Below are 115,343 nucleotides of genomic sequence, written 5' to 3' on the forward strand. Positions count from 1 at the left end.
GGCGGGGCCGGTGAGATGCATGCGTGAGTCGGCGCGCCGATTGCGCGGCGGCCTGGCTTTCCGGTCATGCCCGGTCGGGCGGACGGGGATCTCACAGGAAGAATACGCGCTGCGATGAATCCTACAACGGCATGTCGCGGCGGGCGCCTCCCCGAACGGGTGGGTCTCGTGCGCCGATCGCCGTGATACGTGTACGAGCGGCCCGCCGCCGGTGCCGGCCAGGAGGCCCGCTCCCCCCGGACAGGGGGGGGCGCGAAAGCCGGCCGGTCCGGTATCGTGGCCGCACGCTCGACGACCCGACCGGTCGCCCATGGAGACATTCATGAATTCGTCATACCCGTATCCGCAAGACGAGCCGGCACCGTCCGCCCATGCGTATCCGCTGCTGATCAAGCAGCTGCTTCATGCGCCGCTGGCGACGCGGCCCGAGCAGGAGATCGTGTATGGCGACCGGGTCCGGCACGATTACTGGACGTTCCGGCATCGCATCGGGCAACTCGCGAGCGGATTGGCGTCGATCGGCGTCGGCGCGGGCGACGTCGTCGCCGTGCTGGACTGGGACAGCCATCGCTATCTGGAGTGCTACCACGCGATTCCGATGATGGGCGCGGTGCTGATGACGGCCAATGTCCGGCTGTCGCCCGATCAGTTGCTGTATACGCTCAACCATTCGGGCGCGCGCATCGTGCTGGTTCACCGCGACTTCCTGCCGCTGCTGGCGGGGATGCGCGACCGGCTCGATACGGTGCGGCACGTCGTGCTGATCGCCGACGGCGATGAAGCCGGTTTGCCGGACGGTTTCACCGACGAATACGAGGCGCTCGTCGCGGCCGGTTCGCCCGATTTCGCGTTCCCCGATTTCGACGAGCAAACCCGCGCGACGACGTTCTACACGACCGGCACCACCGGCCTGCCGAAGGCCGTTGCATTCACCCATCGGCAGCTCGTGCTGCATACGCTCGCGGGCATGGCGGCGTTGTCGAGCGCGCGCGATCGCGGCCGCGTGCATCGCGACGACGTCTACATGCCGATCACGCCGATGTTTCATGTGCACGCTTGGGGGATGCCGTATATCGCGACCGCGCTCGGGCTCAAGCAGGTCTATCCGGGCCGCTATTCGCCGGACGGATTGGTGGCGCTGATCGCGCGCGAAGCGGTGACGTTCTCGCATTGCGTGCCGACGCTGCTCGCGATGATTCTCGACAGCCCGGCGTCCGCGGCGGTCGACCTGTCGGCGTGGAAGGTGATCGTCGGCGGCTCGCCGTTGTCCGACGGGCTCGCGCGGGCGGCGCTCGCGCGCGGCATCGAGGTCTACACGGGGTACGGGATGTCGGAAACCTGCCCGCTGATGACGATCGCGCAGATCGACCCGCCGCGCGCGGCCGGCGGTGCGTCGGCCGACGACGACATCGCGCGCCGGACCAAGGCGGGGCTGCCGTTGCCGCTCGTCGACCTGCGCATCGTCGATGCGCAGTTTCGCGACGTGCCGCACGACGGCCGGTCGGCGGGCGAGGTCGTCGTGCGGATGCCGTGGGCGACGCAAGGCTATCTCGGCGATGCGCCGGCGTCGGCCGCGCTGTGGGCCGGCGGCTATCTGCATACGAACGACATCGGCGTGATCGATCCCGATGGCCGGCTGCAGATCACCGACCGCATCAAGGACGTGATCAAGACGGGCGGCGAATGGGTCTCGTCGCTCGAACTCGAGAGCATCCTGTCGCGTCATCCGGCCGTGCGCGAATCGGCGGTGATCGGCGTGAAGGATGCGCGCTGGGGCGAGCGTCCGCTCGCGCTCGTCGTGCTGACCGACGAGCAGGTTGGCCGCGTCGAGCCGGAGGAATTGAAAGCGCACGTGAAGCAGGTGGCCGACCGCGGGCTGATCTCGCGCTATGCGGTGCCGGAACGGCTGCTGATCGTCGACGCGATCGAGAAGACGAGCGTCGGGAAGATCAACAAGCGCGCGTTGCGCGAGCGCTACCAGCCCGACTGACGGGTGCCCGGCCGCCCAGACGCCGGCGGCCAGGGCCCCGCGGCTCCCCGCCCGGGGGTAACCCCCCGAATGGGGGGCTGAACATCGCGCGCCGGTTCGAGAACAATGCGGGTCCCGTGTCGCGGACCGATACGCGCTGCGCGCGCCCACGCCGGTACGGACATCACCTACTTTTGACGGCCGGCGTCGAATCGTTATGCTGTTTTCGGCGCACGGCGAGACCGGGCCCGGCCGGCGGCTTCGCCGGCGGGCCGGCGGACACGCGATCAGCGCGAGGAGAACACGAACAGCATGGCGCCGATGGACAGCAGACAACCGGCCCGCCCGCCGGACCCCGATGCGATCGAAGTGCTGGTGCGCACCAAGCTGGCGCCGGCGTCGGCCCGCGGCATCGTGGCGCGCATCGCGCGGCTCGGCCGGCTCAGGCGCGGCCTCGACCGCCGGCTGACGCTCGTGTGCGCGCCGGCCGGATATGGCAAGACCACGCTGCTGGCGGAATGGCGCCACGCGCTGGTGGCGTCGGACGTCAAAGTCGCGTGGGTGAGTCTCGACCAGGACGACGACAACGCGTCGATCTTCGCGTCCTACGTGGTCGCCGCGATCGTCGACGTAACCGGCGGTGTCGGCGCCCGCGCGCAGCAGTTGTTGCGCGATCGCGCGCTGATTCCGCTGAAGACCGTCTTCGACGAACTGCTCAACGAACTGGACAGCGCGGGCGTCGACCTGTTCCTGATGCTCGACGACTTCGATCGCCTCGCGTCGCCGGTCATTCACGACGCGATGTTCGACCTGCTGCGCTACGCGCCGTCGAACCTGCACGTCGTGCTGGCGTGCCGCTCGGTACCCGCGTTGCCGCTCAGCTATTTCGAATCGCGCGACGAACTCGTGCGGGTGGACGAGCACGACCTGCGTTTCGACGACACGGAGACGCGTGCGTTCTTCGAGCGGGTGGCCGGCAAGCCGCTCAATGCGGACAACGTCGCGCGTCTGCGCGCGGCGACCGAAGGCTGGGTGTCGGGCCTGCAACTGGCGGCCCTGGCGCTGCACGACGACAGCGACGCGGCGCGCGTGGCCGAGCAGGTCAGCCACGCGCGTGCCGGCATTGCCGCGTACCTGAACGACAACGTGATGACGCAGGTGCCGGACGCGATCCGCCACTTCCTGCTGCATACGGCGGTGCTCGACCGGATGACGCCGGCGCTGTGCGATGCACTGACCGGCCGCGACGATGCGCTCGATTGCCTCGAATGGCTGAATGCGCACAACCTGTTCATCCGGTCGATCGACGGTGACCGCCGGCGCTACCGCTATCACGCGCTGTTCCTGCAATACCTGCGGGAGGAACTGGCGCTGCGCGAGCCCGGCGCGGTGGCCACGCTGCATCGTCGCGCGAGCGCCTGGTACGCGGCCGAGCGGCAATGGCCGGACGCCGTCAGGCACGCGCTCGCGGCGGGCGACTTCGACGCGGCGGCCGGCTGGGTCGAGGCGTGCGCGATGAAGCTCATCGCGTCGAGCGACGTGCGCACGGTGCTCGACTGGGTGTCGCGCCTGCCCGCGCAGGCGCTGGCGGGCCGCCTGCGGTTGCGGATCGCGCATACGTGGGCGCTCGCGCTGTCGATGCAGATCGTCGAGGCGCGCCGCGCGCTGGAAGCGCTGGAAGCCGACATCGCGGCCGGGCGACTCGATACCGATGCCGTCACGGCGACCGAACTGCTGGCCGTCCGCTCGCTGATCGCCGGGCTGTCGGATCACAGCATCGAATCGCTGCAGCTCGGCGAGCGCGTACTCGCGGCCGCGCCGCCGGCCGGTTCGTGGGTCGAGCAGATCGGGCAGACGACGCTGATCTTCGGGCTCGGCTACGCGGGCCGCCTCGGCGACGTGCGGGATCTCGGCGCGCGCGCGGAACACGCGGCGTCCGGACACGAGCCGCTTTACGCGAACGTGTACCGCCAGAACATGTCGGGCCTGGCCGAGTTCGTCGCGGGCCGGCTGCACGACGCGTCGAAGACGTTCGAGACGGCGCTGCGGGCCGCCGAACGATCGGCGGGACGCCTGTCGGCGGCGACGGCGCTGTCGGCCGGCTATCTGTCGGCGATCTATTACGAATGGAACGACTGGGCGAAGGTGCGCGACGCGCAGGCCGACCGCTTCGACATCGCGATGCAGGCGTGCTCGCTCGGGCCGTTGCTGAGGTTCATGCAGACGGCCGCGCTGCTGCAATTCCAGTCGGGAAACGATGCGCGCGCGCACGACATGCTCGACGAAGCCGATCGCGTCGCGTGCAGCCGGCAATGGCTGCGGCTGCGCGTCGCGTGCATGGCGACCGGTATCCGGCTGCATCTGGCCGCCGGCAAGCCGACGCAAGCCCATCGCGTGGGGCGGGCGCTGGCGTCGCTGGTGTCGCCCGTGCCGCCGGACGAAGCGTCGAGCCACGTCGAGACGTGGCAGATGGCGCAATCCGCGCAGGCCAGGCTGCTGCTCGCCGATGCGCGCGCGAGCGAGGCGGCCCAACGCATGGCGACCGTGCACGCGGTGCTGGCCGCACGCGGGTTCGACTGGTTCGCGGCGCAGGCGGCCGTGCTGCTTGCGATCGCGCTCGACCAGGCGGGCGACGAAAGCGCGGCGCTCGCGGCGTTGGCGCGCGCGCTCGAATACGGCCAGGGCAACGGACTCGTCCGAACCTTCGTCGACGAAGGGGCCGCGGCCGAGCGCCTGCTGGCGCGCGTACACAAGCGTGCCGACCGCTTTCCGGCGGTCGGCGCATGGTATCTGCGCGATCTGGCCCGTGCGTTCGACGGGCAGCGGCAATCGAACGCCACGCCCGCCACGCGGCAGGGTGGGCCCGGCAACCTCAGCGCACGGGAAGTCGAGATCCTCGACTACGTCGCGCGCGGCCTGTCGAACAAGGAAATTGCCCGTGCGCTGCGGGTCGCGCCGGAGACGATCAAGTGGCACCTGAAGAACGTCTTCGAGAAGCTCAACGTGACGTCGCGCATCCAGGCGGTGCGCAGCGGGCTGGCGCTCGATCCGTCGCGGGTGCGGCGCGACGACGAATGACCGGTCGATACGGTGCCGGCGCGCGTCAGCGGTGCGCGGCGAACGCGGCCACGATCTCGTCGATCGCCGCGCGAATGCGCGCGGTGTGGCGCAGGTCGCGGTGCGTGACGAGCCAGACCTCGTACGGCGACTGCCGCATGCGGTCCGGCCAGATGCGCGTGAGCCCGTCGCGCTCGCCCATGTGGACGGGAATCTCGCCGACGCCGAGGCCCGCGCGCAGCGCCGCGCGCATCATCAGGTTCGAGTTCGTGCGCGTGACGATGCGCCCGCCGTCGATCGGTTCGCCGGCGAGGGTCGGCTTGCGGCTGGCGTCGATGTACGGCTGGTAGACGACGAGATCGTGACCCGCGAACGCGCGGCCGCGCTCGGGCTCGCCGTGCCGGTGCAGATAGTCGGGCGACGCGAACAGGCCCATGTCCCAGCACGCCAGCCGGCGCGCGACCAGATCAGGGTTCTCGGGCCGCACGGTGCGGATGGCGATATCGGCTTCGCGCTTCGCGAGATTCAGGATGTGGGTCGACGTGTTCAGCGCGACGGAGACGTCGGGATGTTTCGCGTGCAGCCGCGCGATCGACGGCATCACGAACTCGATCGCGAGCGCGTCGGTCGTCGTGATCTTCACCTCGCCGGCAAGCCGCCGGTCGACCCCGTGCGTCAGCCGCACCAGCTCGTGCGCGTGCTGCTCCATCGCCTCGGCGGCGCGTAGCGCCAGTTCGCCGACCGGCGTGGGCAGATAGCCTTTCGACGAGCGCAGGAACAGCGTCGCGCCGAGCATGTGCTCGAGCGTCGCGAGCCGCCGCCCGACCGTCGCCTGATCGACGCCGAGCGTCTGCGCCGCGCGGCGCAGCGTGCGTTCGCGATGGATCGCGAGAAAGACGCGCGCGTCGTCCCAGTTCATCGTGTGTCCCGACTGATGCATTTTTGCATTCCCCGACCGGTAAATCGCTGCGTGCCCGCCAGCGGCATCGCCCATAGACTGGCTTCACACACATGGCGATGCCGCGATTCGCGGATGGCCCGCGAATCGGCCGCGCATCGACGAACGTTGAGGATCATATCGTGATTGATGACGCGAACCCCCTTCCCACCCACATGACCGCGATCGAAATCGTGCGTCCCGGCGGCCCCGACGTGCTCGTGCCGGCGACCCGCGCCGTACCGGTGCCAGGCCCCGACGACGTGCTGATCCGGATTCATGCGGCCGGCGTCAACGGCCCGGACGTGTTCCAGCGCAAGGGGCTGTACGATCCGCCGCCCGGCGCGTCCGACATTCCCGGCCTCGAGATCGCCGGCGAAATCGTCGCGGTCGGCCGCGACGTCACGCGGTTCGCCGTCGGCGATCGCGTCTGCGCGCTGATTCCCGGCGGCGGCTACGCGGAATACGCGGTGGCGAACGAGAGCAACACGCTCGCGATTCCCGACGGCCTCGGGATGGCCGAGGCGGCGGCGCTGCCGGAGACCTTCATGACGGTCTGGCTGAACCTGTTCCAGCGCGGCCGGTTGTCGCCCGGCGAAAGCGTGCTGATCCACGGCGGCGCGTCGGGCATCGGCACGACGGCGACGATGCTGGCGAAGGCGTTCGGCGCGTCGACGATCATCACGACCGTCGGGTCGGACGCGCAACGCGACGCGAGCATGCGGCTCGGCGCGGATCTCGCGATCGACTATCGCAGCGAGGATTTCGTCGAGGCGGTCGCGCGCTTCACGGGCGGCAAGGGCGTCGACGTGATCGTCGACATCATCGCGGGCGACTACGTCGCGCGCAATTTCGCGGCGGCCGCGATGAACGGGCGCATCGTGCAGATCGGCGTGATCAATGGCCCCGCGAAGGCGCTCGACCTGTTTCCGATGCTGACGAAGCGGCTCACGCACATCGGCTCGACGCTGCGCTCGCGCACTTACGCGGAGAAGGCGCAGATCATTCGCGAGCTCGAGGAGGCCGTGTGGCCGCTGATCCGGCAAGGCACGGTCAAGCCTCGGGTCTATCGGCTGTTCGATCTGCGCGACGCCCGTGCGGCGCACGAGCTGATGGATTCGGGGCGACATATCGGCAAGATCGTGCTGGCGACGCGGGCTGCGGAGGGATCGCTGCGGGCCGCCGTCGACGCAAACGCCAAGCATTCCACATGATCGGCCTACCCTTCAGCCCCCCGGTCGGGGGGCTGAAGCCGCGGCGGGGATGGTCCGACAATCGGGGCACCGAATGCGTCGCCGCGCCCCGTCGGCGCGTCGCGTGGATGCAGCACCGGACTGGACGATGAGTCGAAATGGACATGCTCGAGAACATGCGGACGTTCGTTCGCGTCGTGCAGGCCGGCAGCTTCTCCGCCGTGGCGAAGCAGACCGATGTCGCGACCGCCCAGGTGTCGAGGGCCGTCGCGAGCCTGGAAGCGTATGCGCAGATTCGTCTGTTGAACCGGACCACCCGGAAAATCGCGCTGACCGACAGCGGACGCCGCTATTTCGAGCGTCTGCAATCGATCCTCGGCGATGTCGACCAGGCGAACGCCGAGGCGAGGAACGCGCTGGTCCGCCCATACGGACGCCTGCGCGTGCATACGATGCCCGGCCTCGGGCAGAGCCATGTCACCGCGTCGGCCGTCGCCTATCGGGCGCGCTTTCCCGACGTCGCCATCGAGATGACCTATTCGCAGCGGATGCCCAATCTCGTCGAGGAGGGCTACGACGTGTCGGTCGTCACGGCCGCGAGCCTGCCGGACTCCGCGTGCATCGCGCATTCGTGCGGCACGTCCTTCAGCGTGCTGGTCGCGTCGCCGGCCTACCTCGCCCGCCACGGCGCGCCGGCCGTGCCCGCCGACCTGGCGCGCCATACCTGCCTGCGCCTCGATACGCCGGCGGAAGCGAACGGCGAATGGCTGCTGCACGGCGCGGGCGGCCAGGCGGTGTCGCATGCGGTCACGGCCGCGCCGTTCCACGCGAATGCGCCGGAGGCGATGTCGATCGCGCTGCGCGCGGGGCTGGGCATCGGCTCGCTGGCGATCTATTCGGCGATCGACGACCTGCGCAGCGGGCGGCTCGTGCGCGTGCTGCCGGACTACCGGTTGACGATGCTCGACGTGTACGCGATGTATGCGTCGCGCCGCTTCCTGGACGCGAAGGTCCGCACCTTCGTCGATCATCTGCGCGCGACGCTGTCGCCCGCGCTGAAAGCCGACGCGCGCGCGCTGGACGCGCTCGCGGCGCCGCACGGCCGCGAGCATGCCCGTGCGTTGTCGGGCGTCACGGCCTGACGGCCGGCCCATCCGTCGTACCCATTGGTTCCTGTCGAGGAGAATCCGATGAAGTCTCGTTTTGCAATCGTCGTTGCAGGTTTCGTTGCGCTGTCGCCGCTGGCCACTCACGCGCAGTCCGCCCCGTCCGCTGCGCCCGCCGAGCAGGCGGCGTCGGCAACCGCGTCGCCGCGTGCGACGAAGAAAGCCGAGCGCGCGGCCGACCGCGCATTCGCGAAGAGGGTTCGGCAGGCCATCGTGAGGGCGCCCGGCGTGGGCAATGCGCAGGTCACCGTGTTCGCGAAGGCGAAGACGGGCGACGTGACACTGGCCGGGCAGATCGCCGACGAGTCCCAGGACCGGGCCGCGGTGGACGCGGCCCGTCAGGTACCCGGCGTGACGTCGGTGAAGAGCAAGCTCCAGTTGCGCCTGGAGGGTGGCCAGTAACGGAAAGGGTTGACGGCATCGGGTGCATGTCTTTGCGGGTTTCGTCGTGTAAAGAATCCACGGCGAAGGCTCGGGAAGGCACGCACCCGTGCCGGCTGCGACGCGTCCCGCCGCCGGTGGCGGGGCGTCAGATGCGACCGAGCAGCACCAGTATCACGACAATGACGACGATCAGCCCGACGGTCCCCGATGGCCAGTAGCCCCAGCTTCGGCTATGCGGCCATGCAGGAAATGCTCCGATGAGCAGCAGAATCAGAACGATGATGAGGATCGTACCGAGCATCGCATCCCTCCTGGATTGATTCGACACGGTGTCGGCTGTCGCAATTCGCGTGCCGTGACACGGCTGCTGTTGAAAGCCGGCGCAAGCGCGTTGTCTGAATCTCCTGAATTCATGCGATGAATACCGGCTGATTCAGAAAATAAATTTCAAAAATGCGGGGCCGGTCGCTATGCTGGGCCTTCGGTTTTCCCTCAGGCGAGCGCAATGGCTGAACTCTTTCTGGTAAGGCACGGGCAGGCGTCGTTCGGCACCGACGACTACGACCGGCTTTCCGCAGCGGGCGACCAGCAGGGCGTCTGGCTCGGCGAATATTTCGCGCGGCAGGGCCTGGCGTTCGACCGCGTGATCTGCGGCACGATGAACCGCCATGCGCAGACGGTCGCCGCGATCCTGCGCGGGATGGGCCGCGAAGGCGTCGCGGTCGATCGCCATCCGGGCCTGAACGAATACGATTTCCACGGGCTGTTCGCGGCCGCCGCCAGCGACTACCCGGAAATCGCGCGGCTCGCGGCCGGCTCGATGAAGGAACATTTCCGCGCGCTCCGGCAGGTGCTGCAGCTGTGGACCGAGGACAAGCTCGGCGATGCGGCCCCCGAAACCTGGGCCCATTTCCAGCAGCGCGTGGCTGACGCGCGCGCCGCGATCCGCCACGGCGGCGGCCAGCGCGTGCTGGTGGTGAGCTCCGGCGGCCCGATCGCGGTCACCGTGCAGCAGGTGCTCGCGGCGCCGCCGTCGAGCGCGATCGCGCTGAACCTGCAGATCCGCAACAGCAGTCTTTCGCAGTTTTTCTTCAACGCCGAGGCGTTCCACCTCGCGTCGTTCAACGGCATCCCGCATCTGGAGGATCCCGAACGACACGCGCTGCGCACCTACGGCTGACCCACGAACGATCGCGACGATGACGAACCCTTCCCAGCAACTCGACGTAGCCCGCCTCACGCGCTATCTGGAAACGCACGTGCCGGGCTTCGAAGGCCCGGTCGACACGGAGAAGTTTGCCGGCGGCCAGTCGAATCCGACTTTCCTGCTGAATGCGAAGAGCGGCCGCTACGTGCTGCGTCGCCAGCCGCCGGGCGAACTGCTGAAATCCGCGCACGCGGTCGACCGCGAATTCCGCGTGCTCACCGCGCTGTCGGGCACCGCCGTTCCGGTCGCGCACCCGTATCACCTGTGCGAAGACCGCGACGTGATCGGCAGCCTGTTCTACGTGATGAGTTTCGAGGACGGCCGGATCTTCTGGGATCCCGCGCTGCCCGAACTGCCGAAGGCCGAGCGCGCGACCTGCTACGACGCGCTGCTGCAGACGATGGCCGCGCTGCACGACGTCGATGTCGACGCGGTGGGCCTCGCCGACTACGGCCGCCCAGGCAACTACTTCGAACGCCAGATCGGCGTGTGGACGAAGCAGTATCGCGCGGCCGAAACCGGCCGCCTCGACGCGATGGAGACGCTGATCGACTGGCTGCCGAAAGCATGCCCCGAGGACACGGGCCGGCCGGCGCTGGTGCACGGCGATTTCCGGATCGACAACCTGATGTTCGCGCGCGACGGCTATCGCGTGCAGGCCGTGCTCGACTGGGAGCTGTCGACGCTCGGCAACCCGCTCGCCGATCTCGCGTATTTCTGCATGTGCCTGCGGCTGCCGTCGGGCGGCCAGGTGCGCGGGCTCGCGGGCCTGGATCGCGCGGCGCTCGGGATTCCGGACGAAGCGGCGATCGTCGCGCGCTACTGCGAGCTGCGCGGCATCGCGCCGATCCGCGACTGGCATTTCTACCTCGCCTTCAGTTTCTTCCGGCTCGCGGCGATCGCGCAGGGCGTGAAGGCGCGCGCGCTGCAGGGCAACGCATCGAGCGAGCAGGCGCTGCGCGTCGGCGAAATGGCCGGCCGGCTGGCCGAACTGGCCGTCGGCGTGATCGACGCGCATCGCTGATATCGCCGCGCGGCGACACGACAACCAATCAATGGAGGAGCACAGCAACATGGCAACGAACCTGTTCGACCTGACGGGCAAGATCGCACTGGTGACGGGCGCGAGCCGCGGCATCGGCGAGGAAATCGCGAAGCTGCTCGCCGAACAAGGCGCGCACGTGATCGTGTCGAGCCGCAAGATCGACGACTGCCAGGCGGTTGCGGACGCAATCGTCGCGGCGGGCGGCCGCGCCGAGGCGCTCGCGTGCCACGTCGGGCGTCTGGAGGACATCGCCGCGACGTTCGAGCACATCCGCGGCAAGCACGGCCGTCTCGACATCCTCGTGAACAACGCGGCCGCGAACCCGTATTTCGGGCACATCCTCGATACCGATCTCGCCGCGTACGAGAAGACCGTCGACGTGAACATCCGCGGCTACTTCTTCATGTCGGTCGAGGCCGGCAAGCTGATGAAGACGCACGGCGGCGGCGCGATCGTCAACACGGCGTCGGTGAACGCGCTGCAGCCGGGCGACCGGCAAGGCATCTACTCGATCACGAAGGCGGCCGTCGTCAACATGACGAAGGCATTCGCGAAGGAATGCGGGCCGCTCGGCATCCGCGTGAACGCGCTGCTGCCGGGCCTCACGAAGACGAAGTTCGCGGGCGCGCTGTTCGCCGACAAGGACATCTACGAAACCTGGATGACGAAGATTCCGCTGCGCCGCCACGCGGAGCCGCGCGAAATGGCCGGCACCGTGCTGTATCTCGTGTCGGACGCGGCGAGCTACACGAACGGCGAATGCATCGTCGTCGACGGCGGCCTGACGATCTGAGCGCGCGATGAAACTCGACAGCTACGCCGGCCAGGCCGTGATGATCACCGGCGCCGCGAGCGGCTTCGGCGCGCTGCTCGCGCGCGAGCTCGCCGCGATGGGCGCGCGGCTCGCGCTCGGCGACCTGAACGGCGATGCGCACGAACGCGTGGCCGCGCCGTTGCACGCGGGCGGCGCCGACGTGCTCGCGCAGCGCTGCGACGTGCGCATCGAAACGGACGTCGCGTCGCTGGTGCAGGAAGCCGTCGCGCGCTTCGGGCGGCTCGACGTCGGCATCAACAACGCGGGCATCGCGCCGCCGATGAAGGCGCTGATCGACACCGACGAAGCCGATCTCGACCTGAGCTTCGCGGTGAATGCGAAAGGCGTGTTCTTCGGGATGAAGCACCAGATCCGCCAGATGCTCGCGCAGCGCGAAGGCGTGATCCTGAACGTCGCGTCGATGGCCGGGCTCGGCGGCGCGCCGAAGCTGGCCGCGTATGCGGCGTCGAAACATGCGGTGGTCGGGCTCACGAAGACGGCCGCGCTCGAATATGCGCGCCACGGCATCCGCGTGAATGCGGTATGCCCGTTCTACAGCGCGACGCCGATGGTCACCGACAGCGAGATCGGCGAGCGCCAGGATTTTCTGGCGCAGGGCTCGCCGATGAAGCGGCTCGGCCGGCCCGACGAAATCGTCGCGACGATGCTCACGCTGTGCGCGAAGGAAAACACGTATCTGACCGGGCAGGCCGTCGCCGTCGACGGCGGCGTCTCGGCCTTCTGAACCGAACGAACGGAAACACGGAATCTCGAGGAGTCGATCATGGACTTTGGCTACACCCCGAAAGTGGAAGCACTGCGCGAACGCGTGAGCGCATTCATGGATGCGCACATCGTGCCGCGCATCCGCCAGTGGAACGACGAAGTGCACGCGGGCCAGTATCCGGTGTCGTTCATGGAGGAACTGAAGGAACGCGCGAAGGCGGAAGGGCTGTGGAACCTGTTCCTGCCGCACCTGAAGGACGACGAGCCGGGGATGGGCCTGACGAACCTCGAATACGCGCCGCTCGCCGAGATCATGGGCCGCGTGAGCTGGGCGTCGGAAGTGTTCAACTGCAATGCGCCGGACACCGGCAACATGGAGCTGCTGCACATGTTCGCGACGCCCGAGCAGCGCGAACAGTGGCTGCTGCCGCTCTTGCGCGGCGAGATCCGCTCGGCGTTCGCGATGACGGAGCCCGACGTCGCGTCGTCGGATGCGACCAACATCACGACGCGCATCGAGCGTATCGGCGACGAGTACGTGATCAATGGCCGCAAGTGGTTCATCACCAACGCCGCGCATCCGAACTGCAAGATCTTCATCGTGATGGGCAAGACCGATCCCGACGCCGAGTCGCACCAGCAGCAGAGCATGATCCTCGTGCCGCGCGACACGCCGGGCGTGACGGTCGTGCGCAACATCACGGTGGTCAATCACCACGCGCCGGAAGGACACTGCGAGATCACGTTCGACAACGTGCGGGTGCCGGCGCGCAACCTGCTCGGCGAGGAAGGCAGCGGCTTCGCGCTCGCGCAGGCGCGCCTCGGGCCGGGCCGCATCCACCACTGCATGCGCTCGATCGGCGCGGCCGAGCTGGCGCTGGAGCTGATGGTCGACCGCGCGCAGTCGCGCGTCGCGTTCGGCAAGCCGCTGAACCGGCACGGCACGGTTGGCGAATGGATCGCGCGCTCGCGCATCGAGATCGACCAGGCGCGCCTGCTGGTGCTGAAGGCCGCGTGGATGATCGACAAGGTCGGCGCGAAGGCCGCGCGCAAGGAAATCTCGATGATCAAGGCGCTCGTGCCGACCGTCTATACGGACGTGTGCGACCGCGCGATGCAGGTATTCGGCGCGGCGGGCCTGAGCCCCGATACGCCGCTGGCCGACCTGTGGACCTGGGGCCGCGCGCTGCGCTTCGCCGACGGCCCGGACGAGGTGCACCTGCAGGCGATCGCGCGGATGGAGATCAAGGACGGCGAACCCGGCGCGACCGCGCCGTACCTGACGCCGCCGCCGCGCGGCTGAGCGGCGCGCCGCGCGGGAGAGCGACGTGGGCGAACGGGAGGCGCATGCCGTATTAAGATGCCGGCAAGGAGATCCGGCGATGCGCCTTTCGAAGATTGATCTGAACCTGTTCGTCGTATTCGAGGCGATCTACAACAAGCGCAACCTGACGCGCGCGGCCGAGGTGCTGAACCTCACGCAGCCGGCCGTCAGCAACGCGCTGGCGCGGCTGCGCAAGACGCTGAACGATCCGCTGTTCGTCAGCACGCCGGCCGGGATGATGCCGACGCCGATGGCCGAGAACATCGTCGGCCGCGTGCGCGAGGCGCTGCAACTGCTCGATTCGAGCGCGCATGAAGGCGACGTGTTCGACCCGGCTTCGTCCGAGCGCGTGTTCCGGCTCAGCATGAGCGACCTGACCGAGGCGCTGCTGCTGCCCGCGCTCGGCGAACTGCTGCAGACGCATGCGCCCGGCATGCACGTGCGCAGCTATACGATGGACCGCCGCGAAGTCGCGACCGCGCTCGCGAACGGCTCGGTCGACATCGCGATCGACGCGCCGCTGATCGGCGATCCGCATCTGCACCAGGCGCTGCTGGTGCAGGACCGCTACGCATGCATGATCCGCGACGATCACCCGTTCAACGGCGACACGCTGACCATGGACGACTACCTGTCGATGGGCCACATCCACGTGTCGAGCCGCCGCAAGGGCAGCGGGCACGTCGACGCGGAACTGACGCGGCTCGGGCTGCGCCGCAATATCCAGATGCGCGTGCAGCACTACATGGTCGCGCCACTGATCGCGATGCGAAGCGATCTCGCGCTGACGGCGCCGCTGCGGCTGCTGCAGCGCTATCCGGCGCGCATTCTGGAACTGCCGTTCGAGATGCCGGGGCTCGACTACTTCTGCTACTGGCATCGCAGCGCCGATCAGGATCAGGGCAGCCAGTGGCTGCGCGAGCAATTGATGACGCTGATGGGCGGGATCGGCGAGGTGCGGTGACGCGCGCGCAGGCGGCTCAATACGATTCGTCGTCGAAGCGTGACGATGCGGGCCGGCGTTTCATGTCCTTCAACCAGTTCCTGACCTGATCCGGATCCTCGAACTCGCGCAGCGTGACGGTCAAATCCTGGTTGCTCCGCTGCATGCCGGCGATGTCGCGCGCAAGCATGCGCAGCACGGTATCGGGCGCGACCTTGGTGGACGGCGCGATCCCGTACGTGCGCCGGAAGTCGTGCTCGACGTGCACGATCTCCTGATCGAGTTCGCGCAGCTGTTCCTCCAGGATGCCGTTGTAGCGCGTGAGCCGCGCTTCGCCGAGACCGTCGATCGCACGCCGGTCGATCTGTTCGATTTCCAGCTGCAGTTCGAGCAACTGGAGCAGATTGCCTTTCTCGTAGGCACGGTTGACCCGCTGCATCAGCACGGTCTTGCGTTGCTGCTCCTGCGGATCGGGTTCGCGATCGGGGTGCAGCGCGCTGGCCAGCTTGCGATAGATCTCGCGGATCGATTTGCTCGATTCGGCCTGCTCGGCTTCGATCCGGGCCTGCGCAGCCGATTGCTTCGGTGCCTTCTTGCGCTTGGCGCGCTGCGCCTCGCGGGCCGCATGGGCGGCCATGTCGCGCTCGAACTGGGCGTCGAGTTCAGCCTGCATGCGTGCCGCGAGTTCGTCGGGCGACAGCGTGTCGAGATCTTCTGGCGGTTGCGGCTCGGGTTCCTGTTCCCGTCCCGGTTTGGCGGGCTCGGGAGCGCCTGCCGCGTGGCCGGTGTGCGCGGGTCCGGCATGCCGGTCGTAGATGATTTTCAACGTCGCGTCGTCGCTGACGTCGAGCAAATCGCGCACCATGTCGACGATCAGGTCCGACAGCGTGCGCTGCTCGGCCTTGCTCAGGCCCTTCTGCAGGAACGCGTCGTCGAGCAGATGGATCAGCCGGATGCGCAGCGCAGTCGCTTCCTGTTCGAGCGGCAACAGAGCGTGGACGAACTTCTTCTGGAACGCCGGCATCACGGCTTCCCACGCGCCGAGCCGCTCGCGCCGCGTCTCGATCTGCTTGACGAGCGTATTGAACGTTTGCTGGGCTTTCGACAGGCTGGCTGTCTCGTGGCTGGGTGCGATGGCGACCGCGGCACCGCGACGTGCGGTCATGATGAGTGTCCTCCGGCCGCGGCGGGACGCGCGGCAGGCCGGTATTTTAGCCGCATGCCCGCGGGGCGGCGCGGAGTTGGGGGCTTCCTCTCGGCGACCGGCGGCGCGTCAGTGCGCCACGGCCGCCGCTGCCGGCGCGCCGGAATCCGAACCCGGTGCGCCGTTCGGGCCGTAGCCCGCTTCGGCATTCTTGTGTTCGGCGAGGCGCTTCGCGGCCAGGCGTTCCTGCGCGGCGACGATGTCGTCCGGATAGCTGTCGCCGTCGCCGATCGACGGGTTGTAGCCGACCGATTCGAGGTCCAGCAACTCCTGGCGCACTTGCGCGCGGGTGAGCGTCGAGTGGGACGACGACTGCGCGTACGACAGGGTCGGTGCGGCAAGCAGCGCGGTGGCGGTAGTGGTGACGGCGGCGATGGTAACGATGAGCGATTTCACGATTTCCTCAGACGGTTTCGTTGCGATTCGGCGTACCTGCGGCAGGCCGCCAGACCGATGGAGCAAGTTTAGGAACCCGGAACGGCCGGATAAACGGCGATTCCTGGCGAGCTGTGTTCCAGAATGCGTGAGAGTGCGCAATGCGCATGCCGGGGCGATCACGCATCGGCGATGGCTGCGACGGTGCTTGCCGCATGGGCCGTTCCTGACGCGTGTGGTGAGGCGACCCTGATTGCATCAATCGTGTCGCTCGGGACGGCCCGGCTCAGCGGCAGGTGCGTGCATCGGTCGCGAGGCCAATGATCCGGCATGCGGCCGGAGCGACCGGTCGGCGCGGCGTCAAAGCTGGACGCCTGATCGAGGCAATCGGTTTTACTTGTCGTGCGGCAGGTGGGGACGTGCGAATGCCGACCGATGCGGCTTCGGATCGATCCGCAGACTCATGGTCGACGCACGATGAATGGCCTGCAAGGCTCGGTTGCGTGCGCAACCGGGACGGGCTGGCGTGTGATCCGTCAATCGCCGAACAACTGCCCCTGCCCGGAGATCACGCGTTCGAAATCGTCGCGCAGGAACGGCAGGATCGCATCGGCGACGGGCTGAAGCTGGCGGCTCAGGTAGAACGCATAGTCGATCGGCGAGCGCATCGTTTCGAGCGGCTCGGGACCGGCCGTCGTCATCACGTAGCTGATCCAGCCGCCGCGCTGATACTGCAGCGGCCGGCCCTGCGCATGATTGAACTCGTCGGCGATGCGCGCCGCGCGCACGTGCGGCGGCACGTTGCGCTCGTATTCGCGAAGCGGCCGGCGCACGCGCTTGCGGTAGACGAGCTGATCGTCGAATTCGCCGGCCAGCGTGCGCCGCACGTAGTCGCGAATGAAATCCTGATACGGTTCGCGCCTGAACACGCGCCGGTACAACTCGCGCTGAAACTGCTGCGCGAGCGGCGTCCAGTCGGTGCGCACCGTTTCGAGCCCCTTGAACACGAGATCCTCGCCGCCGTCGGCCGTCGCCGCGAGGCCCGCATAGCGCTTCTTGCTGCCTTCTTCCGCGCCGCGCACGGTCGGCATCAGGAAGCGGCGGTAATGCCGCTCGTATTGCAGCTCCAGCGCGCTGTCGAGCCCGAACTGCTCGCGCAGGTGCGCTTGCCACCAGCGATTCACGTGCTCGACCAGCGCCCGACCCTTCGCGCCGGCTTCGTCGTCGTCATGCGCGCGGCCGAGCCATACGAACGTCGAATCGGTATCGCCGTAAATCACTTCGTAACCCTGAGCTTCGATCAGCTTGCGCGTGCGGTGCATGATCTCGTGGCCGCGCATCGTGATCGACGATGCGAGGCGCGGATCGAAGAAGCGGCAGCCGGTCGAGCCGAGCACGCCGTAAAACGAATTCATGATGATCTTCAGCGCCTGCGACAGCGGTGCGTTGCGCTGCCGCTTCGCGTCGTCGCGGCCTTCCCACACGCGCCGCACGATGTCGGGCAGGCAGTGCGCGGTGCGCGAGAAACGCGCGCCGAGAAAACCGGGCACCGATGTGTCGTCGGCGGGGTGCGCGAGCCCCTCGATCAGGCCGACCGGATCGATCAGGAACGTGCGGATGATCGACGGATAGAGGCTCTTGTAGTCGAACACGAGCACCGAGTCGTACAGCCCGGGGCGCGAATCCATCACGAAGCCGCCGGGGCTGTTCTGCCCCGTCACGTCGCCGAGGTTCGGCGCGACATAGCCGAGCCGATGCATGCGCGGCAGGTACAGGTGCGTGAACGCCGCGACCGACCCGCCGGTGCGATCGGCCGCGAGGCCCGTGACGCTCGCGCGTTCGAGCGCGAAGGACAGCAGGTCGGCCTTGTCGAAGATGCGCGTGACGAGCTCGCAATCCTTCAGGTTGTAGCGCGCGAGCGCGGGCTTGTCGTGATCGAAGCGACGCTGGATCTCGTCCATCCGCTGATACGGATTGTCGATCGACTTGCCTTCGCCGAGCAGCGACTGCGACACGTATTCGAGGCTGAACGACGGGAAGGTCCACGTCGCGGATTTCAGCATGTCGATGCCGTCGAGGATCAGCCGGCCGGCCGCGCCCGCGAAGAAGTGGTCGGGCTGCTGGCCGTGCGCGCGCCAGTCGAGCACGCTGCCGCCGCGCCCGAGTTTCAGCGGCACGCCGTATTGCTCCGCGTGCGCGTGCAGGATGCGCAGGTCGAACTGCACGAGATTCCAGCCGATCACCGCATCGGGATCGTGCTCGTCGAACCAGTCGTTCAGCCGCGCGAGCATCGCGGGCCGGCTGTCGCAGTAGTCGAGATTGAAATCGAGCGTGCCGGTGCCATCGCGTTCGTCGCCGTTCGGCGGGCCGAGCATGTAGACCTGGCGCTGCCCGCAACCTTCGAGCGCGATCGAGTACAGCTCGCCGTGGACGCTGGTCTCGATGTCGAGCGACACGCAGCGCAGCGCGGGGCGGTAACCGGTCGCCGGCTTCAGCTCGCCGCCGGTCAGCGTGCCGTCGCGGCCGGGCTGGCCGCGAAACTCGACGCAGGCGGTGATGAAGCGCTCCATCGCGTAGCGGTCGGGCGGCTGCACGTCGGCTTCGTAGACGTCGACGCCGGCGGCGGCCAGGCGTTTCTGGAGCCCGGACAGATGGCGGTAGCGCTTGCAATAGAGGCCGACGACCGGGCGCTGCCGGAAGTCGCGCAGCGCGAGCGGCCGCAACTCGGCGTCGCGCTCGCCGGCCAGCGTGCGTTCGGCGAGCGCCTGCTGCTCGGCGGGGATGAACGCGACGGCTTCCTGCGGGCGCAACCGCACGCGGCGCGGGCCGTGTCCGGTTGCCAGCCAGAACTCGATCTCGATGCCGGATGCGGTGTCCCGCCAGTGGCGGGTAAGGATGAAGCCCTGCTCGAACGCCGTCAAAACGCTTGCTCGTCGTGGATGCTCAGGCGGCGGATTTTAGCGCCTGGAAGCGCTTCGCGCCGGCGGTGGTCGATGGCACCAGGTGGCAGGAAGCCGGAGCGTCACGACGGCCGCATCAGCACGCGCATGCCCGGCGCGATCTTCTGCGTGACTTCGCCGAACGCGGTGGTGTCGACGCGCGCGGACGCCTGCCGGTCGGCCGGCGACAACCGGTCGCGCGGCTGGACGACGATCTCGCGCATCTTGTCGGGGATGCCGTCGAATACGTCCCGGGTCGTTTTTTCCCAGTTCTTCGCCATCTTCAACCACGACTGCAGATACCGGATCGGCGTGGCGCCCTTCAGGAAGCTGGTGATTTCCGGATGATTCGGATCGTAAGACGACCGGAAGTACTGCCCGAGTTCGGTCGCGATCTTGTCGAATCGCAGCGACTCGGCCACGCAGAACACGACGAGCGATTGCGCGAGGAAGCGATCATCGGGCGTGAGCATGCGCTTGTCGCCGTCGGGTGTGCGCAGCAGGCCGCGAATCGCGCTATCGAGCGAGAAGCCGCGCACCGCGTCGCTCCCACTGGTGGCGATCGCATCGAACGGCATCCGGTCGAGATTGTGCGAGTAGTTTTCGAACGGATGACCGCCGATCAACTCGACGTACAGGTCGCGCGTACGCATGTTGAGCACGAGCGGTGTGCCGCCGGTGCTGGGAAGCAGGCTGATCGTAAACGAAGGCGGCGCCGCATTCGAACAGATCCGGTAGTACGTGTTGTCGTAGCGGATCAGGTTCGTGTGTTCGGTAACGGCGTCGCGAATGGCATCGATCTGGGTGTCCCAGGTGCGCCCGACACGCAAGATGAAATTCATGGAGATGTCTCCTGATGGCGGACCGACGCCCGCACGGCCGGATCGGAAATCCGCGGCGGGTATGCCAGGGGCGCCCCGTCGCCTCTCTATTGCTCTTTTTAGGCTTTTGCAGCGGCTCGCGTCGGCGTAGCGTTTGTTCCGGCACCTTTTGTGAAAAGGCGGGCAACGGGCGCGAGGCAAACGATCATAGCAGGGCCGCGGGGTGGGTCGGCTCGGGCATCGCGCGGTGGGATCGGTGACGGTGGAACCGTGTCGTCGTGCAAGCCACGGGTGCTTGCAGCGGGACGTCAGGCGACGCGGAAATGCTCGGCCCACATCGTGCAGGACGAATGGCATCTGCTTGTCGCAGCATCTCGGTATTACTAAATGCATTCACGCCAATGAATAACCAATTACAGTTTTCAATTATTTGAATTCCACCCAATTGACGTCACAGAATCGTCATTCGTAGAATCGCCGGTCGAGAACAACATAATTCTGAGAGAGGCGCTATGGATGCGCACAGCATGATCGGGGCACTCACGGGAGGGCTGATTCAGCAGGAACGGCTTCTCAAGCTCGATACACCGCTTGGTAGTAACATCTTGACCCCGCATCGCGTGTTCGGGCAGTCTCGTATCGGTCGGGATTACCTGTTCATGGTCGACTGTGTGTCGACATCGAATGATGTCCAGCTCAAGGCACTGATTTCGCAGCCCATCACGCTGTGGATCCAGCAAACCGACAAGTCCTATTTTCCTCACCACGGCTACATTCATACCGCGAGAAAACTCGGTGTGGATGGCGGACTCGCGTGTTATCAGCTCAGTTTCTCGTCATGGCTGCATTTCCTGAAATTCCGACGGGACCAGCGCCACTGGCAAGACAAGACCGTCGACGCGATCATTGCCGACGTATTCGATGCGCATCCGCAGGCGCGCGGAATGTATCGCTTTGAATTGTCGCAACCGCTGCCCTCGCGTTCCTATTGCCGTCAGGACGAAACCGACTGGAATTTCGTGCATCGGCTGCTCGAATCCGAAGGTCTGTACGGCGTCTGGAAACAAGCGCAGGACGGCAAATCGCACACGCTCGTGATGACCGACCGTCTGCAGACGCTCGAGCCGCTTGCGCCGGCAACGGTCGAGTTTTCGCGGGCGGGCGTTCATGGCGAAGTGGACGCCTTGACGCAGTGGGCCGGTACCCGGACGCTGCAGTCCGTCCTGCTGTCGACGCGAACGTTCGACTACAAGAATCCGTCGACCCCTGCCAACCCGAAGGCGACGTCGGTGCCCACGATGGCGAACCAGGGCGATCTGCCGTCGCAGGCCGAGGTGTATGAATACACGGGCGGCTATACGTACCCGGAACAGGAGCGCGGCGATCATCTCGGCAAGATCCGCATGGAGGAATGGGAGTCGCGAGCCAAGCGCTACGATGGTGTCGGCGGGGTGCGCCGCATCGATGCGGGGCGGCGATTCACGCTGACGGGGCATCCCGAGCACGATCAGGACGCGGCCGATCACCGGGAATTCGCGGTGATCGAGGTCGAGTGGATCATCGTGAACAACGTGCCGCTTTCCGGGCACGAAGCCAACTATCCACACAGCCTCTATTCGGCAGTGAAACAGGCCGATGCGGACGACCCCGACAAGCTGTTCACCGTATCGCATGACGACGGCTCGACTGGCTTCTATCGAGTTGCCATCGAAGCGCAGCGTACGTCCGTGCCATATCGCAGCCCGCTCGAACACCGGAAACCGGAAGCCAAGCTGGAATCGGCCATCGTGGCCGGCCCCAAAGGGCAGCAGGCGTATACCGACGGCCTGAACCGGATCAAGGTGCTGTTCATCTGGGATCGGCACAACGAAGGTGACGAGCGGGCGTCGTGCTGGGTACGTGTCGCGCAATCCGACACCGGCGACGGGTACGGTGGCGTTCACATGCCGCGCGCAGGCGAGGAACTGCTGATCGGCCATATCGGGAACGACATCGACCGTCCGATTGCATTGCACCGCGTCTACAACGGGGCCGCGAAGCCGCGATGGCATTCGAATGCGCTGCTGTCGGGCTACCGGTCCCAGGAGTTTTCGGGAAGCGGTTACAACCAGATGGTCATGGACGACTCCACGGGCCAGAACCGCGTGCATCTGTATAGCAGCAGCACGAATGCCGCGTTGCACCTGGGCTACCTGATCGATCAGAACGACAACGCACGGGGCGGTTATCTGGGCAAAGGCTTCGACTTGAGCTCCGAAGCCTATGGCGCGCTGCGGGCCGGGCGAGGACTGTTCGTGACGACGCACCCGGTGGCCAGCCAGCCACTCGATGCCAGCCTGGCGACGCGTCAATTGAACGGCTCCGCGAATATCCTCGATGGCTTGTCGCAGGCAAGCGAAACGTCGAAGGCGGAAAGCCTGAAGGATGGCCACGACACCTTCAAGGCCTTCGCGGATGCGACGCAGCACAGCGAATCGGGTGCGACGGGCGGTGGCGGTGTGACGGCCGGCGGAGGGACGGGCGACGCCAGTGCGTTCAAGCAGCCGGTGATCCTCATGGCTGCGCCTGCCGGCATCGGCCTGTCGACGCAGAAGTCGACGCACGTTGCGGCGGATCAGCACGTCAATATCGTCAGCGGGCAAAGCACGCACGTGGCGACCGGCAAATCGCTGGTCGCCAGCATTACGGAGAAACTGAGCCTGTTCGTGCAGAATGCCGGGATGAAGCTGTTTGCCGCGAAGGGGAAGATCGAGGTTCAGACTCATGCGGACAATGTCGAAGTGACCGCGCAGAAGTCGTTGTTGCTGGCCTCCGTGACCGAGAAGGTCCAGGCATCGGCGCAGCAGGAAATCCTGTTGACGTCGGGCGGCGCGTACATTCGGCTCAAAGGGGGCGACATCGAGATTCATGCGCCGGGAAAGATCGACATCAAGGGCGCGCAGCATGCGTTCAGCGGCCCTGCGCGGATGGATGTGACCCATCCCGCGTTCAAGGATTTGCCGACGCGGCGGCTGATGCTGAATACCATGGCCTCGCCGTCCGCGACCCGTGTCGTTCCGGTCGGCATGCCGTACAAGCTTTACGCGGACGGGGCGCTGGTCAAGCAAGGGGTGTTCGACAAGACCGGGCAGTTGCCGATCGATCATCAGGTCACCACGCAGAAGTACACGCTGGAGATGGCGAACGGGGTGAAGCACGAGATTCCGGTGCCGGGTGAGTATCGGGATGCCGAGAACGGGAAACTTGCGAATCAGGGGTTTCAGTTCCTCGAGAGTTCGCCTGACGACGAAGTCGCGCCCGATCGGGCTGTCCACCGACAACAGTACAACGATCTGCTCAATCCTTCTTCGGACGCATAGCTCATGGCAACGCCGAACAATACCTTCACTACGCCGCTGGCGCTGAATCACACGTCGAACGCGACGGCGACGCTGCCATGGTTTCTGCAATTTACTGAATACGCCGCGAAGCAGGCGACATTCAGGCCCTTGGTAAACGGCAAAGAAGCGTTTGGGACGCTCTATGATGTGCTGATGAAAGCCCAGCACACCATCGATATCATTTGCTGGGGATTTCAGCCGTCCATGTATTTCAAGCGCGACGGTCACTCGCTTCGGATCGGAGAATTGCTTGAGCAGAAGGGGCAGAAAGGCGTCAAAGTCCGATTGCTGTGTTGGCGCGATCCGTTGTACCTCACCGAATTTGGCGAGAACAACATGCCGGGCTACGACCTGGTAACCGGGTTGAAGCAACATATATCGGACGATACCTATCGTCGGAGTTCGATGTTGTCCCGTGACTATCAAACCGACGAAGAAAGGAAGTTCGACGTGGAATGGTATTGGCGCGCCGACTTGAATAACGTAACAAGCACTTCGCTGCTGTCACCCCTGAATCCCCTGGCGAAAGTCGCCTACGAAAAAGCGCGTGCCCAGTACTACAAAGACCACGCACTAAAGAATATTGACTTCGCGACTCGGGGCTTCAGTCCCGCCAATCGGGCAGAGATTGCATGGCGCACGTTCTGGCATGGGAAAGACAAGGATCGTGACCTCCAAACCAAGGCGATGAACAGTGTTGGCATGGGTGCTGGAATTCCGACGCACCACCAAAAGATGGTGCTTGTCGATTATGAGGACCCGGAGAATGCCGTTGGTTTCGTGATGGGGCACAACATGCTCGATCAGTACTGGGATACGGATGATCACAGTTACAAGCCAAAGACCCCTTCGACCGGGCGTAACGGTCCAAGCCCATGGCAGGACATCTCCAGCTATGTGACCGGTCCGGTATTGCAGTATCTGAATGCGAACTTTTGCCAGGCATGGGACGACGCCACCGGCCAGGGCCTGGGCAAGGCACGGGACGGTCTTAAGGACCGCCTCAAGGTTCGATATGCGCCGGGTGGTGATACGCCGATGATGGCTCAGATCGCGCGTACACAGTCCCAGAAGGGACGACGCGACATCGAGAAGCTTTATCTGCAGGCGGTGAACAACGCCACGCAACACGTCTTTATCCAGAATCAATATTTCCGATGGCCGCCGCTTGCGAATGCAATCAAAGCGGTCGCGGCCAAGCACGTCAGTTGGGGACGCAACGTCACCGTGCATGGCCCGTTGTATTTGTTCGCCATCACGAATTCGGGCGACGAGGCAGTCGGAACCGGGACCGTCAATACTTATCGGATGCTGAATGCCTTGGGGAAGGCGCAGAGCATTCCGGGTGTCGCGACGTTGGAGCAAGAGGACGCTCGTCAGACCGCTTTGAAGGATCAGATGGCGGCGGTTGTGGATCAGCAGTCGCAGGCGAACCAAGCGTTGCTCGGGGCTCTCGAAGTGCAAGGCATCGTCGACTCGCCCGATTCGGCAAAACGGGTGGCCGACGCGAAGGCGAGGATCGAGCAGTTGAAACAGCGACGGGAATCCATTGCATCGCAGATGAAGAGTGCGCCGCAGCCTGTTCTGAACAAGGAGTACGATGGCCTCAAGGTTCATGTCTGTACGCTTGTGGCTCCGGATTCCCCGCCGGGCAAGTGGGTGCCCGTCTACGTTCATGCAAAATTGATGACGATCGACGATGTGTTTACGACGCTGGGGTCGGCCAACATCAATACACGCAGCATGGAGGCGGATAGCGAACTCAATATCTGTCACGAGAATGGTGACGTGACCAAGAGGTTACGGCAGCAGTTGTGGAGTCTGCATACGAACAAGGAGGGGGCGCAGGATGATCCAGGGCAAGCTTTTAATAAATGGGAAATGATTCTTAACAATAACGCCGACCTGCAGGGTGGAGGAAAGCATTCACCCGTCGCTTCGATTATTCGTTTCATGCGCATGTCAAACGAACGCACCTACAAAGACTGAAAAATGAGAAAGTCGCTTGTAATTTATACGGTCGTGTTGCTAGTGTGCGCCTGCACCAACAAGGAAGACTCAGTGGACTCGAATTTACCCGATATGTCGGCCGTACGAGCCAATCTCGCATTTACGTGTGTGCACGAGAGTGAACATCTTCCGCCTTTGGATCCGCGGGCAGATCAGTTGTTTCAGTATGGTCGCTATTTGCAGAAAATCGATGGTCCAAAGGATTTCGATGAAATCGTCCGCTACTATCGAATAGCTGCAGCGTATGGTCACTACAAAGCCAACACTAACGCACAGAAGCTGATTTCCCAAGGGTTGGCTAACTCCCCTGACGGGGCAAAGGAAACCATTGCGCTGGCAAAGAAGTTAATTGATGACGGAGTTCCTGGTGGCTATTACGACATCGGGCACTATCTCGAAGCTGGCTATGGGGTAAAGCAGGATGCCGAGATGGCCTTGCGGTATTTCAGGAAGGCTGCGGACATGGGAAGTCCTGAGGCACAAACTTATGTTGCCGAGCAGCTGGCGCCACACGATCGAGCTCCCGAGATTGCACGTCAAATGAGGCAGTGTGCGACCAATCAAGGTTACGGAGATGCTGCCAATTATTTGGGAATTAATTTTAAAAACGACTCAAAATATTCGGATGCCGTTTTATCCTTTCAAAAAGGTGTGAAGGCGGGGAGTGCTCAAGCTGCGTTGGCACTCGAAGAGGGATTCAATGGCCCCGAGGCATCAAATCGTCTTTCGTACCTTGCGCTCGCGCATGATCCAGAACGCTCGCGTCGTTATCGGTTGATCGGCAAATTTCTCGATAGCAACGAGAGCCGTAACCCGAAGGTTCCCGACCTCGACAAGATTGTTCCGCTGCCGCCGGCAAAACTGCCGCCGTGGGACGGCACGTTCCAATGGCAAAAGGAACAAGACGCAGCGACGCCACCGCAGAAGCCTTCAGACGAGTTCATCAACGAGATGGCGAAAGCCAAACATCTCGATCCCGCGACAGGATTACCGCTCCCAGGATCCGCGGACAAGACTTCGCAGGCCGAGCAACCGGAAAACGTCGCATCCCGCCTGCCGTTGGGTACGGTTGCTCACACGGGCCAGACTTGCCCGGAAGACGGCGTATGGTGCGCGAAACTCGGTGCGGGTCAGTTTGGCGATACGCAGCGTCGATTCCTCAAGGGCGACGCGCTGCCGTCTGTCGTCGTGCATGAACCGAGAAAGCTGGCGGTGCTCGACAGCATGATGGGGACGCGCCAGCACGTTGAACAAGTTGCGTGGGAACTCGTTGCGTACCTTGATCAGGCTTGACCGGTTCATGCATCAAGGCTGCGTGGCCAATCCGCTCGTTCGATTGCGGCCACGCGCAGCAGGCTCGATTGATCATGCGTAGAACGTCTATCGCCTTGCTTGTTTCGTGCCTGCTGGCCGCGTGCTCGAAGAGCGAGAATGCTACGCGCGCACAGACTGCCAACCCTGCCCGCAAGACGACGCAGGTTGCGCGGCACCCAAACCGACCAGATTGACGATACGCAGCACCCCTTTCACCAAGACAACGCATTGCCGTCCGTCGACCACCCGCCCGGCTAACCGGCATCGCGCACCTGACGACTGATTGATCCCGGAGTCCACATCGGCATGCGCGTGTTGCCGATCACGATGGCGATCTTGACCCTCGGCGGCGCCTGTGTGGTTTACCGGGTGTGGTGCCGCGTGTTCTACGCTCCCGTGAGCCGCGACACGGCGGAAACGTCCCACGGAATGCCGTCGTCGTAGAAGCCGAAGGCGGCGAATCACTGGGCGATCGCTGTTCCTCCTCAGACATGCCCCTCATGCTCGATCGCCCCGCCATTCCCGACCCGCGCGGCGACCCTCACCGGCACCCCAGACACCCTCGCCGCCCGCTTCGCCCACATCGCCGTCAGAATCGGCACGAGGATCGCCGTCACGAGGCACGCGGTCGCGACGATCGCCGTCGCCGCCGGCACCATCGGTTTGAACTTCGGAATCATCTCGCCGATGATCGCCGGGTTCGCGACCGTGGCGCCGGCCGTCGACGACGCGGCAAGGCCGGCCGTCCCGTTGCCGCCGCCCACGAACTTGTCCGCCAGAATCAACGGCACGCCCGTCACGACGATCACCGCGAGCCCGAGTGCGATACCCGGCAGCCCGCTCTTCGCGATCACGTTCAGATCGATGCCGTTGCCGAGCGCGAAGCCGAAGAACGGAATCAGCGGATGCACGCAGCGCCCGAACAACTCGCGCAGGTCTTCATCGAGGTTGCCGAGCGTGAAGCCGATCAGGAACGGCAGCACCGCGCCGACGAAGAGCCGCGTCTCGAACACCGCGACGCCCGCCGCGCCGAGAATCAGCATGCTGACGAGCGGCCCCGATTCGATCGACATCAGCACGAACGCGCCGGCTTCTTCCTTGCTGCCGTACTGCTGCATCACGGCCGCATAGAGGCCGCCGTTGGTCATGTCCATCGACGTCGTGATCGCGAGCAGCGACAGGCCCGCGAACAGGCCCGTGCGGATGCCGTCGTCGGGGATGAACTGCGCGGCGATCAGCGTCGCGAGCCACGCGACCACGATCTTGGTCGCGAGCAGCGTGCCCGATTTGCGCAGCACGACGCCCGTCGCGCGCAGGTTGATCGTCGCGCCCATGCAGAAGAACCAGACGGCGAGGATCGGCACCGTGCCGGCGATCAGGCCGTTGGTGAACGAACCGAAGTACTTTCCGGCGTTCGGGGCGAACGTATGCACGCACGCACCCAGCAGCATCGGGACCAGCATGAGCCCGCCCGGAATGCGGTCGATGGCCTGTTTCAGCTTCACGTCTCCTCCGTGGACGTCGATGCGTCCCGTTGTCGAATGATGTCTGCTGACTGACTATAGGACAGGATTCGGAACGATGGTCCGTTTTTGTGAATTTCAGTGGTAGTCGTATACCCGTAAGACGCGATGGCTGTTGCAGGAAAGGAATTGATCGATCGACGAAGCTGGATCGAAAATCCGGATCGACGTTCCGAATTTGATAAATGTGTGCTTCAATCTTCATCAGGGCGAGCGGCGGCGACGGTGCCGGCGGCCTGCCCATTCCCCAACGGAGAACCGGCATGGACGTGCGACAGGGCATACACAGCGAACACGCGAAGGCGCTCGACACGGCCGGCCTGCGCCGGCATTTCCTGGTGGAGAACGTGTTCGCGCCGGACGCGCTGTCGCTCACCTACAGCCATATCGACCGCATCATCGTCGGCGGCGCGTGGCCGGCCACGCGGCCGGTCGAGGTGCCGGCGTCGCTCGGCGCCGCGATGGGCGTGAGCCATCTGCTGGCGCGGCGCGAACTCGGGGCGATCAACATCGGCGGGCCGGGCTGGGTCGAGGTCGACGGGCAGCGTCATGCGGTGGGCACCGAAGAGGCGATCTATATCGGGCAAGGCGGGCAGGGTGTCGTGTTCGGCAGCGACGATCACGCGCGGCCGGCGAAGTTCTACCTGAACTGCGCGCCCGCGCACACGGCCTATCCGACCCGCACGATCACGCTCGCGCAGGCATCGCCCGAAACGCTCGGCGACGCGGCCACGAGCAACCGTCGCACGATCTACAAGTTCATCGTGCCCGACGTATTGCCGACCTGCCAGTTGTCGATGGGGATGACGAAACTCGAGCCCGGCAGCCTGTGGAACACGATGCCGTGTCACACGCACGAGCGGCGGATGGAGGTGTATTTCTACTTCAATCTCGCCGCCGACGCGGCCGTGTTCCATCTGCTCGGCGAACCGCGGGAGACGCGTCACGTGGTGGTGCACAACGAGCAAGCCGTGATTTCGCCGAGCTGGTCGATTCATTCCGGCGTCGGCACGCAGGCATACACGTTCATCTGGGGGATGGCCGGCGAGAATCAGGTGTTCAAGGACATGGATCACATCGCCGTCGCCGACCTGCGCTGACATCATGAAACGCGAAACGCCCGATCTTCCCGCCGCCGGCGCGCATGCCGCGCTCGCCCGCCTGTTCGACCTCACCGGCAAGGTCGCGATCGTCACCGGCTGCAACACGGGGCTCGGCGCGGCGATGGCCGTCGCGCTCGCGTCGGCCGGGTGCGACATCGTCGGTGCGAATCGTTCGTCATCCGATGCAACGTCGGCGCGCGTCGCGGCCGCCGGGCGGCGCTTCGTCGACGTGCGCGCGGATCTGTCGACGCTCGAGCCGGTCGAGCGGATCGTCGAGGGTGCGGTCGATGCGTTCGGCCACGTCGACATCCTCGTCAACAACGCGGGCATGATCCGCCGCTGCGATGCGCTCGCGTTCACCGAAGCCGACTGGGACGCCGTGATCGACGTGAACCTGAAGAGCGTGTTCTTCCTGTCGCAGGCCGTCGCGCGGCAGGTGGTGCGGCAGGGGCGCGGCGGCAAGATCGTGAACGTCGCGTCGATGCTGTCGTTCCAGGGCGGCATTCGCGTGCCGTCGTACACGGCGTCGAAAAGCGGCGTGCTGGGCCTCACGCGGCTGCTCGCGAACGAATGGGCCGCGCGCGGCATCAACGTGAACGCGATCGCGCCCGGCTACATGGAGACCGACAACACCGCGCAGTTGCGCGAGGACAGCCGGCGCAGCGACGAAATCCTCGGCCGCATCCCGGCCGGCCGCTGGGGCGTGCCGGACGATCTCGCGGGCGCGGCGGTGTTCCTCGCGTCGCGCGCGTCGGACTACGTGCACGGCCATACGCTGGCCGTCGACGGCGGTTGGCTCGCGCGCTGACCGGCTCGCGCGATGAACGCGTTATGCTCTCCCGATTCGCATCTCACGGATTCACGGACATGACAGCAACGCCCAGGCAGCGCAAGCGCGATCAGGCGAACCAGGAAACCGGTGGCGGCCAACCGGGGGCCGACCCGTCGGCGGCAGGGAGCGTCGAGAAGCCCGATTCGGTCGCCGCGGTCGGCAAGGTCTTCACGATCCTCGCCGCGCTCGGCGAGCGCCGCGAGATCGGCATCAGCGAACTGTCGCACCAGCTCGGCATGTCGAAGACGACGGTGCATCGCTTCCTGCAGACGCTCAAGACGCTCGGCTACGTCGCGCAGGAAGGCGAGACCGACCGCTACCGGCTGACGATCCGGCTGTTCGAGCTCGGCAGCAAGGCGCTGGAAAGCGTGGACCTCGTGCGCGAGGCCGATCTCGAGATGCGCCGCATCGGGCAACTGACGCGCGAAGCCGTGCATCTCGGCGCGTTCGACGAGGACGCGATCATCTACATCCACAAGATCGACGCCGATTACGGGCTGCGCATGCAGTCGCGGATCGGCCGGCGCAATCCGCTGTACAGCACCGCGATCGGCAAGGTGCTGCTCGCATGGATGACGCCCGGCGACGCGCGTGCGGTGCTGGCCGGCATCGAGTTCAGGAAGTCGACCGCGAAGACGCTGGCGTCGGCGGATGCGGTGATGAGCATCCTGCCGCACGTGCGGCAGCAGGGCTACGGCGAGGACAACGAGGAGCAGGAAGACGGCCTGCTGTGTCTCGCGGTGCCGGTGTTCGACCGTTTCGGTCGCGTGATCGCGGGGTTGTCGCTGTCGTTCCCGACGATGCGGTGCGGCGCGGACACGAAGGCGCATTACGTCGCGTTGCTGAAGGAGGCCGGGCAGGCGATTTCCGCCCGGCTCGGGCATCATCCGGAGGCGGTAGGCGTCGAAGCGACGACCATCGCGCAGGATTGAGCGTGTGCCGGGCGCGAACCGGCACGCCGAAACAACCATACGGCATACAGAACTTGATCATGCAGATGAAAATGACGATGCGCATGGGCATCGCGATGCTGGTGCTCGGCGCGAGCCTGGCTGCGAGCGGCGCGCACGCGACGCGCGCGGTCGATTGCGGGCAGCTCGATGCGGCCACGAGCGGCCCGGACGACAACTTCCGGCCGCCGGCGTCGGGTACGGTGATCGGCACGGGGCGCGCGTATTTCTACTCGGCGCCCGACGCGCAATGCATGACGAAGCGGACCTTCATCGTTCCCGGCGATTCGGTGACCGTCTACAAGTCGCACGGGCGCTGGTACAACATCATGTACGTGAACGGCAAGACCGGCGACGACTTCGAAGGATGGGTCGAGCAGGGCCGCGTGCGCCTCGACGGTCGATACGGCGCGCAGTAGTCGCCGTCGGCGGCGCCGCTACACCGGCGCCCATGCGAAATCGCGCTTCAGGTTCTCCGCGCGCAGCGGCCGCTGGTAGAGATATCCCTGCGCATACTGGATCCCGACCGCATGCAGCGCGCGATGCTGCGCTTCCGTCTCCACGCCTTCCGCGATGATCTTCAGGCCGTAGTGATGCGCGACGGCCGCGATCCCTTCGATCAGCCTCGCGCTGCCGCCGTCCAGTTGCGAGATGAACAGCCGATCGATCTTCACGTAGTCGAACGGAAAGCGCGACAGCATGTCGAGATTGCTGTGATGCGTGCCGAAATCGTCGATCGCGAACTTCGCGCCTTTCGAGCGCAGCGTCTGGAAGATCTCGGTGGTTCGCGCGTTCTTCTCCAGCAGGATGCGCTCGGTGACTTCGAGCACCAGCGTGAAGCCGGGCGGCAGCGCGCGGATCGCCTCCTCGACGACGGCCACGAACCGCCCGCGCTCGAGATCCTGCGGCGCAACGTTCACGGCGATGCGCAGCGGCGCGGACGGTGTCAGCGCGGTCAGTTCGGACACGGCCGTGCGCAGCACGAATTCGGTGACCTTCGGCAGCACGGTGCTGGATTCCACCTGCGGGATGAATGCGGCCGGGCTGATGGCCCCCCACTTCGGATGGTGCCAGCGCAGCAACGCTTCGACGCCGACCGTCCTGCGCGTCTGCACGTCGACGATCGGCTGGTACACGACATGGAATTCGTTGCGCCTGAGCGCGTGGCGCACCGCTTTCAGCAACAGCCGCCGCGGGGCCATCGCGAGCAGGTAAGCGGCCATCACGAGGCTGTCGGCCAGCAGCACGATCGTCGCGCAGATCAGCCGGTAGTGGCGCTGCACCTGTGCCGCGTAGCGCGCCGAGGCGATGACCGACACCGTGAACGGCCAGCGCTGCGACGCCATCGTGCTGCCGCCGACGGGGCCGGCCGCCGTTTCCGGCGCGAACTTGCCGTGCTGATCGAGACGGCCCGAACCCGCGATCGACAGCGTGGCCGTTTCCGCGCCATCGCCGGTGCCGTGGTTCAGCGCGTCGGCGACGTAGTCGCCTTCGATCAGGTACAGGACGCCCGCGCCGCGCGCGGTCGCGCGGAACGCGGACAGTACCGGAATGCCATGCTGGAACGGCGTCTGGCGCAGCAGCGTGACGATCATCGATCCCGGTTCGGGTTCGCGCGCATACGCGGCGAGCGGCAGGTCGATCGAGCCGAGCGCCGACGAACACATCACGCGCCCGTCATTTACCAGCGCGACCGCCCGCAGATAGCGCAGGCGAGTGCCCACTTCGGCGAGTGTCCGGAACACCGTCGCGCACGGCCGCCCGACCAGTGCGGTCAGCTCGTCCGCGTGTCGAAGGCGCACGCCGTCCAGAATGCGGTCCACGGAAGCCACGATGTCGTTTGCCACGACGCGCTCATGCGCGGTGACGGCATCGCGCGCGTAGCGGTCGGCCAGCACGATCGCGAACGCGGGCACGAGCACGCAAATGATCACGGCGGCGAAAAACACGACGCGCGGCCACGCGCCGCGGCGATGGAAAAGGGGCTTCGAGCCGGGCGTGAGCGCCCACAGTCCCGCGGTTGCCTTTGGTGTTGTACGCATGGCGTGGCAAGTCGAACCGGTCGATGCGCCAACGGCGCGCATCCCGCATGCCCGATTCGGGCCATGCGGCTCGCGCGCCGGTTTCGGGACGCCGGTCGATTCGGCCGGCGCGACGGCATCGGCTCGGCCTGTCGCGATCGACCCTTCATCTGGCAGCATTCCTCAATAACATGCGCGCATTGAGCATGTATATCGACGCAGCGTACCGAAAAAAGCCCCGGCCGCACAGTGTGTGCAGCCGGGACAAAAAACACCGTCTCTTGGCACGAGGATGGTGCGCGGCAAGTATAAGACGCGGCGCGATATTACGAAATATTGTTGTTTAAATATTGATGTGGTTTTGTAATTGTGTCTCAAAAAGAAACATTTCCATGTGGCGCGGCCGGCGGCAGACTTCTGCCAGGGCGTCAAACCGGAGCGTGACGATGGAAGAAAATGCCGGACCCACGGTCATCGTGACCGATGGCGCCGCCGTGGCGGACGGCGGTTCGCTGTGGATCAGGATTGCAGTGGATGGACAGACGCGCGACTACTCGCTCGATCGCGCACTCGCGTCGCGCGGCACGCCGCGCTACGACAGCATCCGCGGCGCGCACGGCGTGCTGTCGAACGAAGAACGACGGGCATTGCGGGTGCTGCTGGAGCGTATTGCCGATCCTGCCATGTGGGCCGGCATCGTCGGCACGTTCATCGAGGTGCTGAAGCGCGCCGACGGGCCATGAACGATGGGGGGCGGCTGCGCTTCAGAAGTCGTTGCGCATCTTGTGGAGCAGGCCGCTTGGCGACTGATGCGTGTCCACCGCGGTGAGCACGTCGGTCAGGAACCACGGCAGGTTCAGTTGCGTGTCGGCGTCGCCGACGCATACGCGGATCGGCGGTGCGCCGGACGGCGAACGGGCGCCTGGCGCGGCATCCCGCGACGGCACGCAATTTTTCGCGTAGGCCTGAGCCGGAACCGGCGCGACAGCGCCGGAGGGCGCACCGGCGATGGCCGGCGCGTTGAAGGCGGCAAACAGGGTCAGGGCGGCGGCAAGGGCGACGCGTTTCATGAGGGTTCTCCGGCGATGCGGGTTCGACCACGCGAGCCGATGCGAGTTCGTCCGCGCGCGATGCGTGCACCCGCCCCAACAGCCGCTCAGCCGCGCGCGACGCTGGCTGCCCGCGCCGGCTGACGGCTGCGCCACTGCTGCGGCGATTCCCCGGTCCAGCGCCGAAAGGCGCGTGTAAACGCGCTGTGTTCGGAATAGCCGAGCAACCAGGCCACTTCGGCGAGCGTGAGCCGCGGATCGTTCAGATGATCGATCGCGAGCCGCCGCCGCGTATCCTCGCGCAAGCGCCGGAAGTTCAGCCCGAGCCCGGCCAGCCGGCGATGCAGCGTGCGGGACGACACATGCAGATCCGCCGCGATCTGCTCGATGCTCACTTCACCCTGCGTCAGCAAACGCGCGACGGCCTCGCGCACCGACTGTTCGAGATCGTCCGTCTGCCGCAGTTCCGCGAGCAGCGCGCTCGCCTGGCGCTCCATCATCTGCCGCAGCGCGTCGTCGGGCCGCTGCAGCGGCTGCGTGAGCAAGCGCAACGGGAAGGCGAGCCGGTTCACCGGTTGGCCGAACCGGACCGGGCAGCCGAAGTAGTCGCGGTACGGCTGTTCGTCGCCGGGCGACGGATGCACGAAGCAGACTTCGTCGGGCCCGGTGCGCGTGCCGGTGATATTGCGCGCGAATTGCACGATCGCGGTCAGCGCGACTTCGTCGACGAGCGGGCCGAGTGGTTCCGGTGCATCGTGCCATTCGATCGCCACTGACGTTGCCTCGACGCGCACTTCCATGCGCGCGACGTTCGCGATCAGGTGTTCGTATTGCTGCCAGCGCGCGAGCGCCGCGCCGGCGTCGCGGCACGCATGCAGCGCATAGCCGAGCGCGCCGAGATGCGCGGGCGTGATCCGCTGGCCGACGTGCAGGCCGAGCAGCGGATCGTCGAGCGCATCGGCCGCGCGTTCGAGCAGACGCCGCCAATGCGCGCTCGCGTACAGCGTCAGCCCGCGGTCGTCCTCGGGTGGCCGTGCCTCGCCGAGCACGCGCGCCGCATCCTTGCCCTGCCCGGACAGATAGTCGAACAGCAGCCGCACGTACGTGCTCGAGTAATAGATGCGCTGGGTCGCAAGCGGGGAGGCGGCGGGCATGGCGGAAAGTGTCAAGTAATCGTCGGCAAGTGTCAACGCGGGCCGACCCGTGCGCGACCATACTGCGCGGCAGTTCCCGATCGAGGCTGTCGACATGCCGACCGAGTTGATGACGTGGCTCCATGCGTTCCTGGGTAACGACGTGGACTGGAAGCAGGTGCTGCTGATCGGCATGACGCCGGTGTTCCTGATCGCATTCGCGGTCGAGTACGCGGTAATGACCCGGCGCGGCCGCCGCGAGCCGTTTCGCTGGAAGGAGATCGTCGCGAACCTGTCGCTCGGCGCCGGTTATCAGGTGGCCGAGACCGTGACGGGATTGCTGTTGACCGGTGCGATCTTCGCGTGGGTCTATCGACACCGGCTGTTCGACGTGCCGGTGAACGGCTTCACGATCGTGCCGATCTTCGTCGTCGTCGAGTTCTGCTACTACTGGTTTCATCGCACGTCGCACCGCGTGCGCTGGTTCTGGGCCGCACACGTGCCGCATCACAGCGGCGAGGTGATGAACTTCACGACGGCGATGCGCCAGTCGCTGCTGAACGCGTTCGTCGGCGTGTTCCTGTTCTATCTGCCGCCGGTGTGGCTCGGCATTCCGCCCGCCGTCGTGCTGTTCCTGCTTGCCGTCGATCTCGCGTACCAGTACTTCGTGCATACCGAAGCGATCGGCCGGCTGCCGCGCTGGTTCGAGTACGTGTTCGACACGCCGTCGAACCATCGCGCGCATCATGGCCGCAATCCGCGGTACATCGACCGCAACTACGGCGGCGTGCTGATCATCTTCGACCGGATGTTCGGCACCTATGTCGAGGAAACGGAGCCGGTCGACTACGGCATCACGCAGCAGATTCGTTCGTACAACTTTCTTGTTCTGAGCGTGCACGAATTCGTCGACATGTGGCGCGATGTGCTCGCACCCGGGCCGGTTCTGCAGCGCTTGAAGCATCTGTGGATGCCGCCCGAGTGGGAGCGGCCCGGGCATCGGCCGATCCATACGTGGAGCGTCGAGCGGAAAGGGGAGGAAGGGGCGAGTCGGGCGGACATGACCGAGCGCGGTACTTGACCGCGCGGGGCCGGTTTTTCAGTTGGCGCCTGTCGGGCGATGACGGAAGAAAAGGTATGCCAGGCCGAGCGGTGCGATGAAAATGGCTAGATACCAACACAGGAACATGGTCATGAACTTGACAACCAGCATCAATGCTGCATTGACAAAGAACATATTGCGTCCAACGATGTAGTTCACGACGCTTTCGTAGACAAATCGGGAATAAGGGTAGAGGAGGCAACTCACCGCCATGAAAATCAATACAAGCGCGAGCAATCCTCCGGGAAGGCTTTCTTTCCCGAAGCTGGAAATGAAGATGAAAACCGTGGGGAAGATCAAGCTGAAAAGAAAGTTACGAATATAGTAGGGGCGAGTGAGTCCGCCAAACAAGCGCGTAATGATTGAATTCATGCCATCCCTGGTCGAAATTCATAGTAACGACCAGAGATGATAAAACTTGATAGGTCGCAATCAGATATTTTAATTGGCCGCGATATTCGAGATTGTCGACTGTGATTGCGGGCATGAAGGACAAGGGCGGACGTCGTCGACGTGATGCATCGCGCATCCGGCATACGTTGTCGTCACCATGCGTCACTGATACCCGTAACACTGCTTCAGCCCCGCGTAGTCGTAGAAGTGGCTGGTTGGCGCGATCTTCGCGCCGTCGCACGCGGCCTGGAAATCCGTTTCGCGCTCGTTGTACAGCATCTTCACGATGAGCCGCGTCCCGTTGCGATAAACATCCCATTGCATGTTCGCGGCCATCGGCGACACCTGGTCGCCGCGCCACGGGTTGTTCGCGTACGTGTACGTCTGCGCTTGCGGCGTCGGCACGAACACGTTCTTCAGGTTCATGATCGACGCGAACGGAATCACGATCTCCGCGTGCGTGAAGCGCAGCTTCGCGGCATGCGTCAGGTCGCCGCGCGCGATCGCATCGACTTCACCGAAGAAATCGTCCTGCAGCACCTTCGCCATCCGGTACGTCACCGGGTTCGCTTCCTGGATGCCGGGCCCTTTCTGGTAGTAGTCCTCGGCGTCCTGCAGGTACGCGAGATACTGCGCCTGCTCGGCACCGATGTATTTCTCCATCGTGACGCCGCCGGTTTCCGCGGTCATGGCCGGCGCAACCTGCAGCAGGTTGTACAGCACGTTCACCGCATCGACGGCCGTCGCGATCTTCGTCTTGCCGTCGCCCTTCAGCGTGTTGGTGAACTTGCCGTCCGTCGATGTAAACGCATAGGTGCCGGTGTTCGCGAACGTGTAGCCGTCGGTGCCGAGCTTCGCGATGAAGGCCGGCGACACGAGCGCGGTCAGCACCGTTCGCGCGACGTCGGCCGCTTGGGGCGCGGCCTTGATCGCCTTCAGCTTCGCGGCCACCGTCGCGTCGTTTGCATAGGCCTGGTATGCCTGGCTCGCCTGATAGGTCGCGTAGTACGGATCGCTCGTGTCGGTCACGAGATCGGTGGCCGGCTTCAGCGAGTGGAAATACAGCAGGAAGCGATTGGTGCCGGCCGGCTGCGCGACCGGTGCGTTCGCCGGATAGCCGGCCGGTGCGGCCGGCAGCGTGATGGCCGGCGCCAGTGCCGGCTGCGCGGCAACGAGCGCCGCCGAGAAATATGTCGAACTGTCGACCGCGCGATCCTGGCCCGAGTTGACGACGACCACCTGCCGGTTGCCCGCGGCGAACAGCGCAGGCAGCCGCTGCGCGAGACGCGCGGCGAGTTGCTGATGTTCGCGGATGCCGGTTTGCGTGAGGTTGCCGTACCCGGGTGTCGAGATGCCCTGCACGCCGTAGCCGAGCAGCGCATTGGCCTTCATCATCGCGTACGTGTCGGCCTTGAGTTGCGCGCCCAGCGCGGTCAGCGCGCCGTCGGCCTCGGCCTTGACCAGCATCGCGTAGATCGCGCCGTCGTACTTGAAGCCCGACAGCCCGCGCGAGCCGTGCCGTGCGACGAGTTCGGTGTAGACCGGCGCGTAGTCGGCCGGCGGCGCTTCGTAGGTCGCGGCGTCCTGCTGCGGGCGGTACGGCGTCTTCGTCTGGTAGTAGGTCGCGGGCGCAGGGTCAGGCGTGGGCTGAGGTTGCGGTTGCGGTGCGGGCGCCGTGCCGTTGTTGTCGGCCGACGTGGCGGGCGGCGTCGGGTCATCATCCCCGCCGCAGGCGGCGAGCAACAGACAGGCGATCGTGAGGGCGGCGGCGGTGCGGGTCGGGCGTGTCATCGTGGCGGGCAACGGACGGCACGATGCGCATGCGCGTCGTACCGTCTCCGGGGCAATGTGGTCGAGCCACGGAGTGTTGCAAGCGACTTTGACAGCAGAATGTCAGGATGCGGTCGGACAATCGTCGGATTGCCGCCGGATCGACGATGATGGCCGGCTGCGGCCGGCCCGGGGGCGGGCGTTCAGTGCAGCCCGGCCGATGCGATCGAGCGCACCGTATCGGTGATGTTCACGCAGCGCGACAGGCCGAAATGTTCGACTTCGCGGCGTTCCGGTTCGCTGCTCGCGATCCCGACCGCGCGCTCCGGCGGCACGCCGAGCGCTTGCAACGCGACATCGAACGGATGTTGATTTGATCCGGAGTCCTGTTGATCCGAATCCGTGACGACGACCGAGAAGCGGTCGAGGTTCGCGCGGCCGAACTGGCCTTCGAACATGTCGCTGAGCCGTGCGGCCGGCAGCGTCGTGACGAGACCGAGTCGATATCCTTCTTCCGATGCCCGGTCGAGCCACTGGATGATCGCGTCGCGCTGATGGCGCGATTCGCGCGAATCCGGTGTTGCTTCGATCTGGGCGAATGCTGCGTCGAGACGGGTGACGATGGCTTCGATGACCACGGTGATTCCTTTTCAGAAACGTGATGATCCGTTCGCCGACGGGAATGCCACACACCTTAGCGTCGATCCGGAAAATGCGACCAATTAATATTTTTAGCCGACTCATACGATTCGACTAATGAATGGGGCGGCAAGCCAGAGCGGGCGCGGGACACGTGTCGCACGGCATTTTCCGCGCGAATGGCAGCGCATCGACGGCCTTCAATGTGATGCACCAGCATGGCGCACATTCTGGATGCATCGCGCATATGCATATAAGGAAACGGCATGTCGAGCGATGCCCGCCCGATATGCCGCGTTGCGAGGGTGCGCGCGAACAGGCGCGATCAGTGCAGCTTGATCGACGGCTGGTTACGGCTTTGCAGCCAGTGGCTCAGCGACTGGAACAGCGCGCGCTTCACGCCGACCACGCTGAACAGGTGCTTGCGATACAGGAACTTGTACAGCCCGATCGCCGCCAGCCCGTCGACGATCAGCGAGCGCGAGCGCACGCCGATGTCCGTCTGGTACACCGCACCCGCATGCCCGAGCGACACGACCGTGCCCGCATCGCGGAACGTGAAGCCGGCCACCGGCTTGCCGGCGACGCGGCGCGCGAGGGCGTTGACCAGATACACGGCCTGCTGGTGCGCGACCTGCGCGCGCGGCGGCAGGAACCCGCCGGCACCAGTCGACGGGCACGCGGCGCAATCGCCGAACGCATACACGTGCGGATCGTCGGGCGTCTGCAGCGTGTCGGTCACGATCACCTGGTTCGAGCGGTTCAGCGCGATGTCGCCGATGTCCCGCAGCATCGCGGGGCCGGCGACGCCGGCCGCCCAGATCGTGATGTCGCTCGCGAGCCGTTCGCCCGCCGCGGTCGTCACGGCATCCGCGCCGACTTCCGCCACGCGCGTATCGGTCAGCACGTCGACGTTCAGCGCGCGAAGCTGCGCGTGCATCTTGCCGGACAGCCGTTCGTCGAGCGCCGGCAGGATGCGCGGGCCGCCTTCGATCAGCCGGATGTGCACGTCGCGTGCGGACACCAGCGCCTTGAAGCGGTACGTGGTCAGTTGCTGGATCGCGTGCCGCAGCGCGGCGGCCAGCTCGACGCCCGTCGCGCCCGCACCGATCACGTTGATGCAGATCGGCGCGCCCCGCCGCGCGGGCTGCTGCTCGGCCAGGTGATTCGCCTTCGTGCACGCAGCGAGGAACTTGCGGCGGAAATCCTCGGCCTGGTCGAGGTTTTCGAGCGGCAGCGCATGACGCTCGGCGCCCGGCACATTGAAGAAATTCGTCACGCTGCCGACCGCCAGCACGAGATCGTCATAGTCGAGTTCCCGCTGCGGCAGGATTTCCGTGCCGTCCGCTTCCCGCACGGCCGCGATCGTCGCCGTGCGGGCCGCGCGGTCGACCCGCCGCAGCGCGCCCTGCACGAAACGGAAGCCGTGACGCTTCGCCTGCGCCGCGTATTCGATCGTGTGGGAGGCCGGATCGCGATGGCCCGATGCGGCTTCGTGCAGCAGCGGCTTCCAGAAGTGCGTCGGATAGCGGTCGACGAGCACGACGTCGGTCTGCCCGCGGCGTCCGACCGTATCGCCGAGACGCGTCGCGAGCTGCAGGCCGCCGGCGCCGCCGCCGACGATCACGATGCGCGGCACGCGCGGTGCGCGGTCCGTTGCAAGGGTGGGCGTGGTGTTGTCCATGTTGGGCTCCCGCTGAATGACGATTCGGATGACATTGCTCAAGAACCGACGATATAGTTTCGAACCCACTCGAACAATTTAATGTTTATAAGCGACTCATATGTATTCACTTATAGGAAAGACCGCAACGTTCCGGCAGCTGAAGGCGCTGGACATGATCGCGCGGCTCGGCAGCGTGTCGCGCGCGGCCGAGGAGCTGAACCTGACGCAGCCGGCCGTGTCGCTGCAGGTTCGCCTGCTCGAGGAGGCCGTGGGCGCCGCGTTGCTGCAGCGGGTGGGGCGTGGCGTGCAGCTGACCGCGGCCGGCGAGATCGTGGCGCGCTACGCGCGCGAGATCCTGCATCTGTGGAGCGAGGCCGGTGACGAAGTGGCCGCGCTGACGGGCGATCTCGGCGGCACGCTGCGGATCGGCGCGATCACGACGGCCGAATACCTGATCCCGCCGCTGCTCGTCAAATTCACCGCGACGCGTCCGCACGTGAAGACGTATTTCAAGGTCGGCAACCGCGACGACATCATCCGCATGCTCGCGACGCATGAAATCGATCTCGCGGTGATGGGCAGCGCGCCGAAGGAACTGCGCACGCACGCGGTCGAGTTCGCGAAGCATCCGATGGTGTTCGTCGCGGCGCCCGGCCATCCGCTGATGCAGCGCAAGCGCGTCGCGCTGAAGGATCTCGAATCTGCGCACCTGCTCGTGCGCGAGCGCGGCGCGGGCACGCGCTCGACCGTCGAGAGCCTGTTCAAGAACGCGGGCCATCGCTTTCATGTGGGTTCCGAACTGTCGAGCAACGAGGCGATCAAGCAGATGGCCGAAGCGGGCCTCGGCGTCGCGTTCCTGTCGTTGCACGCGTGTGCGCTCGAACTGCGAACGGGGCTGCTCGGCCAACTGCCGTTTCCCGGCAATCCGATCGAACGCGAATGGTATGTGGTGACGCTCGCCGACCGGCGGATCTCGCAAGTGACGGGGCTGTTCCGCGACTTCCTGATCAAGCAGGGTGCGCCGGTGATCGACGGCGCGACGGTGGCGTCGCACGAGCGGCGACGCAAGTAGGCGCGACCGGCGGTCAGGCGAGCCCGAAATCGTCGTTGCTGTCGGGAATCGATGCGAGCAGCCGTTCGAGCCGGTACCAGCCGACCACGCGCAGGCACCACGCGGCGATGGCGGTGCGTGTATTGCGGACGTCGGGGCCGGATGAAGGGCGAACGGTGGACGGCGAACGCGCGATGAACGCCGCGCGTTGCGGGCAGGAATGGGGCATGACGGGCTCCGTAGGTGTCGGATGAACGGATCGTAAGCGGCGCGGCGCCCGCCGGCGCGCACGCAAGGATCGTCCCGAGCAGAAACGGATGATCTTTTTCTGCTTGATCCGGCGGCGCTCGCGCACGGCCGGCACGCCGGCCCGAAACGCGTCACAATGCGCGTTCGGCACCTGATCTGGTGGAGACCATCAATGAGCGATCCGATTCTTGCCGCGCCGACGGACAACGGCGTCCCGGTCAGCCTGCGCTCCAGCCGCGGGCTCGGCTGGCGCGGCTTCGGCGCGTCGCTGCTGGAGATTCGCGCGGGCACGTACCGGATTCCGGCGGCCGAGCATCACCGGATCGGCGTGCATATCGGTGCGCCGGTGCGGGCGGACTGCGTATGCGACGGCGAGCGCGTGTCGCGTATCCAGGCGCACGGCGACGTCGACGTGATTCCGGCCGGCCTGCCCGGCCAGTGGACCGACAGCGCCGACTGCCGGATCCTGCACATCGCGCTCAGCGATACCTTCGTGCGGCGCACCGTCGAGCAGCTCGAACTGAAGCCGTCGCACGTGCAGATCCGCCGGCGGCTGCAGGTGCGCGACCCGCGGCTGCAGCACATCGCGTGGGCGATGGCCGCCGAACTCGAAGCGGAAGACGCGTCGGATCCGCTCTACGCGGAAAGCCTGTGCACGGCGCTCGTCGCGCGGCTGGTCGACGCCCAGCCCGCGTTTCGCGAACGCCGGCGTACGCTGGCGCCGAAGGCCGCGGCGCGCGTAATCGACTATGTCGAAGCGAATCTCGACCGGCGCATGACGCTGGCCGAGCTCGCGGCGCTCGTGTCGATCAGCGTGCCGCATTTCAAGGTGCTGTTCCGCGAAACGCTCGGGATGCCCGTGCACCAGTACGTCGTGCGGCGCCGGGTGGAGCGCGCGAAGGCGCTGCTGCTCGAAGGCCGGCTCAGCATCAGCCAGATCGCGCTGGAAGCCGGGTTTGCGCATCAGAGCCATATGGCGAACTGGATGAACCGCGTGCTCGGCGCGACGCCGACGGAGATCGCGCGGTCGGGTGTGCGGAGCGGGTTGCGGCTGGCGTATGACGGTAAGGATGGCGCGAAACCTCCGCGCCGCTAGCGCGCCAACGGACGCGCGGGCCGTACCCGCGCTCGCATCCCGTCATCCTTTACTGCTCGATTCATCCTCCCGTGTGCGCCTTTCCGGCCGCGCTTGCCGACAATCACAGCACTTTCATCCCTCGGGAGCGGATCGTGTTCGTGATCTTCGGAGCATCCGGCAACGTCGGCTTGTCGACCGTGACGGCCTTGCGCAACGCAGGCCATTCCGTGCGCGCGGTGCTGCGCGACGCACGCCATCGTGAACGTTTCGTGCAGCTTGGCTGCGATGTCGCGATCGCGGACCTGACGGACGCGAATGCAATCACCGCGGCGATCGACGGCGCGCGGGCCGTGCAGATGCTGTGCCCGGTGCCGGCCGCCGATCCCGATCCGGCCGCGACGATGACACGGACGATCGATGCAGCGACCGCCGCGCTCGCCGCGAACCCGCCGCCGGCGTTGCTGGCTTTGTCGGACTACGGCGCGGAGCTTGAGGGCAATACGGGTATCACGCGTCTGTTCCACGACTTCGAGGAACGGCTGAAGCCGATCCCCACCCAACTGACGTTGCTGCGGTCGGCCGAACATTTGCAGAACTGGGCGCGTGTGCTGCCGGTCGCGCTCGGCACCGGCGTGCTGCCGAGCTTTCACCATCCGGTCGGCAAGGTGTTTCCGACGGTCTGGGCGCCTGATGTGGGCGTCGTCGCGGCGCGGCTGCTGCTCGATGCGCCGGAAGGCGGGAGCGGACCGCGCATCGTCAGCGTCGAAGGGCCGCGGCGGGTGAGTGTGACGGCGATCGCGGATACGTTGGGCGCGGCGGCGGGCCGCTCGATCGTCGCGCACGAGCTGCCGCGCGACACGTGGAATGCGACGCTGCTGCGGGCCGGGCTCAGCGAACGTCATGCGCAGCTGATCGTCGATCTCTACGATGTGCACAACGCGGGGCGCATCGATGTGGAGGCCGGTGTGTCGGAGCGGGTGTACGGGGCGACGACGCTGGAGGAGGTGCTTGCGCAACTGGTGCGCCGGCATGCGCATTGAATGAAGCGGCCGTGCGCGGCGTGCGTCACGCGGGCCGCCGCACCCCGTTCAACACCCCATACGCCACCGACCCGATCACGATCCCCCAGAACGCCGACCCGAGCCCGAGCCAGGTCATCCCCGACGCGGTCGCGAGAAACGTGATCACCGACGCTTCGCGGTGGTTCTCGTCCTCGAAGATCCCGTGCACGTTTGCGCTGATCGCGCCGATCAGCGCGAGTCCCGCCAGAATCGCGACGAACGCCTTCGGCAGCGCGAAGAACAGCGTGACGATCGTGCCCGCGAAGAGCCCGCCGATCAGATAGATCACGCCGTTCACGAGCCCGGCGACGTAGCGCCGGTCCTGATCCTCGTGCGCATCCTTGCCGGTGCACAGCGCCGCGGTGATCGCGGCAACGACGATCGTGATCCCGCCGAAGCACGCGACGAGCAGCGACATCACGCTGGTCGCCGTGATGATCGGGCGCGCCGGCGTGTGATAGCCGGACACGCGCAGGATCGCCATCCCCGGCAGGAACTGGCCGGTGAGGCTGACGACGACGAGCGGCAGCGCGAGGCTGAGCGTCGTGCCGAGCGTCCATTCGGGCGCGATGAAGATCGGACGCGCGAGGCTCGGCGACACGTTGCCGAGATGCGCCATCCCGAGCAGCGTCGCGAGCGCGGCGCCCGTCAACAGCACGAGCACGATGCTGTAGCGCGGCAGCAGGCGCCGGAAGATCACGTAGGCCGCGATCATCCCAAACGCGAGCGCGGGCTGCGCCGACGCGGCGGAGAACGCATGTATGCCGAACGGCAGCAGGATGCCGGCCATCATGCCGCACGCGATGCCCCGCGGGATGTGGCGCACCAGCCGGTCGAAATACCCGGAGACGCCGATCGCCAGGATGATCAGCGCGGCCGTGATGTACGCGCCGACGGCCTGGTTGAGCGTCAGTTGTGGAAACAGGCCGACGAGCAGCGCGGTGCCGGGCGCCGACCACGCGGTGACGACGGGCACCTTGAGCTTCCAGCTCGCGAACAGGCCCGACACGCCCGCGCCGATCGAGATCGCCCAGACCCACGACGTCACTATCTCGTTGGACGCATGCGCGGCCTGCGACGCCTGGAAGAAGATCGCGAGCGGGCCCGCGTAGGAAATCAGGACCGCGAGAAAGCCTGCGGTGATCGCGGAAACGGACCAGTCGTTACCGAGCGTGCGGATAGCGCCGGGCGGGGTGTTGGGTTGCATCGTCGTGGGGAAAAGCGCGCGGCCGTGCGGCGGAGCCGGGGCGAGTGATTGTTGGAAGCCCCGGATGAGCCGCCATTCTGCGCATTGCCGGCGCAATTGGCAATTCGCGGGCGGCGATCGACGTTGTCGGCTTTTCGTAAGGATGGGCGCCGAAACGCGGAAACGTCTGACGTCAGGTACTGATCTGCAACACCTTGTCGACCACCGCCACCTTGATCCCGCCGCCGGTCGACAGCGATGCCGTGCCCGCGTCGAACGGATGCACGGGCGGATCGGTCGGCGTCCACGCATGGCGCGCGAGCAACGCGCGATACCCGCCGCGGATCACGAAGCCGCCGCATTTCTCCGCATACGCGGCGCGCCGCATCCGGTACGCGCGCGGCAGGTCGTACCACGGCAGCTTCGGCAGGTCGTGGTGGACAAGGTGATAGTTGTTGTTCAGGTACAGCAGCCGCATCGCGAAGCCGGCTTCGTTGATCGTGATGCGCGCCTTCGGATGCGGGGCGGCGCGATGCTCGTACAGCGAGCGGATCATCGCGAGCGACAGCGCGGGCCACGTGACGGCCAGCAGGTAGTACCACCACGGCACGCCGATCGCCCATTGCAGCCCCGCGAGCAGCGCAACCACGCACGCGGCATGCGTCACCCACATCGGCAGATAGCGGAAGTCGCCGCGCCGGAACGCGACGACCGCATCGCGGAATGTCGTGGCGACGGCGAGCGGCGGCCCGACGACGATGCGTCCGATGAAAGTCTTGCGCGCGACCATCAGCGCCCGGCGCCAGCGCGGCAGCCGCGCCCAGCGTTCGCGCGTCACGTAGTTCGTTTCGGGATCGACGCCCGGCACGGTCAGGTCCTCGTCGCGATGATGCTCGAGATGCGTGTCGCGATACAGCGTGTACGGATACCAGACCGTCAGCGGCGGATAGCCGAGCAGCTTGTTCACGAAGGCGGAACGCGTCGGATGGCCGTGCAGCAGCTCGTGCTGCAGCGACAGATGCCATGCGCCGAGCAGGATCAGCGGCGGCGTCGCGGCGGCGAGCGACAGATGCCCGTCGCGCACGAGCAGCAGCACGGCGAGCCAGCCGCCGTATATGACGACGACCAGCAGCCAGGTCGGCCACTCGGTCCGGGCGGTGAAGCGGGCGTCGAGCGCGGCGATCGCGCGCGCGTGGTCGACGTCGAAGTATTCGGCCATGGCGTTGAGGCAGGTGGATCGGGCAGTGCGGGGAACGAGCGATGGAACCGGGGCGCTCGGCCCGGGTGCGCTGGTGTCTCGCGGATCACGGTCGGCCTGTCCGTTATCACGAGCAATGGCGATGCTCGGGCAGGCATCAGGACGGTACCGGGATCGCGCCGCGCGGCCAACCAATCGATTCGCATTTGCTTATCGCCGCGCGGCCGATAAGCTTCAGGCGCGCTGCGCGACGATCAGCCCCCGTTTTACCGAGATCGAACCGGGTTCCGCTGCGTGAGCGGCGATGCGTAGAATGCCCGCATGAACCCATGGATCGCAGTACTGCCGATGTACAACGTGACGCCGCGCCACGACACGCTGTGGCGCGCCCTGCTGCGCGACGCGCTCGATGCGTTCGCGAACGCGGGTGGGCCTGCCGATGTCACGCTTCCCGACGAACCCTTCGACGACCTGCATGCGCTGTGGCGGCGCGATGACCTGCTGCTGTCGCAGACCTGCGGCTACCCGTACCGGCTGCTGGGCCTGCGCGATGTCGTGCGACTGATTGCAACCCCCGTGTTCGATGCGGAGGGTTGCCACGGCGCGCACTACAGCAGTGTGCTGGTCGTGTCGGCTCGTGCGCATGCGGGCGGCGCGACGACGCTCGCCGCATGCCACGGGCTGCGGGCCGCATTCAACGGTCGGGATTCGCACAGCGGGATGAACGCGCTCCGGCATGCGGTCGCGCCGCATGCGCGCGACGGACGATTCTTCGGATCGGTTGCCGCGCTCGGCTCGCATCTGAACGTGCTGCGTGCGCTGGCTTCAGCGGAAACCGATTGCGCGGCGATCGATTGCGTGACGTTTGCGTATGTGCGCGACGCGTTGCCCGATCTGCTGCAGGACATCCGGATCATCGGGATGACGGCCGCTGCGCCGGGATTGCCGTTCATCGCATCGCGCGCACTGCCGGAAACGCACGTCGCCTCGTTGCAGGACGCGCTCGACCGCGCGGTCGCCGCCGATGCGGAACGCGCGCGCGTGCTGCGGCTGAAGGGATTCGAACGGTTGTCGCCGGGCGATTACGACGCGATTGCGCGATTCGAGCGCGAGGCGGCCGCGCACGGTTATTCCGAACTAACCTGAGCGCCGCGGACGCGCGGTGAAGCGCTAGAACGGCAGCGTACCGGGCGGCGCGTTGCGCACGACGGCGAGCGTCGTGCCGATATGGTCTTCGAGCGCGAGTGCCGCGCGCGCATCGGCGCGCCGCATCGCGGCGTCGAACAGGCACATGTGCTCCGCATGTACGTCGCGTTTCGAATCGCCGAGCCCGATGCACACGCGCCGGTAACGTTCGCTTTGCTGCGACAGCATGCGCAGGATCAGATACGTCCACGGCGTCGCGGCCGCCGAGATCAGCGCTTCGTGAAAGCGCCGGTTGCACGATTCCCACGCGGTTCGGTGTTCGATCGATACCGGCTGCTCCCAGGCCGACAGCATCTCGAAGCTTTGCCGCACCCTCCGTTCCCACGCATCGTCGCCGCGCCGCACGGATTCGCGCAGCGCATCGACCTCGATATGGATACGTAGCCGCGTGATCGCTTCGAGATCGTCGACCGACATCGGCGTGACGCGAAACCCGCGCTGCCCTTCGGCGACGACCAGCGCATCGCTGACCAGCCGCGTGAGCGCCTCGCGCAGCGTGCCCGCGCCGACGCCGTAGACGTTCTTCAGGTGCTCGACGCGCAGCTTCGCGCCGGGCTGGTAATGCCCCTCGATGATGTGCTGGCGAAGCTGGTGGTACGCATGCTCGCTGAGCGTGCGGGCATGCGGTTCGATCGCGTCGTCGGGCAGTGCGTCGGCGAACGGGTGGGCCGGCAGGATGGTGTTCATGTCACGCGTCCTCCTGATCCTGTTTGCGGTTGAGGCGATAGCTGAGCTGCGCGCGCGTCAGCCCGAGCAGGCGGGCGGCGGCCGACAGGTTGCCGTTCGCGCGATCGACGGCCTCATGCAGCAGCGCGCGCTCGAGGCCGTCGAGCCCACCGCAGCCCTGCAACTGGTCGAGGATCGTCGCGCAGTCGATCGATAGCGCGGCGGTCGGTTTGATCTGCCCCGCCCGGTCGACGGTTGCGCCGCCGGGCAGCCCGACGCCGGGGAACAGGTCCTTCGCGTCGACCGGCCGGTTCGGGCGCGACAGGATCACCGCGCGCTCGATCAGGTTCTCGAGTTCACGCACGTTGCCGGGCCACCGGTAGCCGCGCAGCGCGTCATACGCGTAGTCGGTCAGCGTGGGCGCCGGCTTGCCGTGCAGCGACGCGAAGCGTTCCAGCATCGCGTGCGCGAGCAGCGCGATGTCGTCTTGGCGGTCGCGCAGCGGCGGAATCAGCACCGGGTAGACGTTGATCCGGTAGTAGAGGTCGGCGCGGAAGGTGCCGTCGCGCACGGCCTGTTCGAGATCGCGGTTGGTCGCCGCGACGACGCGCACATCCACCTTCCTGCCGTCGGTCGCGCCGAGCCGTTCGACCTCGCCCTCCTGAAGCACGCGCAGCAGCTTGGCCTGCACGTCGAGCGGCAACTCGCCGATTTCGTCGAGGAACAGCGTGCCGCCGTTCGCGCGCTCGAAGCGCCCGGCACGCGCGACTTGCGAGCCCGTGAAGGCGCCTTTCTCCGCGCCGAACAGTTCCGACTCGATCAACGCATGCGGAATGGCCGCGCAGTTGATCGCGACGAACGGCTTCGTGGCGCGCGGGCTGAGACTGTGCAGTGCGCGGGCAAAGCGCTCCTTGCCGACACCCGTTTCTCCCGTGAGCAGAACGGCCACTTTGGTGGGCGCGGCCGTTTCGAGCAGCGCATAGGCGGCGCGAAACGCGTCGGAGCGGCCGACGAGCCGCGTGCGGTCATCGTCGGGCGCGATCTCGAGGCGCAGCGATTCGACCTCGGTCTGCAGGTCGCGAATCGTGTTGATCAGCGAATCGGCCTTGAACCACGACGAGATTTCCTCGGCGTCGGGCCACTCTTCGGCCGGCTTGCCGACGATCGTGCAGTGCGGGTCGTGCATGCCGACGCAACTCGTTTCCTTGAACAGGATCGTCCGGCCGATGAAGGCGCTCGTATAGCCGGTCGCATAGCCGATCAGCATCCAGCACACCGGCTCGGGCTGCGGCCCGAACGTGCGGCGGTGCACGTCGGCCTCCCATGAATGTTCCCAGCGGTATTCGCAATAGAACGCGCCGGTCGCGGGATCGGCCTCGAAGCGCAGCGGCGTGACCTGCACGGCGCCTTCGAGCATGTGCAGCTGCGGGCCGACATGGAACATGTCGAACAGCGACGCGCCGCTGCGGATCTCGCGGGCGAGCGCGGCGTCCCGTTCGCCGGCGGCGAAGCCGACGCGCGTGAAGAAGCGCCGCGTCTGCGCGGGCCCGACGCTTTCCATCAGTTCCTGGCGCAGCGTCGCCAGTGCGCCGGCATGGAGCAGCACCATCCGCTGTCCGGCGAGCCAGATGCGGCCGTCGCTCGCCGAAAAATGGATCAGCTTGCGCAGGTCGGTGTCCGGCGGCAAGGGGGGCAGGCTGGGCCGCGTCATGTCTCCTCCGTCGAGATTTCTCGTGATTTTCGAAATTTCTGCTCGCGGCACCCTAACCCGGGCAACCGTTTGATCATTTCATCAAATGCGTGATGCCGGGTTGCTCAAATGATGAAGAGGCTCGCCGGATCGGGCGTTCGGCGCAATCGCCGGGGCGCGGTTTCCATTCTGGTTAACCGCTATTGTGGATCGCGAAATAGAACTTCGCGTCAGGGCTTTCCCTGAATTATCGAGATTTTTTTGCCGAGTCGGCCGCGCGTGGCACGGATGCTGCATTGAAGGACGGCATGGAGGCGACACCGATAATGAATCCACCCGAACCCGATCTTTTCCCGCTCGACCCGGGCCGCAAGTGCGTCCGCGTCACCGGCATGAACCCACGCGGTTTCGTCGAATTCGAGTTGTCGATCGGCGGCGCGCCGGAGCTGTGCGTCGAGCTGACGTTGCCTCCTGCCGCCTTCGACGCGTTCTGCCGCGAACAGCATGTCACGCGGCTGGACGTCGAAGCGAACCCATGACCTTGAGGAGCAAGAAGTGACCATCGAGCTGAAGACAGTCGACATCAAGCCGCTCCGGCATACCTTTGCGCACGTGGCGCAGAACATCGGCGGCGACAAGACGGCGACGCGCTACCAGGAAGGCATGATGGGCGCGCAGCCCCAGGCGAACTTCCATTACCGCCCGACGTGGGATCCCGATTACGAGATCTTCGACGCGTCGCGTTCGGCGATCCGGATGGCGAACTGGTATGCGCTGAAAGACCCGCGCCAGTTCTACTACGCGTCGTGGGCGACCACGCGGGCGCGCCAGCAGGACACGATGGAAGCGAACTTCGAGTTCGTCGAGTCGCGCCGGATGATCGGCCTGATGCGTGACGACGTCGCCGCACATGCGCTCGACGTGCTGGTGCCGCTGCGCCACGCGGCCTGGGGCGCGAACATGAACAACGCGCAGGTCTGCGCGCTCGGCTATGGCACCGCGTTCACGGCGCCCGCGATGTTTCATGCAATGGACAACCTTGGAGTCGCGCAATACCTCACGCGGCTCGCACTCGCGATGGCCGAGCCCGACGTGCTCGACACCGCCAAGGCGGCGTGGACCGCCGGCGCCGCGTGGCAGCCGCTGCGGCGCTACGTCGAGGACACGCTGGTGGTCGCCGATCCGGTCGAACTGTTCGTCGCGCAGAACCTGGCGCTCGACGGGCTGCTTTATCCGCTGGTGTACGACCGCTTCGTCGACGAACGGATCGCCCTCGCGGGCGGCTCGGCGGTGGCGATGCTGACCGCGTTCATGCCCGAATGGCACACCGAATCGAACCGCTGGATCGATGCCGTCGTGAAGACGATGGCGTCCGAGTCCGACGACAACCGCGCGCTGCTGGCACGCTGGACGCGCGACTGGTCCAAGCGGGCTGAAGACGCGCTCGCGCCGGTGGTGGCGCTGGCGCTGCAGGACGACGGCCGCGCGGCGCTCGACGAAGTGCGGGAACAGTTCTACGCGCGTCTCGCGAAGCTCGGCCTCACGCGCTGAGCCCGGGCCGCCCAACTTTCATCCAGGAAACCAGCATGTCCAACGTATTCATCGCCTTCCAGGCCAATGAGGAGTCCAGACCGATCGTCGAGGCGATCGTCGCCGACAACCCGCTCGCGGTGGTGGTCGAGTCGCCCGGGATGGTCAAGATCGATTCGCCGGACCGGCTGACGATCCGCCGCGAAACGATCGAGGAACTGACCGGCACGCGCTTCGACCTGCAGCAGCTTCAGGTGAACCTGATCACGCTGTCCGGCCACATCGACGAGGACGACGACCAGTTCACGCTGAGCTGGACGCACTGAACGACGCGCCACGCGCACCGACAACACCGGAGACACGAATGGACACGCCAACGCTCAAGAAAAAACTCGGCCTGAAGGACCGCTACGCGGCGATGACGCGCGGCCTCGGCTGGGAGACGACCTACCAGCCGATGGACAAGGTCTTCCCGTACGACCGCTACGAGGGCATCAAGATCCACGACTGGGACAAGTGGGTCGACCCGTTCCGCCTGACGATGGACGCGTACTGGAAATACCAGGGCGAGAAGGAAAAGAAGCTGTACGCGGTGATCGACGCGTTCACGCAGAACAACGCGTTCCTCGGCGTGACGGACGCGCGCTACATCAACGCCCTGAAGCTGTTCATCCAGGGCGTGACGCCGCTCGAATACCTCGCGCATCGCGGCTTCGCGCACGTCGGTCGGCACTTCACCGGCGAGGGCGCGCGCATCGCGTGCCAGATGCAGTCGATCGACGAATTGCGGCACTACCAGACCGAAACGCACGCGATGTCGACGTACAACAAGTTCTTCAATGGCTTTCATCACTCGAACCACTGGTTCGATCGCGTCTGGTACCTGTCGGTGCCGAAGTCGTTCTTCGAGGATGCGTACTCGTCGGGGCCGTTCGAATTCCTGACCGCCGTGAGCTTCTCGTTCGAATACGTGCTGACGAACCTGCTGTTCGTGCCGTTCATGTCGGGCGCGGCCTACAACGGCGACATGTCGACCGTCACGTTCGGCTTCTCCGCGCAGTCGGACGAATCGCGCCACATGACGCTCGGCATCGAATGCATCAAGTTCCTGCTCGAGCAGGACCCGGACAACGTGCCGATCGTGCAGCGCTGGATCGACAAGTGGTTCTGGCGCGGCTACCGGCTGCTGACGCTCGTCGCGATGATGATGGATTACATGCAGCCGAAGCGTGTGATGAGCTGGCGCGAGTCGTGGGAAATGTACGCGGAGCAGAACGGCGGCGCGCTGTTCAAGGATCTCGCGCGCTACGGCATTCGCGAGCCGAAGGGCTGGCAGGACGCGTGCGAAGGCAAGGACCACATCAGCCACCAGGCGTGGTCGACGTTCTACGGCTTCAACGCGGCGTCCGCATTCCACACGTGGGTGCCGGCCGAGGACGAGATGGCATGGCTGTCCGCGAAGTATCCCGACTCGTTCGACCGCTACTACCGCACGCGTTTCGACTACTGGGGCGAACAGGCGAAGGCCGGCAACCGCTTCTACATGAAGACGCTGCCGATGCTGTGCCAGACCTGCCAGATCCCGATGCTGTTCACCGAGCCCGGCAATCCGCGCAAGATCGGCGCGCGCGAATCGGCCTACCTCGGCAACATGTTCCATTTCTGCAGCGATCACTGCAAGGAAATCTTCGATCACGAGCCACAGAAGTACGTGCAGGCGTGGTTGCCCGTGCACCAGATCTACCAGGGCAACTGCTTCCCGCCGGATGCGGACCCGAGCGCCGAGGGCTTCGATCCGCTCGCCGCCGTACTCGATTACTACGCGGTGGGCATGGGTCGCGACAACCTCGATTTCGAAGGCTCGGAAGACCAGAAGAACTTCGCGGCGTGGCGTGGCCAGGCCACGAGCAACTGATCGATACGTAACACCTAAGCAACACCTACACAACCTTGAACGAGACCGGCGCACGCGCACAGGCGCGAACGCCGGCCGACAGGAGACAAGCATGGCCGTCATCGCGCTCAAACCCTACGACTTCCCGATCAAGGACGCGGTCGGGAAGTTTCCGGCACCGCTGCTGTACGTGTGCTGGGAAGACCACCTGATGTTCCCGGCGCCGTTCTGCCTGCCGCTGCCGCCGGACCTGCCGTTCGGCGCGCTCGCGCGCGACGTGCTGCCGCCCGTCTACGGCTACCACCCCGACTTCGCGAAGATCGACTGGGATCGCGTCGAGTGGTTCCGCTCCGGCAAGCCGTGGGCGCCGGACGCGGCGAAGAGCCTGGCCGGCAACGGTCTCGGGCACAAGGACCTGATCAGCTTCCGCACGCCGGGCCTCGACGGCCTCGGCGGCGCGAGCTTCTGACCGCGACGCGGACGGACGAACCATCATGAGTCACCAACTAACCATCGAGCCGCTGGGCGTCACGATCGAGGTCGAGGAAGGGCAGACGATGCTCGACGCGGCGCTGCGCCAGGGCATCTACATTCCGCACGCGTGCTGTCACGGGCTGTGCGGCACCTGCAAGGTCGCGGTGCTCGACGGCGAGACCGATCTCGGCGACGCGAACCCGTTCGCGCTGATGGACTTCGAGCGCGAGGAAGGCAAGGCGCTCGCGTGCTGCGCGACGCTGCAGGCGGACACCGTGATCGAGGCCGACGTCGACGAGGAGCCGGACGCGGAGATCATCCCGGTCAAGGATTTCGCGGCGGACGTCATGCGCATCGAAGCACTCACGCCGACCATCAAGTCGATCCGCCTGAAGCTGTCGCAGCCGATCCATTTCCAGGCCGGCCAGTACGTGCAGCTCGAGATTCCGGGGCTCGGGCAGAGTCGCGCGTTCTCGATCGCGAATTCCCCGGCCGACGTGGCCGCCACCGGCGAGATCGAGCTGAACGTGCGGCAGGTGCCGGGCGGGCTCGGCACCGGCTACCTGCACGAGCAGCTGGCGACGGGCGACCGCGTGCGGCTGTCGGGCCCGTACGGCCGCTTCTTCGTGCGCCGCTCGGCCGCGTTGCCGGTGATCTTCATGGCCGGCGGATCGGGCCTGTCGAGCCCGCGCTCGATGATCGCGGACCTGCTCGCGAGCGGCGTCACCGCGCCGATCACGCTGGTCTACGGCCAACGCAACGCGAAGGAACTCTATTACCACGACGAATTTCGCGCGCTCGCCGAACGTTACCGGAACTTCACATACGTGCCGGCGCTGTCCGAAGGGGCGGCCGATGCCGGCGGCGGGATCGCGCACGGGTTCGTGCACGACGTCGCGAACGCGCATTTCGACGGCGACTTCTCCGGCCACCAGGCGTACCTGTGCGGGCCGCCCGCGATGATCGACGCGTGCATCACCGCGCTGATGAAGGGGCGCCTGTTCGAGCGCGACATCTATCACGAGAAGTTCATCTCGGCGGCCGACGCGCAACAGACGCGCAGCCCGCTGTTCCGGCGGGTGTGACATGGACGCGGGCCGCGTGTGCGCCACGGTGACGATCGCACAGACCGACGAGCGCTATGCGTGCGCGTCAGGCGAATCGTTGCTGGCCGGGATGGCGAAGCTCGGCCGGCGCGGCATTCCGGTCGGCTGCCTGAACGGCGGCTGCGGCGTGTGCAAGGTGCGCGTGCTGCGCGGCGCCGTGCACCGGCTCGGGCCGATCAGCCGCGCGCACGTGAGCGCGGATGAAGAGCGCGACGGCTATGCGCTCGCATGCCGCGTCGCGCCGGACGGCGACGTCGAGCTGGAAGTGGCGGGCCGGCTGAAAAAGCCGTTTTTCTGCGGCTCGGCCTGTGCCGAGGCGCCGGATCTCAACAAGTAACCAAGGAGGAGACTCACCATGGGTGTGATGCGTATTGGTCATGTCAATCTGAAGGTGATGGACATGGAAGCGGCGTTGCGTCACTACATCCGCGTACTCGGCATGCAGGAAACGATGCGCGACGCGGCCGGCAACGTCTACCTGAAATGCTGGGACGAATGGGATCGGTATTCGCTGATCCTGTCGCCGTCCGATCAGGCCGGGCTCAAGCATGCGGCCTACAAGGTCGAGCACGACGCCGATCTCGACGCGTTGCAGCAGCGCATCGAGGCGTACGGCATCCGCACGGAGATGCTGCCCGAGGGCGCGCTGCCGGCGGTGGGCCGCCAGTTGCGCTTCCTGCTGCCGAGCGGGCACGAACTGCGCCTGTTCGCGAAGAAGGAGCTGGTCGGCACCGCGGTCGGTTCGCTGAATCCCGATCCGTGGCCCGACGATATTCCGGGCTCGGCCGTGCACTGGCTCGACCACTGCCTGCTGATGTGCGAGCTCACCCCGGAAGCCGGCGTGAACCGCGTCGAGGAGAACACGCGCTTCATGGCCGAGTGCCTCGACTTCCACCTGGCCGAGCAGGTCATGGTCGGCCCCGGCAACACGATCCAGGCCGCGACGTGGATGTTCCGCAGCTCGACGCCGCACGACATCGCGTTCGTCGGCGGCCCGCGCAACGGGCTGCATCACATCGCGTTCTTCCTCGACGACTGGGCCGACGTGCTGAAGTCGGCGGACGTGATGGCGAAGAACAAGGTGAAGATCGACGTCGCGCCGACGCGGCACGGCATCACGCGCGGCACGACCATCTATTTCTTCGATCCGAGCGGCAACCGAAACGAAACCTTCGCGGGGCTCGGCTATCTCGCGCAGCCCGACCGCCCGGTCACGACGTGGACCGAGGACGAGCTCGGGCGCGGCATCTTCTTCCATTCCGGTGAACTGAACGAAGCGTTCACGACCGTCTACACCTGACTCGCACAGGAGCACAGCGTCATGGCTTGCAACGATTCGACCCGCAGCGTCGTCACGCGCACGATCGACTGGCCCGCCGCGTCGAGCGCCGCCCAGGCGGCGGCAGCGGCCGCCGAGCGGCTCGGGGTGTGCGTGAACGTCGCGGTCGTCGATGCGGCCGGCCTGCTCGCGGCATTCGTGCGGATGCCCGGCGCGCCGCTGCATTCGATCGACATCGCGATCGACAAGGCGTACACGGCCGCGAGCTTCGGCTTGCCGACCGGCGCGTGGCACGACGCACTGGCCGCGCATTCGGTAGCCGTGCGGCAGGGGCTCGTGTTGCGCCCGCGCTTCGTCGCGTTCGGCGGCGGGCTGCCGATCATCGACGACGGCGCGCGGATCGGCGGCATCGGCGTGTCGGGCGGCAGCGAGGCGCAGGACGAAAGCTGTGCTCGCGCGGGCCTCGACGCGGCCGGCTTCGACCGCGGATGACGGGCCGCCGACGAAACACGGCGCGCGGTGCGCGAACGTCCTTCGCGACCGCATCGGACCACGGATTCACGACTATCGGCAATCACATCATGTACGACACGGAACCTCTCGCCGCGACACGCGGCCCCGCCGGCGGGCAGCCGGAACCGCGGCGCGTCCGCAACTTCATCGACGGCGACTATCGCGCGGGCGACCGCTGGTTCGACAAGCGCTCGCCGCTCGACAACGCCGTGATCGCGCGCGTGGCCGAAGCGAGCCGTGCGGACGTCGACGCGGCCGTGCAGGCGGCGCGCGCGGCGCTGTCGGGGCCGTGGGGCGGCCTGACCGTCGCGCAGCGCGTCGACCTCCTGTATGCGGTGGCCGACGGCATCACGCGCCGTTTCGACGATTTCCTCGAAGCCGAGGTGGCCGACACCGGCAAGCCCGTCAGCCTCGCGAGCCATATCGACATCCCGCGCGGCGCGGCGAACTTCAAGGTGTTCGCCGACGTCGTGAAGAACGTGCCGGGCGAAACCTTCGAAATGGCGATGCCGGACGGCGCGCGCGCGCTCAACTATGCGATCCGCCGCCCGGTCGGCGTGGTCGGCGTGATCTGCCCGTGGAACCTGCCGCTGCTGCTGATGACGTGGAAAGTCGGCCCCGCGCTCGCGTGCGGCAACACGGTGGTCGTGAAGCCGTCGGAGGAAACGCCGCAGACGGCCGCGATGCTCGGCGAGGTGATGAACGCGGCCGGTGTGCCGCGCGGCGTCTACAACGTCGTGCACGGCTTCGGGCCCGGTTCGGCCGGAGAATTCCTGACGACACATCCGGGCGTGAACGCGATCACGTTCACGGGCGAGACGCGTACCGGCGCGGCGATCATGAAAGCGGCGGCCGACGGCGCACGACCCGTCAGCCTCGAGATGGGCGGCAAGAACGCGGCGATCGTGTTTGCCGACTGCGATTTCGACGCGGCCGTCGAAGGCACGTTGCGCTCGTGCTTCGCGAACGCGGGGCAGGTGTGCCTCGGTACCGAGCGCGTGTATGTCGAGCGTCCGCTGTTCGAGCGTTTCGTCGCCGCGCTGAAGGCCGGTGCCGAACGGCTGCGGCCGGGCCGCCCCGAAGCGGACACGACCGGCATCGGCCCGCTGATCAGCCAGGAGCACCGCGACAAGGTGTTGTCGTACTACCGCCAGGCCGCCGAACTCGGTGCGACGGTCGTGACGGGCGGCGGCGTGCCCGACATGCCGGACGCGCTGCGCGACGGTGCATGGGTGCAGCCGACGATCTGGACGGGCCTCAGCGACGATTCGCCGATCGCGCGCGACGAGATCTTCGGGCCGTGCACGCTCGTGATGCCGTTCGATTCGGAGGCCGAGGTGATCGGCCGCGCGAATGCGAACGCGTACGGGCTGTCGACCGCGATCTGGACCACCAACCTGTCCCGCGCGCATCGCGTCGCCGCATCGATCGACGTCGGCATCGCGTGGGTCAATTCGTGGTTCCTGCGCGACCTGCGCACCGCGTTCGGCGGCGCGAAGCAATCGGGCATCGGCCGCGAAGGCGGCGTGCATTCGCTCGAGTTCTACACGGAACTGCGCAACGTCTGCATCAAGCTCTGCCCCACCCGTTAATGACCGGAAAACTCATATGGACTCCACGTTGATTACCGCGCTGGGCGACCGGCTGTACGACGCGATGACCTCGCGCACGCCCGTCGCGCCGCTGACGTCGCAGCACGAGGACCTGTCGGTCGACGACGCGTACCGGATCCAGCAGCGCTTCGTGCAGCGCCGCCTGGACGCCGGGGAAACCGTGATCGGCAAGAAGATCGGCGTCACGTCGAAGGCCGTGATGGACATGCTCGGCGTGTACCAGCCCGATTTCGGCTACCTGCTGTCGGGGATGGTCTATGGCGACGGCGCGTGCATCGCGCTCGACACGCTGATCCAGCCGAAGGCCGAAGGCGAGATCGCGTTCGTGCTTAAGCGCGACCTGCTCGGCCCGGGCGTGACGAACGCGATGGTGCTGGCCGCGACTGAATGCGTGATGCCGTGCTTCGAGATCGTCGATTCGCGGATTCGCGACTGGAAGATCCGGATCGGCGACACCGTGGCCGACAACGCGTCGTGCGGCGTGTTCGTGCTCGGCGACCAGGCGGTGAGCACGCGCCGCGTCGATCTCGCGACCTGCGGGATGGTGCTCGAGAAGAACGGCGACGTGATCGGTACCGGCGCCGGCGCGGCCGCGCTCGGCTCGCCGGTCAATGCAATCGCGTGGCTCGCCAATACGGTAGGCCGGCTCGGCATTCCGCTGAAAGCGGGTGAAGTGATCCTGTCCGGCGCGCTCGCCGCGATGGCGCCGGCCGGGCCCGGCGACAACTTCCGTGTGTCGATCGGCGGGATCGGCGCATGTTCGGTGCGGTTCGCGTGAGCGGCGCCGTTCCCCTTTCACTGGCAAACGAGGAATTCTCCATGACCCGAAAGATCCGCTGCGCGCTGATCGGCCCCGGCAACATCGGCACCGACCTGCTCGCCAAACTCATGCGCAGCCCCGTGCTCCAACCCGTGTGGATGGTCGGCATCGATCCCGATTCCGATGGCTTGAAGCGTGCGCGCGAACTCGGCCTGAAGACGACCGCGGAGGGCGTCGACGGCCTGCTGCCGCACGTGCAGGCCGACGGCGTGCAGATCGCGTTCGACGCGACGAGCGCCTACGTGCACGCGGAAAACAGCCGCAAGCTCAATGCGCTCGGCGTGCTGATGATCGACCTGACGCCGGCCTCGATCGGCCCGTACTGCGTGCCGCCGGTCAACCTGATGGACCACATCGGCTCCGGCGAGATGAACGTGAACATGGTCACGTGCGGTGGCCAGGCGACGATCCCAATGGTGCGCGCGGTGTCCCGCGTGCAGCCGGTCGCCTACGGCGAGATCGTCGCGACCGTGTCGTCGCGCTCGGTCGGCCCCGGCACGCGCAAGAACATCGACGAATTCACGCGCACGACGGCGGCGGCGGTCGCGCAGGTCGGCGGCGCAAAGGAAGGCAAGGCGATTATCGTGATCAACCCGGCCGAGCCGCCGCTGATCATGCGCGACACCGTGCACTGCCTGACCGAGGACGCGCCCGACGAGGCGCGCATCGTCGAATCGGTGCACGCGATGATCGCCGACGTGCAGCGCTACGTGCCCGGCTACCGGCTCGTCAACGGGCCGGTGTTCGACGACAACCGCGTGTCGATTTACCTCGAAGTCGAAGGCCTCGGCGACTACCTGCCGAAGTACGCCGGCAACCTCGACATCATGACGGCCGCCGCCGCGCGCACCGCCGAGATGTTCGCCGAGGAACTGCTGGCTGGCCGCCTCGCGCTCCAGCCGGCCGTGCAGGCCGCCTGACGCGCGCTTATCCCACGACCGGACGAACAAGGAAACGGCAATGAACCTCAAAGGCAAGCGAATCACCGTCCACGACATGACGCTGCGTGACGGCATGCACCCGAAGCGTCACCAGATGACGCTCGACCAGATGCGCGCGGTGGCGACCGGGCTCGACGCGGCCGGCGTGCCGCTGATCGAAGTCACGCACGGTGACGGGCTCGGCGGCTCGTCGGTCAACTACGGATTTCCCGCGCACACCGACGCCGAATACCTCGGCGCGGTGATCCCGCTGCTCAAGCGCGCGAAGGTATCGGCGCTGCTGCTGCCGGGCATCGGCACCGTCGACCACCTGAAGGAGGCGCACGTGCTCGGCGTGCATACGATTCGCGTCGCGACGCACTGCACCGAGGCCGATGTCGCCGAGCAGCACATCGCGATGGCGCGCAAGCTGGACCTGGATACCGTCGGCTTCCTGATGATGAGCCACATGAACAGCCCGGACGGGCTCGTGAAGCAGGCGAAGCTGATGGAGTCGTACGGCGCGAACTGCGTCTACATCACCGATTCGGCCGGCTACATGCTGCCCGACGACGTGAAGGCGCGCCTCGGCGCGGTGCGCGATGCGCTGCTGCCGGAGACGGAGCTCGGTTTTCATGGCCATCACAACCTCGCGATGGGCGTCGCGAACTCGATCGCCGCGATCGAGGCCGGCGCGACCCGGATCGACGGCGCGGCGGCCGGGCTCGGCGCGGGCGCCGGCAATACGCCGCTCGAAGTGTTCGTCGCCGTGTGCGAGCGGATGGGCATCGAGACCGGCGTCGACGTGTGGAAGATCCAGGACGTCGCGGAGGATCTCGTCGTGCCGATGATGGATTTCCCGATCCGGCTCGATCGCGACGCGCTGACGCTCGGCTACGCGGGCGTGTACGGCTCGTTCCTGCTGTTCGCGAAGCGCGCGGGCGACAAGTATGGGATCCCGGCACGCGACATCCTCGTCGAGCTGGGCCGGCGCGGGATGGTCGGCGGGCAGGAGGACATGATCGAGGACACCGCGCTGACGCTCGCGAAGGCGCGCGCAGCGCAAGCCAAGCGGGAGGCGGCATGAACCTCACCCCCGATATCGTCGAATCGCTCGCCGCGCATCTCGACGGCTGCATGCGCGACGCGCGCGACACGCCGAAGATCACCGACCGCCATCCGGAGATGGACTGGGACGATGCCTACGCGGTGCAGGACGCCATCCGAAGCCGGCAACTCGGGCGCGGTGCGCGGATCGTCGGCTACAAGGCCGGCCTGACGTCGCACGCGAAGATGCGCCAGATGGGCGTCGACACGCCCGTGTTCGGCTTCCTCACGGACATCTACAACCTGCCCGACGGCGGCGAGTGCGACACGTCGGCGCTGATCCATCCAAAGGTGGAGCCCGAGATCGCGTTCGTGACGAAGGCCGAGCTGAAAGGGCCGGGCTGCCATATCGGTGCGGTGCTCGCCGCGACCGATTTCGTCATCGCCGGCATCGAGGTGATCGACAGCCGTTACCGCGACTTCAAGTTCGACCTGAAGAGCGTGGTGGCCGACAACACGTCGGCCGCGCGCTTCGTCGCGGGCGGGCGGCCGCTTGCGGTGGAGGGCGTCGACCTGCGCACGCTCGGCGTCGTGCTCGAGAAGAACGGCTTGCCCGTGGCGTTCGGCGCCGGCGCGGCGGTGCTCGGGCATCCGGCCGCCGCGGTCGCGATGCTCGCGAACCACCTGGGCGCGCGCGGCGAATCGATTCCCGCGGGCAGCCTGATCCTGTCCGGCGGCATCACCGAGGCGGTGGCCGTCGCGGCCGGCGACAGCGTGACGCTGCGCGTGCAGGACGTCGGCTCGATCGGCCTGCGTTTCACCTGAACGAAACACGACCACCCAGGAGGCCATCGTGCCGGTTGCTCATCTCTACATCCTCGAAGGCCGCGACGACGACAGGAAGGAACGCCTGATCGCCGAAGTCACGGAGGCCATTCACCGCTCGCTCGACGCGCCGGTCGAATCGGTGCGCGTGATTATCACCGAGATGCCGAAAGCGCATTTCGGGATCGGCGGGCAGAGCGCGAAGCAGCGCGGGCGGTAACACGCCACGTCCCCATGAATCGACTGAAGGAGCGTCATGTCATCCAATCCTGAAATCGGCCGCCGGATCGTCGCCGGCGGCATCGACACGAACTATCACGACGCCGGCGACGGGCCGCCCGTGCTGCTGATCCACGGCTCGGGGCCGGGCGTGACCGCCTATGCGAACTGGCGGCTCACGATGCCCGCACTCGCGCGGCAGTTTCGCGTGATCGCGCCGGACATGGCCGGTTTCGGCGAAACCGAGCGCCCGGCCGGATACCGCTATTCGATGGACCACTGGGTCGATCACGCGCTCGGCCTGCTCGACGCGCTCGACATCGAGCGCGCGCACGTGGTCGGCAATTCGTTCGGCGGCGCGCTCGCGCTGGCACTCGCGATCCGGGCGCCCGAGCGGGTCGGCCGGCTCGTGCTGATGGGCGCGGCCGGTACGCGCTTCACGCTGACCGAAGGGCTCGACGCGGTTTGGGGCTATACGCCGTCGATCGCGAACATGCGCGCGCTGCTGGACATCTTCGCGTTCGATCGCGAGCTCGTGAACGACGAACTCGCGAAGCTGCGCTACGACGCGAGTGTGCGGCCTTGCTACCAGGAGGCGTTCGCGAACATGTTTCCGGCACCGCGCCAGCGTTGGGTCGATGCGCTCGCGAGCGACGAGGCGAAGCTGCGCGCACTGACGCACGACACGCTGATCGTGCACGGGCGCGAGGACCGCGTGATTCCGCTCGACAGTTCGCTGAAGTTGCTCGAGCTCCTGCCGAATGCCCAGCTCCACGTGTTCGGCCGGTGCGGGCACTGGACGCAGATCGAACACGCCGCGCGCTTCAACCAGCTCGTCATCGACCATTTCAGCGCGTAGTCCATTGGCAGGACGGGTTGCCGTCGCGTCGCGCGTACCGGCGCAAGCGGCGGCAACGCAGGTGCTCATGACGGCACCTCGATAAAAAGTCAATTCAGTAGAACGAATATTGGAGACATCGATGAAACGGAAGTCTGCATTCGGGTTGTGTTCGCTCGCCGCATGCGCGGGCCTCGCATTGAGCACGGGCGCATGGGCGACGGAGGGCGGCGGCGACACGATCGGCGAGGGCGCCGAGGCGTTTTTTGCCGGCGCACTGCCGCCGGCCGGGCTGTATGCGCTGCTGTACTACACGCATTACCACGCGTCGCGCTTCAACGATTCGCACGGCAACGGGTCGGTGCCCGGTTTCAAGCTCGATGCGGACGTGCTGATTCCGCGCGTGGTCTGGATGTCGAACCTGTCGGTGCTCGGCGGGCGCTATGGCGCGTATGCGGTGCTGCCCATGCAGCACCTTTCGCTCGATGCGGGCGGCGCGTCGTTCGATCGCACCAACCTCGGCGACCTGATCGTCAGCCCCGCGTTGATCGCGTGGGGTTCAGGCGCGCTGCGCACGGTCGCGGCGATCGAGTTCGTGTTCCCGACCGGGCAGTACGATGCACATTCGGCGCTGAACACCGGCAAGCACTACCACACCGCGCGGCCGGTATTCGGCGTGTCGTGGTTACCAAACGACAAGGTCGAGGTGTCCGCGAAGATCACGTACAGCTTCAACTCGCCGAACAACGACACCCACTATCACTCGGGGAACCTGTTTCACGTCGACTATTCGGCGAGCTATGCGGTCACGCCGAAGGCGCGGGTCGGGTTGTCGGGCTACTTCGTCAAGCAGACGACGGACGACATGCAGAACGGGCAGCCGGTCGCAGGCGACGGCTTTCGCGGCCAGACATTCGCGATCGGGCCGGGGTTTCGCTACCAGTTCAGCAAGATCAGCGTGGAAGCGCGCGTCGTGAAGGAGTTCTTCGTGCGCAACCGGCCGGCCGGGGAGGCCGTGTGGGCGAAGGCCGTCATCCCGTTCTGAGCTGACGGCGGGCAGCCGGTTGCGCGCGCGGCGCCGCCGTCGCGGGTTCGGCGCGTCACGCAACACGGCGTCATGCGTTACCGCGCGAGCGCCGCGAGACGCGGGAACAGCGGCAATGCGTTCGCATGGTTGATCGCGGCGTGCCGGTCTGCATCGAGCGCCGCATACGCATCCTGCGCGTGAGTGAACGATGTGCTGACGGCATGCGGCGCGTACGGGAAGTCGCTGCCGTACAGCATGCGATCGGGTTGCGCGAACGCGGTGAGGCTCGGCAGGGCGGACGGCGCCGACAGCGCGGTATCGAAGTAGAACGTGCGCAGCAGGTCGAGCAGCCCGTCGCGATTCGGGACGTCGTTGCGCACGCCCGGTGCGAGTTCGGCAAAGCGGTACGCGGTGTACGGCAGGAAGCCGCCCGCATGCGACAGGATGATGCGCACGTTCGGATGCCGCGCGATCACGCCGTTCAGCACGAGCTGGACGGCCGTGCGCGTCGTATCGAACGGATAGTCGAGCAGCGGGCCGGGCATCCCGGGCACCGCGTCGATCGCGGGCTTCGCCGGGTGGATGAACACGACTGCGCGGCGGTGGTCGAGTTCTGCCCAGACGGATTCGAAGGCCGGATCGCCGAGATACGTGCCGCCGTAGTTGCTGAGCAGCACGACGCCGTCGGCTTGCAGCGTGTCGAACGCGTGGCCGATTTCGGCGAGCGTGCCGTCGACGTCGGGCAGCGGCAGCGTCGCGAAGTTGCCGAAGCGGGTCGGCCATTGCGCGACGAGACCGGCCACGTATTCGTTGACCTGGTGCGCCATGTCGCGCTTGGCCTGGCCGTTCCAGCCCTGCACGCCGGGTGCCGTCAGCGACAGCACGCCGGTCTGGATTTCCAGCGAATCCATGAACGCAATCGCGCTTTCCGAGCTCCAGGTCGGGCTGCCCCAGCCGGACGGGTCGCCGCCGTGGGCGGGCAGCGCGTCGGCCCAGAACGGCGGGACGACATGCTGGTGAACATCGATTCGGTTGCGGTCGGACATGATTCGGCTCCTGTGGAAGTGCGCTGCGGTGCAACGTCTGATCGTCAGGATGCGCGTGGTTGATTTTTCAATCCAATAGATTAAATTTCAAACTTGATCGTTTTCAGTGATGAATCGACCGCCGTATGGACCTTCGCCATTTGCGCTACTTTCTCGCGGTTGCCGAAGAGGGGCATTTCGGCCGCGCGGCGGAGCGGCTGCATATCGTGCAGCCCGCGCTGAGCATGCAGATTCGCGCGCTCGAGGAGGAACTGGGCACGCCGCTGTTCGAGCGCAGCACGCGCAAGGTGGCGCTGACCGACGCCGGCCGGCTGCTGGTGACCGAGGCGCGACACACGCTCGAGCAGGCCGAGCGTGCGAAGACGCTGGTGCAGCGCGCGGCGCGCGGCGCGCGGCGAGACGGGCGTGGTGCGGATCGGCTTCGTCGGCAATGCGGTCGCGACGGGGCGGCTGTCCGACGACCTGATTGCGTTTCATGCGGCATGGCCGGAAGTGACGCTCGACCTGCACGAGATGGCGCCGGCCGCGCAGCAGGACGCGATCCTCGCGGGCCGGCTCGACATTGGCTATTGCCCGGCGTTCGGCACGGCGTTCGATTCGAAGCTGGCCGTGCGGACCGTCGGCAGCTGGGCGTGGGACGTGATGATGACCGACCGGCACGCGCTGGCGAAGCGGCGCACGGTGAGTGTCGCGGCACTCGCGGACGAGCCGTTCATTTTCTACGCGGCGGACGGCGACGACGAAGGGCAGCTTGCGATCTTGCGGCAGGTGCTCGGCAAGGCGCCGCGCATCGCACACAAGGTGAGCAGCACGCTGTCGGTGCTGGCGTTGACGGGGGCCGGGCTTGGCGTGGCGCTGGTGCCGTCGCCGCTGAGCCGGATCGCGGCGCCGAACATCGTGTACCGGACACTCGCCGGCAACGTGCCGGGCTCGGAACTCGTCGCGCTCAGCCGGATCGGCGGGGAATGGGGGGCGGTACGGGCGTACCTGGCGATGCTGCGCGAGCGCGCCGCGTGAGGGTCGCGGCGCGCTTCGGTGTTACTCCTCGTCCATCAACCGGACCTTGACGCGCTTGCCCTTGATCTTCCCCGCATTGAGCTTGCGCAGCGCGTCGCGTGCGACGCCGCGCTCGATCGCGACATAGGTCGAGAACTCGGTCACGTTGATCTTGCCGATCTGCTTGCCGTCGAACCCGGCGTCGCCGGTCAGCGCGCCGAGCACGTCGCCCGGGCGGATCTTGTCCTTGCGCCCGCCGAGGATCTGCAGCGTTTCCATCGGCGGCAGCAGCACGCTGTCGTCCGCCGGCTTCAGTTCAGCGAGCGGATGCCATTCGACCTCGCGCTTCTGCGCCTGTTCGATCGCGCCGACGCGGCCCATCTCGTCCATGCTCGCGAGGCTAAGCGCCCAGCCGTCCTGATCCGCGCGGCCGGTGCGGCCGATGCGGTGTACGTGCACTTCGGGGTCGGGCGTCACGTCGACGTTGATCACCGCTTCGAGCTGCGCGATGTCGAGCCCGCGCGCGGCGACGTCGGTCGCCACCAGCACCGAGCAGCTGCGGTTCGCGAACTGGATCAGCACCTGGTCGCGCTCGCGCTGGTCGAGCTCGCCGTGCAGCGCGAGCGCGTGGAAGCCTTGCGCGTGCAGCACGTCGAGCAGATCGCGGCATTGCTGCTTGGTGTTGCAGAACGCGATCGTGCTCACCGGCCGGTAGTGGTTCAGCAACTGGCCGACTGCATGCAGCCGCTCGTCCTCGGTCACTTCATAGAAGCGCTGGCGAATCTTGCTGTCGTCGTGGCGTTCCGCGAGCTTGATCTCTTTTGGATTGCGCAGGAACTGCTGGCTCAGCTTCGCGATGCCGTCCGGATAGGTCGCGGAGAACAGCAGCGTCTGACGCGTCGTCGGGCACATCCGGGCGACCTTCGCGATGTCGTCGAAGAAGCCCATGTCGAGCATCCGGTCGGCTTCGTCGAGCACCAGCGTGTTCAGCGCGTCGAGCTTCAGGTTGCCGCGGTCGAGGTGATCCATGATGCGGCCCGGCGTGCCGACGACGATGTGCGCGCCGTGCTCGAGGCTCTGCGCCTGCGGACGCATCGGCGTGCCGCCGCACAGCGTCAGCACCTTCACGTTCTCCTCGGCGCGCGCGAGGCGGCGCACTTCCTGCGCGACCTGGTCGGCGAGCTCGCGGGTCGGGCACAGGATCATCGCCTGCACGTCGAAGCTGCGCGCATCGAGGCGCGCGAGCAGCGCGAGCGAGAACGCGGCGGTCTTGCCGCTGCCCGTCTTCGCCTGCGCGATCAAGTCCTGGCCGGCCAGCGCGACCGGCAGGCTCGCGGCCTGGATCGGCGTCATGTCGACATAGCCGAGCTGCGCGAGGTTCGCGAGCGTGGCGGGCGTCAGCGGCAGCGCGCTGAACGGCGTGGCGGTCGGTTGGGTCAAGACAGGTCTCCGAGGTAGGGGCGGCCTTCCATCTGCTCGTAGACGACGTTGCCTTCGTCGTCCTCGAAGCGTTCGAGATAGTTGCGGGCGCCGCACAGCGGGCAGCGGAACAGCAGCCCCTGGCCTTCGTCCTTGATGACGACGTCGGACTGCTCCCACTGCGTGCCGCAGCTCTGGTTTCGGCAGGTAAACACGGTCTTTCTCCAGCTGAATTCGGTTGATGGCGCGCCCGGGCGGGCGCGGCCACGGCGGGCGGCGCTCGCGCGGCTCGGGCGCGGGCCGCACCGGCGGTGGCTCGGGTTGTGTCGATGCGGATGATGGATCGGGCGGCGACGGGGTCGCGCGTGCCGCAATTCTAGCGGAAGCCGGTGCTCCCGCCCGGCGCGCACCAGGAAAAACGGCCGCCCCGGAGGGCGGCCGTGTCGGGCGGCATGACGGTGCCGCATGGGTACCGCGCGGCTGTTGCGCGGCGTCGGGCGCGTTTACAGCGCCATGTCGGCCGATGCCTTCGCCGGGCGGGCCGGCGCGTTGCCGGTCGGCTGCGACGGCGCGCCGAGGTCGATCTTCGGCGGCGGCGACAGTTGCAGCACGTCGCTCGTGTAGGTCCATTCCTCGACGACCTTCGCCGGGCTGTCGTTCAGCTTGGTGCCGTAGCTCGGCACGATCTGGCGGATCTTCTGCTGCCACTCGGGCGTCGCGACCTTGTCCTTGAACACCTTCTTCATCAGGTTCAGCATGATCGGCGCGGCGGTCGATGCGCCCGGCGACGCGCCGAGCAGGCCCGCGATGCTGCCGTCCTGCGACGCGACGATCTCGGTGCCGAGCTTCAGCACGCCGCCCTTGACCGGGTCGCGCTTGATGATCTGCACGCGCTGGCCGGCCTGCCACAGGCGCCAGTCTTCCTTCTTCGCGTTCGGGAAGTATTCCTTCAGCGCGTTGAAGCGGTCGTCGTCGGTCAGCATCAGCTGGCCGGCGAGGTACTGCACCAGCGGGAATTCGTCGACGCCCACGCGCATCATCGGCGCGACGTTGTGCAGGTTGGTGCTCTTCGCGAGGTCGAAGTACGAGCCGTTCTTCAGGAACTTGGTCGAGAACGTCGCAAACGGCCCGAACAGGATGATCTTCTTGCCGTCGATGATCCGCGTGTCGAGGTGCGGCACCGACATCGGCGGCGAGCCGACCGACGCCTTGCCGTACGCCTTCGCGAGGTGCTGCTTCACGACCTCGGGGTTGTCGGTCACGAGGAACGAGCCGCCGACCGGGAATGCGCCGTAGTCCTTTGCCTCGGGGATGCCCGACGCTTGCAGCAGGTGCAGCGCACCGCCGCCCGCGCCGATGAACACGAACTTCGCGTCGACCGATTGCGGCGGTTCGTCGGAATGCAGCTTGACCCACGACACGTGCCACGTGCCGTCGGCGTTGCGCGTGATTTCGCGCACTTCGCTCGACAGCGACAGCGTGAAGTTCGGCTGCGTCTTCAGGTAGCCGACGAACTGGCGCGTGATCTCGCCGAAGTTCACGTCGGTGCCGATCGGCGTCCACGTCGCGGCCACCTTCTGATTGCGGTCGCGGCCTTCCATCATCAGCGGCACCCACTGCTTGATCTGGTCGTAGTCTTCCGAATACTGCATCCCGCGGAACAGCGGGCTGGCCTGCAGCGCTTCGTAGCGCTTCTTCAGGAAGCGCACGTTGTCGTCGCCCCACACGAAGCTCATGTGCGGCGTGGAGTTGATGAATGAGTGCGGATTCTTCAGCACGCCCTGCTTGACCTGCCACGCCCAGAACTGGCGCGAGATCTGGAACGACTCGTTGATCTCGATCGCCTTCGAGATGTCGACCTTGCCGTCCGCCTTCTCCGGCGTGTAGTTCAGCTCGGCGAGCGCCGAGTGGCCGGTGCCGGCGTTATTCCAGCCGTTCGAGCTTTCCAGCGCGACGCCGTCGAGGCGTTCGACCATCGTCATCGACCAGTCGGGCTGGAGTTCGTGCAGCCAGACGCCGAGCGTCGAGCTCATGATGCCGCCGCCCACCAGCAGGACATCGACTTTCTTCGTATCGGCGGCGTGCGCCGACGATGTCGCGACGCATAGCGCGAGCGCCGACAGTATTACCCGTAACGTTTTGATCACAGCAGATCCCTTTTTCAACTTGGATGCATCGGTTTGCCATGCCGCCCGGCGCGCGGTTCCGTGGCGCCGGAACGCGGGTCCGGAGATTCGGAGCGCGAATCCGGAATTCCGGATCGGCGCGGCGCGCCGTTGCATTTGCGCACGCGAAGCGATTCGGAAGGACACCTTCGGATCGGCTTCCCGCGGGCAGGCAAGCGCCTGCTTCGCGAGGGTGCGCCACGCGCCCGGGCCCGGGCGGCAAGCCTGAGCGAACGGCGCTTCAGGCTGCGTTGAAAGGGGCCGCGTGCGACGCGTTTTGCGGGGGCGGGGTGGCAAGGGGCGCGTAATATAACCGAACTCGGACAACGTGTCGCAGGCGGCGAATATCCCTGTTTTCGTGGGGTTTTTTGCGCGTCCGGGTTTCCGGAATGACGGGGCGCGACGCGGGAAAATCGATGGGGATCGGCGGGTCGAATGCGTGCGATGGAGGGGCCATGCACCAGACCGGAACATCATCGGATCGCGGCGTTGCACCGCGACCCGTTCACTCGCATCAGTTCACTTCGCTCCGCCGCTCCGGCAGAACTGCTCATACGCCTGCGCCGAATTCGCGAAACCCCGCGCCTTCGCAAGTTCCCACGGACGCTCGCACTGCTGCGTCCGCTCGCACCACGCGTAGCCGGCCGAGCCGATGCAGCCGTGCGCGTCGCGATCGCCGCCGACCAGCGGCGGGGCCACTGGCGCGGCATTATCGGCCGGTGCCGAAGCAGCAGCCGGCGTGGACGATTGCGCCGCACAGGCGCTCAATGCGAATGCGCAGGCGATCGCGGCGGCAAACGACGCGGTGGGAAAGTAACGTTTCATCGGGTAGCGCTCCATGGGATGACGATCGACGGCGGATGCCCGTGTGTGGGCGCCTGAAAGGCATGAACGGTCACGCGTCCGGCACCGGCACGCGTGACGAGAACTTCACCTCGCGCAACGCGAGGCTCGACTGGATCGACGACACGCCGGCTTGCTTCCTCAGCACGCGCTCGAGGCACCCGGCGAAGATGCTGGCCGCGATGCCGGTCACAGTCTATCGCGGCGCGATCGGCGAAACGCGCATCACGCCGCGGGGCGACCTGAAGCACGGCGCGATCTCGGTGTTCACCTGCAAGAGCGGCAGGAAGGTGCTGCTCGACATCGTCTGGATGTAACGTCGCAGCGGGGCGCGGCCCGCCGCGCAGCCTTACGAAACTCGCACGCGCGTATCGTCCGCGCGGCGTGCCGCGTCGTGCACGATGTGCAGCTCCCGTGTGCGGATCGGCAGCGCGCAATCCGCGTCGGCGAGCGTCTTGCGCACCTGGCGCGCGAGGCGCCAGCGCATCGTCCAGAACTTGTCGGTATGCGTCCACACGCGCATGTTCGCGACGGCCGTGCTGTCGTCGAAGCGCATCACCATCACGTCCGGCGCGGGGTCCTGCAGCACGTCGGGATCGGCCACGGCCAGCGCATGCAGCGCAGCGAGCGCGCGATCGATATCGTCGTGCACGGACACTTCCACTTCGAGATCGAGGCGGCGCGTCGGGTTGCGCGTGTAGTTGCGGATCGAGCTGCCCCGCAGCGCGCTGTTCGGCACGTACTCGCAGATGCCATCCGGCTTCGTGAGGCGCGTCATGAAGAGCCCGACCTCTTCGACGGTGCCCGCGACGCCTGAGCCGCCGTCGATGTAGTCGCCGACCTTGAACGGCCGCAGCAGCAGAAGCATGATGCCGGCCGCGATGTTCTGCATCGTGCCTTGCAACGCGAGGCCGATGGCCAGGCCGGCCGCGCCGAGCACCGCCACGATGCTCGCGGTTTCGATGCCGAGCTGCGACAGCGCGCCGACGATCGCGACGATGCGGATGCCCCATACCGCGACGTCGCAGAGGATCGGCCGCAGCGTGTCGTCGACGCGCTCCTTGTTCGAGAGCAGCCGGTTCAGCCAGTTGCCGACGCGTTTCGACAGCCACCAGCCGACGATGAGCAGCGCCAGGCCGGCGGCAAGCTTGAGAGAGAGGGTGGACAATGCGTTCCACAGGAACGTCCAGCGTTCCGGATGAAGATGATCGAGAAACATGACGGGATTCCGGTGTTGAGGACACAGTGCGCGGCGCGTGTCGTGCGCCGGCAGCCCTCGACTGTACACGGCGTGGCGGGTTTCGCGCGAATGCATGGCGTCCCGGCGGCATTGTTTTGGTACGAGTATTAAGCGGCATTCTTAACAAATAAGACGAGTCCTATTTAGCCGTTTCGACCACGCCGATACACTCGCTGTCGAGTAGCCGGATCGCGACGATCGTTCCTCCGCGATGTCCGGTTCTTTCCCGATTTTTCATTGAATAGCGAGTGACGACGTCATGCGGTCAGACCTGCGTTTCCGTGTCGCACGCGAGCAAGGTCAACCCGCGTCCCGCGGCGTTCACCGTTTTCCGATGGGTCGTGCGTTCCTGCGCGGCATCGTCGCGGCGGCGTGCGTGGCCGGCGCACAGGGCGCGGCAGCGCAGGCGTTTCACGACGCCGCGCCGGCCGCGCCCGCGACGGCGGAAATCACCGATCTTGGCGACGTGCCTTTCTTCAATTCCGCGCGCACGACGTGGGGCGGCCTGCGTGTATCGTCCGCCGCGCCGCTCGACGTCGCTTATGCATCGCATGCGTGGAACGTGTCGGCAGGCATCGGGCGCGACGATCCGGTGGTGCGCTTCGGCGCCTGCGTTGCATATCGCGTGCTGTGCGATACCGCGCGCGGTGCGGTCGAACGCGGCTATGCGGCGCGGTTCGATTACGGGCTGGCGTCGGCGCTGCCCGCGACGGGTGCGCAGCCGGCGTTCGCGCACGGTCCGGTCGATCTGGCCTCCGCCGAGCCGTTCACGCTCGCGCAGCCGGATCGCGGCACGCGCGCCGGCGCGATCGTCGGCAGCCTGCATGCGTCGCTGGCGCGCGCCGATCTGCCGGCCGGTGTTGCCGCGCAGATCGCCCGCATGCTGGCCGGGCGCATCGATCCGAAGCAGCGCGGCGCGCAGGGCGACACCTTCCGCGTGGCATTCGAGCCGGACCACGGCGCAACGCGGCCGGGCCGCGTACGCGTGACGGCGCTCGATGTCCGCTTTCGCGGGCAGCGCGTCGCGGCCGTGTGGTTCGCCGCGCAGGCCGGCTCGCCGGGCGCCTATTACGAGTTCGACGGCATGCCGCTCGCCGGCGCACGCTTCTCGATGCCGGTCGCCGCGACGCGCATCAGCTCGCCGTTCGGCGCGCGCGTGCATCCGGTGAGCGGTGCGCGTCACGTGCATTCGGGCGTCGATCTCGCGGCGCCGGCGGGCCGCGCCGTTCATGCGTCGGAGCGCGGCGTCGTGACGTTCATCGGCACCGAGCCGCGCGGCTATGGCAAGTACGTGGTGATTCGTCATGACGGCGGTTACGCGTCGTACTACGCGCACCTGTCGGCGTTCGAGCCGACGTTGCGAACCGGCGCGCGCGTGATGCGCGGTCAACGCGTCGGCGCGGTCGGCAGCACGGGAACGGCGACCGGCCCGCATCTGCACTTCGAGGTGCGCCGGCATGCGCGCCTCGTCGATCCGATCGAGCTCGTGCACGCAGCCAGAGCGGCGAAACTGAAGGGTGCGCAACGCGTGGCGTTCAACCGCGTGGCGCGTGATGCGCGCATTCAGCTAGCATCGGCCACTTGGGCGCAACCCGTGGCGATGTCGACGCGCTCCGCATCCCATGCGGGCTGACCGCTAGCAGTTGCCCGCTCCTCGATGCTGGCCGCAATGGCCGGCATCGTTGCATGGGCCAACCGACACCCGCCGTCTCGGCATGCGCGCAACGACGCTGCGCGCGCGGCCGGACTGGTCCCACACCCCGTTGACGATTTCAGCCTGGTCTGATGGTTCCGCTTTTGCCCCGTCGCTAAGATTTTCGGATGCAACGCGCGTGGCGATTCCCACAGCGGGTCATCGCGACCGCGTTCGTACCTCAATCGACTCGATCGTGCGCACCCGGCGGCGCTCGTGAGCGCGGCCGCGCGCTTCATGCATAGACGACCGCGCTGGGCAAAACATGGCGCGGCACGCACGACGACACAACGGGATGAAAACCATCTATGTCAAAACTGGATTTCAGGTCGACACGCACGTGGGGGGCGCTGGCGGCGATTGCCGCCGTTGCCGGCGCACTGATGTCGACCCTTGCGTGGACGGCCGGCTGGATTGGTTCGCGCACGACCAGCGTATCGCTGATATCGGAAACCCCGCAGCCGTTTCCGCCCGGCTTTCGCCGCGCGCACGGCAAGGGCGTCTGCTTCGTCGGCACGTTCCGTCCCGACCGCGCGGCGGTGCCGTTGTCGACCGCGCGTGTCTTCACGCAGGCGGACATCCCGGTCGTCGGACGACTCTCGATCGGCACCGGCAGCCCGTACGCGGCCGACAACTCCACGACGACGCTGAGCATGGCTCTGCTGCTGACGACCGATGACAAGCAGCAATGGCGCATGGCGATGAACAACCAGCCGTACTTCGCGACACACGAACCGGAGGGCTTTCTGGCCATGCAGCAGGCGACCGCGCCCGATCCGGCCACGGGTCAGCCCGACCCGGCGCGGGTGTCCGCGTTCCTGAAAGCGTACCCGGAGGCGGAGAAGTTCATGAAATGGGCGGCTCAGGAACCGGCGCCCGGCAGTTTCGCGGGCGCGACGTTCTACAGCGTCAATGCCTTCTATCTCGTGGCCGCCGACGGCCACCGGCAGCCGGTGCGCTGGATGATGCGCCCGCATGATCCGTTCATTCCGATGAGCGATGCGCAGCGGCAGAAGGCCGACCACGACTTCCTGTTCGAAGGCGTGCGCGAGCGGCTCGCGCGCAAGCCGCTCCATTGGGACTACGTGTTGCAACTCGCGCAGCCGGGCGATCCGGTCGACGACGCGTCGCAGCCGTGGCCGGCCGATCGCAAGCAGCTCGTCGCCGGCACGCTGGAAATGACGCGTGTCGTCGAACAGGCCGAGGGCGCGTGTCGCGACATCAACTTCGATCCGTCGATCGTGCCTGCGGGCGTCGCGGTGTCGAACGATCCGATCCTGAACGCGCGCTCGGGAGCGTACGCGCATTCGTTCAATCGCCGCGAACGCGAAATCGGCTACGGCAAGGCGACCGAGGCGGTCGGCAAGCAGGAGGTCAAATGAATACGCACAAGCTCGCGAGCAACGGCGCACCGCGCCATTTCAACGCGCTGGCGCGCGGTCTGCACTGGCTGATGGCCGCGATGATCCTGGCCATGCTGTTCATCGGCGCCGGCATGATGACGTCGTTGCGTCACCGGATCTGGCTGATCGACCTGCATCGGCCGCTGGGTATCGCGATCCTCGTGCTGGCGCTGCTGCGCGTCGCGAATCGGGTGCGCAGCCGGCCGCCGGCACTGCCGGCTAGTCTGCCGTATTGGCAGGTGCTCGCAGCGAAAGCGTCGCACTGGGCACTGTATGTGCTGATGCTGGCATTGCCGCTGATCGGCTGGGCCTTGTTGTCGGCGGGCGGTTTCCCGATTGTCCTGTTCAAGGGCGTCAACCTGCCTGCGATCGTACCGGCCAGCCCGACGCTCTTTGCATGGTTGCGCGATGCGCATGGCCTGTTGGCGCGACTGCTGTTCGTCGTCGTGCTGGCCCATCTGTCGGCTGCCCTGGTTCATGCGTGGATTTACCGGGACGGCGTTTTTTCCAGCATGGCACGCGGTGGACGGCAGCGTAGTTAAGTAGCCCGTCGTTCGATCGTCGGCGGAGTGCGTCGGCGTCGCATGGCGGCTTCGACGGCGGCCGTCCAGCTATCCGGAACATCTGCTGGCGGGATCGTCGAGCGCATCGACGAACACCTCTGGCCATGTAGTCGTCCCAAAGCGGGTGGCATTGCTTCGTGCAAGGCAACATGGCCGAATTGTCCATGTTGCTTTGCACGACCCGTGCGATTGCGGTATCGCGTCATATTTTCCGATTCGCCCGAATCTCGTCGTCACGACTTTCAGGAGTCTCGCGATAACCGGAAAATTAAACCGGTTCGCTTTCATGATGCCGGTGCCGCAGCATTTTCCGCGACGCAACAACGCGACCATTTTCCTTATTTCTCGTTCCGCAATGAATTGCCACGTGATTTCCGATATCACGCCAATGGATCTTGCGATTATTTCAAGACAAGTGATATAACCCGTTTCACGCACCGATTTGCAGCAATAACGTCACCAATAAATGCGAGCGGAAAAATGAAAAGAAAGGCGCGGAACCTGGGTTTGGGTGGAATGGCGATTCTGACCGGCGCGGTGCCGGTCAGCACGTATGCGGCGTGCTCGGCCACCGCGCCGGGCAGCGGCACGACGGTGACGTGTACCGGCGCGAATGCGCCGTCGGTCGTGGCCACGGCCGGCAGCACCGGCGTGACGATCAACCTCGATTCGACCGTGACGGGCAGCTATGTGCTGACGTCCACGCCGACGCCGTTCTCCGTAGACACGTCGAGCACGATCACCAACAACGGCAGCCTGTCGATGTCCGGCAACGGCACGGGCGTCGCGAATCGCGGCGCGGTGCTGCTCGGCGTGAACAACGGCAACACGCTCACCAATGCGGCGACCGGCGTGATTTCGACGTCGGGCACCTACAACGACGGGATGGCCGCGAACGGCAACAACAATACGCTGGTCAACAACGGCACGATCACGACCACCGGCAACAACGCGTACGGGATGACGGCCGCGTGGGGGCAAAGCAATCCCGGCGCATCGGGCAACCAGATCGTCAACACGGGCACCGTGACGACGTCCGGCAACAACGCGCGCGCCGCGTCGCTGCTCGGCGGCAACGGGACGATCACCAACAGCGGCACGCTGACGTCGAACGGCCGCGATGCGCCGGCCGTCTACATGCAGGGCAACAACGACACGCTGGTCAACAGCGGCACGATCCAGACCACCGGCACCGCGACCAGCGGCGGCAGCGTCGACGCCGTCGTATCGAACACGCTCGGCAGTTCGTTCACCGCGACGATCACGAACCAGGCCGGCGGCCGGATCGTCAGCAACAACGGCATCGGCGTGCGCTCGACCAACGGCGCGACGACGATCACCAACGCGGGGCTGATCCAGGGCGGCGGCGGCACCGCGATCCAGGGCGGCAACGGCAACGTGACGCTGATCCTGCAGACGGGCTCGCAGATCGTCGGCACGGCCAACGGCGGCGCGGGCACCAACACCGTGACGCTGCAGGGCACCGGCACCGCGTCGAATGCGTTCACGAATTTCCAGCGCCTGACGATGGCCGGCACCGACTGGACGTGGGCCGGCACCGGCACGTTCTCGACCGCGCTGGTGCAGAGCGGCACGCTGAACCTTACGGGCACGCTCGGCACGACGACGGCATCGGTCGTCGCGACCGTCAACGCGGGCGCGACACTGCAGGCGAATGCGTCGAACCTGCCGCTGTCCGTCACCGACAACGGGCTCGTGCGCTTCCAGCAGGACAGCGCCGGCACGTACACGGGCACGATTGGCGGGTCGGGTGCGGTGGAGAAAACCGGCGCGGACACGTTGACGCTCACGCCGTCCGCGGCGGGCGGCAATACGTATTCCGGCGGCACGACGATCACGCAAGGCACGCTGTCGGTCGCGGCCGACAATGCGCTCGGCGCTTCGTCGGGAAGACTGACTTTCAACGGCGGCACGCTGCAGTTCGGCAGCGCGTTCAATCTCGCGTCGAGCCGCGCGATCTCGACCACTTCGAACAACGGCGCGATCGATACGCAGGGGTTCAACACGACGATCATGCAGGACATCACGGGTTCGGGCGGACTCACCAAGCTGGGAGACGGCACGCTGACATTGAATGGCGTACACAGCACGTATTCGGGCGGAACGAACGTGGCTGCCGGCACGCTCATTGTCGGTGATCTCGATGCGGCGGCGGGACTGCGGGGCGGTGGCCCCTTGACCATCGCGCCCGGTGCGACGCTTGGCGGGTATGGCAGTGTGACGGGTAACGTGACGAACAATGGCACGATTTCAGTCGCGAATGCGCTGCCCAGTCTGGCCAGCGGTTTGCCGGGAAACTTCCAGATATTCGGAACCCTGACGAATGCGGGAGTTGTGGAGCTCCGTGGGCGCGTTGTCGGTAACGGATTGGCCGTGTCGGGCAATTATGTCGGGCAGAATGGAGCGGTCAACATGAATACGACGCTTGCCGGCGACGGTGCGCCATCGGACACGCTGCTGATCGGCGGTGTGCCGGCAGTGGCGACGGCAAGCGGCAAGACGACACTGAACGTAACGAACGTCGGTGGTGCCGGTGCGCTGACCAAGTCCGACGGTATTCGGTTGGTTTACGCCGTGAACTTTGCGAATACGGGTAACGCGTTTACGTTGGCGGGCGGTACGGTCAGCGCTGGCGCTTACTCCTATTATCTGGTGAAAGGCGGGGTTACCGCCTTGACGGGGGAGGACTGGTATCTGCGCAGCACGGTTCCTCCGCGGCCGGATCAGCCAACGCAGCAACCGCCATTCAGTGTTGCCGACGGTACGCCGGAATCGATCGTCGAGGCTGTCAAGAACGCGGCGCCCGACGCCAAGCCGGAACCTGTTTACCGTCCCGAAGTCCCGCTGTACTCGGAAGTGCCGGCTGTCGCGCGCCAGCTTGGATTGCTGCAGATCGATACCTTCCATGATCGCCAGGGCGAACAGGGACTGCTGGCCGAAAACGGCTCGGTGCCCGTGTCGTGGTCACGTGTATGGGGCGGCTACAGCAACATCAAGCAGAATGGCGATGTGACGCCGTCCTATGACGGAACGGTATGGGGGATGCAGGTCGGGCAGGATCTCTATGCGGACAACCGACCGAGCGGACACCGTAACCACTACGGCTTCTTCCTCGGATTCTCGCGCGCGATTGGGGACGTGAACGGTTTTGCGCTCGCGCAGCCGGATCTGGGCGTGGGTTCGCTGCAGGCGAATGCGTACAACCTCGGCGGATACTGGACACACGTTGGCCCGGGCGGCTGGTATACGGACGCAGTGGTGATGGGGAGCGTGCTGACCGTACGCACGCATTCGAACAACAATGTGAGTGGTTCGACGGACGGCAACGCGGTCACCGGTTCGGTCGAAGCGGGCGTGCCGATCTCGCTCGGCTATGGGCTGACGCTGGAGCCGCAGGCGCAGTTGCTGTGGCAATGGCTGTCGTTGGCCCGATTCAACGACGGCGTGTCGGACGTCACGTGGAACAACGGCAACACGTTCCTCGGCCGGATCGGCGCGCGGCTGCAATACGCGTTCGATGCGAACGGCGTGAGCTGGAAGCCGTACTTGCGCGTGAACGTGCTGCGTTCGTTCGGCAGCGACGACAGGACGACGTTCGGCGGCTCGACGACGATCGGCACGCAAGTCGGGCAGACGGCCGGGCAGATCGGCGCGGGGCTCGTCGCGCAGCTGACGAAGCGCGGCAGCGTGTATGCGACGGTCAGCTACCTGACGAACCTCGGCGGCGAGCATCAGCGCACGATCACTGGCAATGCGGGCGTGCGGTGGGCATGGTGACGAGGCGGCCCATCGATCGATGGTCTGCCGCGAAGGGTGGACCGGCCGTGGCGCGAGCGCTCGAGCGCGCATCAGGCAGCGTACTGAAAGTCGGCGTACAACAGGGTTCGAACCATGTGGCCGCGCCGATCGACCACCCTCGAACGCCCGTGCCACGGTCGGATCGTGCGCGGTTCCCGATGGCCAGCGGTCGCGGCCTGCACCGCAAAACCCGGGCCGTCGGCAGCTTGTCGAACCGGAACCGCGCAGCGACGGAGTAGCGTCGGGCGCAACGTAGGCCCATCAGCCTGGTCCGATTTGACCGAATCCCGTGAAGCGGGCGTTCGATGCAACGCGTGGCGGCGCGCCGGTCGAGGTGACCTGGCATGCGCACTACAGAGCCGGGTGTACCAGATCGAGATAGCGGAAAGCGGCGCGGTTGCGCGGAATCTCATCCAGATCGATACCGACGTCGACCACCGCGTCCCGGTCCGGCGGTGCCGCGGCAATGACGTCGCCTTCGGGCGAAGCGACGATGCTTTCTCCGCTGAACGTATAGCGATCGCCCGGGCCGACCCGATTGGCCATCGCGACGAAGACCTGGTTCTCGAGCGCGCGTACGGGAATCATTTTCCGGTGGACGTGGCCATGAGGTTGCATCATGCCGTCGGGGATCACGATCAGATCCGCGCCGGCCCGCGCGAGCGCCCGGCCGGTTTCCGGGAATTCCAGATCGAAGCAGATCAACATGCCGACCTTGATGCCGCGCCATTCGCACACATCGAACGTGCCGCCCGCTTCGAAGACGCCCACATCCGATTCGTACATGTGGGACTTGCGATAGCGCAGCCGGAGCTCGCCAAATTCATCGACCAGAATCGCCGTATTGAAGTAGCGCCCGTCGTCCTGTTCGGCGAATCCGATGACGACGGCGACGTGCGCGTCACGCGCGGCGGCGCGAATTGCCCGTACGGACGGCCCATCGAGCGGCTCGGCCAGTTGGGCGACGTCATCCGGTGTCGGAAACCCCGGAAGGTACGTCTCGGAGAAGATGACCAGATCGGCGTTGCCGCGCGCCGCTTCGATATGCGCAAGGGCCTGAGCAAGATTCGACGCGTGCGCGCCGTCCTTCAGGATGGACTGGATCAGGCGCAATCGCAAGATACTCATTGTCGGTACTCGATGACAGTTAATGGCGGGGATGACGGAAGCTGTTCCGGCGACAGAGCCGGGACAGGTTGACCGGCAGGCTCAGTTGGACGGCACGTCGACGGCGGGCGTTTCAGCGATGATGCGGCGTTCGCGATCGAGATCGAGCGAGCGCGACATGAGCCAGTAGACGCCACCGGAGACGATCAACCCGACGAGCCAGGCGACATCGACGCCCCCGAGCATCCGCGCAACCGGCCCGACGAATACCGCCCGGTTTGCCTCCGCGTCGAACACGTAGAAGAACGGCACCATCGACGCGAATCCGATCATGTACGACAGGATGCCGCGCAATTGCCACGTCCCGTACAGGCCGCGCGGCGTGAAGAAGTGCGCGATCGCGTAATGGCCCCGACGCACGAAGAAGTAGTCGACGAGGTTGACGGCGGTCCACGGCACGAGGAAGTAGAGCATCAGCGTGAGGAAGGTTTGAAGCAGCGCGATGCCGTTGCCGCGAATCGCGAACACGCAGGCGAGCACGAACGTGCTGATCGCGAGAATCGACGCGACCCGCGCGCGGCGCGTCGGTTTGATCGGCACGATCGAATCGATGCCGGTCAGTACCGTCAGCATTGCGCTGTATGCGTTGAGCGCAATGATCGGGAGGAACCCCGCGAGCGACACGAACGCGATCAGCTTGCCGAGACCGGGGACGAGCGACGCGCCGACGTCGTTCATCGCCACTAGCGCATCGGCCGCGTGCAGTTTCTGGGCGAGCCATGCCCCCAGGCCGATCATCCAGGCGCCTGACAGCGATGCGCCGGCGAAGATGACCGCGATCAGCTTTGCGCGGCTCGTCTGTTTCGGCAGATAGCGCGAATAGTCGGATACGTACGGCGCGTACGAGATGTTGTAGCTCGCCGCAATCGCGAACTGGGTCGCGAAGCCGATCCAGTTGAAGCCGGGCGGCGTCGACGACACGGGCGCGCTCGACGGCGCGGCATGGCCGAACACGAGCGCGAGCGTGACGAGCGCATAGAGCGGCAGCGTGGCGACGAGCGCCCACGTGAACGTGCGATGCATCAGGTCATGCCCGTAGATCGCGAGCAGTGCGCCGATGGCGACCGCCGCGACGGCGACGAAACCGCCGTCGATGCCGAACACGTTGTGCACGCCGTCCACCATCAGCGACACGTTGACGACATTGAAGCCGACGAACACGAACAGCGTGGCGAGCAGCGCGACGATGACGCCGCGATAGCCGAACTGCGCGCGCGACTGGATCATTTGCGGTAGCCCCATTTCAGGCCCCTGCGAGCCGTGGAACGCCATGAACAGCGTGCCGAACATGATGCCGAGCGCGCCGGCGAGCGTCGTCCAGCCCGCCGACAGGCCCATGCCGGGCCCGACGAAACCGATCGAGATCGTGAAAAAGTGGAAATTGCCGAGAAACCAGAACGGTCCCTGGCTGGCGAGCTTCGCATGGCGCTCGCTTTCCGGAATGTAGTCGATCGAATGATGCTCGATCTGGAGGCCGGTCGGTTCGGCGCGGACGAGGTCGAGGGTCTCGGGGCGATGCATGACGACGATGTCTCCGTGTGCATGCCGCGGGGGACGGCATGTATGCGCGCCGACGAGCGTGGCGCTTGATGAATGTTCGTATGGTCAGGGACTGCGTGGGGCGAAAGGCCGTACGCGGGAATCGGCGTGTCGGCCCGGCGCGATGAACCGGCCGCTCGGTGTCGACGACGCGGCAAGCGCCGACATGTCGGGATGAACGGCATCGGCAAGGATCACCGCATCAGCTGTCTCAATTTTTTGTCTCCTTTCGCGCGATCGGCAAGCGCGTATTGCCGGCGTCCGCCGCGATGAGCCGCGTCGCCACAGGACGTAGTTGTACGCGGATGAGCGGAAAAGAGGAATGCGAATATATCGACGTAAACATCGATCCGGATCGATGCATGGGCGATGTGAGGTGGCTATCCGAAGTTGGGGGCAGGATGCGGTGATGCATCCGGAAATGGGGTTGGGCGATCGGCCCATGCCGGAGCGGGAATGCCGCCGGACGTGCCGATCGTTTTTTTCACTGCGTGCCAGCGGTCAAGTGCTGGCACGGCGCTTACGAATCATGCTTTCGCGTGAGGGGCATGGCTTTTGCGTTCGACCGGTTGAAGTTCAGTCCATCGCGCAATCGGCCCCCGATTGCCCGCAACATCCTTCCCGCCGAACACGACGGCGACCTTGTTGACTGCGTTGATCGCGGTCGAGATCGCACCTTCGATCCAACCGGCCACCCATGACACATCGTCACCGGCCAGCACGAACCGATCCGCAGTGGCGGTGGGAGTGCCATCGGAATTGATCCCGTCCATGAACTGCGAGAACAATCGGCGCTGTTTCTCGTAGTCGCCCGGCAGGTTCATCTTGAATGCACCGAGGAAAAGCGGCTGGTTTTCCCAGTTGATTTCGACTTGGGCGTCGCCGCGATTTACCAGATAGTCGTGCAAATTGAGGCCGGGATAGATGTCCTCGAGCACTTCGATGCACATCTGGACGTGAGTCAGCAACGCCTGAGGGATATTGCGATCACCATCGAATTTTACAGAGTCGTCATTCCATGTGTACGACAGGAAGATACCGTGTCGCTTCGTTCCGTCAGGATAGTCGTAACTGACCAGATAAGTGCCGCGCGGCAACCGGTCGGACAGCGTAATACCCATCTTGCGCTTGCCGACCTTCTTGCCGGGTTCGGGATCGTGACGTTCTTCCCAGAAGGGCTCCTTCACGGCAACGAAAATTTTTGCCGACTGCATGTAATGCGTGTACTGAATCGCTTCCCACAGGGTCTGGTCGAACAGCTCCGTAGTCGCCTTGTATTTCGTGGTCTCGCCACCGTCGATCTTCCCGGGGTAGCTGCGGAACTTGTCGAGTACGCGCAGATGCGGTGTATAGATAACCGCATCGAATACCTTCCGCACTTCGATTCCAGTACGGGTATCGATGATCCAGGTTGCGATGGTACCGTCTTCCAGCCGCTGGAAATGCCGGACTTCTTTGTTGAGCGGTGTCGGGTCGTCCGGAAACTCATTCTGTAAATTTTCCCGGGTTGTTTCCCATACGGAAGTATTCGATGTGGCCGGATCGGATGGATCTCCGAGCTGTGCTGGCGTTTTCCTTATGAGACTGTCCGGCAGCGTGGTCGTGCCGTCGTACATCAGTTGGTGATCGACGTCGAGCCCGGTGTAAAGCACTCGCAGTACTTCGAGGAATCCATTCGGATAGTCGGTATTCCATCCGCCCGTGCCGAAGCCGATCTGGCCAAACAGGTCGATTTGGGCTTTGGTCCAGCGAGACTGGTTGATCAGTCCGCCGTAAAAGCTGACGTCGTCCCACCCGTGATCGTTGATCAGCGCGTTCCATACTTGTTTGATTTTCGCCTCATCGGGTGCCGCTGCCGACATGGCGTCCTGAACTGCGTAGAAGTCGATCGGCTTCTGGTCCAGCCAGCCGTCTCCTTCGCCGAACATCGCATTTTCGAGAGCATCGTATTCCGGCGGTTTCGGATACTCGGCGGCCCCTTCTTCATCACCGACTTCGTAGTACTTCGTCTCGCCCTGATAGTCGACGACCGTGCAGACCGCAGCCGGACTACCCGGATTTGGAAAATCCGCACATCTTCCGGGATCGGTCATGCCAGCTTTCCCGAAATAATGCAGACCGGCTTTGCCCGATTTCGGGAAGCGCATCGCACCGAGTTCGGCGATGACTTCTTCCGATGTATCCGGTGCGCAGCGATGTGCGTTGAGGCGACCGCCGATGCGACCGGACGCCTCAACAAGAACCGGCTTTAGCCCCATGCGCAGCAATTCGTAGGCAGCGATTGCGCCAGCGATGCCGGCACCGACGATAAGCACCCTTTTTCCTTTTCCATCGGGTGGAAGCTCGAAGAGGGGCTCGTCAAGTTGCTTTGCTTTTTCCAGAAAGGCGCCATAGTGAAACGGAAAGTCGGGAATCAGCGCTGCAGTGTCAACTTTGCGCGCAAGCGGGGTGTTCTTCTGGTGTGACGGGATCGACGACATCTGATCACTCCTGGAGCTGAAAATATTGATTTGATTGTTTAGATTTAAAAAATTACGTCAATCAAGGCTCATTCGACAGTTGTCGATTTGTGAGTCAACGAAGCTTAGAAAATCGTCGTGTAAGTTTCAAGGATTATTAACTTATGTTGATCGGGATCATGCTCACGCGATTAAATTGTTTCAAAATAATGTTGTGCTGTTTCGAAATGGATGTGGAGATTATTTCGTGTGCAGCAGCATTGATGCCGGCATGAATGATGTCATCGGGTCGATCGGTAATGTGTCATTCGCATCTTCAGGCCCGCGCGGAGTCTAACAATTATCAGTGCGCTCGTTGCGCGTCACTGATTAACATTCGGGCAAAACGATCAACCCGACCGCCAGTTCAGAAGATGCGATGCTATCGAGGTAGACGTTGTCGTGCCTGTAGTCAGACTCGATGATCCTGATGTAGCTCGTGTGTGGCTAGCCGGCCGATTTCTTGTCGTTGATTGGCTTGAGAGAATGTTAGCCGATGTTTCGACGTCATCGTGCCAGGGGCGGCAATGGAGTTCGGCGGGGAATTCGGTTTCGGAGCGAGCGCTCGGCGCTAGCATATGGCAGCGTTGCGTTTCAACATCGACAATCTCTGTCGTGGTCGCGCCCACCACCGGACGCTCACACCGAAACCGAACTGTGAAAGGACAAAGTGCGGTACTGGGAAAGATGGTGACCACACTCACTCCGACATGAATAGGACTCCACCAACGTCGCAGTATTGAAGCATACCGATCAGGCGCGTTGTCGCCTATCGGACGGGGCTGATTCTCTGCGCATTTAGGTCGTTGTTCAGGGTGTGGTCATCAGAGGCCGGCATTTGCGATTGTGCAATTTCGCACTGGAATCGAGGAAAAGGGCTGTTCCCGGGGACGAGGACAGTTGATATAGTGGGCAAGCATTCGAGGCGAGATCTGTCCAAAGACAATCGTGGGATAGCAGTACAACCTTGAGCATGCCGGCCCGATCAGACGGGGAGGGGAATAATCCTCGCTCCGGAGGGGATGGCCATGCCGAGCGCCTTGCCGGCCTTGTGCAGCACGGTCTGCCCGAGGTTGACCGTTGGTCTCCGTGCAGCGCGATTTCCGCCGTACTTGCGGTAGGTATACCACAGCACCTCGTCGCGCCGCTGATGTCCGGTGGCTCATTACGCCTCTTGCAGATAAGTCGCTAGAACAACATTGATTGTTGCGACGGGCTTCGTTACGCAGGGGTAACAACAGACCAACGAAATGACAGCAGAGTCGCAGCCTGGCAGAGGTGCCTTATTCAACGCGAACTGCACGATGTCGTAGACGACCAGAGAGGACGCCCTCGTGTTTCGAGCCGATTAGTTGCTGCTCGCAATTCGGTTTCGCGTTCGAAGATACGTTGTAAGACTTGGCCTACATAGTCGCTATCTCGAATAAGTCCCGGACGACAGATTAGGACTGAGCCCATCCCTACCATGAGTTTGTTTCCTGACAAACTGTAAGGAGTGGGAAAATGAACAAGACCTATCGCAGCATCTGGAACGCCGTGACCAACACATGGGCGGCGGCGGCCGAAACGGCGAAGTCGAATTCGAAGGGTTCGTCGCGCGCGGCGCGGCAAGCGGTGATCGCCCTCGCGCTGGGCGGTGCAGCAATCGGTGGCGCAGTTGCCGCCGAAGTTTGCACGACCAACGACGGGGAGAGCGGCATGATCGATACGGCCGGTGTATGTAACCCGTCCGCGGTCGGGGCACTCGGTACGATGGGGGCAGTCGGTACGATGGCCGCAATCGACGACACGTATATCAAGATCGGTACGTCATCCGGCGCCAACGCCGCACAAGCCGCTGCAAGCTCGATTGCCGTCGGCGCGAACACGAGCGCCTCCGGCACCTACTCGACAGCCTTCGGTAACAACACCCTCGCCAGCGGCAACAACAGCACGGCTATCGGCTTCACCGCGACTAGCACGGGCGGTGCGAGCGTGGCGTTCGGCGGCATAGCAAGCGCCGATCACGCTTCCGCATTGGGCTACGGCGCAACCGCCAGCCATAAGGAATCCGCGGCGGTCGGAACCGGTTCGGCTACTGACCGTGAGAACAGCGTATCGGTCGGTTCATCGGCGTTGCGCCGACAGATCACCAACGTGGCAGCCGGTACGCAGGACACCGACGCGGTGAACCTCGGTCAGATGAACGCCGAACTGTCGAAGAAGGTCGATAACGCATACGTCAAGGTGAACGGCACCGTCGAAGCAACCGCGACGGTCGCTGGTGCAATCGCAATCGGCAACAACGCCCACGCCGATGCGACAGGCGCGGCCTATGCAGCAACCGCGATCGGTAACAATGCCAATGCTATCGGTAATGCTCTTGCCGTTGGCGCGAGCTCGAACGCCGTGAGTCGCGGCGTGGCAATCGGGGGGGGCGCAAGTGCAAGCGCCAATCGAACCACGGCTCTTGGCTATCTGACGAAGGCAACCGCTGAGAACGCCGTTGCCATTGGCGGTAGCGCAAGCGCTCAAGACGTCAACAGTGTCGCGCTCGGCGTCAGCTCGACCACGGATCGCGAAAACTCCGTGTCGGTCGGCTCGGCGGCGCTGCAGCGACAGATCACCAACATGGCTGCCGGCACGAAGTCGACCGACGCCGTGAACGTCTCGCAGCTTGAACCGGTCGTGGCCGCACTCGGCGGAAGCGCGGCGATCGATCCGACGACCGGCATCGTCACGGGGCCGACGTACACGCTCGCCAACGGCGGCTCGCAGACGACCATCGGCGGTGCGCTCGGCGCCCTCGATACTGCGCTGACGACCACGAATGGCAACGTGACTGCCCTTACTGGCCGCATGGACACCGCGGAAAGCGACATCGGTGACCTGCAAGCCGCAGTGGGCTCGGGTTCTGTCGGCCTGGTGCAGCAAGCCGACGCTGGCGCAAACCTGACCGTGGGCAAGGACACCGACGGCGCAGCGGTCAATTTCACCGGCACGGCGGGTGCACGCAAGCTTGCCGGGGTAGCGACCGGTGACGTGTCGGCGACGAGCACCGAAGCGGTGAACGGTTCGCAGTTGCATGGAGCGTCCGAAAGCGTTGCGTCGGCGATCGGCGGTGGTACGGTGGTCAACCCGGACGGCTCGATCTCTGCGCCGAGCTTCACGGTCGGCGACGGCAGCGGCGGCACGAAGGTCGTCAACTCGGTCGGGGACGCTGTGACCAATCTCGATGGACGTGTGACGGTCAACGAAGGCGCGATCACGAAGCTTGCGAACGAGGTCGGTAGCGGCACGCTTGGCCTCGTTCAGCAGGCCAGTGCGGGCGATGACCTCACGGTCGGCAGGAGCACCGACGGGGCTGCGGTGAACTTCACCGGCACCGCGGGCGCGCGCAAGCTAGCAGGCGTGGCAGCCGGCGACGTGTCGGCAACGAGCAACGAAGTGGTGATCGGCTCGCAACTGCACGGCGTGTCCGGAAGCGTCGCATCAGCAATCGGCGGTGGCGCAACAGTCAACCCGGACGGCTCCGTCTCCGCACCGAGCTTTACGGTCGGCGATGGTAGCGGCGGCACGAAGATTGTTAACTCGGTAGGGGATGCGGTGACCAATCTCGATAGTCGCACGACGATCAATGAGGGTTCCATCACGAATCTCGCGACGCAGATCGGCAACGGCACGCTCGGCCTCGTCCAGCAGGATCCGACGACCGGCGCGATCTCGGTTGGCGCGGCCAGCAGCGGCGCCGTGGTGAACTTCGCCGGCACCGGCGGTGCACGCGTACTGTCTGGCGTCGCGAACGGCGTCGCCGATGACGATGTCGTGACGGTGTCGCAACTGCGCGCTACTGGTCTGATTGACTATACGGGCAAGGAAGTCGGCGCGGTGACCTACGACAGCGGTCTTTCGTTCGACAGCGTGACTTTTGCGGGCACGAATGGCACGAAACTGATGCGGGTCGCGGCGGGTGACATCAGCGCGACGAGCATGGATGCGATCAATGGCAGCCAACTCTATGCTCTGCAGGAAGAGTTCGCGAAGCAGTACGGCGATCTGTCGGGTCGCGTTGGCGAGCTCGAGGCAGGTAACTCCGGCGGTGGTGGTGGCGCCCCAGGTATCGGTGGCCCGGGTACCGGCGGTCCCGGCTCGATCGTCGTCGGCGACGGCGCGGACGCGTCCGGCTCCAACAGCTCGGCGATTGGCCAGGGAGCGGTTGCATCGGGCAACAACGGTTCGGCCATTGGTCAAGGTGCAGTCGCTTCGGGTAGTAACGGCACGGCCATCGGTCAAGGCGCTGTTGCCTCCGGCGACAACAGCACGGCGGTCGGCCAGAACGCGAAAGCATCCGGCAACAACTCGGTTGCGCTCGGTGCAGGCTCGGTCGCGGATCGCGACAACGCGGTATCGGTCGGCTCGGCGGGCAACGAACGTCAGATCACGAACGTCGCGGCAGGTACGGCGCCGACCGATGCGGTCAATGTGCAGCAGTTGAACGACAACATCAACAGCGTGCGTTCGGAGATCGACAGCAATCGACGTGACGCGGCCGGCGGGACAGCTAGTGCGGTTGCGATCGCCAACCTTCCGCAGGCATCGCTGCCTGGCGAAAGCATGGTGTCGGTTGCTGGCGGGACGTACAGCGGTGAATCGGCGGCAGCGTTTGGGGTGTCGACCGCGACCCGGAATGGCAAGTGGGTCATCAAGGCGTCCGGTTCGACCAACACTCGCGGGACCGTAGCCGTTGGTGCGGGTGTGGGGTACCGCTGGTAAGCGGTCAGCTGGCTCTAATGCGTACGAGAGCTGTGTCTCGCCCGATCCTTGTTCACGCCTCCTTTCAGTGAGGGCGATGCGGTGATCGTGCGCAACTTAGGGGGAGGGCTCCGGAGTACCGGAGCCCTTTTTTCATGCAGCGTTGCAGAGAGCGTCGCCGCAGGTGCGCCAATGTGCTTCAAATGCAGCCGCAATACTTTGTAGCAGAACGCAATTGGCGTTACCCATGAAGAGAAATCAGCTCGCGTTGAGGCGACCTTGGAGTTCCTGGATTTCAGCTCTCAATTGGGCAATGACCTCTGCCGACTCAGTTCTCGAGTTTGCCGATTCAGCTCTCAGGTCGGCAATGACCCTTTCCGACTCGGCTCTCAATTCAGCAATGACCCTTTCCGATTCGACGTGAAGTGCGTGTTGAAGTTGGCCGACAGTCGCCGCGTCCGTCAACTGTTCTCCGTCCGCAACATTGACGATTTGACGCAGCTGCGTTGCCGTACCGACAGACAGCGTATTCGGGAGATTTGCTACAGAGCTGAAGCCAATCGCTATACTGTTTTCGCCGCTAGCGGTCGCTGAGCTGCCGATAGCAATGGATCGCTGCGGGGTTGCGTTTGCTCTCCAACCAAGCGCAATTGTGCCCCACGCACTAGCTTGTGTATTGCGGCCCAGTGCAGTTGCGCCCTCTCCCGTGGCCGTCGCGGCATAGCCAATGGCGGTAGCCGCGAAGTTGCCGCCCGCTGGCCCCCCGACTGCTGCGTTACCGATCGCGATGGAGTTTGCGCTTGCGGTGGCCGCTGTATTGATACCTTTGACGTCGATGTAAGTTCTGTCTACCTTCGCCAACAGGGCGGTATTCATTTGGCGCCGATTGACCGCGTCCGCGTCCTGTACGCCATCTGCAACGCCCGTCAACCTGCGCTCAGCCGTGGAGCCCCGGAAGTCGACCGCCGCGCCGTTGGTCGCCGCGCCCACGGTCAAATTTGCATCTGCACTCGATTGCTGCACCAGACCCGCCGTTCCACTTTCGAGCTCGTTCAACTTCACGTCAATCGCCGCGAGATCATCCTCGACGATTTTCACGCGATCGCTGAGGTTGCTCACGCTGGTGTTCAAGTTGGTGACGTCGGCAGCATTTTTCGCGACAATCTCATTGGTGGCGTGCAGTTGACTGCCGTTCACCGCGTGAGTACTTGCAGTCGACAGTTCACCTTCGGCCACGCCCATCAGCCTGCGTGCACCGTCCGTGCCGGCGAAGTTCGCCGACGTGCCCGCACGGTCCGCTGCCACGGTGATCGCATTCGTGTCCGGGTTCTGCTGGACAAGGCCGACCTCGCCGCTGACAAGCTCGTTGCGGATATTCGTAACTGCCGTTTCGTTTTCCGTTACCCGCGCGTCGATGGCGTCCACACGGGTAGACAGATTCTTGACGTTGACGTTGGTGGCGTTCAGTTGCTTGCCGTTCACCGCGTCGTTGCTGGCGCTCGATACCTCGCCTTCGGCGACGCCCATCAGCTTGCGTGCACCGTCCGTGCCGGCGAAGTTGGCCGACGTGCCGCCGTGGTCCGCTGCCACGGTGATCGCATTTGTGTCCGGGTTCTGCTGGACAAGGCCGAGCTCGCCGTTGCCCAGTTCGTTACGGATGTTCGTGACCGCCGTTTCGTTGCTCGTCACACGCGCATCGACGCCATCCAACCGCGTTGACAGGTTTTTCACGTTGACGTTGGTGGCGTTCAGTTGCTTGCCGTTGACCGCGTCGTTGCTGGAACTCGATAGTTCGCCTTCGCCAACGCCCGTCAGTTTGCGCACGCCATCCGTGCCGGCGAAGTTGGCCAAGGTGCCATCGCTGCCTGCGGCCACCGTGATCGCTTTCGTCACCTTGTCTTGCTGGACCAGGCCAACCTCGCCGTTGCCCAGCTCGTTGCGGATGTTCGTGACCGCCGTTTCGTTGTTCGCCACACGCGCATCGACGTCATCCACTCGGGTTGACAGGTTTTTCACGTTGACGTTGGTGGCGTACAGTTGCTTGCCATTGACCGCGTCGTTACTGGCACTCGACAGTTCGCCTTCGGTCACCCCGGTCAGTTTGCGATCGCCGTCCGTGCTGGTAAAGTTGACCGCCGCACCATCGGTAGCTTTGCCGACGGTAAGATCCGCCCCCTCTGACGCTTGCTGCACCAAGCCGATCGCACCGCCGTTCAGGTCGGCGCGGATTTGCGTGATGTCTTGGGTATTGTTCTCCACCTGGACGCTGATGCCTTCCACAGTGGTGTTGAGTGTCGTCACCCGGCCGTCGACGGTGTTCAGTTGGCGAAGATTCACGGCGTCAGTGGGTTGCGTACCATCACCCACGTTGACGATCCGGCGCTGCGTGGTGGTGTTGCCGATGGAGACCGTATTCGCTGCACCTGCGATACTGTAGGAGCCGAGCGCAACGGCGTTTGTGGCGGTCGCGGTTGCATCGGTGCCGAATGCTACCGATGTGCCTCCGGTCGCCGTCGCCCCTGAACCCAACACGGCACCAACGCCAGCCGCGTATGCATTGACGCCGACGACTACTGTCCCGGAGTTAACGTTCCGGCTGCCCGAACCGATCACGATCGCGCCGTTGCCGCTCGCAGTCGTGCCGTCGCCAAGTGCAATGGAACCGGATGCAACGGAACCGACGCCACCGTCCAGCACGCGCGCGTTATTGCCGATCGCAATAGCGTTGGTCGGGGAGACAAGGTTGCTCTGGGTTACGGCCGCCCTGTTACCGATCGCAATGCTGTTGTCGGCTCCGGCACGCGCGTTCGCACTCACACCGATTGCGATCGAACCAATGGCGTTCGCTTGCGCCGAAGTCGCGAGGGCCAGTGAATCGTTCGCGCCCGCCACTGCGGACCGCCCCAACGATGTCGAATTGTTTCCCGCCGCACGGGCACCCACGCCAATTGCGACAGTCTCCGCGCTAGTCGCGCTCGCGAGTGTGCCGAGCGCCATGGCATTCACTCCGGTCGCTACGGTGTTTCCGCCGAGCGCCACGGCCGAAATGTTGTTGGCGTTTGCGTTCGCGCCAATTGCAGTTGCGCTTCCGCCTGCCTTCGCCGGGATCGCACTCGCATACGTGCCAGTATTAGTCACCACGTATTGATTGAGTTCCGCCTTCACGTCGACGATCGCTGTATTCATCTGGCCGAAGTTCACAGCGTCTGTGCCATTCACACCGGCGGCTACGTTGACAATCCGTCGCTGCGTGGCGGAGGTGCCGACTGATACAGTGTTGGCTGTATCCGCAACCGATCCTGCGCCAAGCGCTACGGCGTTCGTGCCATTCGCAGTGACTTGTGCAACCGCGCCTATAGCTGTGCCGTTGTCAGCTAGCACGCGGGATACATGGCCCAGCGCCGTACCCGAACCTGCATTGACAGTAGCGGCGTTGCCCCATGCATTGCTGCCGGTGCCGCTGACGGTGGCTCCGTTGCCGATGGCGCTGCTGTTGGATGAATTGGTCAGTTGACCACCAATGTTGCGCTGTATGACCTTGGCGGTGTGACCGATCGCGGTGTTGTAAGCACCCGCATTTGCGTTGGTGGAATTGCCGCCTGTACTTGCGTCGAAGCCGATCGCCACCGATGAAATGCCGGTGCTCGCGTTTGCACCGAATGCGGCAGAATTCCCTCCTTCTGAGATGGAGCCAGCCCCTACAACAATGCTGTTGGTACCGGAGCTAGTGGAGCTGCGGCCAATGGCGATTGAATTTTCGCCGCTCGCAGTCGAATAAGCACCTAATGCGGTTGCTGCCTCGTTGCGCGCACTGGCGCTTAGCCCAATCGATATTGCCCAATAACCTATGGCAGTTGCTGGCGTCCCAATTGCAATGGCCGGCCTGTAGGCATTCCCGACCAACCCTCCCGTTGCCGTACCACCCTGACCAAGCGCTATGTCGTAGGCGTAACTCGCGACCGGAGGACGACTGCTCGCGTTGGTCGTATTCACGTTGAGCACTGCATCGCCCGATGCCTTGATCCCGATCGAACCCGTCGAGTCGCTGGAGGTCGTGTCCAATGCGTGCTTCTCGGCTTGGCGTGCCGTTTCGCCATTGAGTTTGTCGTCGCGTCCATTGGTTGCTTCATTAGCATTTGCCATGATCAGTTCCATGCAAGAGTAGTGGTCGGCTGAGTTGCCCCGACCCGGATACTTCAGGCGCAATATCGCTATTGCTCCTGAAGCGAACGATGATCGGCGATAAGCCGATCACACTGAAATCGGCGCACACGATGACGTGCGCCTACACCGTCGATCGCAAGAATTTCCAGCTTCCCGTGCCTTGTCCGGCGCGATTCGAAGTGGCGTGTGTGTACACCGCATACTTCGTATTGGTTCCCCTCCGGAACGCCTTGGTGGTTTGCCCCTCGAAGACATGGCAGGTGTCCAGGAAGCCGCCTTTGGCGTGGTTGTATTCGTTGCGTAACGTGACCTGGTCACCGATCTTTACCGGGGCGCCGGCGGCACCGGAAAGCACGACCCAGTCCAGGGTCTTGTGGGCGCCGCGGCTTGTCTTGTCCGCGGTAGACACGTTATAGAGTTCGGGGGCGCTGGCATGCCCGTTCGTGTCGAGATAGCCGCCGTTGTTGCCGTACGAGTTGAACAACCGGATGGCGTCGCCGCTGAGGACTGCCGTGCCCTTTGCCTTTCCGGTCACGGATTCGACGATCCAGGTGCCGCTGCCGCCATCCCGGGTCGGTGAGCCGGACGTGATGACGCCGTGTTTGGCGCCAGCTTGCCTGGCGTAGTCATAGGTATCGAGATAGCCGCCATTCCAGTTGTTGTAGCCGTTCAGGAGGTGAACCCTGTCGCCGTACTTCAACGTATTGGCGTCGATTTGCGGGACGCCGCCAGCTTGAGCGCCCGGACTTGTGCCGCCAGGCTGGGCTGGCTGACCTCCGCCGGCGACCTGATCTGCCGGACCGTTGCCGCCTGGCTGGGCCGCCGGGCCGTCACCCGGTGCTTGCGTCGCCGGCTTGCCATCGCCTGCCTCAGCCTGCTGACCTCCACCGGTTGCCTGGTCTGACGAACTTTCACCGCCTGTTTGCGCTTCATGCTCTCCGGTCGATTGCTCGACCGCTTTGTCGATCGGCCACTGGAGCAGGACGATGCCGTCGTTATAGTCGGTGCCGGTCTGGCGATCCTCCGTGACGACGATGCCGAAATTGACGGTGAACGGCGTGCCATTTGCGGATTTGCCGCTGATGGGCGCCAGCCGAGCGTCGGCGGCGGACAGTTTGCCGTCGACCCACACCTCCACCCGAATCTTGCCGTTGCCGGAATTCAGGGTGGCCTCGCGCGTGCCGTCACGTGTGGTCAGCTTGTACTCCGCGGCCGGTTCCGCACTGTCGCCGATAAACAGCTTGATGTGCTGCTGGTAGTCCGGCGGGGAGTTGGCAAAAAAGATCGCGCGAAAATCGGTGTTGGGTGGCAGCGTGAAGTTGGCGTTTCGATCGGAGAACGGTTTGAAGTCGGACATGATTGGCTCCGGAAATGGATAGGCGCGATACGATCGGATAGCTGATCGAAGGACCGCTGCTCATTGACGTGGCTGTCTGGGCCTGGCGTGTCGGCACGTTTCTGGCCCGCGGCTTGCCGTCGTCAGTCGCTGCCTTGGCTATGTCGACATCCGCGCTGCAATCGGTCGACACCACAGGGAGCGGCGTGCGTCTTGAATGGAGACGCGGTCTTCGACGGCGTTGCATGGCTGCAATACCGCTGACCTGCCCGGGCAACTGACAGGTCAGCGGTCGTCACTCGGTCAGCCAATCGGCCACTGGAGCACGACGATGCCGTCGTTGTAGTCGCTGTCGTGGCGGTCCTCGGAGACGGTGATGCCGAAATTGACCTCGAAATCCTTGCCGTCTTTGGATTTGCCCTTGATCGGCGCGAGCCGTGCGTCGGTGGCGGACGGCTCGCCGTTGACCGACACCTCCACCCGAACCTTGCCGTCGCTGCCGGAATCCAGCGTGGCTTCGCGCGAACCGTCACGGGTGGTCAGCTTGTGATAAAGGGCCGGCGTTTCGCTGTCGCCGATAAAAATCTTGATGTGCTGCTGTTCCGCGGCATTGGCCCAGAGAACGGCCCGGAATTTCGTGTTGGGCGGCAGCGTGAAGTTGGCGTTTCGATCGGAGAACGGTTTGAAGTCGGACATGATTGGCTCCGGAAGTGGATACGGGTAATGCAATGGCGTTCGTGCCTGAAGAAGGATTGCCGCTTGACGTGGCTAGAGAAAACTATATAAAAAAAATCGAAAAAATATTCAATTCCTCGATGAATTGATTTTCCGATTGAAATGAGTCGGTGGATTGTTGATCCTTTGTGATTGTTTTTCTGCCGTAAATGCGAGTTCTGGGATTCGCTATTCGACACATGCCGATTATTCAATTTCTCTGAATGCTGACCGAGGGTGTTTCGATCTGGCTGCGCCATGCTCGAACGCATGCCATCAAGCAACGAAGCCTGCCTTGATGGTGGACGCTCGTCTCGCGACGACTTTCAAGGGCCTCTTTTTCTGTCGAATTGAGCGATACCAGCGGTGCTGGCTGGTTTAAGCCGGATAAACTGGATGTGGACTGACAATCATTGCCGCCTGAACATGACCCTGGCCGGATTTACCCCCAAAGCGGCGGCTGGCCGTGGCCGCTTGGTTCCTGCTTCCGGGCCCGTCGCAAAGGGATTGCCGGCGCGTCCCGCGACATCATGTAGCCGATGTGTTCCGATTGCGAAAAGGATACGTCGGAGGCGGTCGGAGCCCGGGACGGGGCGGTGTCCGGTGGGGGATCCTCGTATTTCATGATTTTTTTGTTAATCGTTTGATCGACGAATAAATTATGCCGAGCAGAGAAAGAAGGGTTCCGATACAGACGAGTTGTATCGAAATGATCGCCGGATGTGCTATTGATAAGGAATCGTCGGTGCTGCTGGCATATCTCAATGGGAACATCAGGATATAAGCCGTACCCGTCGCTCCGGCGAGTGACATAAATGCGCATGTCAGCCAGTACCATCTACCCGGACCAGCGTGGCCGATAGCCTCGATGATCGATTCGATGATGATCAAGGCAACGACGAGTATTTCAAAAATGAACAATGCTCCTTTGAACATCGGTTTTCCTTGTGATTGGCGTGGAATGGCCATGTCCGGCGCGACCGGCTGGGGGATGATTATCGTGCCAGCATGTCTGCGGGAAAGAATAGAGTCTCGGGGTCTACGCGTCCAACTTGTACGGCGGATTAAACCGGCCGATGCAATCCATCGGGCACCGCGTAAGCAGCGGGGGCTGAAACCGGATTTCCCGCACGCCCGGGGCGCGGATGCCGGACGCGCAGACCAGTCGCCACGCCGCGCGGCGTGGCGACGCTCATCACGCGGCCGCGACTCAACCCAGCGGCCAGTTCAGGATCGCAATCCCGTCGTTGTAGTCGCCGTCGCCGCCATCTTCCGATCCGACCAGCCCGAAGTAGGTCTTCTTGAAGATGTCGACCTGGCGCGAGCCGATCTTCGACGGCTTGCCGTTCGCCGTCACGACTACCCGCACCTTCCCCTTGCCCGAGTTCACGATCTGCGTGTTCAGGTTCGCGTCCTGCGTGCCGGCGCCCTGGAACGTCGCGGCCGGTTTCGGGTTGTCGTCGACGAAGACCTCGATCGTCTGCGGTGCGGACGAATTGACCAGCGCGGTCACGCCGAATGCGATGTTCGGCGGCAGGTTGAAGACGCCGTCGCGTTCGCCGCCGCCGGTCGGCACGGGCTCCGGCTGCACGGGTTGCGGTGTCGCTTTCGAGAAGTAATTGACTACCGCGCCGACGCCGAACTTCGCCGCGGCACCGGGCAACACGCCCGGCGCGCCGGCCCACGTCACCGTGCAGGCAACGACCTCGCCTGCCGCATCGGTTTTCACCTTGTTCTGCCAGCTGCCGACGTCGAAGCTGTACGGGATCGTCGCGATATCGACGAACACGTCGTATTGCGGCAGTTTCTCGACGAGCTGCGCGGTCATGAACTGACGCATCCGGTCGAGCACGGCCTGATCGCCGTTGGCCTGCACGGCAGTGGCGTCGTTGCCCGCGAGTTGCAGCAGCGCGTAAAGGTCGTCGTGGGTAAAGGGTTGTGACATGTCGTCCTCGTCTGGATGGAAGGTTCCGCATCGCGTGACCGGCGAACGGATTTCACCGGACCGCGCGCGGTGTACAGCAGTGGGACTGCAAATGACTGCTCGAACGATGCGCAATGCGTGGCTGGCCCCGTCGCCATTGCGATGTTTCGTGATGGCCGTCGATCAACCCAGCGGCCAGTTCAGGAACACGATGCCGTCGTTGTAATCGTCGTCGGCGCCGTCTTCCGATCCGACGATCCCGAAGTACGACTTCTTGAAAATGTCGACCTGTCGCGAACCGAGCCGAGACGGCTTGCCGTTCGCCATCACGATCACGCGCACGCGTCCGTTGCCGGAATCGAGCACCTTCGTGCCGAGGTTCTGGTCCAGTGCGCCGGCGCCCTTGAACGTCGCGGCCGGCTTCGGGTCGTCGTCGATGTAGATGTCGATCGTCTGGTCGTTCGCCGCGTGGGTGAGCGCGGTCACGCCGAACTTGATGTGCGGCGGGAGATTGAACGTGCCGTCGCGTTCGCCGCCGCCGCCGATGTTGCCCGATTCGCCGCCACCGGTTTCGGCGCCCGGATTGGCGCCACCTTGCGACGACGAGGGCGCGGCCGTTTCCCCGATCGCTGACAGGCTCGCGTACGAATCGATGTGCATCGCGCTGCCGCGCACGCTTTTCCACTGGCCCTTCACGAACGTGACGCCGCTGCCGACGTCGATCGTCGCGACGAGCGTGAACGGCATGCGGCCGGTGCTTTCGGGCACTTTCGACGAATACGTGAAGCAGCCGTCCGCGACGACGCCCTGGTTCGTCGCGATCGCGAAATAGATGCCTGGGAAGTTGTTGCCGGTCGCATAAGGCGTCGGCACGTTGAGGATGACCTGCAGTTTCCCGTCGCGAATCCCGGCCTTCGCGATGTCGATGTAGAGGCCGGGGATGTCGACGTAAGCCTCGGACGTCACGACGGGCGCGCTGACGATCGAAGCCGAAAGGAGCGGCATGGAAGTCTCCGGTGATGAGGCGGTTCTGGATCGGATGAGATCCCGCTGAACGCGACGCAAACCCGCCAGCCGCCTGGGAGGCGGCCGGCGGCGGTCGGTCGTCGAACGAGCGTCAGATCAGCCGATCGGCCACTGGAGCACGACGATCCCGTCGTTGTAGTCGCTGTCGTGGCCGTCTTCCGACACGACGATCCCGAAGTTGACCGTGAACGGCGAGCCGTCCGACTTCTTGCCGTTGATCGGCGCGAGGCGCGCGTCGGTCGGCGACGGCTTGCCGTTCACCGACACTTCGAAACGGATCTTGCCGTTGCCGGAATTCAGCTTGGCTTCGCGCGGGCCGTCGCGCGTCGTCAGCTTGTGATACGCGGCGGGTTCCTGGCTGTCGCCGATAAACAATTTGATGTGCTGCTGCTCGGCGGCATTCGCGAAGAAAATCGCGCGGAAATCGGTATTCGGCGGAATCGAAAACTCGCCGGCGCGGTTGGATGACGTTTGAGAGTCGGCCATGCTGTTCTCCTGTGACTTGTTAGATAAGGCCAGGGGCCTCGTCGCGCAAACGTTTGCCGTTTGAAACGCGACATGCCGAGCATGACGAAAAATAAATAAAAAAATATTCGGATGAGAATGGTTATTGTTCAGTAATTCGAAAAACAGCGCTAATCGATTTAATGAAATGTGTTTAATGGGGAGGGTTTCGATATATTTGAGAAATTATATCGATGCGTGTATCGCTTTCCTGAATGATGCGAGGGCGCGCAACGCGAGGGGGACAGGAGAGGCGGGGGCAATCGGACTTCGGAGCAGACGCTCGGCGTTCGCATATGGCAGCGTTTCGTTTCAACATCGGCATCTCTGTCGTGGCCGCGCCCACCGGCCACCGTCGAACGCCCACACCGAAGCCCGATTGCAAGGAGGGGTGTGCGGCGCCGGCGAAGAGGATGGACCGACTCACTCCGAACATGAATAGGACCTCACCGGCACCGCACCCGTGAAGCATATCGACCGGGCAAGCCGCCGCCTATCGGACGGGACTGATTTTGCGCAAACGCGCGCATCGAGGACGGAGCGGGATGGATGCGTACCGGGTTGACAGCCGTGGCCACCCTGTGATTTGATGCCGGTCATGCACGCCGCCCAGTTCCTCTTCTCGCTACGACTACTAGCCCGCTTCTCCGGGCTGGGTCTGCGGCTGCGCGCTTTCCATCTGCTTCTTTCCTGAAGCGCCAGATTTTCCCCGCATCACCGACCTGGCCCCGGTTGTCGACCGGCGCCTGAGTTCGTCTTTCTTCCGTCACCACTCCGCTCCGTCCCGGTCGCCCAACCGCCAAGGCCGTCGTTTGCCGTACCGCTTTGCCGTTGTGCCGCTTTTTTGCCGTTTTCACCGCTGCGCACGTAGCCGGCTCCCGATGCCGATGGCTGCCGCGCCGCGCTTCACCGACAAACAGACCGAGGACCGACATCATGATGCTGAAGAACCCCGCGACGAAATACCGACCGTTCACGCCCGTCAACCTGCCCGACCGCACGTGGCCGTCGCGCACGATCACGCAGGCGCCGATCTGGATGAGCACCGACCTGCGCGACGGCAACCAGGCGCTGTTCGAGCCGATGGACGCCACGCGCAAGATGCGGATGTTCAAGACGCTGGTGGCGATCGGTTTCAAGGAGATCGAGGTCGCGTTCCCGTCCGCGTCCGAAACCGACTTCAACTTCGTCCGCGAGCTGATCGAGGGCGGCCACATTCCCGACGACGTGACGATCGAAGTGCTGACGCAGGCGCGCGACGACCTGATCGAGCGCACCTTCGCGTCGCTGCGCGGCGCGAAGCGCGCGATCGTGCACCTGTACAACGCGACCGCGCCGGAATTCCGCAAGATCGTGTTCAACCTCGATCGCGACGGCGTGAAGCAACTGGCGGTGAACGCGGCGCGCACGATCAAGCGATGCGCCGATGCGGCGACCGACACGCAATTCACGCTGCAGTACAGCCCGGAAACGTTTACGGCGACCGAACTCGATTTCGCGAAGGAAGTCTGCGACGCGGTGTTCGACGTGTGGCAGCCGACGCCCGAGCGCAAGTCGATCGTGAACCTGCCGGCCACGGTGGAAATCGGCACGCCGAATTACTACGCGGACCAGATCGAGTGGATGCACCGCAACCTCGCGCGTCGCGATTCGCTGATCCTGTCGGTGCACCCGCACAACGACCGCGGCACCGCGGTCGCGGCGGCCGAGCTCGCGGTGATGGCCGGCGCAGACCGGATCGAGGGCTGCCTGTTCGGCAACGGCGAACGCACGGGTAACGTCGATCTCGTGACGCTCGCGCTGAACCTGTACACGCAGGGCGTCGATCCGGGCCTCGATTTCTCGCAGATCAACGAAGTCGCGCGCACGTCGGAGGAATGCACGCAGTTGCCGGTCCACCCGCGTCATCCGTATGTCGGCGACCTCGTGTTCACCGCGTTCTCCGGCTCGCACCAGGACGCGATCAAGAAGGGCTTCGCGGTACAGCGCGCGGACACCGTATGGGAAGTGCCGTACCTGCCGATCGATCCGAACGATCTCGGCCGCACGTACGATTCGATCATTCGCGTGAACAGCCAGTCGGGCAAGGGCGGGATCGCGTACCTGCTCGAACAGGGCTACGGCGTCGCGCTGCCGCGCCGCATGCAGGTCGATTTCAGCGCGGCCGTGCAGCGCCTGACCGACGAGAGCGGGCACGAGGTGACGAGCGCGCAGATCTGGGCGCTGTTCCAGCAGGAATACGTCGAAAGCGACACGCCGCTGCGTTACGTCAGCCATGAGCTGACCGAACGCGACGGCCGCGAGACGATCGTGCTGATCGCCGACGTGCACGGCGAGCGCCGTGTGCTGCGTGGGGAAGGCAACGGCCCGCTCGATGCGCTGATGCATGCATTGCACACGCCGCTGCGGATTCAGCATTACGAGGAACGCGCGCTGTCGCAAGGCGCCGATGCGAAAGCGATCGCGATCGCCGAGCTGGCCGGTACGGGCGTGCGCGGCAGCGCGTTCGGTGTCGGCGTCGATGCGAACCTGACGACGGCGTCGATTCGTGCGGTGATCAGCGGCGTGAACCGCGCGTATGCCCGTGCGGATGAAGTTGTGCAGGCAACCTTCTTTGCCGAACAGCCGGCGGTGCAGGCCGTCGCATAAGCGGGTCGAAACCCGGGCGGGCGAGCCGGCCCGGGTTTTCCTTTCAGATCACGGCGTGCGCGTGCGCGCCGTCAGGGCAGCAGCCCGAGCATCGCGGCCTTGGTGGCCGCATGCGTCTTGTTCATCGCGTCCAGCTTCACGACGGCGTTCTGCAGGTGGAACTTCACCGTTCGCTCCGCGATCCCGAAGATCATCCCGATCTCGTAGGCCGTCTTGCCGTCGGCCGTCCACGCCAGTACCTCGCGCTCGCGCAGCGTCAGCCCGGTGCCGACCGGTGCGATCGGATCGGCGAGGCGCGGCATCAGGTATGCGTGCGCCGCATGCGCGAGGCTCGCGCACGGTGCGCGCAATCGCGAGATTTCATCCGCGTCGAGCGGCGTCGTGTCGCGCACGAGCGTCAGCACGCCGAGATTGCCGGCCCGGTCGTAGCCGCCGTGCGACCAGCCGTAACGCATCCCGAAGCACGCCGCGTCGTGCCAGAACGCGGTGTCGCCCGGCTCGTCGAACGCATTCCATACGACCGGCCGCGGCTGGCTCGCGACCCGCTTGATGATCGGATCGATCGTCACGTAGCCGAATTTCACATAACGGTGTTCCCATTCGCGTGGATGATTGCCGACGATCTGCAGGTCGGGCCGGGCGAGCGGCAGCGTGCGGCGCAAGCCGTACACGCAATACCGGAACCCGAGCGCGGCCGCGGCGGCGGCAATCGGCGGAAACGCGGCTTCCGCGGTGGGCGCGCGTTGTAGTGCGTCGAAACAGTCGTGCAGTATTGTCAGGTCCATCGGTGATCCTCGTCGGTGTGGGCGGGCCGTGCATTGCGGCCCGCGCGTATCCTGTTCAAAAGGACAGTTTTGAGGCGAAGCCGACGCCGGTTTAATGGCGGCTGTTCGCACGACGGGCCCGCTTGTGCGGGCACTGTCCCCCCGTCGTTTCACGTGTTGCGGTACCCCTCCGGTTTCGTATCAGGACTGATCGACCATGACCAGCGTTCAAGACGTGCCTCTCCTCGCGCGCGCCGGTGCGCGCGCGTTCGCCTTCGGCGGGATCCGCGCGATCGAACCGCCCTGCGCGTCGGCCCCCGCCCGCGCGCTTGCTCACGAGTATGCGCCGCACGCGCATCAGGCCGGGCAACTATTGTTTACGACGCGCGGCGTATTGGTACTCGACGTCGAAGGCCAGCGCTGGATCACTCCGCCGCTGCGCGCGATCTGGATTCCGGCGCGCACCGTCCATGCGATGCGCGTGGCCGACGACGTCCAGCTCTACTCGCTTTATCTCGGCGATGCACTCAGCGCGCGGCTGCCGGCCACGCTGTGCGCGATGACGGTATCGCCGCTGCTGCGCGAACTCGCCACGCGCGTGTCGCATCCGTTCGATTGCAGCGTCGACCACGATCCGCTCGCGCGCCTGTTCGCCGACGAACTGAGCGAACTCGCGCAGACGCCGCTCACGCTGCCGCTGCCGCGCGACCGGCGCTTGCTGAAGCTGTGCGAACGGCTGCAGCGCGAGCCGCACTGCGAGTTGCCGCTCGACACGCTCGCACGCGACGCCGCGCTGAGCGCGCGCCACCTGGCGCGCCTGTTTCGCAGCGAGACCGGCATGAGCGTGGCCGCGTGGCGCCAGCAACTGCGGCTGTCGATGTCGCTCGCGCTGCTCGCGAGCGGCATGCCCGTCACGCAGGCCGCGCATCAGGTCGGCTATCGCAGCCCGACCACCTATGCGGCCACCTTCAAGCGCGCGTTCGGCGTCACGCCGAGCCAGTACCTCGCGGCCGCGGAAGCGGCGGCGCGCTGAGCGCCGCCACTGCCCCGCTGTCGCGCTCAGCGTGCGGTCCAGCGCGGCACCGTTTCGAACGCATGCTCGACCGCGTGCACGATCCGGTCGACGTCCTCGCGACCGATCACGAGCGGCGGCGCGATCGCGAGCCGGTTGCCGAGCGAGCGGATCAGCACGCCCGCATCGCGCGCCGCGTCGGCGAGCGCGGCCGCATAACCGTCCGACGGCTCGATCGATTCGCGTGTCGCCTTGTCCTTCACGAGATCGATGCCAACCAGCAGCCCCTTGCCGCGCACGTCGCCGACGACCGGATAGCGGTCGACGAGCGGCTGCAGCCGCTCCAGCAGGTACGCGCCTTCGCGCGCCGCGTTGCCGGCGAGATCCTCGTCGACGATGATCTGCAGGTTCGCGAGCGCGGCCGCGCAGACGATCGGGTGGCCCGAGTAGGTGTAGCCGTGCATCAGCGTGCCGATGCCGCCCGGGTTGGACGCGAACGCGTTCTCGATGCGGCGGTTGACGACGGTCGCGCCGAGCGGCAGATATCCCGACGACACGCCCTTCGCCAGGCACATGATGTCCGGCGCGACGCCCCAGCCGCGGCTGCCGAACGCGGCGCCGGTCCGGCCGAAGCCCGTCACCACTTCGTCGGCGATCAGCAGCACGCCGTGGCGGTCGCACACCTCGCGCACCAGCGGCCAGTAGTTCGCGGGCGGCACGATGATGCCGCCGGTCGCCTGCACCGGTTCGGCGATGAAGGCGGCCACGGTGTCGGGCCCCTGGAACAGGATCTCGCGCTCGACGAGCGACGCGCACAGCCGGCCCAGTTCTTCGGGGTCATGCGTGAACGGGTTGCGATAGATCCACGGCGTCTCGACGTGGAAGCAGCCGGCGAGCGTCGGCTCGTAGTTGCGCCGGTAGACGGTGTTGCCGGTGATGGAGCTGCCGCCGAAGTGCGAGCCGTGATAGGCCTGGCGCAGCGCGATGAACTTGGTGCGCTCGGGCTGCCCGGACACCTTCCAGTACTGCCGCGCGATCATCAGCGCGGCCTCGACGGCGTCCGAGCCGCCGGAGCCGAAGATCACGCGGCTCATGTCTTCCGGCTGGAGCATGTCGATCAGCCGCGCCGACAGTTCTTCCGCGCGCGGATGGCTGAACCCGGCGAACACCGGGTGATATTCGAGTTCGTCGAGCTGCCGGACGATCGCTTCCTTGATCTCCCGCCGGCCGTGGCCGACGTATACGTTGAACAGCGACGCGACCGCGTCGAGATACGGCCGGCCGGTGTCGTCGTACAGGTAGCAGCCTTCGCCGCGCGTGATGCGGATCGGCGAGCGCGACGCTGCCAGCGGATGTTGCCGGGGATGCCAGAAACGCGATTCCGAATAGGACATGACAGGACTCCGTAGTGATTCGGTTGGATGGGGCAACACGGTGACGCAGACGATTTTCAGCCGGCGAGCGCCGCCGGTTGAAAGTCGAGCCGGCTTTCGAGGGCGCCGAGCGTCGCGAACGGCTCGTCGAGCGCGACGCGCATGAACGTCAGAAACTGGCCGACGTGGGCGTTCAGCGCGTCGCGGCTGTAGTACTGCGGGCTCGCGTCGAAGTCGAAGCGCAGCGGTTCGCCGTTGCGGCGGTCGGTGAGGTTCACCATCAGGTCGTCGGTGGTGCCGACCGACAGGTTGTGCGACGTCGTCACGCAGTCGCCGAACCGCAGGTCGTAGTCGAACGCCATGATGTTGATCTCGGGGCCGAACACGCCCTGTCCGTTGTCGAGCGACGTCAGTTCGCGATGCAGGTCACCCATCCGGTAGCGCTGGTGCTGGCGCAGCGCGGTCATCTCGCGGTTCGCCTGGCGGCACAGGTCGTCGAGCGTGTGGCCCGGCTCGACGTGCAGGCGCAGCGGCAGCATGTTCGCGCACTGCGTCGGCGTGCGGCGTTCGCGCGCCGACGTGCGCGCCATCGCGGCGACCGACAGCACGATGTCGTGCGCGCCGGTGTTCAGGTACAGGTAGGCGGCGGTCAGCGCGGTGACGAGCCGCGGCACCGTCGACGTGAACAGCCCCTTGGCGACCGCCTCGATGCGTGCGCTCTCTTTCGCGCTCGCGATGCGCGTCTCGCGCAGGTCGGGCCCGTCGTCGCGCTCGGGAAAGCGCGCGGGGCCGGCGAGCGTGACCGTGCGCGGCTGGTCCGCGAAGCGTTCGAGCCAGTAGCGGCGATCGTGCGCGAACTGTTCGGACGCACGGTACGCGTCTTCGTCGAGTTGCAGCTCGGCGAGCGACGCGAAGCGCGCGGGCGGCGCCTTGGCGCCCGCCGCGAACGCGCTGTACAGCTCGGCGGCGCGGGTGGCGATCAGGCTGCCCGAATAGCCGTCGACCAGGATGTGCGCGTAGCCGTGATACCAGTAGTAGTGATCCGGTGCGATGCGGTACAGCGTGTGGCGGAAGAACGGCCCGCGCGCCAGTTCGATCGCACCCGTGCAGTGTGCGCGCATGCCGGCGAGCGCGACGGCGTGCGCATCTTTCGTGCCGGCGAGGTCCACGCGTTCGAGCGTCCAGTCGTCGGCGAGCGCGGCGTCGAGCACGCGCACGGGCGTGTCGCCATCCAGCACGATCCGCGTCGTGTGCAGCGTCTGCGCCTCGCGAATCACCTGCCGCAGCGCGCGTTCGAATGCGTCGGTGTCGAGTACGCCGCGAATCTCGAAATACTCGGCCGCATAGATATGCGTCGACGGAACGGGATACGCGAGGGCGGCCTCCCAGAAATCCCGCTGCGGCGCGGACAGCGGCAATTGAAGCGTCGAATCGATCACGTCGTTTCTCCTGGAAAGCTTATTCCGGTGGATGAATTAAATGCGTGTATTTGTTTAATGAAAAATACATATTCGCATCGTGCATTTCATTTTCTGATGAATCGCAATTCTTATCCTAGACAGTCCAATTTGCGGCTGTCAATTCCGTGCGGTTTTGTCGGTAATTCGTAAAGTCCTTGCCAGTAAAGGCTTTGGTGGATGAGTGAATAGTCTGGTCCGGAAAGAATATGAGAATGTCCGTTTTGAATAGGCGGCAAATTGACAGCTTATTTAGCATCGACGCCTGAAATTGCTGCGCAAGCCGAAAACGGCCTGCAGGCAATTCGCCGGAAACGGTTTCCGGCGCCGGAAGCCGGCGCAATGGGCTGGCGCGAGCGGACATTACTAGGAGAGTCCCGTGAATCAACTGGAAGGGCTGGAGCGAAAAATCGGCGAGCAGCACGAGCGGCTCGCGCATCATCCGGTGTTCGGATCGATCCGTACCATCGACGAGCTGCGCGTGTTCATGGAATGGCACGTATTCGCCGTGTGGGATTTCATGTCGCTCGTGAAGCGGCTGCAGCAGGACCTGACGACCGTCGCGGTGCCGTGGGTCGCGCCGCGCAACGCGAACGCGTCGCGCCTGATCAACGAGATCGTGCTCGGCGAGGAATCGGACGAAACGCCGAACGGCCACATGAGCCACTACGACCTGTACCTGCACGCGATGCGCGATGTCGGCGCGTCGACGTCGCGCATCGAGGAAATGGTGTCGCTGGTGCGCTCGGGCTTCTCGGTGTCGGCCGCGCTGAAGGCCGTCGATGCGCCGGAGCCGGTGATCCGCTTCGTCGAGGCGACGATGGTCGCGTGCACGTCGGGCGCGACGCACCAGGTGCTCGGCAACTTCTTCTACGGCCGCGAGAACGTGATTCCCGACATGTTCCGCACGCTGCTCGACGAATGGAAGATCGAGCGCTCGTCGATTCCGCTGCTCGTGTATTACCTCGACCGCCACATCGAAGTGGATTCGGGCGAGCACGGGCCGGCGGCGCGCGCGATGATCCGTGAGGCGGCCGACGGCGACGCGGCGAAGCTCGAGGAAGCGCTGCAGGCCGGGCTCGATGCGATCGACGAGCGCATGCGCCTGTGGGACGGGCTGCTCGCGCATCTCGGCCAGACCCGCAACGTGGTGCCGGCATGAACGCGCGCGGGCTGTCGGAGCGCATCGTCGATTTCGCGGCGCTCGAGTGGGAGCACCCGGCGGCGTTCGACGACGGCATCGACCAGGTCGTGCTCGTCGATACGCTGGACGAGCACGCGAAGCGCGGCATCCGGACCCGGATCGTGCGGTTCGATCCGGGCGCGGGCACGAGCGTGCCGTTCCTGCACGACTACCACGAGGAAGTGCACCTGATCGACGGCGACCAGAGCCTGGTCGACGTCGCGACGCGCGAGTATCGCGCGACGTATCGGGAAGGCAGCTACTTCGTGCGCCCGGCCGGCACGCCGCATGGCCCGTTCCGCAGCGACGCGGGCTGCCTGCTGCTCGAAATCCATTACTACGGTTCCCCGGAGGACACGCGATGACGACCGCCGTCACCTACGTGAGCCACGTCGATCGCTGGGAGGCGCGCGCGACCGTGCGATCGCGCCCGCGGCGGATCGTCGAGGACGACGAACTGCGCTACTACCCGCTCGAACGCCAGCCGCTGTGCGCGCACCCGGCGATCGTCGACGCGGGCGATGCGGTGCGCGATTTCGTCCTGCTGCAGAGCTTCTACAAGTACATCCAGGACGTGATCATCTTCGAGACGGAGATCGTCAACGCCACCGCGTTGCGGATCGCGCGCGGCCGCTTCGCGCATCCGTTTCCGTTCGCGTGCCGGCAGGATGCGATGACGGTGGTGATCGACGAGGATTACCACGCGTACGTCGCGATGGACTATCTGCGGCAGGTCGAGGAGGCCACCGGCATCGCGCCGCTGCCGCCGAACAGCGAGATCGAGCTGTCGCGGGCGATTCCGCGCGCGGTCGAGCGGGTCGGCGCGCAGTATCGCGACGGCATGGAGCTGCTGTGCGTCGCGATCTCGGAGAACACGGTCACGGCGGAAGTCGCGGCGTTCTCGCGCGACGCGACGCTCAAGCGCTCGGTGAAGGGCGTGATGGCCGATCACCTCGCGGACGAAGGCCGTCACTCGGCGTTCTGGATCAATCTCGTGAAGCTGTACTGGTCGGAGATCGACGAACCCGCGCGGCTCGCGCTCGGCGAAGGGCTGCCGTGCTTCCTGCGCGAGTACCTGAGCGCCGATTTGCAACTGCAGTTCGATCGCCGCCTGATCGATGCGCTCGATTTGCCGGCCGCCGAGCGCGCACGGATCGCGGACGACATGGTCGGCGCCTATCCGATCACGAGTCAGCATCCGATGATCGTCAACATCCGGCAGTTCTTCCGGATGAGCGGCCTGCTCGATCACGCGCCGACCCGCGCGGCCTTGTCCGACTACCTGTGAGTCACGTCGATGAAAGCGATCATCATTGCGATCGGCGGGCAGACCCGTCTCGCCGCACGGCTGGCGGCTGAACTCGAGGCGACCGGTCATACCGTCTGTATCGCCGACGGACGCGACGGCCCGCTGCGCGACGCGGCCGATGCGCTGCTGCTGCCGGCGCCGGCACCCGAACCGTTGCGCAACGCGGCCGAGTGGTCGATCGTCTGCGGCGCGCCGGACCCGGCCGTGCATTGCGCGCACGCACGGCCGCTGCATTGCGAGATCGTCGCCGATGCGTTTCCGCCGCGCGAGGTACGCGTCGCGTGGCTGACCGACGCGGCGCCGGGCGACACGCGCGTGCTGGCCGACGCGACGCTCGCGTTCGGCGCGGCGCTCAACGGCGCCGACCTCGCGGACGAGATCGCCGCATGCGCGGTCGATCTGATGCACGAAGTCGCGAGCGGGATCGCGCGCGAGCTGAGCGATCCGAACGACGCGCCGCGCGCCACGCCGCCGGGGCCGGCCGATATCGCGCTCGATCTCGAACGGCTGGCCGGCTGGCATGCGTCGAACGACACGGCCGCCGCGTGGCCGTGCGAGCCGTCGCTGCCGGAACTCGTGTCACGTGCGGCGGCCGCCGCGCCGGACGCCTGCGCGCTCGTCGCGGCCGATGGCCAGCTGACCTATCGCGAGCTGGTCGCGCGGGCCCGCCAGGTTGCCGCGCGCATTGCCGCGCGGCCCGCCGCGCCGCGCGTGGTCGCGGTGCGGCTCGACAAGGGCGTCGCGCTGTACCCGGCGATCGTCGGCGTGCTGGGCGCCGGCGCGACCTGCGTGCCGCTCGATCCCGCGTTTCCGCCCGAGCGGGCCCGCACGATCCTGCGTGAATCGGGGGCGCAGGCGCTCGTCGTCGGCGGGGCGGTCGAGCCGGCGCTGCTCGACGGATTCGACCTCGACGTGATCGACTGCGGCGCGCACGCGGAAGCGGACGCGCACGCCTCGCCCGATGCGCTGGCCGGCCAGTGGCCGCTCGAACGCGATGCGGATCGCGCTGCGCGCTGCGCGGTCGCGATCTACACGTCGGGGTCGACCGGCGTGCCGAAGGGCGTGATGCTGTCGCACCGGAACATCGTGCAGTTCTGCCACTGGTATCGCGCACACGTGTCGCTCGATGCGTCGTCGCGCGTGCTGCAGTTCTCGACGGTGGCGTTCGATGCGTCGCTGCTCGACATGTTCCCGACCTGGCTCGCCGGCGCGACGCTGGTCGCGCCGAGCGAAGCGCAGCGCCGCGAACTCGACGCGCTCGCGACGCTCGTCGCCGACGCGCGCATCACGCACGCATTCCTGCCGCCCGCGCTGCTCGCGGCGCTGCCGGATTGCGACTGGCCCGCGCTCGCGCATCTCGTCACCGGAGGCGACGTGTGCGACCCCGACACGATCGCGCGCTGGAGCGCGAACCGGCGGCTGCACAACATCTACGGGCCGACCGAATGCACGGTGCTCGCGACGACGGGCGAACTGCGCGCCGGCGACAGCAACCGGCGCATCGGCCGGCCGATCGCGAACGCGCGCTGCCATGTGCTCGCGGCCGATGGCCGTCCGACGCTCACCGGCGAGGAGGGCGAGCTGTGCATCGCCGGCGCGGGCGTCGGGCTCGGCTATCTCGGCCGGCCCGACCTGAGCGCCGAGCGTTTCGTCGCCGATCCGTACGGCGCGCCGGGCGCGACGATGTACCGGACCGGCGACATCGCCAGCTGGGAGCCGGACGGCACGCTGCGCTACGTGGGCCGCCGCGACACGCAACTGAAGATTCGCGGTTTTCGCGTCGAGCCGGGCGAGATCGAGACGGCCGCGCTGGCGGCGGGGCTGTACCGCCAGTGCGCGGTGGTGCCCGACGAGCGCAAGCGCATCCGCCTGTTCGCCGCGAAGCCGGTCGACGCGGCGGCGACGCCCGATGCGCTGCGCGCCGTGCTGGCCGCCACGCTGCCCGACTACATGGTGCCGTACGACATCACGACGCTCGACGTGCTGCCCGCGACGCCGAACGGCAAGATCGACCGCGCCGCGCTGGCGCGCCTGCCGGTGTCGCGTGCGGGAAGCGACACGCGCGATGCACCGCGCGGCGCGCTGGAGATGCGTCTCGCCGAGATGTGGGCGACGCTGCTCGAACTCGCGCCGGACGAGATCGGCCGCGATGCGTCGTTCTTCGAACTGGGCGGCCATTCGCTGCTGGTGTCGCGGCTGATGCTGGCGGTGAAGCGCGAGCTGGGCGGCAACGCGGCGCTCGCGCGTTTCATGGAGCGGCCGACCATCGCCGCGCTCGCGGCGCTGCTGACCGACGAGTCGGGCGAGCGCGGCGCGAACGTGCCGGCGCGCGTGCACGACGATCGCCGCCTGCCCGACGACGTGCGACTGCCGGCCGACCAGCCGGCGGGCGACGGCCCCGGCGCGGTGCTGCTGACCGGTGCGAACGGCTTCCTGGGCAGCTTCATCCTCAGCGAGCTGATCAGCCGCACGAACCAGATCGTCTATTGCGTCGTGCGCGGCGACGACGATGCGAGCGCGCGCCGGCGGCTCGACGAAGCGGCGTTCGTCAACGGGCTCGGCCATCTGTGCGGGCATCCGCGCGTGCGGGTGCTGCGCGGCGATCTCGGCGCGCCGCGCCTCGGGTTGTCGGATGCGGTGTGGCAGACGCTCGCGGCCGAGGTCGGCGCGATTCATCACAACGGCGCACACGTGAACCACGTGTACGACTACCCGTACCTGCACGCGGAGAACGTCGGCTCGACGCTCGAACTGCTCCGCCTGTGCTGCAGCGGCCGCCGCAAGGCGCTGCATTTCGTATCGACGCTATCCGCGGCGAGCGCGACGGGCCCGACGGGCCGCCTGATCGAGGCGGCCCCGTCGGAGGCCGGCCCTGCCTTCGTCAACAACGGCTACAACCTGACGAAGTGGGTGTCCGAGCATCTCGTTGCCGAAGCGGCTGCGCGCGGGATCGACACGACGATCCTGCGGCCCGGCAACATCACGGGCCATTCGCGCACGGGGCTGTGCCAGCCGGGACGCAACCGCATCCTGCTGTTGCTCAAGGGCGCGGTGCAGTTGGGCTGCGCGCCGCTCGCGAGCGAGGGCGGGCTGTTCGACCTGAGCCCGGTCGACTACCTGGCGCGGGCGATCGTCGCGTGCACGCTCGACGGCGCGCGCACCGAGCGCGTGTTCCATCTGCACAACCCGCGCCCGCTCGACTGGGCCGGCTACCTGCGCGCGCTCGCGCGGCGCGGCTATCCGCTGCGATTCGAGGCGCCCGAGGTCTGGCGCGAGCGGCTGTTGTCGATCGACGAATCGAACGCGCTGTTCGACGTCGTCGCGTTCTATCTCGACGACCGGCAGGACGATATCGGCGACATGGCCGTGATCGACCACGCGCGCACCGAGGCGACGCTGCGACGGCTCGGCGTCACGTATCCGGACAAGGACGACGCGCTGCTCGATGCGCATTTCGGCTATCTCGCCGAATGCGGTTTCATGCCGCCGCCGCCCGAGCCGGCGCCGCGCGCGAACGACGCCCGCCGCGACGCCGAGCCCGAACCCGCGTGGTGAAGACGTACCCCGTTCGATCAATCGCTGTCATCGCATCATTCATCAAGGAGGCATCATGCTGCAACGTACTGCAACGCAACCCCGTCCGTCCACGCTCGTCTATGCGCCGCAAACGCCGATCCTGTCCGGCTCGGCCGATCTCGACGTGCCGGCGCGCGACGCGTGGCGCGTGGTCGGCGATTTCGCCGGCTTCTCGCGCTTCATCACGGGGCTCGACCATACCGACATGATCGGCGAAGGCGTGCGCTCGCTGCGCATCAAGCATTTCGCGGACGGCAACGTCGTCGTCGAACAGCTCAACAGCCACGACGACGAAGCGATGGTGATGACGTGGAGCCTGATTCATACGTCGTTCGACATCGGCAATCTGTGGGCACTGATGCGCGTCGAGCCGCGCGGCGACCAGGCCTGCACGGTGACGTGGGACATCGCCGGCGAACCGTCGCACGGCGGCGCCGCGCGCCAGCCGGAATTCGACGCGTTCGTCACCGGCTTCCTCGACATGGCGATGACGAACCTGCGCGCGCTGTTCAAGCCGCAGTAACAGTGCATCGCCCGCCGGCGCCGTGCCGCTATGCGGCGGCGCCGGCCCACGCGCCGGCGTTGCCCGGCGCGTGGTTTTTCTTCCCGGCCGGTGGTGCGCATGCGTCGTCGTGCACCTGCGCGAACGCGTCGCGCAGCGCGGCCTTCATGAAGTCGACCCAGGCGCGCGTTTTCGCATCGAGATGCTGGCGCGACGCGTACACCAGGAACACGCCGATTTCTTCCGCCTGGTAGTCGGGCAGCACGCGCACCAGCGCGCCCGAGCGCAGGTCGGCCGCGGCGACGAAGTCCGGCAGCAAGCCGATCCCCGCGCCTTCGCGCACCGCGATCGCGAGCGACGCGGCGACGTCGGCCGTCATCGACGGATCGACGTCCACGGTTTGTGCTTCCGCACCGTTCCACAGCGTCCAGATGCGCTCGTGATAGGCGGGCGCGACCAGTTGCACGCAGCGATGGTGAACCAGCGCGCCCGGCGAATCGGGCATGCCGTGCGCATCGAGATACGCGGGCGACGCGCACAGCACGCTGCGGATGCGGCCGACGTCGATCGCGACCTGCTCGGAACTCGGCAGGCTCGGCATCGCGATCACCGCGACGTCGTAGCTGTCGCGCACCAGTTTCGGCAGGTGCGGCGCGAGCGTCAGGTCGACGCTGACGTCCGGGTAGCGCGCCTGGAATTGCCCGATCAGCGGAATCACGAAATGGTTCGCGATGCTGGCGCTGCAATGCGCGCGCAGCCGGCCGTGCGGATGCACGCGCGCGTCGCGCGCCTCGCGCTCGCTCGCATCGACGGCCAGCGTGATGTCGCGGGCGCGCGCCAGATAGCGTTCGCCCGCTTCGGTCAGGCACATCGAACGCGTCGTGCGGTTCAGCAACCGGATGCCGAGACGATGCTCGAGCGACGCGACGAGCCGGCTGACGTGCGCGGTCGTGATGCCGAGCCGTTTGCCGGTCTCGGTGAAGGTGCCCGCGTCCGCGAGCGTGACGAACGCCTGCATGCTTTGAATCAGATCCATCGGGATAACGAAACCTCCGGCTGGCCGTATGGCAATGCCGCTACTGTAGCGACGGCCACGGCACGCCGCGCGCGCGCATCAGCGATCGATCGTCGCAAAACGGACAATCGACGCCCGGCTCAGCGCCGCCGGAAGTATTCGCTCGGCGCGACGCCGAGCGCCTTGCGGAACATCGCCGCGAACGCGCTGGGGCTGTCGTAGCCGTGTTCGAGCGCGAGTTCGAGGATCGGCGTGCCGGCGGCGAGGCGCGGCAGGCTCAGCAGCAGCCGCGCGTGGCGGCACCATGCGCCGTGCGTCATGCCCGTCTCGCGTTTGAACGCGCGGGCGAGCGTGCGCTCGTTCATGTGCGCGTCGCGCGCCCACGCCTGCAGCGTGACGGCCGACGACGGGTCGTTGATGAGCCGCGTGCACAGCGCGACGAGCGCGGGATGGCGCGGCATCGGCACGTGCAGCGACAGCGACGGCGCGATCTCGATCTCGTCGAGGATCAGCGCGAGCACGCGGCCTGCGCGGTGCGACAGGTCGTAGTCGGCGGGCAGGTCGCAGGCCGTCACGATCAGTTCGCGCAGCAGCGTGCCGACCTCGATCACCCGGCATTCGGTCGGCAGGCTCGGCCGCACTTCCGGGCCGACGAACACGGTGCGCATCTGCACGTCGCCGGCCGAGCGGATCTCGTGCTGCGTGCCGCCCGGCACCCACACCGCGCGGCCCGTCGGCACGACCCAGCTGCCCGCGTCCGCGTGCACGATCATCACGCCGGAAATCGCGTGGATCAGCTGGCCCTGGCGGTGCGAATGCGGCGGGTACGCCATGCCCGCCGGCGAGTCGGAGGCGACGACGGCGATCTGCTTGTCGCGCGCCTGGCGCTCGAGTGCGATGAAGAAATTTTCCAATTGATCGGGATTGTCCTTTTCTCGACGACGAATGCGCTTTACGCGCGAGATCGACCGCATAGGTCGAAATTACCATAAGCCCATCGTTTGTTCGACCTCCTTGCCACTGCCACCCGATGCGCGTTCCGTCCATTCCGTCCGCTTCGCCCGTTTCTCCCGCCGTCGAGACACGCTTGCCGCGCGTGCGGCGCGCCACCTGTGCGGCCGTGCTGCTGGCGTCGGCCGCGCTGGCCGCGTGTTCGGTCGGCGAGCCGTATCGGCCGCCGGTGTCCGACGCGACGCGCACCGGGCCGTTCGACGCGGTGGCCGACGTGCCGGTC

The 115,343-nt window shown here is 65.7% G+C and carries 96 protein-coding genes and 2 pseudogenes (1 of these 98 running past the window's edge); 57 read left to right on the forward strand and 41 right to left on the reverse strand.

Translation table 11 applies throughout. The features are described from left to right. Positions 1-322 precede the first annotated feature (322 nt). Both H0X91_RS12100 and H0X91_RS12105 read left to right on the forward strand, forming a co-directional pair. Complete coding sequence (locus H0X91_RS12100; RefSeq protein ID WP_034203059.1) at positions 323-1,990, forward strand: fatty acid--CoA ligase; 1,668 nt, start codon at positions 323-325, stop codon at positions 1,988-1,990. Between the two features lie 291 nt (positions 1,991-2,281). Further along, positions 2,282-5,047, forward strand: coding sequence for a LuxR C-terminal-related transcriptional regulator (locus H0X91_RS12105; RefSeq protein ID WP_196433051.1), 2,766 nt, complete (start codon positions 2,282-2,284; stop codon positions 5,045-5,047). Between the two features lie 25 nt (positions 5,048-5,072). On the opposite strand, the gene H0X91_RS12110 is transcribed toward H0X91_RS12105, so the two are convergent. After that, on the reverse strand, positions 5,073-5,945 hold the full coding sequence (locus H0X91_RS12110; protein WP_058903558.1) for a LysR family transcriptional regulator: 873 nt from the start codon (positions 5,943-5,945) through the stop codon (positions 5,073-5,075). Positions 5,946-6,037: 92 nt separating this feature from the next. On the opposite strand from H0X91_RS12110, the gene H0X91_RS12115 reads away from it, so the two are divergent. From H0X91_RS12115 to H0X91_RS12125, 3 genes are all read left to right on the forward strand, one after another. Beyond that, positions 6,038-7,177 (forward strand): NAD(P)H-quinone oxidoreductase, encoded by a 1,140-nt coding sequence (locus tag H0X91_RS12115; RefSeq protein ID WP_171983953.1) that lies wholly within the window; start codon positions 6,038-6,040, stop codon positions 7,175-7,177. Positions 7,178-7,314: 137 nt separating this feature from the next. Further along, positions 7,315-8,298 (forward strand): LysR family transcriptional regulator, encoded by a 984-nt coding sequence (locus tag H0X91_RS12120; RefSeq protein WP_124550559.1) that lies wholly within the window; start codon positions 7,315-7,317, stop codon positions 8,296-8,298. Positions 8,299-8,346: 48 nt separating this feature from the next. After that, complete coding sequence (locus H0X91_RS12125; RefSeq protein ID WP_196433052.1) at positions 8,347-8,724, forward strand: BON domain-containing protein; 378 nt, start codon at positions 8,347-8,349, stop codon at positions 8,722-8,724. Between the two features lie 127 nt (positions 8,725-8,851). Here the strand turns inward: H0X91_RS12125 and H0X91_RS12130 are convergent, their stop codons facing one another. Continuing rightward, complete coding sequence (locus tag H0X91_RS12130) at positions 8,852-9,007, reverse strand: DUF3309 family protein (protein WP_006483086.1); 156 nt, start codon at positions 9,005-9,007, stop codon at positions 8,852-8,854. Between the two features lie 204 nt (positions 9,008-9,211). On the opposite strand from H0X91_RS12130, the gene H0X91_RS12135 reads away from it, so the two are divergent. The 6 genes from H0X91_RS12135 (at position 9,212) to H0X91_RS12160 (ending at position 14,786) form a co-directional block, all read left to right on the forward strand. Next, a complete protein-coding gene (locus H0X91_RS12135) occupies positions 9,212-9,886 on the forward strand; it encodes a histidine phosphatase family protein (RefSeq protein ID WP_196433053.1) in 675 nt (224 codons plus the stop codon). Positions 9,887-9,905: 19 nt separating this feature from the next. After that, entirely contained in the window at positions 9,906-10,937 is a 1,032-nt protein-coding gene (locus tag H0X91_RS12140; RefSeq protein ID WP_077020600.1) for a phosphotransferase, read from the forward strand. 49 nt (positions 10,938-10,986) lie between these two features. Further along, positions 10,987-11,751 carry an SDR family oxidoreductase gene (locus tag H0X91_RS12145; protein WP_034178669.1) on the forward strand — a complete coding sequence of 255 codons (765 nt, stop codon included), beginning with the start codon at positions 10,987-10,989 and terminating at the stop codon, positions 11,749-11,751. A 7-nt stretch (positions 11,752-11,758) separates the two neighbouring features. Beyond that, on the forward strand, positions 11,759-12,517 hold the full coding sequence (locus tag H0X91_RS12150) for an SDR family NAD(P)-dependent oxidoreductase (RefSeq protein ID WP_196433054.1): 759 nt from the start codon (positions 11,759-11,761) through the stop codon (positions 12,515-12,517). A 39-nt stretch (positions 12,518-12,556) separates the two neighbouring features. Further along, positions 12,557-13,801: an acyl-CoA dehydrogenase family protein gene (locus H0X91_RS12155; protein ID WP_006494538.1), complete on the forward strand. Its 1,245-nt coding sequence runs from the start codon at positions 12,557-12,559 to the stop codon at positions 13,799-13,801. 79 nt (positions 13,802-13,880) lie between these two features. Next, positions 13,881-14,786: a LysR family transcriptional regulator gene (locus H0X91_RS12160; RefSeq protein WP_006483110.1), complete on the forward strand. Its 906-nt coding sequence runs from the start codon at positions 13,881-13,883 to the stop codon at positions 14,784-14,786. Positions 14,787-14,802: 16 nt separating this feature from the next. On the opposite strand, the gene H0X91_RS12165 is transcribed toward H0X91_RS12160, so the two are convergent. The 4 genes from H0X91_RS12165 to H0X91_RS12180 all read right to left on the reverse strand — a co-directional run bounded on the left by H0X91_RS12165 (position 14,803) and on the right by H0X91_RS12180 (position 20,125). Further along, a complete protein-coding gene (locus tag H0X91_RS12165) occupies positions 14,803-15,930 on the reverse strand; it encodes a J domain-containing protein (protein WP_124633374.1) in 1,128 nt (375 codons plus the stop codon). Between the two features lie 108 nt (positions 15,931-16,038). Then, positions 16,039-16,365: a DUF4148 domain-containing protein gene (locus H0X91_RS12170; protein ID WP_006483102.1), complete on the reverse strand. Its 327-nt coding sequence runs from the start codon at positions 16,363-16,365 to the stop codon at positions 16,039-16,041. A 515-nt stretch (positions 16,366-16,880) separates the two neighbouring features. Beyond that, positions 16,881-19,265, reverse strand: a complete 2,385-nt coding sequence (locus tag H0X91_RS12175; RefSeq protein WP_077189813.1) for a DNA polymerase II — start codon at positions 19,263-19,265, stop codon at positions 16,881-16,883. A gap of 101 nt (positions 19,266-19,366) precedes the next feature. Next, positions 19,367-20,125: a hypothetical protein gene (locus H0X91_RS12180; RefSeq protein WP_006483080.1), complete on the reverse strand. Its 759-nt coding sequence runs from the start codon at positions 20,123-20,125 to the stop codon at positions 19,367-19,369. A 491-nt stretch (positions 20,126-20,616) separates the two neighbouring features. On the opposite strand from H0X91_RS12180, the gene H0X91_RS12185 reads away from it, so the two are divergent. The 3 genes from H0X91_RS12185 to H0X91_RS12195 are packed head-to-tail and all read left to right on the forward strand — an operon-like array spanning position 20,617 to position 26,787. Further along, complete coding sequence (locus H0X91_RS12185) at positions 20,617-23,463, forward strand: type VI secretion system Vgr family protein (RefSeq protein WP_124633373.1); 2,847 nt, start codon at positions 20,617-20,619, stop codon at positions 23,461-23,463. A 3-nt stretch (positions 23,464-23,466) separates the two neighbouring features. Then, positions 23,467-25,473, forward strand: coding sequence for a phospholipase D-like domain-containing protein (locus H0X91_RS12190; protein ID WP_034203050.1), 2,007 nt, complete (start codon positions 23,467-23,469; stop codon positions 25,471-25,473). A gap of 3 nt (positions 25,474-25,476) precedes the next feature. Beyond that, entirely contained in the window at positions 25,477-26,787 is a 1,311-nt protein-coding gene (locus H0X91_RS12195) for an SEL1-like repeat protein (protein WP_181645694.1), read from the forward strand. A 506-nt stretch (positions 26,788-27,293) separates the two neighbouring features. On the opposite strand, the gene kdgT is transcribed toward H0X91_RS12195, so the two are convergent. Beyond that, positions 27,294-28,313: a 2-keto-3-deoxygluconate transporter gene (kdgT, locus tag H0X91_RS12200; RefSeq protein WP_124633372.1), complete on the reverse strand. Its 1,020-nt coding sequence runs from the start codon at positions 28,311-28,313 to the stop codon at positions 27,294-27,296. A gap of 281 nt (positions 28,314-28,594) precedes the next feature. On the opposite strand from kdgT, the gene kduI reads away from it, so the two are divergent. From kduI to H0X91_RS12220, 4 genes are all read left to right on the forward strand, one after another. Continuing rightward, positions 28,595-29,431 carry a 5-dehydro-4-deoxy-D-glucuronate isomerase gene (gene kduI / locus H0X91_RS12205; protein WP_006494530.1) on the forward strand — a complete coding sequence of 279 codons (837 nt, stop codon included), beginning with the start codon at positions 28,595-28,597 and terminating at the stop codon, positions 29,429-29,431. A 4-nt stretch (positions 29,432-29,435) separates the two neighbouring features. Then, the gene (gene kduD, locus H0X91_RS12210; protein ID WP_124633371.1) at positions 29,436-30,242 is read left to right on the forward strand and encodes a 2-dehydro-3-deoxy-D-gluconate 5-dehydrogenase KduD; all 807 of its coding nucleotides are present in this window, start codon (positions 29,436-29,438) and stop codon (positions 30,240-30,242) included. A gap of 59 nt (positions 30,243-30,301) precedes the next feature. Further along, positions 30,302-31,198: a DNA-binding transcriptional regulator KdgR gene (gene kdgR, locus H0X91_RS12215; RefSeq protein ID WP_006494528.1), complete on the forward strand. Its 897-nt coding sequence runs from the start codon at positions 30,302-30,304 to the stop codon at positions 31,196-31,198. A gap of 65 nt (positions 31,199-31,263) precedes the next feature. Continuing rightward, a complete protein-coding gene (locus H0X91_RS12220; RefSeq protein ID WP_060212247.1) occupies positions 31,264-31,635 on the forward strand; it encodes an SH3 domain-containing protein in 372 nt (123 codons plus the stop codon). 18 nt (positions 31,636-31,653) lie between these two features. Here H0X91_RS12220 and H0X91_RS12225 read toward each other — a convergent pair whose 3' ends face one another. Continuing rightward, on the reverse strand, positions 31,654-33,258 hold the full coding sequence (locus tag H0X91_RS12225) for an EAL domain-containing protein (RefSeq protein WP_080331086.1): 1,605 nt from the start codon (positions 33,256-33,258) through the stop codon (positions 31,654-31,656). Positions 33,259-33,683: 425 nt separating this feature from the next. Between H0X91_RS12225 and H0X91_RS12230 the strand changes: the two genes are divergently transcribed. Next, positions 33,684-33,980, forward strand: coding sequence for a hypothetical protein (locus tag H0X91_RS12230; RefSeq protein ID WP_080331085.1), 297 nt, complete (start codon positions 33,684-33,686; stop codon positions 33,978-33,980). 21 nt (positions 33,981-34,001) lie between these two features. Here the strand turns inward: H0X91_RS12230 and H0X91_RS12235 are convergent, their stop codons facing one another. Next, complete coding sequence (locus H0X91_RS12235) at positions 34,002-34,307, reverse strand: hypothetical protein (protein ID WP_080331084.1); 306 nt, start codon at positions 34,305-34,307, stop codon at positions 34,002-34,004. Positions 34,308-34,393: 86 nt separating this feature from the next. Next, entirely contained in the window at positions 34,394-35,440 is a 1,047-nt protein-coding gene (gene qhpR / locus H0X91_RS12240) for an AraC-like transcriptional regulator QhpR (protein ID WP_034203044.1), read from the reverse strand. A 49-nt stretch (positions 35,441-35,489) separates the two neighbouring features. On the opposite strand from qhpR, the gene H0X91_RS12245 reads away from it, so the two are divergent. Beyond that, entirely contained in the window at positions 35,490-36,500 is a 1,011-nt protein-coding gene (locus H0X91_RS12245; RefSeq protein ID WP_256870224.1) for a sterol desaturase family protein, read from the forward strand. A gap of 18 nt (positions 36,501-36,518) precedes the next feature. Here H0X91_RS12245 and H0X91_RS12250 read toward each other — a convergent pair whose 3' ends face one another. The 4 genes from H0X91_RS12250 to H0X91_RS12265 form a co-directional block, all read right to left on the reverse strand. Then, the gene (locus H0X91_RS12250) at positions 36,519-36,893 is read right to left on the reverse strand and encodes a hypothetical protein (protein WP_196433055.1); all 375 of its coding nucleotides are present in this window, start codon (positions 36,891-36,893) and stop codon (positions 36,519-36,521) included. Positions 36,894-37,076: 183 nt separating this feature from the next. Next, complete coding sequence (locus H0X91_RS12255; RefSeq protein ID WP_196433056.1) at positions 37,077-38,705, reverse strand: histidine-type phosphatase; 1,629 nt, start codon at positions 38,703-38,705, stop codon at positions 37,077-37,079. Between the two features lie 182 nt (positions 38,706-38,887). After that, positions 38,888-39,322: a hypothetical protein gene (locus tag H0X91_RS12260; protein WP_006483196.1), complete on the reverse strand. Its 435-nt coding sequence runs from the start codon at positions 39,320-39,322 to the stop codon at positions 38,888-38,890. 326 nt (positions 39,323-39,648) lie between these two features. Continuing rightward, the gene (locus tag H0X91_RS12265; RefSeq protein ID WP_080331083.1) at positions 39,649-41,007 is read right to left on the reverse strand and encodes an NAD(P)/FAD-dependent oxidoreductase; all 1,359 of its coding nucleotides are present in this window, start codon (positions 41,005-41,007) and stop codon (positions 39,649-39,651) included. A 100-nt stretch (positions 41,008-41,107) separates the two neighbouring features. On the opposite strand from H0X91_RS12265, the gene H0X91_RS12270 reads away from it, so the two are divergent. Then, positions 41,108-42,061 carry a LysR family transcriptional regulator gene (locus H0X91_RS12270; protein WP_006483210.1) on the forward strand — a complete coding sequence of 318 codons (954 nt, stop codon included), beginning with the start codon at positions 41,108-41,110 and terminating at the stop codon, positions 42,059-42,061. Between the two features lie 13 nt (positions 42,062-42,074). On the opposite strand, the gene H0X91_RS12275 is transcribed toward H0X91_RS12270, so the two are convergent. Next, positions 42,075-42,269 (reverse strand): hypothetical protein, encoded by a 195-nt coding sequence (locus H0X91_RS12275; RefSeq protein WP_006483197.1) that lies wholly within the window; start codon positions 42,267-42,269, stop codon positions 42,075-42,077. A gap of 192 nt (positions 42,270-42,461) precedes the next feature. Here H0X91_RS12275 and H0X91_RS12280 point away from each other — a divergent pair, with 192 nt between their 5' ends. After that, positions 42,462-43,385 carry an AraC family transcriptional regulator gene (locus H0X91_RS12280; protein WP_060264242.1) on the forward strand — a complete coding sequence of 308 codons (924 nt, stop codon included), beginning with the start codon at positions 42,462-42,464 and terminating at the stop codon, positions 43,383-43,385. Between the two features lie 134 nt (positions 43,386-43,519). Beyond that, complete coding sequence (locus H0X91_RS12285; RefSeq protein ID WP_060264388.1) at positions 43,520-44,407, forward strand: NAD(P)H-binding protein; 888 nt, start codon at positions 43,520-43,522, stop codon at positions 44,405-44,407. Positions 44,408-44,432: 25 nt separating this feature from the next. On the opposite strand, the gene H0X91_RS12290 is transcribed toward H0X91_RS12285, so the two are convergent. Continuing rightward, entirely contained in the window at positions 44,433-45,635 is a 1,203-nt protein-coding gene (locus tag H0X91_RS12290; RefSeq protein WP_196433057.1) for a benzoate/H(+) symporter BenE family transporter, read from the reverse strand. A gap of 172 nt (positions 45,636-45,807) precedes the next feature. After that, complete coding sequence (locus tag H0X91_RS12295; RefSeq protein ID WP_060264244.1) at positions 45,808-46,833, reverse strand: fatty acid desaturase; 1,026 nt, start codon at positions 46,831-46,833, stop codon at positions 45,808-45,810. Between the two features lie 300 nt (positions 46,834-47,133). Here H0X91_RS12295 and H0X91_RS12300 point away from each other — a divergent pair, with 300 nt between their 5' ends. After that, the gene (locus tag H0X91_RS12300) at positions 47,134-47,958 is read left to right on the forward strand and encodes a phosphate/phosphite/phosphonate ABC transporter substrate-binding protein (protein ID WP_034203035.1); all 825 of its coding nucleotides are present in this window, start codon (positions 47,134-47,136) and stop codon (positions 47,956-47,958) included. 24 nt (positions 47,959-47,982) lie between these two features. Here H0X91_RS12300 and H0X91_RS12305 read toward each other — a convergent pair whose 3' ends face one another. After that, positions 47,983-48,705 (reverse strand): GntR family transcriptional regulator, encoded by a 723-nt coding sequence (locus tag H0X91_RS12305; RefSeq protein ID WP_034203034.1) that lies wholly within the window; start codon positions 48,703-48,705, stop codon positions 47,983-47,985. 1 nt (position 48,706) lies between these two features. Then, positions 48,707-50,395 (reverse strand): sigma-54-dependent Fis family transcriptional regulator, encoded by a 1,689-nt coding sequence (locus H0X91_RS12310; RefSeq protein WP_034203033.1) that lies wholly within the window; start codon positions 50,393-50,395, stop codon positions 48,707-48,709. Positions 50,396-50,670: 275 nt separating this feature from the next. Between H0X91_RS12310 and H0X91_RS12315 the strand changes: the two genes are divergently transcribed. The 17 genes from H0X91_RS12315 to H0X91_RS12395 all read left to right on the forward strand — a co-directional run bounded on the left by H0X91_RS12315 (position 50,671) and on the right by H0X91_RS12395 (position 64,497). Next, positions 50,671-50,913 carry a phenol hydroxylase subunit gene (locus H0X91_RS12315; RefSeq protein WP_372585096.1) on the forward strand — a complete coding sequence of 81 codons (243 nt, stop codon included), beginning with the start codon at positions 50,671-50,673 and terminating at the stop codon, positions 50,911-50,913. A gap of 16 nt (positions 50,914-50,929) precedes the next feature. Next, the gene (locus H0X91_RS12320; RefSeq protein WP_034203031.1) at positions 50,930-51,925 is read left to right on the forward strand and encodes a phenol hydroxylase; all 996 of its coding nucleotides are present in this window, start codon (positions 50,930-50,932) and stop codon (positions 51,923-51,925) included. A gap of 35 nt (positions 51,926-51,960) precedes the next feature. Continuing rightward, a complete protein-coding gene (locus tag H0X91_RS12325) occupies positions 51,961-52,230 on the forward strand; it encodes an MmoB/DmpM family protein (protein ID WP_034203030.1) in 270 nt (89 codons plus the stop codon). A gap of 38 nt (positions 52,231-52,268) precedes the next feature. Continuing rightward, complete coding sequence (locus tag H0X91_RS12330; protein WP_080331080.1) at positions 52,269-53,819, forward strand: aromatic/alkene/methane monooxygenase hydroxylase/oxygenase subunit alpha; 1,551 nt, start codon at positions 52,269-52,271, stop codon at positions 53,817-53,819. Between the two features lie 91 nt (positions 53,820-53,910). After that, on the forward strand, positions 53,911-54,267 hold the full coding sequence (locus H0X91_RS12335; protein ID WP_034203028.1) for a phenol hydroxylase subunit P4: 357 nt from the start codon (positions 53,911-53,913) through the stop codon (positions 54,265-54,267). Between the two features lie 25 nt (positions 54,268-54,292). Then, entirely contained in the window at positions 54,293-55,357 is a 1,065-nt protein-coding gene (locus H0X91_RS12340) for an NADH:ubiquinone reductase (Na(+)-transporting) subunit F (protein ID WP_080331079.1), read from the forward strand. 1 nt (position 55,358) lies between these two features. Further along, positions 55,359-55,715 carry a 2Fe-2S iron-sulfur cluster-binding protein gene (locus H0X91_RS12345; RefSeq protein ID WP_034203026.1) on the forward strand — a complete coding sequence of 119 codons (357 nt, stop codon included), beginning with the start codon at positions 55,359-55,361 and terminating at the stop codon, positions 55,713-55,715. Positions 55,716-55,733: 18 nt separating this feature from the next. Continuing rightward, entirely contained in the window at positions 55,734-56,678 is a 945-nt protein-coding gene (locus H0X91_RS12350; protein WP_196433058.1) for a catechol 2,3-dioxygenase, read from the forward strand. A gap of 21 nt (positions 56,679-56,699) precedes the next feature. After that, positions 56,700-57,149: a GlcG/HbpS family heme-binding protein gene (locus H0X91_RS12355; protein ID WP_052106040.1), complete on the forward strand. Its 450-nt coding sequence runs from the start codon at positions 56,700-56,702 to the stop codon at positions 57,147-57,149. An 89-nt stretch (positions 57,150-57,238) separates the two neighbouring features. Then, positions 57,239-58,762: a 2-hydroxymuconic semialdehyde dehydrogenase gene (locus tag H0X91_RS12360; RefSeq protein ID WP_080331077.1), complete on the forward strand. Its 1,524-nt coding sequence runs from the start codon at positions 57,239-57,241 to the stop codon at positions 58,760-58,762. Between the two features lie 16 nt (positions 58,763-58,778). Continuing rightward, positions 58,779-59,561 (forward strand): 2-oxopent-4-enoate hydratase, encoded by a 783-nt coding sequence (gene dmpE / locus H0X91_RS12365; protein ID WP_060264257.1) that lies wholly within the window; start codon positions 58,779-58,781, stop codon positions 59,559-59,561. Between the two features lie 41 nt (positions 59,562-59,602). Continuing rightward, positions 59,603-60,523, forward strand: a complete 921-nt coding sequence (locus H0X91_RS12370) for an acetaldehyde dehydrogenase (acetylating) (RefSeq protein WP_060264259.1) — start codon at positions 59,603-59,605, stop codon at positions 60,521-60,523. A 40-nt stretch (positions 60,524-60,563) separates the two neighbouring features. Further along, positions 60,564-61,610 carry a 4-hydroxy-2-oxovalerate aldolase gene (gene dmpG / locus H0X91_RS12375; RefSeq protein WP_060264262.1) on the forward strand — a complete coding sequence of 349 codons (1,047 nt, stop codon included), beginning with the start codon at positions 60,564-60,566 and terminating at the stop codon, positions 61,608-61,610. Continuing rightward, on the forward strand, positions 61,607-62,395 hold the full coding sequence (gene dmpH, locus H0X91_RS12380; protein WP_196433059.1) for a 2-oxo-3-hexenedioate decarboxylase: 789 nt from the start codon (positions 61,607-61,609) through the stop codon (positions 62,393-62,395). Before dmpG ends, dmpH begins: the two co-directional genes overlap by 4 nt. 28 nt (positions 62,396-62,423) lie before the next feature. After that, complete coding sequence (locus H0X91_RS12385) at positions 62,424-62,615, forward strand: 2-hydroxymuconate tautomerase (protein WP_034203020.1); 192 nt, start codon at positions 62,424-62,426, stop codon at positions 62,613-62,615. 36 nt (positions 62,616-62,651) lie between these two features. Beyond that, entirely contained in the window at positions 62,652-63,473 is an 822-nt protein-coding gene (locus H0X91_RS12390; RefSeq protein WP_034203019.1) for an alpha/beta fold hydrolase, read from the forward strand. A gap of 121 nt (positions 63,474-63,594) precedes the next feature. Further along, complete coding sequence (locus tag H0X91_RS12395; protein ID WP_069353098.1) at positions 63,595-64,497, forward strand: SphA family protein; 903 nt, start codon at positions 63,595-63,597, stop codon at positions 64,495-64,497. Positions 64,498-64,574: 77 nt separating this feature from the next. Here H0X91_RS12395 and hndA read toward each other — a convergent pair whose 3' ends face one another. Further along, positions 64,575-65,525 carry a 2-hydroxy-1-naphthoic acid nonoxidative decarboxylase gene (hndA, locus tag H0X91_RS12400; protein ID WP_196433060.1) on the reverse strand — a complete coding sequence of 317 codons (951 nt, stop codon included), beginning with the start codon at positions 65,523-65,525 and terminating at the stop codon, positions 64,575-64,577. Between the two features lie 125 nt (positions 65,526-65,650). Between hndA and H0X91_RS35315 the strand changes: the two are divergent. Beyond that, positions 65,651-65,776 (forward strand): annotated as a pseudogene (locus tag H0X91_RS35315) (LysR family transcriptional regulator); the annotation flags it as partial. A 154-nt stretch (positions 65,777-65,930) separates the two neighbouring features. Further along, positions 65,931-66,542, forward strand: a complete 612-nt coding sequence (locus H0X91_RS12405; RefSeq protein WP_330165483.1) for a LysR family substrate-binding domain-containing protein — start codon at positions 65,931-65,933, stop codon at positions 66,540-66,542. 21 nt (positions 66,543-66,563) lie between these two features. On the opposite strand, the gene dbpA is transcribed toward H0X91_RS12405, so the two are convergent. From dbpA to H0X91_RS35430, 5 genes and pseudogenes are all read right to left on the reverse strand, one after another. Further along, a complete protein-coding gene (dbpA, locus tag H0X91_RS12410; RefSeq protein WP_023474839.1) occupies positions 66,564-67,961 on the reverse strand; it encodes an ATP-dependent RNA helicase DbpA in 1,398 nt (465 codons plus the stop codon). Continuing rightward, positions 67,958-68,155, reverse strand: coding sequence for a hypothetical protein (locus H0X91_RS12415; protein ID WP_006483193.1), 198 nt, complete (start codon positions 68,153-68,155; stop codon positions 67,958-67,960). The genes dbpA and H0X91_RS12415 overlap by 4 nt, the downstream gene beginning before the upstream one ends. A gap of 288 nt (positions 68,156-68,443) precedes the next feature. Continuing rightward, entirely contained in the window at positions 68,444-70,087 is a 1,644-nt protein-coding gene (gene mqo / locus H0X91_RS12420; RefSeq protein WP_069230495.1) for a malate dehydrogenase (quinone), read from the reverse strand. 537 nt (positions 70,088-70,624) lie between these two features. After that, entirely contained in the window at positions 70,625-70,930 is a 306-nt protein-coding gene (locus tag H0X91_RS12425; RefSeq protein ID WP_179146783.1) for a hypothetical protein, read from the reverse strand. A 70-nt stretch (positions 70,931-71,000) separates the two neighbouring features. Beyond that, a pseudogene (locus H0X91_RS35430) lies at positions 71,001-71,105 on the reverse strand (Lrp/AsnC family transcriptional regulator); the annotation flags it as partial. A gap of 25 nt (positions 71,106-71,130) precedes the next feature. Between H0X91_RS35430 and H0X91_RS12430 the strand changes: the two are divergent. After that, on the forward strand, positions 71,131-71,265 hold the full coding sequence (locus H0X91_RS12430; RefSeq protein WP_372237116.1) for a hypothetical protein: 135 nt from the start codon (positions 71,131-71,133) through the stop codon (positions 71,263-71,265). Between the two features lie 32 nt (positions 71,266-71,297). Here H0X91_RS12430 and H0X91_RS12435 read toward each other — a convergent pair whose 3' ends face one another. Beyond that, positions 71,298-72,167, reverse strand: a complete 870-nt coding sequence (locus H0X91_RS12435; RefSeq protein ID WP_080331072.1) for a mechanosensitive ion channel family protein — start codon at positions 72,165-72,167, stop codon at positions 71,298-71,300. 280 nt (positions 72,168-72,447) lie between these two features. On the opposite strand from H0X91_RS12435, the gene H0X91_RS12440 reads away from it, so the two are divergent. The 4 genes from H0X91_RS12440 (at position 72,448) to H0X91_RS12455 (ending at position 79,645) form a co-directional block, all read left to right on the forward strand. Then, positions 72,448-73,821 carry a M23 family metallopeptidase gene (locus tag H0X91_RS12440; protein WP_080331071.1) on the forward strand — a complete coding sequence of 458 codons (1,374 nt, stop codon included), beginning with the start codon at positions 72,448-72,450 and terminating at the stop codon, positions 73,819-73,821. Positions 73,822-74,189: 368 nt separating this feature from the next. Beyond that, positions 74,190-75,263 (forward strand): catalase family peroxidase, encoded by a 1,074-nt coding sequence (locus tag H0X91_RS12445; protein WP_080331070.1) that lies wholly within the window; start codon positions 74,190-74,192, stop codon positions 75,261-75,263. After that, positions 75,260-75,826, forward strand: a complete 567-nt coding sequence (locus H0X91_RS12450) for a cytochrome b (RefSeq protein ID WP_196433061.1) — start codon at positions 75,260-75,262, stop codon at positions 75,824-75,826. The genes H0X91_RS12445 and H0X91_RS12450 overlap by 4 nt, the downstream gene beginning before the upstream one ends. 537 nt (positions 75,827-76,363) lie before the next feature. Next, positions 76,364-79,645, forward strand: coding sequence for an autotransporter outer membrane beta-barrel domain-containing protein (locus tag H0X91_RS12455; protein WP_080331068.1), 3,282 nt, complete (start codon positions 76,364-76,366; stop codon positions 79,643-79,645). 372 nt (positions 79,646-80,017) lie between these two features. On the opposite strand, the gene H0X91_RS12460 is transcribed toward H0X91_RS12455, so the two are convergent. The 3 genes from H0X91_RS12460 to H0X91_RS12470 all read right to left on the reverse strand — a co-directional run bounded on the left by H0X91_RS12460 (position 80,018) and on the right by H0X91_RS12470 (position 84,852). Further along, entirely contained in the window at positions 80,018-80,794 is a 777-nt protein-coding gene (locus H0X91_RS12460; RefSeq protein WP_080331067.1) for a carbon-nitrogen hydrolase family protein, read from the reverse strand. An 81-nt stretch (positions 80,795-80,875) separates the two neighbouring features. Continuing rightward, entirely contained in the window at positions 80,876-82,354 is a 1,479-nt protein-coding gene (locus tag H0X91_RS12465; protein ID WP_080331066.1) for a purine-cytosine permease family protein, read from the reverse strand. Positions 82,355-82,899: 545 nt separating this feature from the next. Continuing rightward, positions 82,900-84,852 (reverse strand): flavin monoamine oxidase family protein, encoded by a 1,953-nt coding sequence (locus H0X91_RS12470; protein WP_080331065.1) that lies wholly within the window; start codon positions 84,850-84,852, stop codon positions 82,900-82,902. 1,521 nt (positions 84,853-86,373) lie between these two features. On the opposite strand from H0X91_RS12470, the gene H0X91_RS12475 reads away from it, so the two are divergent. Continuing rightward, entirely contained in the window at positions 86,374-89,622 is a 3,249-nt protein-coding gene (locus H0X91_RS12475) for a YadA-like family protein (RefSeq protein ID WP_196433062.1), read from the forward strand. Positions 89,623-89,859: 237 nt separating this feature from the next. Here H0X91_RS12475 and H0X91_RS12480 read toward each other — a convergent pair whose 3' ends face one another. From H0X91_RS12480 to H0X91_RS12510, 7 genes are all read right to left on the reverse strand, one after another. Beyond that, entirely contained in the window at positions 89,860-93,756 is a 3,897-nt protein-coding gene (locus tag H0X91_RS12480; RefSeq protein ID WP_143263631.1) for a beta strand repeat-containing protein, read from the reverse strand. A gap of 130 nt (positions 93,757-93,886) precedes the next feature. Continuing rightward, positions 93,887-95,122, reverse strand: coding sequence for a fucose-binding lectin II (locus H0X91_RS12485; RefSeq protein ID WP_196433063.1), 1,236 nt, complete (start codon positions 95,120-95,122; stop codon positions 93,887-93,889). 282 nt (positions 95,123-95,404) lie between these two features. Next, the gene (locus tag H0X91_RS12490) at positions 95,405-95,797 is read right to left on the reverse strand and encodes a fucose-binding lectin II (RefSeq protein ID WP_023474824.1); all 393 of its coding nucleotides are present in this window, start codon (positions 95,795-95,797) and stop codon (positions 95,405-95,407) included. Positions 95,798-96,436: 639 nt separating this feature from the next. Further along, a complete protein-coding gene (locus H0X91_RS12495; protein WP_196433064.1) occupies positions 96,437-96,784 on the reverse strand; it encodes a hypothetical protein in 348 nt (115 codons plus the stop codon). A 241-nt stretch (positions 96,785-97,025) separates the two neighbouring features. Continuing rightward, positions 97,026-97,760: a fucose-binding lectin II gene (locus H0X91_RS12500; RefSeq protein ID WP_077178202.1), complete on the reverse strand. Its 735-nt coding sequence runs from the start codon at positions 97,758-97,760 to the stop codon at positions 97,026-97,028. Positions 97,761-97,922: 162 nt separating this feature from the next. After that, positions 97,923-98,744, reverse strand: coding sequence for a fucose-binding lectin II (locus H0X91_RS12505; RefSeq protein WP_196433065.1), 822 nt, complete (start codon positions 98,742-98,744; stop codon positions 97,923-97,925). A gap of 117 nt (positions 98,745-98,861) precedes the next feature. Then, a complete protein-coding gene (locus H0X91_RS12510; protein ID WP_023474822.1) occupies positions 98,862-99,251 on the reverse strand; it encodes a fucose-binding lectin II in 390 nt (129 codons plus the stop codon). 957 nt (positions 99,252-100,208) lie between these two features. On the opposite strand from H0X91_RS12510, the gene leuA reads away from it, so the two are divergent. Then, positions 100,209-101,918, forward strand: coding sequence for a 2-isopropylmalate synthase (leuA, locus tag H0X91_RS12515; protein WP_196433078.1), 1,710 nt, complete (start codon positions 100,209-100,211; stop codon positions 101,916-101,918). Between the two features lie 71 nt (positions 101,919-101,989). Here leuA and H0X91_RS12520 read toward each other — a convergent pair whose 3' ends face one another. Continuing rightward, positions 101,990-102,703: an autoinducer binding domain-containing protein gene (locus tag H0X91_RS12520; protein WP_011548593.1), complete on the reverse strand. Its 714-nt coding sequence runs from the start codon at positions 102,701-102,703 to the stop codon at positions 101,990-101,992. 196 nt (positions 102,704-102,899) lie between these two features. Between H0X91_RS12520 and H0X91_RS12525 the strand changes: the two genes are divergently transcribed. After that, a complete protein-coding gene (locus H0X91_RS12525; RefSeq protein WP_027810160.1) occupies positions 102,900-103,715 on the forward strand; it encodes an AraC family transcriptional regulator in 816 nt (271 codons plus the stop codon). A 26-nt stretch (positions 103,716-103,741) separates the two neighbouring features. On the opposite strand, the gene H0X91_RS12530 is transcribed toward H0X91_RS12525, so the two are convergent. Then, positions 103,742-105,088 carry an aspartate aminotransferase family protein gene (locus H0X91_RS12530; RefSeq protein WP_196433066.1) on the reverse strand — a complete coding sequence of 449 codons (1,347 nt, stop codon included), beginning with the start codon at positions 105,086-105,088 and terminating at the stop codon, positions 103,742-103,744. Positions 105,089-105,144: 56 nt separating this feature from the next. Next, on the reverse strand, positions 105,145-106,506 hold the full coding sequence (locus H0X91_RS12535) for a condensation domain-containing protein (protein WP_196433067.1): 1,362 nt from the start codon (positions 106,504-106,506) through the stop codon (positions 105,145-105,147). A gap of 397 nt (positions 106,507-106,903) precedes the next feature. Here H0X91_RS12535 and H0X91_RS12540 point away from each other — a divergent pair, with 397 nt between their 5' ends. The 5 genes from H0X91_RS12540 to H0X91_RS12560 are packed head-to-tail and all read left to right on the forward strand — an operon-like array spanning position 106,904 to position 113,115. Beyond that, positions 106,904-107,686, forward strand: coding sequence for a DUF3050 domain-containing protein (locus H0X91_RS12540; RefSeq protein ID WP_196433068.1), 783 nt, complete (start codon positions 106,904-106,906; stop codon positions 107,684-107,686). Then, positions 107,683-108,072 carry a hypothetical protein gene (locus tag H0X91_RS12545; RefSeq protein WP_006479990.1) on the forward strand — a complete coding sequence of 130 codons (390 nt, stop codon included), beginning with the start codon at positions 107,683-107,685 and terminating at the stop codon, positions 108,070-108,072. The genes H0X91_RS12540 and H0X91_RS12545 overlap by 4 nt, the downstream gene beginning before the upstream one ends. Beyond that, positions 108,069-108,995: a diiron oxygenase gene (locus H0X91_RS12550; RefSeq protein ID WP_006479989.1), complete on the forward strand. Its 927-nt coding sequence runs from the start codon at positions 108,069-108,071 to the stop codon at positions 108,993-108,995. Before H0X91_RS12545 ends, H0X91_RS12550 begins: the two co-directional genes overlap by 4 nt. 9 nt (positions 108,996-109,004) lie before the next feature. After that, positions 109,005-112,571 (forward strand): amino acid adenylation domain-containing protein, encoded by a 3,567-nt coding sequence (locus tag H0X91_RS12555; RefSeq protein WP_196433069.1) that lies wholly within the window; start codon positions 109,005-109,007, stop codon positions 112,569-112,571. Positions 112,572-112,626: 55 nt separating this feature from the next. After that, entirely contained in the window at positions 112,627-113,115 is a 489-nt protein-coding gene (locus tag H0X91_RS12560; RefSeq protein WP_006479988.1) for an SRPBCC family protein, read from the forward strand. A 28-nt stretch (positions 113,116-113,143) separates the two neighbouring features. Here H0X91_RS12560 and H0X91_RS12565 read toward each other — a convergent pair whose 3' ends face one another. Beyond that, a complete protein-coding gene (locus H0X91_RS12565) occupies positions 113,144-114,130 on the reverse strand; it encodes a LysR family transcriptional regulator (RefSeq protein WP_023478068.1) in 987 nt (328 codons plus the stop codon). A 119-nt stretch (positions 114,131-114,249) separates the two neighbouring features. Continuing rightward, positions 114,250-115,023, reverse strand: a complete 774-nt coding sequence (locus tag H0X91_RS12570) for an AraC family transcriptional regulator (protein ID WP_006494477.1) — start codon at positions 115,021-115,023, stop codon at positions 114,250-114,252. A 116-nt stretch (positions 115,024-115,139) separates the two neighbouring features. On the opposite strand from H0X91_RS12570, the gene H0X91_RS12575 reads away from it, so the two are divergent. Beyond that, on the forward strand, positions 115,140-115,343 hold the 5' end (the start) of the coding sequence (locus H0X91_RS12575) for an efflux transporter outer membrane subunit (RefSeq protein WP_196433070.1). 1,290 nt of this gene lie beyond the right edge of the window; the window shows 204 of its 1,494 coding nt (coding positions 1-204); it begins with the start codon at positions 115,140-115,142; its stop codon lies off the right edge, out of view.

This window comes from Burkholderia sp. 9777_1386, from assembly GCF_015712265.1.
Taxonomy (GTDB): domain Bacteria; phylum Pseudomonadota; class Gammaproteobacteria; order Burkholderiales; family Burkholderiaceae; genus Burkholderia; species Burkholderia cenocepacia.

Bases quoted from the DNA above. Each gene is read 5' to 3' on its own strand.
- H0X91_RS12100 (WP_034203059.1), top strand. From the start codon at position 323: ATGAATTCGTCATACCCGTATCCGCAAGACGAGCCGGCACCGTCCGCC.
- H0X91_RS12105 (WP_196433051.1), top strand. From the start codon at position 2,282: ATGGCGCCGATGGACAGCAGACAACCGGCCCGCCCGCCGGACCCCGAT.
- H0X91_RS12110 (WP_058903558.1), bottom strand. From the start codon at position 5,945: ATGAACTGGGACGACGCGCGCGTCTTTCTCGCGATCCATCGCGAACGC.
- H0X91_RS12115 (WP_171983953.1), top strand. From the start codon at position 6,038: ATGGCGATGCCGCGATTCGCGGATGGCCCGCGAATCGGCCGCGCATCG.
- H0X91_RS12120 (WP_124550559.1), top strand. From the start codon at position 7,315: ATGGACATGCTCGAGAACATGCGGACGTTCGTTCGCGTCGTGCAGGCC.
- H0X91_RS12125 (WP_196433052.1), top strand. From the start codon at position 8,347: ATGAAGTCTCGTTTTGCAATCGTCGTTGCAGGTTTCGTTGCGCTGTCG.
- H0X91_RS12130 (WP_006483086.1), bottom strand. From the start codon at position 9,007: ATGCTCGGTACGATCCTCATCATCGTTCTGATTCTGCTGCTCATCGGA.
- H0X91_RS12135 (WP_196433053.1), top strand. From the start codon at position 9,212: ATGGCTGAACTCTTTCTGGTAAGGCACGGGCAGGCGTCGTTCGGCACC.
- H0X91_RS12140 (WP_077020600.1), top strand. From the start codon at position 9,906: ATGACGAACCCTTCCCAGCAACTCGACGTAGCCCGCCTCACGCGCTAT.
- H0X91_RS12145 (WP_034178669.1), top strand. From the start codon at position 10,987: ATGGCAACGAACCTGTTCGACCTGACGGGCAAGATCGCACTGGTGACG.
- H0X91_RS12150 (WP_196433054.1), top strand. From the start codon at position 11,759: ATGAAACTCGACAGCTACGCCGGCCAGGCCGTGATGATCACCGGCGCC.
- H0X91_RS12155 (WP_006494538.1), top strand. From the start codon at position 12,557: ATGGACTTTGGCTACACCCCGAAAGTGGAAGCACTGCGCGAACGCGTG.
- H0X91_RS12160 (WP_006483110.1), top strand. From the start codon at position 13,881: ATGCGCCTTTCGAAGATTGATCTGAACCTGTTCGTCGTATTCGAGGCG.
- H0X91_RS12165 (WP_124633374.1), bottom strand. From the start codon at position 15,930: ATGACCGCACGTCGCGGTGCCGCGGTCGCCATCGCACCCAGCCACGAG.
- H0X91_RS12180 (WP_006483080.1), bottom strand. From the start codon at position 20,125: ATGAATTTCATCTTGCGTGTCGGGCGCACCTGGGACACCCAGATCGAT.
- H0X91_RS12185 (WP_124633373.1), top strand. From the start codon at position 20,617: ATGGATGCGCACAGCATGATCGGGGCACTCACGGGAGGGCTGATTCAG.
- H0X91_RS12190 (WP_034203050.1), top strand. From the start codon at position 23,467: ATGGCAACGCCGAACAATACCTTCACTACGCCGCTGGCGCTGAATCAC.
- H0X91_RS12195 (WP_181645694.1), top strand. From the start codon at position 25,477: ATGAGAAAGTCGCTTGTAATTTATACGGTCGTGTTGCTAGTGTGCGCC.
- kduI (WP_006494530.1), top strand. From the start codon at position 28,595: ATGGACGTGCGACAGGGCATACACAGCGAACACGCGAAGGCGCTCGAC.
- kduD (WP_124633371.1), top strand. From the start codon at position 29,436: ATGAAACGCGAAACGCCCGATCTTCCCGCCGCCGGCGCGCATGCCGCG.
- kdgR (WP_006494528.1), top strand. From the start codon at position 30,302: ATGACAGCAACGCCCAGGCAGCGCAAGCGCGATCAGGCGAACCAGGAA.
- H0X91_RS12220 (WP_060212247.1), top strand. From the start codon at position 31,264: ATGAAAATGACGATGCGCATGGGCATCGCGATGCTGGTGCTCGGCGCG.
- H0X91_RS12225 (WP_080331086.1), bottom strand. From the start codon at position 33,258: ATGCGTACAACACCAAAGGCAACCGCGGGACTGTGGGCGCTCACGCCC.
- H0X91_RS12230 (WP_080331085.1), top strand. From the start codon at position 33,684: ATGGAAGAAAATGCCGGACCCACGGTCATCGTGACCGATGGCGCCGCC.
- H0X91_RS12235 (WP_080331084.1), bottom strand. From the start codon at position 34,307: ATGAAACGCGTCGCCCTTGCCGCCGCCCTGACCCTGTTTGCCGCCTTC.
- qhpR (WP_034203044.1), bottom strand. From the start codon at position 35,440: ATGCCCGCCGCCTCCCCGCTTGCGACCCAGCGCATCTATTACTCGAGC.
- H0X91_RS12250 (WP_196433055.1), bottom strand. From the start codon at position 36,893: ATGAATTCAATCATTACGCGCTTGTTTGGCGGACTCACTCGCCCCTAC.
- H0X91_RS12255 (WP_196433056.1), bottom strand. From the start codon at position 38,705: ATGACACGCCCGACCCGCACCGCCGCCGCCCTCACGATCGCCTGTCTG.
- H0X91_RS12265 (WP_080331083.1), bottom strand. From the start codon at position 41,007: ATGGACAACACCACGCCCACCCTTGCAACGGACCGCGCACCGCGCGTG.
- H0X91_RS12270 (WP_006483210.1), top strand. From the start codon at position 41,108: ATGTATTCACTTATAGGAAAGACCGCAACGTTCCGGCAGCTGAAGGCG.
- H0X91_RS12275 (WP_006483197.1), bottom strand. From the start codon at position 42,269: ATGCCCCATTCCTGCCCGCAACGCGCGGCGTTCATCGCGCGTTCGCCG.
- H0X91_RS12280 (WP_060264242.1), top strand. From the start codon at position 42,462: ATGAGCGATCCGATTCTTGCCGCGCCGACGGACAACGGCGTCCCGGTC.
- H0X91_RS12290 (WP_196433057.1), bottom strand. From the start codon at position 45,635: ATGCAACCCAACACCCCGCCCGGCGCTATCCGCACGCTCGGTAACGAC.
- H0X91_RS12295 (WP_060264244.1), bottom strand. From the start codon at position 46,833: ATGGCCGAATACTTCGACGTCGACCACGCGCGCGCGATCGCCGCGCTC.
- H0X91_RS12300 (WP_034203035.1), top strand. From the start codon at position 47,134: ATGAACCCATGGATCGCAGTACTGCCGATGTACAACGTGACGCCGCGC.
- H0X91_RS12305 (WP_034203034.1), bottom strand. From the start codon at position 48,705: ATGAACACCATCCTGCCGGCCCACCCGTTCGCCGACGCACTGCCCGAC.
- H0X91_RS12310 (WP_034203033.1), bottom strand. From the start codon at position 50,395: ATGACGCGGCCCAGCCTGCCCCCCTTGCCGCCGGACACCGACCTGCGC.
- H0X91_RS12325 (WP_034203030.1), top strand. From the start codon at position 51,961: ATGTCCAACGTATTCATCGCCTTCCAGGCCAATGAGGAGTCCAGACCG.
- H0X91_RS12330 (WP_080331080.1), top strand. From the start codon at position 52,269: ATGGACACGCCAACGCTCAAGAAAAAACTCGGCCTGAAGGACCGCTAC.
- H0X91_RS12335 (WP_034203028.1), top strand. From the start codon at position 53,911: ATGGCCGTCATCGCGCTCAAACCCTACGACTTCCCGATCAAGGACGCG.
- H0X91_RS12340 (WP_080331079.1), top strand. From the start codon at position 54,293: ATGAGTCACCAACTAACCATCGAGCCGCTGGGCGTCACGATCGAGGTC.
- H0X91_RS12345 (WP_034203026.1), top strand. From the start codon at position 55,359: ATGGACGCGGGCCGCGTGTGCGCCACGGTGACGATCGCACAGACCGAC.
- H0X91_RS12350 (WP_196433058.1), top strand. From the start codon at position 55,734: ATGGGTGTGATGCGTATTGGTCATGTCAATCTGAAGGTGATGGACATG.
- H0X91_RS12355 (WP_052106040.1), top strand. From the start codon at position 56,700: ATGGCTTGCAACGATTCGACCCGCAGCGTCGTCACGCGCACGATCGAC.
- H0X91_RS12360 (WP_080331077.1), top strand. From the start codon at position 57,239: ATGTACGACACGGAACCTCTCGCCGCGACACGCGGCCCCGCCGGCGGG.
- dmpE (WP_060264257.1), top strand. From the start codon at position 58,779: ATGGACTCCACGTTGATTACCGCGCTGGGCGACCGGCTGTACGACGCG.
- H0X91_RS12370 (WP_060264259.1), top strand. From the start codon at position 59,603: ATGACCCGAAAGATCCGCTGCGCGCTGATCGGCCCCGGCAACATCGGC.
- dmpG (WP_060264262.1), top strand. From the start codon at position 60,564: ATGAACCTCAAAGGCAAGCGAATCACCGTCCACGACATGACGCTGCGT.
- dmpH (WP_196433059.1), top strand. From the start codon at position 61,607: ATGAACCTCACCCCCGATATCGTCGAATCGCTCGCCGCGCATCTCGAC.
- H0X91_RS12390 (WP_034203019.1), top strand. From the start codon at position 62,652: ATGTCATCCAATCCTGAAATCGGCCGCCGGATCGTCGCCGGCGGCATC.
- H0X91_RS12395 (WP_069353098.1), top strand. From the start codon at position 63,595: ATGAAACGGAAGTCTGCATTCGGGTTGTGTTCGCTCGCCGCATGCGCG.
- hndA (WP_196433060.1), bottom strand. From the start codon at position 65,525: ATGTCCGACCGCAACCGAATCGATGTTCACCAGCATGTCGTCCCGCCG.
- H0X91_RS12425 (WP_179146783.1), bottom strand. From the start codon at position 70,930: ATGAAACGTTACTTTCCCACCGCGTCGTTTGCCGCCGCGATCGCCTGC.
- H0X91_RS12430 (WP_372237116.1), top strand. From the start codon at position 71,131: ATGCCGGTCACAGTCTATCGCGGCGCGATCGGCGAAACGCGCATCACG.
- H0X91_RS12435 (WP_080331072.1), bottom strand. From the start codon at position 72,167: ATGTTTCTCGATCATCTTCATCCGGAACGCTGGACGTTCCTGTGGAAC.
- H0X91_RS12440 (WP_080331071.1), top strand. From the start codon at position 72,448: ATGCGGTCAGACCTGCGTTTCCGTGTCGCACGCGAGCAAGGTCAACCC.
- H0X91_RS12445 (WP_080331070.1), top strand. From the start codon at position 74,190: ATGTCAAAACTGGATTTCAGGTCGACACGCACGTGGGGGGCGCTGGCG.
- H0X91_RS12450 (WP_196433061.1), top strand. From the start codon at position 75,260: ATGAATACGCACAAGCTCGCGAGCAACGGCGCACCGCGCCATTTCAAC.
- H0X91_RS12455 (WP_080331068.1), top strand. From the start codon at position 76,364: ATGGCGATTCTGACCGGCGCGGTGCCGGTCAGCACGTATGCGGCGTGC.
- H0X91_RS12460 (WP_080331067.1), bottom strand. From the start codon at position 80,794: ATGAGTATCTTGCGATTGCGCCTGATCCAGTCCATCCTGAAGGACGGC.
- H0X91_RS12465 (WP_080331066.1), bottom strand. From the start codon at position 82,354: ATGCATCGCCCCGAGACCCTCGACCTCGTCCGCGCCGAACCGACCGGC.
- H0X91_RS12470 (WP_080331065.1), bottom strand. From the start codon at position 84,852: ATGTCGTCGATCCCGTCACACCAGAAGAACACCCCGCTTGCGCGCAAA.
- H0X91_RS12475 (WP_196433062.1), top strand. From the start codon at position 86,374: ATGAACAAGACCTATCGCAGCATCTGGAACGCCGTGACCAACACATGG.
- H0X91_RS12480 (WP_143263631.1), bottom strand. From the start codon at position 93,756: ATGGAACTGATCATGGCAAATGCTAATGAAGCAACCAATGGACGCGAC.
- H0X91_RS12485 (WP_196433063.1), bottom strand. From the start codon at position 95,122: ATGTCCGACTTCAAACCGTTCTCCGATCGAAACGCCAACTTCACGCTG.
- H0X91_RS12490 (WP_023474824.1), bottom strand. From the start codon at position 95,797: ATGTCCGACTTCAAACCGTTCTCCGATCGAAACGCCAACTTCACGCTG.
- H0X91_RS12495 (WP_196433064.1), bottom strand. From the start codon at position 96,784: ATGGCCATTCCACGCCAATCACAAGGAAAACCGATGTTCAAAGGAGCA.
- H0X91_RS12500 (WP_077178202.1), bottom strand. From the start codon at position 97,760: ATGTCACAACCCTTTACCCACGACGACCTTTACGCGCTGCTGCAACTC.
- H0X91_RS12505 (WP_196433065.1), bottom strand. From the start codon at position 98,744: ATGCCGCTCCTTTCGGCTTCGATCGTCAGCGCGCCCGTCGTGACGTCC.
- H0X91_RS12510 (WP_023474822.1), bottom strand. From the start codon at position 99,251: ATGGCCGACTCTCAAACGTCATCCAACCGCGCCGGCGAGTTTTCGATT.
- leuA (WP_196433078.1), top strand. From the start codon at position 100,209: ATGCTGAAGAACCCCGCGACGAAATACCGACCGTTCACGCCCGTCAAC.
- H0X91_RS12520 (WP_011548593.1), bottom strand. From the start codon at position 102,703: ATGGACCTGACAATACTGCACGACTGTTTCGACGCACTACAACGCGCG.
- H0X91_RS12525 (WP_027810160.1), top strand. From the start codon at position 102,900: ATGACCAGCGTTCAAGACGTGCCTCTCCTCGCGCGCGCCGGTGCGCGC.
- H0X91_RS12530 (WP_196433066.1), bottom strand. From the start codon at position 105,088: ATGTCCTATTCGGAATCGCGTTTCTGGCATCCCCGGCAACATCCGCTG.
- H0X91_RS12545 (WP_006479990.1), top strand. From the start codon at position 107,683: ATGAACGCGCGCGGGCTGTCGGAGCGCATCGTCGATTTCGCGGCGCTC.
- H0X91_RS12550 (WP_006479989.1), top strand. From the start codon at position 108,069: ATGACGACCGCCGTCACCTACGTGAGCCACGTCGATCGCTGGGAGGCG.
- H0X91_RS12555 (WP_196433069.1), top strand. From the start codon at position 109,005: ATGAAAGCGATCATCATTGCGATCGGCGGGCAGACCCGTCTCGCCGCA.
- H0X91_RS12560 (WP_006479988.1), top strand. From the start codon at position 112,627: ATGCTGCAACGTACTGCAACGCAACCCCGTCCGTCCACGCTCGTCTAT.
- H0X91_RS12565 (WP_023478068.1), bottom strand. From the start codon at position 114,130: ATGGATCTGATTCAAAGCATGCAGGCGTTCGTCACGCTCGCGGACGCG.